Consider the following 85,556-nt stretch of genomic DNA (forward strand, 5'->3'; position numbering starts at 1 on the left):
CAACTGCTGCACTACGACGCCACCGGCCGCATCATCGCCAGCCAGGACAACCTGCACGGCCAGCGCGAAACCTTCGCCTACGACGCGGCCGCCAACCTGCTCGACGGCCCGCAACCCGGCGCCGGGCTGGTGGTGCATAACAAGCTGCTGACCTACCAGGACAAGCGTTACCGCTACGACGCCTTTGGCCGCATGATCGAAAAACGCAGCGCCAAACGCGGCGTGCAGCGCTTTGCCTACGACGCCGAAAGCCGGCTGATTGAAGTACGCAATGAAAACGGCAGCGTGCTCAGGATGACCTATGACCCGCTGGGCCGGCGTATTGAAAAAACCGAGCATGGCCGCGACGGCTATCCGCTGGGCGAAACCCGGTTCATGTGGGATGGCCTGCGGTTGTTGCAGGAGCATAAACACAGTCAGACGAGCCTGTATGTCTATGAAGACGAAGGCTACGAACCCTTGGCCCGAGTCGACGGCATCGGCCCGCTGCAGAAAATCCGCTACTACCACAACGATCTGAACGGGTTGCCGGAGCAACTGACCGAAACAGATGGAGAAACGGTGTGGCGCGCGACGTATCGGGTGTGGGGCAACACACTGGAGGAGGTGCGCGAGCCTTATTACATTGAAGAGCAGAATTTGCGGTTTCAGGGGCAGTATCTGGACCGGGAGACGGGGCTGCATTTCAATACGTTTAGGTTTTATGATCCGGATGTGGGGCGGTTTACTACGCCGGATCCGATTGGGTTGACGGGGGGAATCAACCTCTACAAATACGCACAAAATCCCATCTCTTGGATTGACCCATGGGGACTTCTTAATCTCAACACCAACGGCGCTGCAGGTAATTTCGGTGTGTACGAAATTCGAATAGACGGTGAGCTGTACAAGTACGGCAAGGCCGATATGAACCGTGTAACAAAATCCAGCGGCAACCCGACCAGACTTCACCAACAAGTAGAAAAATTAGAACGGCTGAATCCTGGTAAAACGATTAAGGGTACCGTTCTAGAAAGCGGCATAAGCACGACCCAGGCGGCCAAGACCATCGAAACTGCCAAATTGGATGCACATTACAAAAAAACTGGCGGACTGATTCCTGAAGGAAACAAAAAGAGCTATAAAGGCCCTAAATCGCTATGTGGCAAATAAGAGAGGATAAATAATGCGCAACCCATACCCTATCGCCATAAGCGGACTTTTCCCAGATCCCGCTGCTGTTTTTTATGTATCGCACCATGTTAGCCGAATTATTCGAGAACAACTCGAACGCCAGATAATAAACACCGAAGTGTTCGATAAAAAATATGGTGACAATTATTGGCTGAGCCTGAGGGACTCAAGCGTGTCTGGGCTACTGGACCTAAATGTTACAGGCCCTGAGGTATCTAAGAGAAATAAAGCAGTGAGCTACTCCTTGAGAATGCCCAGCCAACCTATCAACAAAGACCCTACAGGCTATGAAAAATACCTTGAGTACCACGAAAAAGGTGTAAAAGAGGTCTTTGATGCATTAAAGATCCAGATGTCGGAGCCAATCGATAGCATTTATAACGCTATACGTAAGGAAGTGCGAAAATTGCCTCCGGACAAACTTAAGAATCCGGAATAAACAACGACGAACTTCAACTATATCACATGAGGCAAACTTATTTAAAATCACAGATCAAATAAATACCCCGCTTAATAAACCCAGGACTAACAGCAAGGTTCTATATTGATATATGGCAGGAACCCATCCTATTGGCTCAATTAAAATCGCACGTCACCAGATCTACGATGAGACTTTTGAATTGGAGGCGCAGCAGCGGAAATTTTCCGTTTGTTGCCAAAGACAGCCACGGCAAACCACATATATTTGAAGTGAAGCGCGGTGCTTGGAAGTTGACCCCAGACACAGGGCCTGGCAGGTAACGTATCAGATATGGGGTAACACGCTAGATAGAGGCGCGCGAGCCTTATTACATTGAAGAGCAGAATTTGCGGTTTCAGGGGCAGTATCTGGACCGGGAGACGGGGCTGCATTTCAATACGTTTAGGTTTTATGATCCGGATGTGGGGCGGTTTACGACGCCGGATCCGATTGGGTTGGACGGAGAGCTTAATCTCTACCAATACGCATCAAATCCGATTGCATGGATCGATCCATGGGGATGGAAAACTTGCGGCGCTGCAAACGGAAATTCCAGACAAAATAACAAGGTAAATCATGTATACGTCATTCGTAACAAAACGACTGGGCAGGTGTACAAATATGGTATCAGCGGTGGGAAAATTTCCAAAAATGGGAAATCTTACCGAGCGCAGTCGCAGGTACGCAGACTTAACAGGGGGAGCTCTGATAAATACGAGTCCGCCATAATCAGAAAAAATGTAACACGCACCAAGGCTCTTAAAGTTGAACAAGGTAGAGTCAATGGCTACTCAGTAGCCGCTCAGCGAGCAGGTCAAACACCTTCATTTCCAAAAGTCGGGATTAATCCTGTGGGCAACTCACTGCCAAATGCGACGAGATAGAAACTCTGATGAGCAAATATTTATCAACACTCGAAATTATTCCAACTACAGACCGCCTGCAGGCTCACAGCGTTCGAGAGGCCGCCGTACTCTATATTTATCTTCTAACGACCACTTGCAAGCTTTCTACTGGTGGAGTTGCCAAAGTGGTTCTTCAGCAAGCGCCAGAGGAAGCAGAGCTGACACTTACAAATGTTTGCACCTACTCTCATCCTTTCAAGCGCTTACAGGACCTGCCGACGGAAGCTACAGACGCCGTTATTCGCCAGTGCTTAATCGACGATATCAATGAGGCGCTCCTATCATTAGCAACTCTCAAAGGTTGGGATACCGACCCAATACATAAACTTCATGCAGCGATTGTCAAACGTGGCTATCAGTTTTCCGGTACTTCAGGCCGCTCACTGAAAAACCCAGCTAAAACGCTCACCGCGTCAGCCGCCTGGCGCACGGATCGATACATTAATATCGGCGTCTTGGTGCAAGGCCCCAAAAACACACCAACCGAGTTTTTTACTGCCACACGAATTGGCATATCGCTGGGACTTTTCGAATCACTGCTAGGCGCTGTTGAATGGGTGGACGATCAAACCATTCGCCTTTTCCAAGCAAACAAGCGCGACTATTGGGAAATTGATACGATCTCTAAAGAGGTGAAATTCCACTTCCCCAGAGCTGAGTCCGGTGATGCCCATGGAGAGTTTGATCTGGGTAAAATGTACATTGATGGATGGATAGTCGAACAGAATTTTGAACAAGCCCGGCAGTGGTTGGAGCGCTCCGCTGCTCAAGGTTTCTCTCGAGCAGTCAAACTTTTGCAGCGCATGAATGACGGCGACACAAACCTCGCGGATCCGGTGATGAACAGCAAAAAATGATTCCGGGGTATATTCCTCTTGCATCCCGATTACTGGCTGCTCCTCATACACTCTGCGACCTGACAGAGCAATATTGTTACGACTAACCGCACGTGTACCTGCGCTCACGCCACCGTTGCCTACACCGGCACAAAAGCAGTTCGAGCATGCCGCCGCCAACCTGCTCGACGGCCCGCAACCCGGCGCCGGGCTGGTGGTGCATAACAAGCTGCTGACCTACCAGGACAAGCGTTACCGCTACGACGCCTTTGGCCGCATGATCGAAAAACGCAGCGCCAAACGCGGCGTGCAGCGCTTTGCCTACGACGCCGAAAGCCGGCTGATTGAAGTACGCAATGAAAACGGCAGCGTGCTCAGGATGACCTATGACCCGCTGGGCCGGCGTATTGAAAAAACCGAGCATGGCCGCGACGGCTATCCGCTGGGCGAAACCCGGTTCATGTGGGATGGCCTGCGGTTGTTGCAGGAGCATATGGACCGGGAGACGGGGCTGCATTTCAATACGTTTAGGTTTTATGATCCGGATGTGGGGCGGTTTACGACGCCGGATCCGATTGGGTTGGAAGGTGGCCTCAATCTTTACCAATACGCGCCAAACCCAATTGGATGGGCCGATCCATGGGGCTTGGCGTATGCAGGGGTGGACTTTACTGGCAGCAGTGACCTGTATCCGATAAAAGGCTCACACAGAAATACCGTGACGATCAAGATGCAAGGCTCTAGATCGCGCGACTTTACTCAAGCCTACAAAGAACCAGGTATTCCTAGAAGCGCCAAGAAACACTATACCTGGCACCAGGTTGATGACTTCGACGCAAAATCCGGCAATACAACAATGCAGCTTGTCAGAAAATCTGCCCATGAGGCTACGTACCCACATGGCGGTTCAGTTGCACAGTATGAAAAACACTTCAAAGTTAAAAGGCGGACTTGCCTAAACAAATCCGCCACTCTCCACTCTTGAATCAAGAGTCTATCGAAACTACGTTACATCCGATTCTACAAGCGTTATCAATCTTTTAATCATTCTGTTCATGTGCTTGTGGCGCAGTTCAATCGCATCCATACGAGACTTGTCAGTCGGTGCATCCGACGACTTCGGCGCTTCATACGGTCTATAAACAAGGTCGTATCGTGTACCCAGGTCTTGCAACTGGGCTTCTATGCCATCCATGGTTTTTTCTTGATTGGTCAAGCGCCCGGCTGTGTCTTTTGGTGCCTCCGATTTTTTACTAACCGCATTAGCCTCAGATCCTTCGTTAATGGAAAGGATCTGGTTGACCATCAACTCTGTTTTTATTTCACTGTCTTCGAGGCGCGCGTCTATTTTTTGCTTTTCTGTTGCTGCCGGGTCTACGGTCGTGGTCGTGCCGTCCGCGTTCTTTTTTGCCGCGCCTGGCATTGCAGCTTGCGCTTCGATTCTATCGATGATGGCTTTGGAAGCCAAATGTTCCCCCACATTCAAGGGGATATTCACCAGTGAATTTACCCCCCCACTGATAAGTGAGTTGCGCGCGCTGGACGCCAGTTCAGAAGAGAGCGGCGGGAACCCATTTTTATCGTGTAGATCGTTAATATTTTGCGTGGTCTTGAAAGAATCCTTAATGCCAGGTGACGCGGCTTTGGGGTTTGGCAGAGGATGGGAGCCTCCTTGTCTATTTGACCTCGGATTGGAGCCCCCTGATCCATTTGCCTGAGAATTCGGACCTCCTTGCCCATTTACGTGAGAATTCGAACCTCCTTGCCCATTTGCCTGAGAATTCGGACCTCCTTGCCCATTTACGTGAGAATTCGAACCTCCTTGCCCATTTGGCGGAGTACCGGATCCACTTCCGGAACCTCCACGTCCACTTGACCCTCCCCCCCTGCGTCCTCCGCCAGCCTTAGTAGCGCCACTTAACACAGAAGCACCTATTTTCTCATTACTCGTCGTGGGATATTCAATACCCCCTCCGTTACCCGCATTCGAACCATATACAATCTTCGAGGAGTCAGCCGTTTGCTGCCCATTACCCGACGTCAACGGAACTGAGTTTCCTGGCACAGTTGGCTGAGGTGATGGAGTATTTGGAGGAATATAAGTTAGATCAGTGAGTTTCATTGAGACACCTCTTTAAAATAGTCTTGAGTGCGTCCCTGCAATCTCGACTAATAGGTGGCGCCTCGTACCCATTAAGTTCCAGTGCGTAAGTAATCGTCCTTTACAAACAATAAAAAACTCTGCCCCGCTAATACTAATAACTGTATAAGCCGTGAGCCCCCTTCTTGCGCCTCGATTGCTTTTCCCCGCGCACAAAAAATGGGCACCCGACCCAGTCGGCGTGCCCACTTTTTCTACCTCCCCGCCCCCTTCGAGACGATACCGCTATTACGGGTTGACGCTGTCTTTGAGCGACTTGCCCGGCTTGAACGCAACGGTATTGCTGGCCTTGATTTTCACAGGCTCACCGGTTTGCGGGTTTTTGCCGGTGCGGGCGCCGCGGTGGCGTTGCAGGAAGGTGCCGAAGCCAACCAGGGTGACGCTGTCCTTGCGGTGCAGGGCGCCGGTGATTTCTTCGAGAACGGCGTTGAGGACGCGATTCGCCTGTTCTTTGGTGAGGTCCGCTTTTTCAGCGATGGCGGCTGCGAGTTCTGGTTTACGCATAAGTGAAGCCTCTTTGACGGTTTTTTGTTGTTATGTCCGTGCTGCTCTCTAATGGAGCAGCGCCCAAGGCGCCGCAGGCTCTACTCTGCGGCAGACGGGAGTGAGGATGGCATGCCCTCGGACGCTGCGCCAGTCTCGTGGCGACCTTTCTAGGGTGAAAAATAGGGTTATTCCGACAGAACGACCGGTATTTACGCCAGCAGCGGCGGAAGTTCTTTGTTCAACGCCAGTTTTTCCATCACGGCGCTGCCGGTCAGCGCGTAGCCCAGCAGGCGGCCGCTGGCATCGCGGCACAGGGCCTTGATGTCGGCGCCCTGCCCTTCGACGCTCCACACGCCTTCGGTGCCCCGTGGCGGTGGCGAAACCACCAGCGGGCAGACCGGGGTTTTCACGGTGACCGGCATCGGCCCGTAGCTGACGGCCGTGGCGTTGCCCGCCAGCGTCTGGGCCAAGGCGCGGGCGCAGCTCATCAGCGGCATGACGTACAGCAGGTTCAGGCCATCGACCTCGGCGCAGTCGCCCAGGGCATAGATGTTGGCGTGGGAGGTCTTGAGGTGGCGGTCGACCACGATCCCACGGTTGACCTGCAAGCCGGCAGCCGCGGCCAGGTCGACACGCGGGCGCAGGCCGATGGCCGAGACCACCAGGTCGCACTGGATCACTTCACCGTCCGACAGGTGCGCTTCCAGACCTTCGGCGCTGCGTTGCAGGCGGTTGAGCACCGGGCCCAGGTGGAAGCGCGCCCCAAGGCCTTCCAGCCCGGCTTGTACCGCTGCGGCCGCCGCTGGGTGCAGCAGGGTCGGCATGACTTGCTCGCACGGTGCCACCAGGTCGATTTCGTAGCCGCCGAGGATCAGGTCGTTGGCGAATTCGCAGCCGATCAGGCCGGCGCCAAGCAGCAGCACGCGGCGTTTACCTACGGCTGCCGCGCGAAAGCGGGCGTAGTCTTCAAGATCGTTGATCGGGAAAATCAGCTCCGCGGCGTCGCCTTCGACCGGCACGCGCACGGTTTCCGCGCCCCAGGCCAGGACCAGGTCGCGGTAAGTCACCGCTTCTTCGCCGATCCACAAGCGCTTGTGGCCCGGGTCAATACCGGTGATACGGGTATGAGTGCGTACCTCGGCCTTGAGTTGCTCGGCCATGGCACCGGGTTCAGCCATGCTCAGGCCATCGGCGTCCTTGTTCTTGGCAAAGCCGGTGGAGAGCATGGGCTTGGAGTAGGAGCGCCCATCATCCGCGGTGATCAGCAACAACGGGGTATCGCTGTCGAGCTTGCGAAACTCGCGGGCCACGTTGTAACCGGCGAGCCCTGTGCCGATGATCACGACAGGTGCGTTCATTCCTTTCTCCTTGTAGTACGTTTCTTAAATTCGCGATTACGCGATTTCAATCATTTCGAAATCCACTTTGCCCACGCCGCAGTCCGGGCACAGCCAGTCTTCCGGAACGTCCTCCCACAGGGTACCCGGAGCGATTCCGTCGTCCGGCCAGCCGTCTTTCTCGTCATAGATCAGGCCGCAGACTATGCATTGCCACTTCTTCATTTACTTGCTTCCTCAGGGTCCAGGCAGGTTGGCCGACGGTCGATAGATCCCGCGTTGCCGTGCGGCTCAGCGCGTTTTGTACTGATCGGGGCCTGCAGATGCAAGTACGATCGACACAAGGCACCGGTTCAGCCCGGCAAAAGAGCCGGACGCCATGGTAAGCTCGCCGCCTCTTTTGCTGCCAATATTGACGCACCGTGCCGCACTCAATCGCCCTTCCCGATGCTTGCCAATGGCTGACCCAGAGCCTTCTGAGCCCCCTGCCCGCGCCGTTGACCCTTGACTGGCTGTTCGACGAGGGCTCGCTGACGCGGCGCCTGACGGGGCTGTCCAGCGACAGTTTCAGCGTGACGCCGCTGTGCGAAGGCTGGCAGCCGTTGCGCGACGATGAGTGCGCGGCGCTTGACCTGCCCCAGGCCAGCATCGGTTGGGTGCGCGAGGTGTATTTGCGCGGGCATGGCCAGCCGTGGGTGTTTGCCCGCAGCGTGGCGTCGCGCAGTGCGTTGCAAGGCGACGGGTTGCATATGGACGAGCTGGGGAGCCGCTCCCTGGGCGAGCTGCTGTTCTGCGACCGCGCCTTCACGCGCCGGGCGATCGAGGTCTGCCATTACCCGCGCCCATGGCTGCCCACAGCCGATCAGCTCGACGGGCTGTGGGCGCGCCGCTCGCGGTTCGATCGCGGGGCGCTGAGCGTGCTGGTCGCCGAAATCTTCCTGCCGAGCCTGTGGCACGCGGTGCATGACCACCCGGAGAACCGCTGATGTATCAACGCCTGCTCAAATCCTTGAACCGTCTGAACCCCAGGGCCTGGGATTTCATTCAGTTGACGCGCATGGACAAACCCATCGGCATCTACCTGCTGCTGTGGCCGACGCTGTGGGCGCTGTGGATCGCCGGCAAGGGCTCGCCGTCCTTGATCAATATCCTGATTTTCGTGCTCGGCGTGGTGCTCACTCGCGCCGGCGGCTGCGTGATCAACGACTGGGCCGACCGCAAGGTCGACGGCCACGTGAAGCGCACCGAGCAACGCCCACTGGTCAGCGGCAAGATCAGCTCGAAAGAGGCGCTGGTGTTTTTCGCGCTGCTGATGGGCGTCAGTTTCCTGCTGGTGCTGCTGACCAACGCGACGACCATCCTGCTGTCCCTCGGCGGCCTGGCGCTGGCGGCGAGCTATCCGTTCATGAAGCGCTACACCTATTACCCGCAAGTGGTGCTGGGCGCGGCGTTTTCCTGGGGCATGCCGATGGCGTTCACCGCCGAAACCGGCAACCTGCCTGCCGCCGCGTGGCTGCTGTACATCGCCAATGTGCTGTGGACGGTGGGCTACGACACCTATTACGCCATGACCGACCGCGACGACGATTTGAAGATCGGCGTGAAATCCACCGCCATCCTGTTTGGCGACGCCGACCGGGCGATCATTCTGACCCTGCAAGGCCTGGCGCTGGCGTGCCTGTTGCTGGCCGGCGCGCGGTTCGAGCTGGGCGGCTGGTTCCACCTGGGGTTGCTGGCGGCGGCGGGCTGTTTTGCCTGGGAATTCTGGTACACCCGGGACAGGGACCGGATGAAGTGCTTCAAGGCGTTTTTGCACAACCACTGGGCCGGGTTGGCGATCTTTGTCGGGATTGTCGCGGATTACGGCTTTCGATGAGGGGCCAGGCCCCTCATCGCGAGGGCCCAACTAAGGCTTGGCGACTTTCCAGGCCCCGTCCATCTTGCCTTCACCGGTCATGTCGCCGGCCTTCTTGTCCATGACGAAGGTGTAGAGCGGTTTGCCGCTGTAGGCCCACTGACTCTTCTGGTCGTCACGGGTGATCACGGTCCATTTGCCCATGGGCTTGTCGGTGGACGCCGCCGTCAATGGCGGCCAGTTGGCGGCGCACTTATCGTTGCACATGGATTTGCCATTGGCGTCCTTGGCGAAGGTATAGAGCGTCATGCCGTTGTGATCGACCAGTATCCCGTCTTTGGTCGTCGCGGGGTCCGCCGCGAATGCCAGGGTCGGCAGCGTCAACGCCGCCGTGACCAGCAGGGCCTTCCAGGAAAAAGTACTGTAAGTCATCGGAACCTTCCTTTTGTGGTTGTCAGGATTCGGACCCAAAGCGTAGTCCACGCAGGCGGGAATTGCGCGAGCAGCTAAATTACTGTCACACGACTGCAATAATTCCGTTATCTAATGCGGCGCAAGACAGTTAAATGACAAGAGGATTTTAGGCATGGTTGGCAGGAGCATTCTGATCGTCGACGACGAAGCGCCCATTCGCGAGATGATCGCCGTCGCGTTGGAAATGGCCGGCTATGACTGCCTGGAAGCGGAGAACTCGCAGCAGGCCCATGCCATTATCGTCGACCGCAAACCGGACCTGATTCTGCTCGACTGGATGCTGCCCGGCACCTCCGGCATCGAACTGGCGCGGCGCCTCAAGCGTGACGAGCTGACCGGCGACATCCCGATCATCATGCTCACGGCCAAGGGCGAAGAAGACAACAAGATCCAGGGCCTGGAAGTCGGCGCCGATGACTACATCACCAAGCCGTTTTCCCCACGGGAACTGGTCGCACGCCTGAAAGCCGTACTGCGCCGCGCCGGCCCGACCGATGGCGAAGCACCGATCGAAGTCGGCGGCCTGTTGCTGGACCCGATCAGCCACCGCGTGACCATCGACGGCAAGCCCGCCGAGATGGGCCCGACCGAATACCGTCTGCTGCAGTTCTTCATGACCCACCAGGAACGCGCCTACACCCGCGGCCAGTTGCTGGACCAAGTGTGGGGCGGCAATGTGTACGTGGAAGAGCGCACCGTGGACGTGCATATCCGTCGCCTGCGCAAAGCCCTGGGCGATGCCTACGAGAATCTGGTACAAACCGTGCGCGGCACCGGCTATCGGTTTTCCACCAAGGGCTGAGCCAGCCGGTTTCTGAACGCAAGAGCCTGACTTAACAGCTGACAAGGACGCATGTTCAAGTGAACCAAAACTGGCATGGCACGCTGATCCGCCACCTGCTGCTGTTGATCACCGGCTGCTTGCTGGTAGGCCTGATCAGCGGCCAATACGGCTGGAGCCTGGCCGTCGGCATTGGTCTGTACCTGGGCTGGACCCTCAAGCAATTGCTGCGCCTGCATGAATGGCTGCGCCAACACAAGCCCGATGAAGCGCCACCCGACGGCTACGGCCTGTGGGGCGAGGTGTTCGACAGCATCTACCACCTGCAACGCCGCGACCAACGGGTACGCGGGCGCCTGCAAGCGGTGATCGACCGGGTGCAGGAGTCCACCGCCGCGCTGAAAGACGCAGTGATCATGCTCGACAGCGACGGCAACCTCGAATGGTGGAACCGCGCCGCCGAGACCCTGCTGGGCCTCAAGACGCCCCAGGACAGCGGCCAACCGGTGACCAACCTGGTCCGCCACCCGCGCTTCAAGGAATACTTCGAGCAGGAAAACTACGAAGAAGCCCTGGAAATTCCCTCGCCCACCAACGACCGCGTACGCATCCAGCTGTACCTGACGCGCTACGGCAACAACGAACACTTGATGCTGGTGCGCGACGTAACCCGCATCCACCAGTTGGAACAGATGCGCAAGGACTTCGTTGCCAACGTCTCCCACGAGCTGCGCACCCCGTTGACGGTGATCTGCGGCTACCTGGAGACGCTGCTGGACAACGTCGACGAGATCAACCCGCGCTGGAGCCGCGCCCTGCAGCAGATGCAGCAGCAAGGCTCGCGCATGCAAACCCTGCTCAATGACCTGCTGTTGCTGGCCAAGCTGGAGGCGACCGATTACCCGTCGGATAACCACCCGGTGGCGGTGCAAAGCCTGTTGCAGACCATCAAGAACGACGCCCAGGCCCTCTCCGGCCAACGCGGGCAACAGATCACCCTGGAAGCCGACCCGTCGGTACTGCTCAAAGGCAGCGAAGGCGAATTGCGCAGCGCGTTTTCCAACCTGGTGTTCAACGCCGTGAAGTACACCCCGGACAAGGGCAATATCCGCATCCGCTGGTGGGCCGACGCCCAGGGCGCGCACCTGAGCGTGCAAGACTCCGGCATCGGCATCGACGCCAAGCACCTGCCGCGCCTGACCGAGCGCTTCTACCGCGTCGACTCCAGCCGCAACTCCAACACCGGCGGCACCGGGCTGGGCCTGGCGATCGTCAAGCACGTGCTGCTGCGCCACCGCGCACGCCTGGAAATCAGCAGTGTGCTCGGCCACGGCAGCACCTTTACCTGCCATTTTCCGCCGCCCCAGGTAACCCGTTCGCGGATGGTCGTGAATGATGAATAGCCCGGACACAATACAACGCTAAATGTGGGAGCAAGCCCCCTCCCACATTTGGAATTGCATTGTCCCAAAGCAGGTATTCCTGGCTCCACCAGGCAGCAACCACTAGGCAAGCGCTGCGCCAGCCGCTACATTGGCCGACTTGTGTCCGCCTTTCAGGCGCTCCTGTCACCCCTATTGAACATACGGAACCCGCAAAACCCCATCATGGACCCTTCCCCAGGTATCACCCTCGCCACACTCTTCGCCGATTTCGGCATGATTCTTTTTGCACTGATCCTGGTACTGCTCAACGCGTTCTTCGTTGCGGCGGAGTTTGCCATGGTCAAACTGCGCTCCACGCGGGTCGAGGCCATCGCCCACACCAACGGTTGGCGCGGGCAGATCCTGCGCACCGTCCACCGCCAGCTCGACGCCTACCTGTCGGCCTGCCAGCTGGGTATCACCCTCGCCTCCCTGGGCCTGGGCTGGGTCGGCGAGCCGGCGTTTGCGCATATCCTCGAGCCGCTGCTGGGCGCCGCTGGCGTCGAGTCGCCGGAAGTGATCAAAGGCGTGTCGTTCTTTTCCGCCTTCTTCCTGATTTCCTACCTGCACATCGTGGTCGGTGAACTGGCGCCCAAGTCCTGGGCCATTCGCAAGCCGGAACTGCTGTCGCTGTGGACGGCCGTGCCGCTGTACCTGTTCTACTGGGCCATGTACCCGGCAATCTACCTGCTCAACGCCAGCGCCAATGCCATCCTGCGGATCGCCGGGCAAGGCGAACCCGGCCCGCACCATGAGCACCAGTACAGCCGCGAAGAACTCAAGCTGATCCTGCACTCCAGCCGTGGCCAGGACCCCAGCGACCAAGGCATGCGCGTCTTGGCCTCGGCCGTGGAAATGGGCGAACTGGAAGTGGTCGACTGGGCCAACTCGCGGGAAGACCTGGTGACCCTGGACTTCAACGCTCCGCTCAAGGAAATCCTTGCGCTGTTCCGTCGCCACAAATTCAGCCGTTACCCGGTGTATGACGCACAGCGCAACGAGTTTGTCGGCCTGCTGCACATCAAGGACCTGCTGCTGGAACTGGCGAACCTGGACCATCTCCCCGAGTCGTTCAACCTGGCCGAACTGACCCGCCCGCTGGAGCGCGTATCGCGGCACATGCCGCTGTCGCAGTTGCTGGAGCAGTTCCGCAAAGGCGGCGCGCACTTCGCCCTGGTGGAAGAAGCCGACGGCAAGGTCATCGGCTACCTGACCATGGAAGACGTGCTCGAAGTGCTGGTGGGCGATATCCAGGACGAACACCGCAAGGCCGAGCGCGGCATCCTCGCCTACCAGCCGGGCAAACTGCTGGTACGCGGCGATACGCCGCTGTTCAAGGTGGAACGCCTGCTTGGCGTCGACCTCGACCACATCGAAGCGGAAACCCTGGCCGGGCTGGTCTACGACACCCTCAAGCGGGTGCCGGAAGAGGAAGAAGTTCTCGAGGTTGAAGGCCTGCGGATCATCATCAAGAAGATGAAAGGGCCGAAAATCGTGCTGGCCAAGGTCCTGCTGCTGGACTGACCGTCAATTGCCCAAGGCAAAATTGGGCAATACCCCCACGGGCTGGTTGAACTCATACGGGATCGATACCAGCCCCGCCTCGGTCCGCTGCTGCACCACAAAGTGCAGGTGCGGCCCGCTGCTGTTGCCGGTGTTGCCCGACAACCCCAGCGCACTGCCCACCGCCACCCGCTGCCCCGGCCTGACGCTGACCGAACCTTGCTTGAGGTGCAGGTACACGCCCTGGGTGCCGTCATCGTGCAGCACCCGCACGAAATTCCCTGACGCATCGTTGCCGCGCCCGGCCTGGTCATTCTCGATCTTCACCACCCTGCCGCTGCGCGCCGCAATGATCGGCGTGCCTTCGGGCATGGCAATGTCCATGGCGTAGCGGCTTTTGGCGTCGGTATGGCTGAAGCTGCCGTTGGGGCCTTGGCTCAGGCGAAACGGCCCGCCGCGCCAGGGCAAGGGGTAGCGGTAGGCCTGCTGGGGATAACCGGGCCTTGGCCGGTCGAGCACCGGCCGTTGCACGCGCACGGCCTCCCGCTCCCGGATCACAAACGCCTGGGCGCCGGGGGTTTGCCGGTCGCTGAAAAACACCTCGCCATTGACGTCGGTGGATTTGTAGAGGGTCATGGCCGGGGTCGACGTGGCAACCGTGGCCAATACGCAGAGCAGCAGTAGGCGAATGAGCATGACGCGAACCTGCCGGGGGGACTGAATGGCAGGCTAGCAAGGCTTGATGACAAGACCGTGTGAGATTTACCCGATACTGAAAACAACGAACTTCACATGTAGGAGCGGGCTTGCTCGCGATTGCGGTAGTTCAGCCAACGAAGATGTTGAATGAAAGACCATCGGGAGCACGCCCCCTTCCACAGGGGACAGGTGGCGTTCTGTGAATCAGGCACCCGGCACAAAATGCTTCTGCGCCGTACCCCGCGCGATCAGCCGCGAGATGTAGTCCAGTTTCTGCGCATCCTGGTCGATAAAGCGGAAGGTCAGTTGCAGCCAGTCGCTGTCGGGCTTGGGCTCGAAGGCGACGACGGCGTGCAGGTAGCCGTTGAGGCGCGCGACTTCGGCGTTGTCGCCTTGCTCAAGGTCGAGCACCGCGCTTTCCAGTACCTGAGGCAGGACCTCACCGCGACGGACCACCAGCAGCGCTTCCTTGATGCTCAGGCCCTTGATCACGCATTGCTGGGTGCCGCTGGACAGGCGCAACTGACCCTGCCCGCGACCACTGGCGGGCGCAGCGGCGGCAGCCGCCTTCACGGGCGGGCTGTTGAGCAGGCCTTTGCTCGGTGCAGCCGCCGCGACAGGAGCGACCTTGACCGCTTCGGGCTTGCCACCGGTCAGGGCGCTCAGGGAGTCGTTGCCGAACGCTGAGTTCATCTTGGTCGGTGCGCTGGCGACCAGGGCGTCGAGGCGCCCGACCTTGTGCAGGGCGTGCTTGACCTTGGTCAACAGCTGTTCGTTGGTGAACGGTTTGCTGACGTAGCCGGAAACCCCGGCCTGGATCGCCTGCACCACGTTCTCTTTGTCGCCGCGGCTGGTCACCATCACGAACGGCATGGCTTTGAGCTGCGGTTGCTCACGGCACCAGGTCAACAGCTCCAGGCCGGACATCTCGGGCATTTCCCAGTCGCACAACACCAGATCGAAGGTTTCGCGCATCAGGATGGCCTGGGCCTTTTTGCCGTTCACCGCATCTTCAATCTTGATCCCGGGGAAGTAATTGCGCAGGCACTTCTTCACCAGGTCGCGAATAAACGAGGCGTCATCCACCACCAATACACTGACTTTACTCATCGACCCTTTATCCTATAAAAACGCGGCACGCAGAACGCCTGACTGATGGCATTTTGCCAAAACTCTGTAGTTGTGTTGGGACTTTCTTTCACCCCACGCACAAAAAAATCAGCGCCCACAAACGAAAACGCCCGACCAAAGGCCGGGCGTTAATATCTCGGGCAACCTTACTTATCGTCAGATTCGCCCGGAACATTAGGGATTTGATCGGTAGATCCTTCAACTTCGGCTTTCATGCGCTTGAGGCCCATGTGCCGCACGTCGGTGCCACGCACCAGATAGATCACCAACTCCGAGATATTGCGCGCGTGGTCGCCGATCCGCTCCAGCGAACGCAGCACCCAGATAATGCTCAAGACCCGTGTGATAGAGCGCGGGTCTTCCATCATGTAGGTGGCCAGCTCGCGCAGGGCGGTCTTGTACTCACGGTCGATGATCTTGTCGTACTGGGCCACCGACAACGCCAGTTCGGCGTCGAAACGGGCAAACGCGTCCAGGGCATCGCGCACCATGTTGCGCACCTGGTCACCGATATGCCGCACTTCCACATAACCGCGCGGCGCTTCGCCTTCTTCGCACAGTTGGATGGCGCGGCGGGCGATCTTGGTGGATTCATCGCCGATACGCTCAAGGTCGATCACCGACTTGGAAATACTGATGATCAAGCGCAGGTCGGAAGCCGCCGGCTGGCGACGGGCGAGAATGCGCAGGCATTCTTCGTCGATATTGCGTTCCATCTGGTTGATCTGGTCATCGATCTCGCGCACTTGCTGGGCCAGGCCCGAGTCGGCCTCGATCAGCGCGGTGACCGCATCGTTGACTTGCTTCTCCACCAGCCCGCCCATCGCCAGGAGGTGGCTGCGCACTTCCTCAAGCTCGGCATTGAACTGCGCGGAGATGTGGTGGGTAAGGCCTTCTTTGCTAATCATGTTGGCGTCCTTGGAGCGTCCGGAAAGGTGCGGAGAACCGCAGCGTCAATGCAATCTGAACCACAGCTTCCTAGCCGTAGCGACCGGTGATGTAGTCTTCGGTCTGTTTCTTCGCCGGATTGGTGAACAGGGTATCGGTATCGCCGAACTCCACCAGCTTGCCCATGTACATGAACGCGGTGTAGTCGGAAACCCGCGCCGCCTGTTGCATGTTGTGAGTCACGATGACGATGGTGAACTTGGACTTGAGCTCGTAGATCAGTTCTTCGACTTTCAACGTCGAGATCGGGTCGAGTGCCGAGCAAGGTTCGTCGAGCAGCAGCACTTCCGGTTCCACGGCGATGGTACGCGCGATCACCAGGCGTTGTTGCTGGCCGCCGGACAGGCCGAGTGCGGAGTCGTGCAGGCGGTCCTTGACCTCGTCCCACAGCGCGGCGCCTTTAAGCGCCCATTCGACCGCTTCGTCGAGGATGCGCTTCTTGTTGATGCCCTGGATGCGCAAGCCGTAGACCACGTTTTCGTAGATGGTCTTGGGGAACGGGTTGGGCTTCTGGAACACCATGCCCACCCGGCGACGCAGCTCGGCCACGTCTTCACCCTTGCGGTAGATGTTGCTGCCGTAGAGGTTGATCGCACCGTCCACGCGGCAACCGTCGACCAGGTCGTTCATGCGGTTGAAGGTGCGCAGCAGCGTGGACTTGCCGCAGCCCGACGGGCCGATGAAGGCGGTCACGCGCTGCTTGGGGATGTTCATGCTGACGTCGAACAGCGCCTGTTTGTCGCCGTAGTACAGGCTCAGGCCCGGCACTTCGATGGCCACGGTTTCCTGGGCCAGGCTCAGGCTCTGCTTGTCACGACCCAGGGCAGACATGTTGATGCCATGGGAATGGGTTTCTTGTTGCATGGGATGCTCCCTGTGCTACCAATTCGTGTTGTTGAACCGCCGGGGACGGTTTACTCAAATTCTGCGTATATCGTGGTCTAGTGTGGGAGGGGGCAAGCCCCCTCCCACATTTAGTCCGCGTTTACTTCAATTAACTGTCCAGCGCCTTGTACTTCTCGCGCAGGTGGTTACGGATCCACACCGCCGACAAGTTGAGCGTGGCGATCACCAGCACCAGCAACAGCGCGGTGGCATATACCAGCGGCCTTGCGGCCTCGACGTTGGGGCTCTGGAAGCCGACGTCATAAATATGGAAGCCCAGGTGCATGATCTTCTGGTCAAGGTGCAAGTAAGGGTAGTTGCCGTCCAGCGGCAGCGACGGGGCCAGCTTGACCACGCCCACCAGCATCAGCGGCGCTACTTCACCGGCGGCACGGGCCACTGCGAGGATCATGCCGGTCATCATCGCCGGGCTGGCCATCGGCAGCACGATCTTCCACAGCGTTTCCGCCTTGGTCGCGCCGAGTGCCAGCGAGCCTTCGCGCACAGTGCGAGGAATCCGCGCCAGGCCTTCTTCGGTAGCCACGATCACCACCGGCACCGCCAGCAGCGCCAGGGTCAGCGACGCCCACAACAGGCCCGGCGTACCGAAGGTCGGGGCCGGCAGGGCTTCGGCGAAGAACAGGCGGTCAACCGAGCCACCCAATACATACACGAAGAAGCCCAGGCCGAACACGCCGTAAACGATGGCCGGTACGCCCGCCAGGTTGTTCACGGCGATGCGGATGATCCGCGTCAGGGCGTTCTGCTTGGCGTATTCACGCAGGTACACCGCCGCCAGCACGCCGAACGGGGTCACGATCATCGCCATGATCAGGGTCATCATCACGGTGCCGAAGATGGCCGGGAAGATCCCGCCTTCGGTGTTGGCTTCCCGTGGGTCGTCGCTGAGGAATTCCCAGACCTTGCTGAAGTAGAAGCCGATCTTGGTCATCGTGCCCATGGCGTTCGGCTGATAGGCGTGGACCACTTTGCCGATGCCGATTTCGACTTCCTTGCCGTTCGCATCGCGGGCAGTCAAGGCGTCGCGGTTGAATTGGGCGTGCAGGTCGGCCAGGCGCGCTTCGATGTCCTGGTAACGGGCATTCAGTTCGGCGCGGCCCGAGTCCATGTCGGCCTGGGCGGCGGCGTCGAGCTTGCCTTCCAGTTCCAGCTTGCGACCGTGCAGACGGATACGTTCAAGACCGGCGTTGATCGCGCCGATATCGGACTTCTCAAGGGTCTTGAGCTGGGCCGCCAGCTTGTTCACGCGGTCGACCCGAGCCTGCAGCTCCGGCCACGCAGCCTGGCCTTCGGCGATGACCTTGCCATCCTGCTTGACGTTGACCAGGGTGCCGTAGAAGTTGCCCCACTCACGGCGCTCGATGGTCATCAATTCCAGCGGTTTGGTCTGGTTCTTCAGCCATTCGCCGACGATCCATGTGAAGTCGTTGCCATTCAGATCGCGGTTACCGACTTTGATCAACTCGCGGGTCATGAATTCCGGGCCCACGTCGGGCACGGGCAGGCCAGCGCTTTTCAGGCGCTCGCGCGGCACTTCTTCTTTCTGTACCACTTCGCCGATGACGATATGGTTGGCCTGGCCCGGGACATCGTAGTTGGCCTGGATCAGGTCAGCCGGCCAGAAGTGGCCCAAACCACGCACCGCAATCACAGCCAGCAAACCAAGGGTCATGATGACCGCGATGGACACCGCGCCACCGCTGATCCAGACGCCGGGGGCGCCGCTCTTGAACCATCCATTCAGGGAGTTCTGTTTCACAGACTTCTACCTTTCTTAAAGCGACGAGTATTTCTTGCGCAGACGCTGACGAATCAGCTCGGCGAGGGTGTTCATGATGAAGGTGAACAACAGCAGCACCAGTGCCGAGAGGAACAGCACGCGGTAGTGACTGCCGCCCACTTCCGACTCGGGCATTTCCACCGCGACGTTGGCCGCCAGGGTGCGCAGGCCTTCGAACAGGTTCATCTCCATCACCGGAGTGTTACCGGTGGCCATCAGCACGATCATGGTCTCGCCCACGGCGCGGCCCATGCCGATCATCAGCGCCGAGAAAATCCCCGGGCTGGCGGTCAGGATGACCACGCGGGTCATGGTCTGCCACGGCGTGGCGCCCAGGGCCAAAGAGCCCAGGGTCAGGCCGCGCGGCACGCTGAACACGGCGTCTTCGGCGATGGAGTAGATGTTCGGGATCACCGCGAACCCCATCGCCAGGCCGACGACCAGAGCGTTGCGCTGGTCATAGGTGATGCCCAGGTCATGGGAGATCCACATCCGCATGTCGCCGCCGAAGAACCAGGTTTCCAGGTACGGGCTCATGTACAGCGAGAGCCAGCCCACAAACAGGATCACCGGGATCAGGATCGCGCTTTCCCAGCCATCGGGAACCCGCAGGCGAATGGACTCAGGCAGGCGGCTGAAGATAAAACCGGCCACCAGGATGCCAATCGGCACCAGCATCAACAGGCTGAAAATCCCCGGTAGATGCCCTTCGACATACGGCGCGAGGAACAGGCCGGCGAAGAAGCCGAGGATCACCGTCGGCATCGCTTCCATCAGCTCGATCACCGGCTTGACCTTGCGGCGCAGGCCCGGCGCCATGAAGTACGCAGTGTAGATCGCTGCGGCAACAGCCAGCGGCGCGGCCAGCAACATGGCGTAGAACGCGGCCTTCAGCGTACCGAAGGTCAGCGGCGCGAGGCTCATCTTGGGTTCGAAATCGGTGTTGGCGGCGGTCGATTGCCAGACGTATTTAGGCTCGTCGTAGTTTTCGTACCAGACCTTGCTCCACAGCGCGCTCCACGACACTTCCGGGTGGGGGTTGTCCAGCAGCAACGGTTGCAGCTTGCCGTCGGCTTCGACGATCACACGGTTGGCCCGTGGCGACAGGCCGAACACGCCCTGGCCATCGACCACCGGGTCCACCAGCAGGGTGCGGTGGGCGGTGCTGTGGAACACGCCGAACTTGCCGGAAGCGTCGAGGGCGGTGAAGCCCTTGCGACGTTCTTCGGCGGTGATTTCAACGATGGGCGCAGTGCCCATCTCGAAGGTGCGGATCTGCTTCAGGCGCTGTTCGCCATCCGGGTCACGGGCCATGAACCACTGGGCCAGGCCGCCCTTGGAGTTACCAACGATCAGCGAGATACCGCCCACCAGTTGGGTGCTGGCGGTGATTTCGGCGTCGCCGTCTTCCAGCAGTTTATAGCGACCGTTGAGGCTCTTGTCGCGCAGGCTGAACACATCGGCCAGGGCACGGCCGTTGATCACGTACAGCCATTGCTGGCGTGGGTCGATGAAGATCGCCTTCACCGGCTCGGTCATCTGCGGCAGCTCGATACGCTTCTGCTCGCTGGTGACTTCGCCGGTCATCATGTTTTCTTCACGGCTCAGGGACAGCACGTTCAAGTGCGAACCGGCCGAACCGGCCACCACCAGCGAGGTGTCGGTGACGTTCAGCGCGACGTGTTCCAGCGGGCGACCGGCGTCATCCAGCACGATCGGCGTTTCGCCGTAAGGGTATTCGATGGCCGGGCTGATGGTCTTCTTGCCGTCCGGGTAGGACACCTTGTAGGTGTGGCGGAACACCAGGGACTGGCCATTGGACAAACCGAGGATCACCAGCGGGCTGCCCGGCTGGTCTTTACCAATCGACACGACGCTGACGCCAGCCGCCAGCGGCAGGTCGATGCGCTTGAGTTCGGCGCCGGTGCTCACGTCGAAGAACAGCGCCTGGCCTTTGTCGGAAACCCGCATGGCGACTTGGTTCTGTTCTTCCAGCGAGATCATCAACGGCTTGCCCGCGTCTTGTATCCACGCCGGTGTCAGCGCGGCTTCCTTGGTCAGCGAGGCGCCCTGGAACAAGGGCGCGACCACGTAGGCCAGGAAGAAGAAGATCAGAGTGATAGCGCCGAGGACGGCGAGGCCGCCGATCAGCACGTACCAACGGGTCAGGCGATCCTTGAGCGCGCGAATGCGGCGCTTGCGTTGCAACTCAGGCGTATTGAAGTCAATACGCTTGGGGGGAGAAGTCGTCGTCATAGTGGAATTGGCCAGATCATTCATGCGCACACCCTAGCGGTCCTGTATGACAGAAAGATGACAATGCAGTGACGCAAGAAATCCGCCGCATGGCAAAGCCGGCAGCGGACTAAAAATTAGGAGTTTCTGTAGGAGCGAGCTTGCTCGCGAAGAGCGTTAACGATAACGCGCTGCTTCTGAATAAACGCAGTGCTCTATCATCTTTCGCGAGCAAGCCCGCTCCTACAGAACGGCCGGTTTTACCCGGCCCAGCAACTTAGTTGCCTTCTTTCAGACCCAGGTCAGCCAGTGCCTTGGCGGCAACTTTGGCTGGCAGTGGGATGTAGCCGTCCTTGACCACAACTTCCTGGCCCTGCTTGGACAGAACCAGCTTCACGAACTCGGCTTCCAGCGGTGCCAGCGGCTTGTTCGGGGCTTTGTTGACGTAAACGTAGAGGAAACGCGACAGCGGGTATTTGCCGTTCAGGGCGTTTTCTTCGCTGTCTTCGATGAAGTCAGTGCTGCCTTTCTTGGCCAGGGCCACGGTCTTCACGCTGGCGGTCTTGTAGCCGATGCCCGAGTAACCGATGCCGTTCAGCGAGGAGCTGATCGACTGCACGACCGAAGCCGAGCCTGGTTGTTCGTTCACGTTAGGCTTGTAGTCGCCTTTGCACAGGGCTTCTTCTTTGAAGTAGCCGTAGGTGCCGGATACCGAGTTACGACCGAACAGTTGCACTGGCTTGTTGGCCAGGTCGCCGGTCACACCCAGGTCGCCCCAGGTTTTGACGTCGGCTTTGGCACCGCACAGGCGAGTCGAGGAGAAGATCGCGTCGACTTGTTCCATGGTCAGGTGCTTGATCGGGTTGTCCTTGTGCACGAACACGGCCAGGGCATCCACGGCAACCGGGATAGCGGTTGGCTTGTAGCCGTACTTCTGCTCGAAGGCCGCCAGTTCGGTGTCCTTCATCTTGCGGCTCATCGGGCCCAGGTTGGAGGTGCCTTCAGTCAGCGCAGGTGGCGCAGTGGCAGAACCAGCAGCTTGAATCTGGATGTTGACGTTCGGGTATTCCTTTTTGTAACCCTCGGCCCACAGGGTCATCAGGTTAGCCAGGGTATCGGAACCGACGCTGGACAAGTTGCCCGACACACCAGTGGTCTTCGTATAAGCCGGAATAGCCGGGTCAACACCAGCGGCCACCGCGTGGGCAGTCGCAACGCCAGCAGCGACAAAAGTCATTGCCGCCATCAAACGCTTCAGTTTCATGCCTTACTCCTAGCAGATAGGGATAGTTGGATCGGGGCCAAGTATTGATAGGCCGTGTGAACACTCTATGTCTGGAATATGACAATTAGATGAAAGGCCAGTATTGGGGGAAAAAGCGGCCAGAAGCGGCAAGTGCCGAAAAAACGGGGGTGGCGAGGACGTCGGGGCGGTTGAAACGATGATTCGGAAACACTCTGTAATTTATGATCGCTCCTACGCAACTGCGTAGGAACGATCTTCAGATAGCTGATTACCTGCCGCGCTTCCACAGATACCCACCCACCCCCATCCCCATCACGCACAGGACGGCAACGTAGTAGGCCGGGCCCATCGGGCTTTCTTTCATCAGCAGCGACACCGCCAACGGCGTCAGCCCGCCGAACACGGCATAGGCCACGTTGTAGGAGAACGACAACCCGCTGAAGCGCACCACCGGTGGGAAGGCTTTCACCATCACGTAGGGCACCACGCCGATGGTGCCGACAAACAGGCCGGTCAGGGCGTACAGCGGGAACAGCCAGTCAGGGTGGTCCAGCAGGCTGTGATACAGCGTCCAGGAGGTCGCCAGCAACAGTGCACAACCGACCACCAGTATGCGGCCGGCACCGAAGCGGTCGGCCAGGGCGCCGGAGGCAATGCAGCCCAGGCTCAGGGTCACGATGGCCAGGCTGTTGGCTTGCAGCGCAACGGTCGGGCTGAAGTGGTAGAGGGTCTGCAGCACGGTCGGGGTCATCAGGATGACGACTACCACGCCGGCCGACAGCAGCCAGGTCAGCAGCATCGACAGCACGATGGCGCCACGGTGGTCGCGCAGCACCGCGCGCAGCGGCAGTTCGGCGGCCAGAGCCTTGCGTTGCTGCATCTCGGCGAAGATCGGCGTTTCATGCAGCCAGCGGCGCAAGTACACCGACAGCAGGCCGAACACACCGCCGAGCAGGAACGGGATACGCCAGGCGTAATCGGAGACCTGCTCCGGGCTGTAGAGCGTGTTGATGGCGGTGGCCACCAGCGAACCCAACAGGATGCCGGCGGTGAGGCCGCTGGTCAGGGTGCCGCAGGCGTAGCCGATGTGGCGTGGCGGAACGTGTTCGGAGACGAACACCCAGGCGCCCGGGACTTCGCCGCCGATCGCCGCGCCCTGGATCACGCGCATCAACAGCAACAGGATCGGCGCCCACAGGCCGATCTGCGCGTAGGTCGGCAGCAGGCCCATGATCAGGGTCGGCACGGCCATCATGAAGATGCTCAGGGTGAACATTTTCTTGCGCCCCAGCAGGTCACCGAAGTGCGCCATGATGATGCCGCCCAGGGGCCGCGCCAGGTAACCGGCGGCGAAGATGCCGAAGGTCTGCATCATGCGCAGCCACTCGGGCATGTCGGCGGGGAAGAACAGTTTTCCGACCACGGTGGCGAAAAACACGAAGATGATGAAGTCGTAGAACTCCAGCGCCCCGCCCAAGGCAGACAGCGACAGGGTTTTGTAGTCGTTGCGGGTCAGCGGGCGCGACGGTTGCGCACTGCTTGCGGGCACGGAGGACATGGCAAGGCTTCTCTTATAGTAATCAGCGTAATAAAGACGGCACGCCCTGGACTTGCGGCGGTCTGGCAAGATAGCAAATCGCCGGAAAAAGCACAGCGTCGAACGGTTGATAGCGCAGCGCGGTGAACTATTCACGGCGCAGGGAGTCGGTCAACCAGGGCAGGAGAACAGTTGCCGGAAAAAGCTCCGTTACAGCGTCTATTTACCGACCAAATGAGCGCCGAGAGGTCGTCGCGACGCCAGCGTCTCGATATACTCGGCCCCTGCAAGCGCCAGACCCGCAGTCTTGAGGGGCTGCTGTGCCAAAACGCCGTTGGGTGCCATCCAGCCGGTTTGGCAGAGTTTCCCTTTAGTACGCCTTACGAGAAACACAGCTCGCGTCGTGCGTTGGTGCTGAAATGTTTTTCTACAAGACGGCTATCCATTTGAAACACCCATGAAGCGTCACGGCTCAGAGGCACCCTCGGCATGATCGAACTCGAACAAGAAGATCCCATCCCACAAGGCGATCTCGCCCTGCAAATCACCGCGCTTCCGCGTGAAACCAACGGTTTCGGCGATATCTTCGGCGGCTGGCTGGTCTCGCAGATGGACCTGGCCGGTACGGCCATGGCCAGCAAGGTCGCAGGCGGGCGTGTCGCCACCGTGGCCATTGATCGCATGGCGTTCCTGGTGCCGGTGGCCGTGGGCGCGCAATTGTCCTTCTATACCCAGGCCCTGGAAATCGGCCGCAGCTCGATCCAGATGATGGTCGAAGTGTGGAGCGACGACCCGCTGTCCAGCGAATGGCGCAAGGTCACCGAGGCGGTGTTCGTGTTCGTCGCCATCGATGGCAGCGGCCGCACCCGTTCGGTACCGTCGCGAGCGCGTTAAACCTCGCCGGGTTTTGACGGTCAATTGCCCCATTGCCTGCTATTAAGAGTGCTTTGTTATGCCGACGCCCCACGTTGAATCCGTGAAAATCGACGAGCTGGACTGCTGGCGCATCCGCCACAACGGCGCCGAGCTGATGGTGGCCCAACAGGGCGCGCACCTCTTCAGTTACCAACGCGCAGGCGAACAGCCGCTGATCTGGCCGAACAAGGCAGCCGTCTTCAAGGCTGGCAAAGGCATCCGCACCGGCGTACCGGTGTGCTGGCCGTGGTTCGGCGTGTTCGATCGAAACCCGCACAGCGTGCAGGCCATGCGCCAGAGCGACCAGCCCGCGGGCGCCCACGGTTTCGTGCGTACTGCACTCTGGGAATTGGCCGCCACCGAACTCGAAGGTGACACCCTGCGCGTCGACCTGGTGCTCCCCGTGCCCGCGGGCGGCTTCCCCGGCTGGCGGCATCAGGTCGACCTGAAGCTGAGCCTGCGCCTGGACGATCACCTGCACATCGGCCTGACCAGTCATAACCGTGGCACCGACACCGTGACCCTCAGCCAGGCGTTGCACACCTACTTCGCCGTGAGCGATGTGCGCAACGTGAAGGTCGAGGGCCTGGACGGGCTTGCGTATATCGATACCGCCGACGGCTGGGCCACCCGGCAACAGGCTGGGCCGCTGCACTTCGGCGCCGAGACCGACCGCATCTACCTCGACACCCCCGCGCAGTTGCACATCGTCGATAACGACTGGCAGCGGCGCGTCCGGCTCAGCAGCGAAGGCTCCCACTCGACCGTGATCTGGAACCCCTGGACCGAACGTGCCAAGGCCTTCGACGACATGGCCGACGACGGCTGGCAGGGCATGCTGTGCATCGAGACGGCGAATGTGCTGGATGACGTGGTGACGCTGGCGCCGGGCGAAAGCCACACCTTGGGCGTGAGCATCACCAGTAGCGCTTTGTAAACCCAATCAAAATGTGGGAGGGGGTGTTGCTCCCTCCCACATTGGTCGGTGTTGTGGTTTAGAGATCCGACTCCTTCACCACCCGCACCTTCCCCGCATCCAGCGCATACGCCGCATCGGCCAGGTCGTTATTGACCGTCTCCACCTTCAACGTGCCCGTGACCCACAGCGGCGTGTAGATATCATCCAGCTTCAACCCCTTGGGGTAACGCACCAGCACCAATTGGTTCGGCGGCGGTGGCGGCACGTGGATGCACGCGCCTGGGTACGGCACCAGGAAAAACAGGGTGCTGCGGCCCTTGGCGTCGGTTTCCAAGGGCACCGGGTAACCGCCGATGCGGATGTTCTTGCCGTTCATGGCGGCCACGGTCTTGGTGGAATACATCACCGCCGGCAACCCTTTGCTCTGCTTCAAGCCACCTTTGTCGGTAAAGGTGCCCTGGGCTTCGGGGGAGTTGTGGTCGATTTCCGGCATTTGTTCGAGGGCTTTCTGGTCCGACAGCGGCATCAGGTCGAGCCAGTCGGTTTCCGGCAGTTCGCCAGCATGAGCCAGGCCTGGGCCCAGCAGGAGAAACATCAAGAGGAGACGGCGCATGGAGGAGCTCGACAAGGTAAACAGTGCCGGCATTCTAGCCCTCTGCGCCTGCGCAGCGCAGAGGACTTTGTCGCTCGATTAGTTCTTTTTGATCAGGCCGTAGATCACCAGCAGCACAATGGCACCTACCAATGCGCCGATGAAACCCGCGCCCTGGCCTGCCTGGTAGATACCCAGTGCCTGACCGCCGTAGGTGGCGGCAAGGGAGCCGGCGATACCCAGCAGGATGGTCATGATCCAGCCCATGCTGTCGTCGCCGGGCTTGAGGAAACGCGCCAGCAGGCCGACGATCAGGCCGATAAAGATGGTTCCGATGATACCCATGGCATTTCCCTCTGATTGAATGTGAGTCATGAAAAAGCCTAGCCAGGCTTTATCATCCTGCAATCAGAGAGACGGCGGCCACCAATGGTTCCCGCCGCCCCCGGGATTATTGCTCGGCGATCAACGCTTCGACCTTGAGGATCTGCGCTTGCAGCGTCGCGCGGTCCTGGCAACGCAGGTTGGCGTGGCCGACCTTGCGCCCGGTCTTGAAAGCCTTGCCGTAGTGATGCAGGTGGCAGTCGTCGATGGCGATGACTTTTTCAACCGGCGGGACCACGCCGATGAAGTTGAGCATGGCGCTCTCGCCCACCTTGGCTGTGGAGCCCAGCGGCAAGCCCGCCACCGCGCGCAGGTGGTTCTCGAACTGGCTGCACTCGGCGCCTTCGGTGGTCCAGTGCCCGGAGTTGTGCACACGCGGGGCGATTTCGTTGGCCTTCAGGCCACCGTCGACTTCAAAGAACTCGAACGCCATCACGCCGACATATTCCAGCTGCTTGAGCACACGGCTGGAATAGTCTTCGGCCAGGGCCTGCAACGGATGGTCGGTGCTGGCCACGGACAGTTTGAGAATGCCGTTGTCGTGGGTGTTGTGGACCAACGGGTAGAAGCGGGTCTCGCCATCGCGGGCACGCACGGCGATCAGCGAAACTTCGCCGGTGAACGGCACGAAGCCTTCCAACAGGCAGGCCACGCTGCCCAGTTCGGCGAAGGTGCCGACCACATCGGCGGCGGTGCGCAGGACTTTCTGGCCCTTGCCGTCGTAACCCAGGGTACGGGTTTTCAGCACGGCCGGCAGGCCGATGCTGGCGACGGCGGCGTCCAGGTCCGCCTGGGACTGGATATCGGCGAAGGCCGGGGTCGGAATGCCCAGGTCCTTGAACATGCTCTTCTCGAACCAGCGGTCACGGGCGATGCGCAAGGCTTCGGCGCTCGGGTAGACCGGCACGAACTGCGAGAGGAAGGCCACGGTTTCGGCCGGGACGCTTTCGAACTCGAAGGTCACCAGGTCGACTTCTTCGGCCAGTTGGCGCAGGTGGTCCGGGTCGCTGTAGTCAGCGCGCAGGTGTTCACCCAACGCGGCCGCACAGGCATCCGGCGCCGGGTCCAGGAAAGCGAAGTTCATCCCCAGCGGCGTTCCCGCCAGGGCCAGCATGCGACCCAGTTGGCCGCCACCGATTACACCGATTTTCATCGTCAACAACCTCAGGCGATACGTGGGTCTGGATTGTCCAGCACGCTGTCTGTCTGCTCAGCACGGAATTTTTTCAGCATCGCGTGGAACTGCGGGTGCTTGGCGCCCAGGATGCTGGCGGACAGCAAGGCGGCGTTGATCGCGCCGGCCTTGCCGATCGCCAGGGTCGCCACCGGGATACCGGCCGGCATCTGCACGATGGACAACAGCGAATCCACGCCCGAGAGCATCGACGACTGCACCGGCACGCCGAGTACCGGCAGGTGGGTCTTGGCCGCACACATGCCTGGCAGGTGCGCTGCACCGCCGGCACCGGCGATGATCACCTCGATGCCACGGGATTCTGCTTCATCGGCATACTGGAACAGCAAATCCGGGGTGCGGTGGGCAGAGACCACTTTCACTTCATACGGAATGCCGAGTTTTTCCAGCATATCGGCGGTGTGGCTAAGGGTGGACCAATCGGACTTGGAGCCCATGATCACGCCAACCAATGCACTCATCGTCGTGCCTCTTCTCTCTGGGCGCCCGCAGGCGCGTCAAAAAACAACAAGCCACGCGGGAAATCCGGCGTGGCTTGGTGTACGAAATTTGGCCGGTTGGACCGGCCGAAGGCCGCGCAGTATACCGTAATAACGCAGATAAACAGCCCCTGGAATGACCATCTGTCTAGCGGCGCAAACCGGCGGTTTTATTGACTTAAGAGTCAGCGAAAACCCCACAAAACCCCTCCCACAGTTAAGCGGTGCTGGACTCACGTATTCTGCGCGGCTCCACCTTCCAGCTTGCGCCACAACAACCGCACGTTTGCCTTACGCACCAAGGCACAGCGGTACAAACGAATCTCCAACGGCACATGCCACTGCGGACCGCCGCAGACCACCAGCTCACCCCGGGCCAACTCGGCACGCACGCTCAGTTGCGGCACCCAGGCGATGCCCAGGCCTTCCAGGGCCATGCTTTTGAGGCTGTCGGCCATCGCGGTTTCGTAAACCGTGGTGAAGCGCAGGGCACGTTGGCGCAACAGCAGGTTCACCGAACGCCCCAGAAATGCCCCGGCGCTGTAGGCCAACAGCGGCACACTGCCTTCACCTTCCAGGTCGAACAGTGGTTTGCCCTCGGCATCGGCGGCGCACACCGGGAGCATTTCGGTATTGCCCAGGTGCAGTGACGGGAAGATCTCCGGGTCCATCTGCATTGCCGCGTCGGGGTCGTAGAACGCCAGCATCAAATCGCAGCCGCCTTCGCGCAGGGCATGCACGGCATCACCGACGTTGGTGGCGACCAGCCGGGTGGCAATGTTCAGACCTTCGTTGCGCAACTGCGCGATCCAGCGCGGGAAGAAGCCCAGCGCCAGGGAGTGGGCCGCCGCCACTTGCATGACTTCGCCCTGCCCGCCTTCCAGATGGTGCAAATGGCGCAGTACTTCACCGAGCTGCTCGACCACCGTGCGCGCGGTCACCAGGAACAACTGCCCCGCAGCCGTCAATTCCACCGGCGTGCGCGAGCGGTTGACCAGGGTCAGGCCCAGCGCGGCTTCGAGGCTGCGGATACGTCGACTGAACGCCGGCTGGGTGACAAAGCGCCGCTCAGCAGCCTGGGAAAAGCTGCGCGTCGCCGCCAGGGCGCTGAAGTCTTCCAGCCATTTGCTCTCAAGGTTCATCAGTTCCTCCCACGGGTATGCACCATTTTGGCACACACGCCCGCCATGATAGCCGGGTCACACGCCTATTATGCCGTTTGTGCATAGGCCAGTGTTTAACAGCATTGGCCCAAAAACTTCCACAAGCCTAGCATTCACAGCGTTCCGGCCAGTTCCGGGTCCATATCGAGATGATTTCCGTCATGTCCTCCGCTGCATCATTCCGCACAGAAAAAGACCTGCTTGGCGTACTCGAAGTACCTGCTCAAGCGTATTACGGCATCCAGACCCTGCGAGCGGTGAATAACTTCCGCCTCTCGGGCGTTCCGATTTCGCATTACCCGAAATTGGTGGTCGGCCTGGCAATGGTCAAGCAAGCCGCCGCTGACGCCAACCGCGAGTTGGGCCAGCTCAGCGAAGCCAAGCACGCTGCGATCAGCGAAGCCTGTGCCCGCCTGATCCGCGGCGACTTCCACGAAGAGTTCGTGGTGGACATGATTCAAGGCGGCGCTGGCACTTCAACCAACATGAATGCCAACGAAGTCATCGCCAACATCGCGTTGGAGGCCATGGGCCACAACAAGGGCGAGTACCAGTACCTGCACCCGAACAACGACGTGAACATGGCGCAGTCGACCAACGACGCCTACCCGACCGCGATCCGCCTGGGTCTGCTGTTGGGCCATGACGCGCTGCTGGCCAGCCTCGACAGCCTGATCCAGGCGTTCGCCGCCAAGGGTGTCGAGTTCAACCATGTACTGAAAATGGGCCGCACCCAGTTGCAAGACGCCGTGCCGATGACCCTCGGCCAGGAATTCCGCGCCTTTGCCACCACCCTCAACGAAGACCTGGCCCGCCTGAAAACCCTGGCGCCGGAGCTGTTGACCGAAGTGAACCTGGGCGGCACCGCCATCGGCACCGGCATCAACGCCGACCCGCGCTACCAGGCCCTGGCCGTACAACGCCTGGCCACCATCAGCGGCCAGCCACTGGTGCCGGCGGCGGACTTGATCGAAGCCACCTCCGACATGGGCGCCTTCGTATTGTTCTCCGGCATGCTCAAGCGTACCGCGGTGAAGCTGTCGAAGATCTGCAACGACCTGCGCCTGCTGTCCAGCGGCCCACGTACCGGCATCAACGAGATCAACCTGCCGGCCCGCCAGCCTGGCAGCTCGATCATGCCTGGCAAGGTCAACCCGGTGATCCCGGAAGCCGTCAACCAAGTGGCCTTCCAAGTGATCGGCAACGACCTGGCCCTGACCATGGCAGCCGAAGGCGGCCAACTGCAGTTGAACGTGATGGAACCGTTGATCGCCTTCAAGATCTTCGACTCGATCCGCCTGCTGCAACGGGCCATGGACATGCTGCGCGAGCACTGCATCGTCGGCATCACCGCCAACGAAGCCCGCTGCCGCGAGCTGGTGGAGCACTCCATCGGCCTGGTCACCGCGCTGAACCCGTACATCGGCTATGAAAACGCCACCCGCATCGCGCGTATCGCCCTCGAAAGCGGCCGCGGCGTGCTGGAACTGGTGCGCGAAGAAGGCTTGCTCGACGACGCCATGCTCGACGACATCCTGCGCCCCGAAAACATGATTGCTCCACGTTTGGTCCCGCTGAAGGCCTAAGCGTTTGTTGCACCGCTCACCAGGTTGAGGGACTAGACACCTCTCACCTTTTGAGGGCCTGAAGGCTCGTTCTTCAGGCCCTTTTTTTTGCCTCAAGGTTGTGAAATGACGCCCATAAAAATTCCAATATCGCCCCTGCCCGCCACACCCTGGCTGAAACCTTTAATCAGCCCAGGCAGACGGATCACGTTCGCCTAGGTATAGTGCCGCCCCTCTTCGCGCCAGCGGCCATCGGTAACGAGGCCCGGACACACGCGAAAACGCATGAATAACAACACCCGCAAAAGGATCGGGTCGAACCGTCGCGCACTGCCTGGTGCCAAGTGACAGCGTCGAACCGTCCTGCGTTTGCCATTAGAAAAATCAGCGAGGAACACTCCATGCTCGAAGTCATCAACGACTTCCTCTCAGGGAAAGTACTGATCGTGCTCATTGTCGGGCTCGGCGGTTATTTCACGATCCGCTCGCGTTTCGTTCAGTTGCGTCACTTTTTCCACATGTTTTCGGTGTTTCGCGACAGCCTGAAAAACAGCTCCGACCAGCTCAGTTCGTTCCAGGCGCTGATGCTCAGCCTGGCCGGCCGCGTCGGTGCCGGTAACATCGCCGGCGTCGGCATTGCCGTGACCCTGGGCGGCCCCGGTGCCGTGTTCTGGATGTGGGTCACCGCGTTGGTGGGCATGTCCTCGAGCTTTATCGAGTGCTCCCTGGGCCAGTTGTACAAGCGCACCGACGCCGAAGGCACCTTCCGCGGCGGCCCGGCTTATTACATCCAGCACGGCCTGCACAAGCGCTGGCTGGGCATGGTGATGGCGTTCCTGCTGCTGGTGACTTTCGGTTTTGCCTTCAACGGCCTGCAAGCCCATGCCGTGACGCATTCGCTGAACAACGCCTTCGGCCTCGACACCACCTACACCGGCCTGGCCCTGGCGGCATTGCTGGGCCTGGTGTTCATCGGCGGGATCAAGCGGATCGCCTCGATCGCCGACCTGCTGGTGCCGGTCAAGACCCTGGTCTACATCGCCGTGACCCTCTACGTGATCGTGCTGCAATTCGACCACGTGCCGGCCATGCTCGCGACCATCGTCAAGAGCGCGTTCGGCCTCGACCAGGCCTTCGGCGGCCTGGTGGGCAGTGCGATCATCATGGGTGTGAAGCGCGGCGTATTCGCCAACGAAGCCGGTTTGGGCAGTGCGCCTAACGTGGCGGCGGTCGCGTCGGTGGAACATCCGATCGCCCAAGGCGTGGTGCAAGCGTTCAGCGTGTTCCTCGATACTTTCGTGATCTGCACCTGCACCGCCTTGCTGATCCTGCTCTCCGGTTTCTACACCCCGGGCTTTGAAGGCGACGGCATTGCCCTGACCCAGAACTCCCTGGCAGCCGTAGTCGGCGACTGGGGCCGGATGTTCATCTCGGTGGCCCTGGCGTTGTTCGTGTTCACCTCGATCATGTACAACTACTACCTCGGCGAGAGCAACCTGCGCTTCCTGGTCGGCAACAACCGCAAGGTGCTGATGGGCTACCGCGCGTTGGTGCTGGTGCTGATTTTCTGGGGTTCGATCGAGAACCTGAGCACCGTGTTCGCCTTCGCCGACATCACCATGACGATGCTCGCGTTCGTCAACCTGTTCGCCCTGGCGTTCCTGTTCAAGATCGCCATGCGTATCCTGAATGACTACGACAACCAGCGCGCGGCGGGGATCAAGACCCCGGTGTTCGACTCCAGCCAGTTCCCCGACCTGGACCTGGACCACAAGGCCTGGCCGGCCAACCCGGTGAAACCGGAGCCTGCCGCTAAAGCGCCTGCTGAATCGATCGCACTGTCGCAACGCTAAGCGCAGATGACACGCCGCCTGGCCTTGGGCATGCTCTGGGCTTGGCGGCGTTTTTCGTTCAGGAGATTTTCGATGCAAGCAGCTAACAACGTCATGGTGCTCTACACCGGCGGCACCATCGGCATGCAAGCCAGTGCCAACGGCCTGACCCCCGCATCCGGTTTCGAAGCCCGCATGCGCGAACAACTCGCCAGCCAGCCGGTGCCTACATGGCGCTTCCGGGAAATGTCGCCGCTGATCGACAGCGCCAACATGACCCCGGCCTACTGGCAGCGCCTGCGCACTGCCGTGGTCGAAGCCGTGGACGACGGTTGCGACGCGGTGCTGATCCTGCACGGCACCGACACCTTGGCCTACAGCGCAGCCGCCATGAGCTTCCAACTGTTGGGCCTGCCGGCGCCGGTGCTGTTCACCGGCTCCATGCTCCCGGCCGGCGTACCCGACAGCGATGCCTGGGAAAACGTCAGCGGTGCGCTGCTGGCCCTGGGCCAAGGCCTGGCGCCGGGTGTGCAGTTGTACTTCCACGGCACGCTGATGGCGCCGACACGCTGCGCGAAAGTCCGCAGCTTCGGGCGTCACCCGTTCGCCGCGTTGCAACGCCAGGGCGGCGTGGCCCGCGCCGCGTCGATTCCTGCAGCGCTGGACTACCGTCAGCCCAAGGCCCTGGCCAATGTCGGTGTGCTGCCGTTGGTGCCGGGTATCGGCGCGCCCCAACTGGACGGTTTGATCGGCAGCGGCCTGCAGGCGCTGATCCTGGAATGCTTCGGCAGCGGCACCGGGCCCAGCGATAACCCCGAGTTCCTCGCCAGCCTCCAGCGCGCGCAGGCGCAAGGCGTGGTCGTGGTCGCGATCACCCAATGCCATGAGGGCGGCGTGGAACTGGACGTGTACGAAGCCGGCAGCCGTTTGCGTGCAGTGGGCGTGCTGTCCGGTGGCGGCATGACCCGCGAAGCGGCGTTCGGCAAACTCAACGCGCTGCTCGGCGCCGGGCTCGACACCCAGACCATCCGGCGCCTGGTGGAACTCGATCTGTGCGGTGAACTGGCCTGAATCGTACAGCCGAACCCGCGTAAAAACCCTCGGCCAACTATATAGTTAGCCTCCTCCCTGCCTTGCCGCTTTCTAGCATGCCGAAGCTGTTCTTCCGGCAGCGTCCATGAAATGGCAAGGCAGGAACTCATGAGCCAACAAACCTCCACCCTTCGTTACAACCCCTCCGATACGCTGGTCACCCAACTCTGCGTCGGCCCCGCCTTCCGGGAAGCCGCCAGCACGCTGTTACGCCGCTCGTTGCAAGAACTCTACCCGGACCTGGGCATCGACCCGGACATCGCCATGGTCGGCACGCCGACATGGGGCATTGTCGACGATGAAATCGTCGCCGGCCCCACCGCGCACCAAACCCTCACCGACATCCTCACCAATCAGGCCATCTCAGGTGAACCCGCGCTCTACATCGAAGGCGCGCACTACCTTATCCAGCCAAAAAACCAGCAACCCACCGCGCACCTGCCGGTACGCATCACGCAGATCGCCACCCTGATCAACCTGCTGGCACCGGTGATGCTCACCGCCTACCAGGAACAGCAAGTGGCGTTCTGGAACTCCAGCAACGGCACCTCCGGCCCCCACTGGCAAGCCTTGTCCAGCACGCTGCGCTCGGTGTGGAACGTGACCCGCGTCGACGGCTGGGACGAACAGGACTGCGCCATGGCCCGCACGCTGTACGCCGCGCCGGAACTGACACGCCGCCAGAGCGACGATGCGTTCGCCTGCCGCGCCTACCTGGTGGACGTCGATCAGGTCGATGGCGCAACCGTCACCCACCTGGGCCTGCTGTCGATTGCCGTGCTGATCGGCAACCACGACGGCGAGACGCTTATCCTCACGTACTCCCTGTTCAACGGCTACGAGAAATTCGCCACGCTGGAGCAACTGGGCCAGAGCTTGCCCGGCTACGTAGGTCGCCATGCACCCACTGACATCCAATGGCGACTGTTCGAACCCACCGGGCATTTTTTCGATCACCAGGCTTGCACGCTGATTGCCCAACAGCTTGCGTTCATCGGGCAGCTCGACACTCAGCAACTGCGGCGCACCGCCCCCAGCGAATCCTCACTCAACCTGCCACCGGCCACCCAAGAGCTGGTCGGCGAAAAGCAACCCGACCTCAAACCCTACCTCGACGCACTCCCGTCCTGGCTGACGTCCGCCTCCACCACCGACCTGAGTCTCTACGCACGCTACCTGAAAGACCTCGCCGCGCTGCACAGCCTCAACGCGGGCAAGTCCTACGACGATGACATCCCGCACATCCAGACCTACGCGCTCGACAGACTGCGCGCCGAAATGCTCAAGGACCACACCGACGCGGCGAACCTGCGCCTGGAGAACATCGAGATTCAGGTACGCAGCCCGATTGTGTGGGGCAGTTTCACCCTGCCGGGCAAGGTCGACACCACCACCTTCAGCCTGGCCGACCTGGCCCTGCAAAACCTGATCGGCCTGCCCCTCGGCGACAAAAGCGTGCGCTTGCGCAACAGCAGCAGCGTGCCGGCGTGGCTGACCATGGCATACATCGAAACGCTGATCCGCAAGGTGGACGTCGGCCAACACTACCCGGCCCTGGCCAAAAGCAAGTTGCTCGACAACCCGCTCGAATCCAGCCGCCGACGCGCCCTGTACAGCAGCCATTTGCGCATCCAACTGCCGCTGCAAGCCTTGCAATACAAGATGAGCCGACACGCCGGGATCGACGAACTGGGGTATCGCTACGTCGCTGCCGTGCTGGCGCCAGAGGCAGCGGACCGTCAGGTCGACGGGCAAACCATCGTTCTTCGTCCCCTGGCCTTCCTGCCGAAAAACCGCAGCGCCGACACGCAAGACGTGGTGAGCAACATGTTTGTGATTGGCCCCCAGGACGCGAACGCCGGGCCCTGCCTGTTGTATCGCCCGATGGCGGAATTACAACTGCTGCAATATCCGTCACCGGCCGACCTGCTGTATGCGATCCGCCAATCACGCCACCTGCGCGACTCGGTCCTGGCCTGGCTGCCGGACAACGTGCGCGACGACTACGCACGCTACGCATTCCCTGGCGAACTGCCCTCGCCCTGGGCAGTCGTGACGTTGCTGGTGGACCCGGTCAAACTCGTGATGATGAGCGGGCCCATGGACCTGGGCATGCAAGCGCTCAGCGGCGAGCTGCCCGACGAACTGTTCAAGGCCAACGCCAACGCGCTGATCACGCTGGCCGACCGTCAGTCGGCGTCGAATGCCGAAAGTCGCTGGGCCTCGCTCAAGCAGGCGGGCTGGCTGATATTCAACGCAGCCCTGCCGTTCCTGGGCCGCACCGTGAACACCGCCGCCTGGATCTGGCAGATCCTGGATCAGGTGCAAGCGGTCGTCGACGCGCAACAGCAGAAGGACAAACCGGCCGAATGGTCCGCCCTGGCCGGGCTGTTGCTCAACCTGGGCATGGTGTTGACCCTGCACATCGCCAGCCGCGAAGCGCCGTCAGCCCCCGCCTTGAGCAAGGACGAGCCGGCACCGAAACCTGCCACCCAGCCCGAGGTGATCGCCAAACCCGTGACAGTCAAACAATTGGCCAACCTTTCGGCAGTTGAGCTGCCAGGCAATCACCCGCATGCACTGCACACCCTGGCCGCGATCAACCGCAGCCCCAGCGACCTGGGCAGCCTGCTGGACAGTTTCAAGGTCGAAAAGCCGAAGGTGCGCAACAAAGCCTCATCGCGCATCGGCCCCCATCGCCACCTCTACCCGCTGCTCGATAAATGGTACGCACAGGTCGGCGAACGCTGGTTCGAAGTGACGGTGGATGAGAATGACGAAGTGCAGATCACCGATCCCCAACAACCCGCGCGCAACGGTCCCTTTCTGATCGGCAATCTCAAGGGCGAGTGGTTCATCGACACCCGGCTGCGCCTGCGTGGCGGCGGTTCAAGAAGCCGGGAGCGCAAAGCCCGGGCGCAAGCCGAACGCCAGGCCAGCCAACTGCGCAGGCAGATCACCGCCTTCGAGCAACAGAAAAAGACCGCCCAGGACACCCTGGAAAAGACTTATCAGGCACTGGTTGACGCGCCGCCCACCTCGGCCCAGGCCGCGCAAAGGGCTTACCTCGATCAACTGGAGGCCCAACGCACAGACTACGAGACCGCCCTGAAAAACCTGAAAGAATTGAATGTACTTGCCCCAACGCCGGACTACCTGCACAGCGCCGTGGGGTATCTCAAGGCTCAGTTGAGCCTGAGCTGGGCCGGGCTCAACGAAGTGCTCAAGGCCTTTACACCCAAACTCCGTACAATCCTCGACCACATCGCGAAGCAGGCCGCCGATGCCCGCGTGCGCAACATCCCCGACGCGCGGCAAATGAACGCAATACTGCACGGCATGATCGAGCGCCTGGACTACTTCGAAACGCGGTTCAACGAACTGCGTGACCTGCCCGGCGAAGGCCTGCGCCTGATCAAGAACACCAAAAGCCTGCTGCCTGCCTACAGCAGCGGCGACCTCAAGGCGTTGCAAGTCACCTTGGCCCGCAACCTGTGCCTGCGCGAAACCACCACCCTCAGCGCACCACTGGCATGGGCCGCCATCGACCATATTGTCGACGCCTGCGACATCGCCATCCAGGCCCTGCGCGACACCCTGCGCGAGCGCAGTGACAAGCGCATCGACGAACAGATCGAGACCCTGAGCAGCCTGATCGAACAGTTCACGGTGCTGGGCGAGCGCCTGCAGGACTTTCCCACGGAATTCCCCAGCGTCTCCCTGACGGAACCGTTGACCCGCCTGCGCGAGCAACTCGGCGAGTACACCAAACGCGCCAGCACCCATCTTGCGCAAATGGCCGACCGACGCACCGCGCTGAGAGCCACCCCCAGCCCGCCGCCCATCCCGCCACACCCGCAGAAAAAATTCATCCGCACCCGTTACCACGGCATGGTCGTCGGTGAGCCGCAATTGTCCGCCACAGGCCTGGACACCGGGCTGGTGGATGTTCGCTCGCCCCTGTCCAACACCGTGGTGGCCACGTTTCACGAGAAACCGGACGGCTTTTGGGTGCAACGGGCCAGGAGCGAACAAACGGTGAACACGCCCATCGACCTGCAAACCAGCGTGGACGCCGGCCAGAACCTGCTCGACGGCCTACCGGACTTCAAACAACGGATCACCGGCCTGGCCAACCAAGCCCAACGCACGCCCATCGGCATCGAATACTTGTACCATCAACACGCCCAGCGCCTGGAGCAAGCCACGCGCAGTATCGAGCAAGCCCTGAGCCAGAAGAACCTCGCGCAAGGCGACGTGGCCCTGGCCAGCACCGTCAAAAAGACCCTCAGCGACGCCACCACAGCCCTCTATCAACAATCCGTAGACAATGTGTTGAGGATGACCCAACAGCACCCGCCGACACCCTCCGGCGTGCAATGGTTGAAGGCCCGCAACGCGATAAGCATCAAAAAAACCATCAGCCGCCGACGCATCAAATCCGCCCGGCCGGATTACCTGGACGAATACACCATCACCGACCGCAGCACCCATAAGGTGCTGTGGTATGCACACTTCCACTACTCGACCGACTGGACCACGCCCAGGGCGTTTATCAGCGCGCGCCTCAAGACACCGCAGGAACACAGCCTGGGCGCGGCAGCCGACACCACCAAAGGCCTGAGCAGCGCACAACGCGTGGCATTCCACCGCAGCGAGATCAACGAGAGTCAGGCCAGTACGCTGTTTTTCAACCTCGCCTGACACACGGCCGACGGCACACAACTTGCTCTTTCACCGTACCTGACACGTTGGAGCCGTCGATGCTGCACGCTCATCTCACCACCCTCAACGCGGTGTCGCTGGTGCTCGACACCTTCAAGGCCCAAGGGCTGCCCAGCGAGGCCTTGCTCGCGGGCAGCGGCATCTGCGCGGCGGACTTGAGCCGCGCCGACACGCGCATTACCACCAATCAGGAAATGCGCGTATGCGCCAATGCCGTGGCCTTGCGCCGGGATGTCGGCCTGGCGCTGGGCCGCCAGATGCATGTGTCGGCCTACGGCATGCTCGGTTACGCGCTGCTGACGAGTGCCACCTTCGGTGACGCTTTGCGCCTGGCGCTGCGCTATCCGGCGCTGCTGGGAACACTTTTCAAGCTGAGCCTGGAGGCGGACGGCGAGCGCATCTGGTTTACCGCCGCGGACTATCGCGAAACCCCGGCCATGCAGATGTTCAACGTCGAACTGTGCCTGGCCTCGCTGAAGGTGATCTGCGACGACCTGCTCGGCCAGCCGCTGGCGCTGCTTGGCGCACGCTTTGAATACAGCGCGCCGGATTATCGCGCGCGCTACAGCGAGTGTTTCGCCTGCCCGCTGCAGTTCGACGCCGGCACCAACGCCTTCGCCTTCGACAAGCGCTGGCTGGACCAGCCCCTGCCCCTGGCCGACGCCGTGACCCACCAGGCCATGGCCGAGCGGTGCCGCAAACAGAACCTGGAGTTCACCGGCCGCCAGGCGTGGCTGGGCAGAATCCGCCAGTTGCTCACCAGCCAACTCGGCGCCGCGCCGGGGATCGAAGGCCTGGCCGCACAGATGAACTGCTCGCCGCGCACCCTGCGCCGCCACTTGCACGACCTGGGGTGCAGTTATCAGGAACTGCTCGACGAACTGCGCTTCGAGCGCGCCAAGCAATGGCTGGCGGCGGATGAACTGCCGATCTACCGCATCGCCGAGCAACTGGGTTTCAGCGAAACCGCCAGCTTCCGGCATGCCTTTGTGCGCTGGAGCGGCGTGGCGCCGAGCCAATTTCGTGCATGACGCCCCATTGATGGGCGAATTGCGGACACATAATTTGGCCCGATTTATCCCCTTTTGGCCGCTCCTGCCGTTCTCATAAAGCGCCCCGCCCGCAAGACTGCAGGCACCGATACCGCCTGCGGAGAACAACAAAATGCTGACGATCTACTCGGACGATCACCACCTGCACCACGGCCGCTGTGAACTGATGGACGGGCAACTGATGCCCTGCTTCGAAATGCCCTCGCGCGCCGACCACGTACTGCAACGGGTCAAAGCCCGTGGGCTGGGCCCGGTCCTTGCCCCGCAGGACTTTGGCCTCGCGCCGCTGCAACGTGTCCACAGCCGCGACTACCTGGACTTCTTCAAAGGTGCCTGGCAACGCTGGACCGCATTCGGCGAGGACGGCGACCTGTTGCCCTACACCTGGCCCGCCCGCACCTTGCGCCGCGTGCTGCCCACCAGCCTGCACGGCCAGCTCGGTTACTACAGCTTCGACGGCGGCGCACCGATTACCGCCGGCACCTGGCAAGCGGCCTACAGCGCCGCCCAGGTCGCGTTGACCGCACAGCAAGCGATCCAGCGCGGCGCCCACTGTGCGTTCGCGCTGTGTCGCCCGCCGGGGCACCACGCCGCCAGCGACTTGATGGGCGGTTATTGCTACCTCAACAACGCCGCCATCGCCGCCCAGGCGTTTCTCGACCAGGGCCATCGCAAGGTGGCGATCCTCGACGTGGACTACCACCACGGCAATGGCACTCAATCGATCTTCTACGCACGCAACGACGTGCTCTTTACCTCGATCCATGGGCATCCGGAGGCGGAGTTCCCGTTTTTCCTGGGCTACGCCGATGAGCTGGGAGAAGGCGCCGGGGAAGGCTTCAACTTCAACTACCCGTTGCCGGCCGGTTCCGGGTGGGCGCGCTGGAGCGCGGCGCTTGACGAGGCGTGCAGGGAAATCGAGCGCTATGACGCCGACATCATCGTCGTGTCGCTGGGTGTGGACACGTTCAAGGACGACCCGATCTCGCAGTTCAAGCTCGACAGCCCGGACTACCTCGCCATGGGCGCACGCATCGCGCGCCTGGGCAAACCCACGCTGTTTGTGATGGAAGGCGGCTACGCCGTGGCAGAAATCGGCATCAACGCCGTCAACGTTCTAGAAGGTTTTGAGGGGTCCCTCCAATGAACATGCTCAAGTCGCTCGTCCTCTGCGCCGCCGTTCTCGGTAGCGCGGCCCATGCCGAAGAGAAAACCCTGCGGGTCTACAACTGGTTCGACTACATCACGCCCAAGGCGCTGGAAGACTTCAAGGCGCAGAACCCCGACGTCAAACTGGTGTACGACATCTTCGACACCAACGAAGCCCTGGAAGCCAAGCTGCTCACCGGCAACTCCGGGTATGACGTGGTGGTGCCGTCCAACGTGTTCCTCGCCAAGCAGATCGAAGCCGGAGTATTCCAGCCCCTGGACCGCAGCCGACTGCCGAACTGGAACCACCTTGATCCCAAGCTGATGAAGCTGCTCGAGGCCAACGACCCCGGCAATAAGTTCGCCGTGCCCTACATGTACGGCACCATCCTGATCGGCTTCAACCCCGACAAGGTCAAGGCCGCGCTGGGTGCCGATGCGCCGGTGGACAGCTGGGACCTGATCTTCAAGGAAGAAAACATCAGCAAGCTCAAGCAGTGTGGCGTCGCGCTGCTCGATTCGCCGTCCGAGATCCTGCCGCTGGCCCTGCAGCACCTGGGCCTGGACCCCAACAGCAGCAACCCCAAGGACTATGAAAAAGCCGAAGCGCTGCTGATGAAAGTCCGCCCGTACATCACCTACTTCCACTCCTCCAAGTACATGGCCGATATCGCCAACGGTGACATCTGCGTGGCCGTCGGTTATTCCGGCAGCTTCTCCCAGGCCGCCAACCGCGCCAAGGAAGCCAAGAACGGCGTGATCGTGGACATGCGCCTGCCCAAGGAAGGCGCGCCGATCTGGTTCGACATGCTCGCCCTGCCCAAAGGCGCGAAAAACCCGCAGGACGCCTACACCTTCATCAACTACCTGCTGCAACCACAGGTGATCGCGCCGATCAGCGACTTCGTCGGTTACCCCAACCCGAACAAAGACGCGACGGAACTGGTTGACCCAGCGATCCGCCACAACCCCAACCTGTACCCCACCGAGGCGGCGATGGCCACGCTGTATACCCTCAAACCCCTGGGCCGCGACGCCGAGCGCGCCCGGACGCGGGCGTGGACCAAGATCAAGTCGGGGACATAGAGGCCGCCCGCTATCTAACTACCACCTCCGGACGGGCACGCGCCCTAACGTGGTCGAGGTCCTGGGTTGCCGTCGGCAACCCGCCTCACCTCGCCCGTCAGGAGCCCGCCCTTGCCCTCATCGCCTCCCAGTGCCAACGACCTGTTGACTCAACTGACCACCGGCCCCTCCTTGCGCGAAGTCGCGGCCGCCACCCTGCGCTCGAGCTTGCGCGAGCTGTACCCGGATCTCGACATCGACCCCGATCTGACCCTTCTGGTGACACCGCACTGGCAGATCACCGCCGAGACGATCCTGCCCGGAGCCCCGCGATTTCAAACACTGACCGGCGCGTTGTGCCGCAGTGCAACATCCGGCGCACCTGTCACCTGGCTCGACAGCGAGCACTACCTGATCTATCAATCCGCCACCGGGCCGAACGTGCATCTGCCGGTCAAGGTGGACTCCGTCGGCCGCCTGATCAATGAGCTGGCACCGTTGCTGTGCGTCGCGTACCAAGAGCAGCAACTCGCGTTCTGGAATGCCAGCAACCACCCGAACGGCCCACGCTGGCGCACCTTTGCCAACGCCTTGCGCACGATCTGGAATGTCGACAGCGTGGAGGGTTGGGACGAGGATGAATGCAACGTTGCCAGGGCGGTTTTTCACACGCCGGATTACGCCCAGCGCTTGCCCCAGGACAAATACGCGACCAAGGCTTATCTGATCGACGTCGACCTGGAACACGCCACACAGGTCAAACACCTCAACCTGTCGGCACTGGCGGTACTGGTCGGGCGCCTCGGCGAGCGCGACATCATCCTCAGCTATTCGATCGCCGACGGTTACGCCGCCTTCAAGAGCCTGCAAGCGCTTGGCGACGCCCTGAGCATTCAAGTGGCCACTCCACAGGCGACCAAGCTCCACTGGCGACTCTTCCAACCCTCAGGGGACTTTTTCGAGCAGCAGGCCTGTGCGTTTATTTCCCTGCAGATTCAGGCAATCGGCGCAATCGCGTTCAACAGCGGTGAGCTGATCCCGACCATGGCGCACGACAAGCCAGGCAGCGAAATCGCCCCCCGCGCCCCGCTGAATCAAGACCGAATCGGCTGGGTACATCGCGCCTTGCCCGACTGGATACTCACCGCGTCCTCGTCGGATCAGGCCACCTACGGGCGCTACATGATGGACCTCGCGGCCCTGCACCTGCGGCACGCGGGTAAAGCCTTTGATGACGGGATCAAGCACATCGGCGATTTTGCCCTGGATGCGATCCACACCCTGATGGTCAAGGACCACCCCGGCGTGGCCCGCACGACGCTGGACAGCGTGCGGATCAGCGTCACCAGCGTGCAAGCCTGGGGCACCCTGATCGTGCCGGGAAACACCCAGACCCAAACCTTTACCCTCGCCGAGTTGGCCCTGGAAAACCTGATAGCCCTGCCCTTGGGCAACAAAACCGTCGGTTATGAAAACGGCAACGCGGTGCCCGCCTGGATGACGGCGGCCTACCTGGAGCACTTGATTACCCAGGCGAACGTCGGCATGCACTACCCGGCCCTGGTCAAACGCACGCTGCTTGACGACGCTGCCGAGTCCCTGCGAAGGCAACGTCTCTACACCGCTCAATTACGCCTGCAACTGCCGCTACTGGCGTTGCAGTACAAAGTACGAGGTGTCCACGACCTGAGCGAACAGGGCTATCGCTATGTCTGCGCGGCGATGCATCCAGACAGCGCAGCCCGTGTGGTCGACGGCGCGGCGGTGGTCATCCGCCGCTTGTCCCTGCTCCCCAAACGCCGTCTGGGTTCGGCCGTCGACATCGTCGGCAACATGTTCGTCATTGGCCCTCAAGACCCGAAAAAAGGTCCTTGCCTGCTCTATCGCCCGCTGTCCAACCAACCGTTGATGCAGTTCCCGTCACCGACCAATCTGCTGTACGCGATCAAACAAGACACGCCATTGCGCCAATCGGTCCTGGCTTGGCTGCCCGATAAGGTGCGAACGGCTTACGCGCAATTTGTGTTTCCCGGCAGCCTGCCCTCGCCGTGGGTATTTACCAGTGTGCTGAGCGACCCGCTGAATGCACTGGTGATGACCGGGCCCGTCGAACTGGGGCGGGAAGTGCTGCCAAACGACGACTTCGCCACACTGTTCCGAGCCAACGCCGACGCGCTGGTCACCCTGGCCGACCGCCAATCGGTGTCCAATGCCGAGGCGCGCTGGGAGAGTTTCAAGCACGCCGGGTGGCTGATGTTCAATACCGTGCTGCCGTTCATGGGCCGCGCCGCGGGCGCCGCGACCTGGATCTGGCAATTGATGGATGACCTGCAACAGATGGTCGACACCAATGAGGTCGGTGACCGTTCCGCCGGGCTCTCGGCGCTGGTGGATATCTTGCTGACGCTCGGCATGGTGTTAACGACGCATGTCGCCACGGCGCATCGGCCCGAGTCGTCCATCGGGAAGCCCGCCAAGCCGCCCGAATTGCCGCCGCCGGAGGTCAAGGTAGAGGTCGTCCAAAAGCCGGATATCGCGACGGCAGAGCTGCCCGTCGACCACGAACACACCCTGCACATCAGTGGTGCCCTGAACCGCAGCGCGCAGAACCTGGGCACGTTCCTCGACAGTTTTGCGCAGGCCAAGCCCGATCAATTGGGTACGCAACAGACCGTGGAAGGCCCTCATCAGCATCTCTATGCCAAAGCCTCACACTGGTACGCCCCGGTGGGTACACGATGGTTTGAAGTGACGGTCGACGAAAACGACACCGTGTTGATCATCGATCCGCGCCAACCAGGCCGGCGCGGCCCGCCGCTGATCGCCAATCGCCTGGGGCAATGGTTCGTCGACACGCGCTTGCGCCTACGCGCAGGCGGCCTGCGCAGCCGGCGCAAAAAAGGCGAAGCCCTCAGGCCGCCGAAAATCACCGATTTACGCCGGCAACTGGCAACCTTCGACAGCGAGCAAGCCCAGCGCCAGCACGGTCTTGAAGCCTTGCAAGGCGCCATCGACCGCACGGCGGGTGACGCCAAAGCCGCGGCCAGAACCACCTTTCTCGAACAGGTGGATACGCGTCTCAAAGAATTCGACGTACCGATTTCCCAGCTCAAATCCCTGAATATTCTCGACACGGTGCCCAACTATCAGGACGCCATGGTCGGCTACCTGGAACATCAGCTGTTTCTGGCGCGCTCCGCCATCAGCGAACAACAGATCCCGTTTCGCGAACGACTGGAAGCCATACAGGGCCACCTCGACATCGAGGGCATTGAAGAGGAAGCCTTGCCCACCGTTCACTACCGCAACATGTATACCGCGACACACGCCATGGCGGAGCGCCTGGGCTACCTTCAGGCACGCTTCAAGGAGGCTCGTGCCCTGGGTGCGCGCGGGGTCAGGCTGATCCAGCAGCATGAGCCGCACCTGCCCGCTTATGCCCTTGATGATCTCAAGGCGTTCAAGATTACCCTGGGCCACTTCCTGTGCGTGGCCGAAGGCGCATCGGCCACACGCGCCGACGCCAGGGAAGCCTTGCGCCGTATCGTCGATGTGGCGGAGCTGGCGGTCCAAAGTTTCAGAGAGGCCGCACAACCACGCAACCTGGTGCCGCCGGAGCAGTTGATCGAAACCCTGGACAGCCTGATGGATCAGTTTTCCAGGGTTGACCAGAACCTGGTGGATCTGCCGGCCGAGTTTCCCAATGACCTCAACAAGCCCGACCTGGAAAACCTGCGCAAGCAAGTGGACGAGTTCGCTCGGCTCGCAGAGAAACAACTGACAACCCTGCTTCGCGAACGCAGAGCCATGGAGCCCACCGCGGGCCCGTCGCGCACCGTCCCCAGGGTGAAGAAAAAATACATCAAGACGCGTTTCAAGGGGATGGTGGTCGGCGAAGAGCGTGAGAGCCCCGACGAAGACGGCAAGACGCTGGTCGACGTAAAGGAACCCCTGACCGGCAAAGTGATTGCAACCTTCCATGAGAAGGAGCCGGGGGTTTGGGTCGAACGCGAGCTGACGCCCAAGCCCGCTTCCCGCAGCCAGGCGCGTAACCTGGCAAACAGCATCAGCGACGGTCAGGCGCTGGTCGATGGGGTCGAAACCTTTATCGCCAACAAGGAAGCCTGGGCGAAGGAAACCCGGCAACTGCCGGTGGAAATCGAAGAGCGCTTCCACCAGCACGCCAAAAAACTGCAACGGGCCAACCAGGATATCGAAGAGGCGTTGACCTCCAGCAACCAGACCGAAAGCGCCTCGCCGTCAGCTGCGTTGACTAACCGCCGCCTTGATGAGGCGATCACCCAGCTTTACCGGGAAGGCAAACGGATCAAGCTCGAGGTGCTCAAGCGCCGACCACCGGAGGCGGCGCACGTCGAATTGCTGTTGCGCGAGGGCGCCGTCACGGTAGACCCGCCTGTCGGCGCCCGCACCCGACTCAGGGGCCGCGACAAGGGTTTCCTGCAGGAGTATGCGGTGGTGGACGTCAACACGAACCGTCCGTTGTGGTACGCACACTTTCACTACCCCACCCTCACCGGGCCGGAAGAAGCCTACACCGCCGCCCACCTGAAAAACCGCCAACAGCGCCTGATGGGCGGCCGGTTCGAACCCTTGAGCGACATCGCCGTGTACCGCAGTGAAATCGGTCTGCATCTGGCCCGCTCGCTGTTCCTGAAAGCCAAGCCTCAGCCCTCAGCCTGACCGGTCCAGGCCTGGCGCAACCGCGCGAGCGCCTGGCGGATCGCCGCCTCGGGCACTGCGGCGAAGCCCAGCACCAGGCCGGCGCGTTGATCGTCCGGTGGCCCGGCCTGCGCCAGCCAATAGCTGCTCAGGCCATTGACCTCCACGCCCACCGCGCGGGCCTGCGCCACCAGTTGTTGTTCGCGGGCAAGGCTGTCCACCCGCACGGTGAGGTGCAGGCCCGCCGCACTGTTCGGCAGGCTGCCGACCCCCGGCAGCTCGTCCGGCCAGCCGTTCAACAGGACGTTGCGTCGACTGAGCGCAGCGCGACGCATGCGCCGGATATGCCGCTGAAAGTGCCCCGCCGCCATGAACTCCGCCATCACCGCCTGGGTGCTGACCTCCGAGTGCCGCACGTCCACGGCGCGGCGCTGGGCGAATGCGTCGACCAGCGTCGGCGGCAACACCAGGTAACCCAGGCGCAGCGCCGGGAACGCGACCTTGCCGAACGTCCCCACATACAGCACCCGCCCGCTGCGATCCAGGGCCGCCAGCGGGGCCAGCGGCGCGCCGCTGTAACGGTACTCGCCGTCGTAGTCATCCTCGACGACCCAGCCACCGCTGCGTTCGGCCCAGGCCAGCAACTCCAGGCGCCGGGCCAGGCTCATGACCACGCCCAATGGGTACTGATGGGACGGCGTGACATAGGCCAGGCGGCAGTTGTCGAGGCCGTTCAATACGCTGCAGTCGATCCCCTCGCTGTCCACCGCCACACCTTGCAACTGCGCACCGGCCAGGGCGAAGGCATGACCGGCGGCGCGGTAGCCGGGATTTTCAATCGCCACGCCATCACCTGGGCTCACCAGCAACTGTGCACAAAGGCTGATTGCCTGCTGCGCGCCACTGGTGATCACAATTTGCTCAGCCGTACACTGCATGCCCCGCGAGCTGCGCAGGTAGGCGGCGATCAGGCCGCGCAAGCGCTCGTCCCCGGCCGGGTTGCCATAGCACAGTAGCTTGAGGTCCGGCTTGCGCCAAAAAGCCGCATTCAGCTTGGCCCAGACGTCAAAAGGGAACAGGTCAAAGGCCGGAACCCCCACCCGAAATGCCCGTGGAGGCCCCGTGGGCGGCAAGGGCAAATGGTTGTTTTCGAGGCGCTCCAGCGCCGCGCTGTGGATAACTTTTTCGCTCGAAATATCGGCGTTTTTCAGCTCGATTGTGGATAAGGCTGGGGATAAGCCTGTTGAAAACCCTGTGGACAGTTTTGTGGATAGTTTTTTTGAACTGGGCAGTTGGGCGACATACGTCCCGTCGCCGACCCGGCTTTGCGTAAAGCCCTCGGCATACAGCTGATCGTAGGCACGTACCACGCTGTTGCGCGAAATCGACAACGCCGCCGCCAAGTCGCGCGTGGCGGGCAAACGCGTGCCGCCGGCCAGTCGCCCGTCCAGCACGCGTTGGCGCAAGGCTTCGTACAGCTGGCGGGTCAGCCCCTGACGACGATCCAGCTCGATTCCCGCAGGGTTGAACGACAACGGCGGCGCAAGGGACGACATTGGGCAGGCTCCGGAATTGGACCCATGAAATGGGTCATAGATGGCTCTTACAACGAACCATTAGCCTGCCTAGGATGCAGGCATTCGCCAAGGAATACTTTTATGTACACACCACGCGCCTTTGCCCTCGACGATTTGCCCGAACTGCAGCAACTGATCCAGCACACGCGCCTGGCGCAGGTGGTGACCGTGGGTGAACACGGCCTGCTGGCCAGCCACCTGCCACTGCTGCTCAACCCCAACGAAGGCCCGAACGGTACGCTCTACGGCCACATGGCCAAGGCCAACCCGCAGTGGCACGACCTGCAGAACGGCGGCGAAGCGCTGGTGATCTTTGCCGGGGCCGACGCCTATGTCAGCCCGGCGTTTTACCCGAGCAAGGCCGAGCACGGCAAAGTGGTACCCACCTGGAATTACCTGGCCGTGCATGCCTACGGCACGGCCGACGTGTTTACCGACGCCGAGCGCCTGCTCGGCGTGGTCAGCGCCCTCACCGACCGCCACGAAGGCCGCCGCGCCCAGCCCTGGAAGGTCAGCGACGCCCCGGCCGACTACATTGAAGGCATGCTCAAGGCCATCGTCGGTTTCGCCTTGCCCATCGAACGCCTGATCGGCAAACGCAAACTCAGCCAGAACCGCAGTGCCGCCGACATCCAGGGCGTGCGCGAGGGGCTGGCCACCAGCCTCGACGTGCGCGACCAGACCCTCGCCCGTTTCATTCCCCAAGGAGCCCCAGAATGAGCCCGATCGACATCCGCCCCGTCACCGCCGCCGACCACGCCGCCTGGCTGGCGCTGTGGCACGCGTACTTGCAGTTCTACAACACCGAACTGCCAGACGCCGTCAGCCAGAGCACCTGGCAACGCCTGATCGACGCCCGTGAGCCGACCCACTCCGCGCTCGCCTGGCAGGACGGCAAAGCGGTAGGCATGGTCAACTTCATCTACCATCGCTCCAACTGGAGCATTGAAAACTCCTGCTACCTGCAAGACCTGCTGGTGGCGCCGGCCCAGCGCGGCGGCGGCGTGGGCCGCAAATTGATCGAACACGTCTATGCCACGGCCAAAGCCGACGGCTGCTGCAAGGTCCATTGGCTGACCCACGAGACCAATGCCACCGCGATCCAACTGTACGAACGCATCGCCGAACGCCCTGGTTTCATCCAATTTCGCAAAGGTCTTTAAGGAGCGCAGCATGTCCACCTCTCTCGCCGACTGGCAAGGTGCCCCGGCGCCCACGGTCCAACTGCTCGAAGGGCGTTTCATCCGCCTGGAAAAACTCGACCCGGCGCGCCACGCCGACGGTCTGTGGCAAGCCCTCGAAGGCCCCGGCGCCGACCCCAAGCTGTGGGACTATTTGCCGTATGGCCCGTTCAGCGACCGCACCGCGTTCGATGCCTGGCTGAACAACCATGCCCAGCACAACGAGCCGTATTTCTTCAGCGTGATCGACCGCGCCAGCGGCGATGTGCAGGGCATCCTCAGCCTGATGTCCATCGTCCCGGCCCACGGGCGCATCGAAATCGGCCACGTCACCTTCGGCGCGCCGATGCAGCGCTCGCCGAAAAGCACCGAGGCCGTGTATCTGTTGGCCAAGCATGCTTTCGAACTGGGCTACCGCCGCCTGGAGTGGAAATGCAATAACGGCAATGCCCGCTCCAAATACGCCGCCGAGCGCCTGGGGTTCAGTTTTGAAGGGGTGTTCCGCCAGCACATGGTGGTCAAGGGGCAGAACCGGGACACGGCGTGGTATTCGATTCTGGACTCGGAATGGCCGCCGATCGGGGCAGGGTTTGAGCACTGGCTGTCGGAAGCCAATCAGGCAGGTTCAGGCCAATTGAAAAGCCTGGCGGAGTGCCGCGCCTAAATCCCACAGACAGCGCAGCACCAGAATATGAGAGCGGGCTTGCCCGCGAGGCGGTGGGTCAATCGAGATTGATTTTCGACTGGTCTACCGCTATCGCGGCGTAGGTATCTACACATCCGATGACGCTGAAAACCCCGGTCGTATCGCGAGCTGTTGCTTTGCTGTTGCTCTGCTTTTGCTCTGTTTTTGATTTTGATCTTAGGCGCCCCGTTAACCACGCTGGCCGAACGCAGGCTTGAATCCGTGGGCAACCCGGCAGGACGCCGGGTTAGCCGTCCTGGGCCAGGGATGGCCCATGACGGCGGCCCACGGATTCAAGCCTGCGTTCGGGCATGCCGAGCCTAAGCGAGGCACCGAGTGGTGGGGCAAGAGCGTTTTGCTTACTTTTGCGCTTTTCAAAAGTGAGCCGCCGTAAGGGCGGAACCCATAGCGGCCGTCACCTGAATAATGGATATGTACTCATTCCAACCCGAGCGAAGGGTCGGCCCACAGGCCGCCACGGGAGCAAGCCCCCTCCCACACTCGATCCTCAGTGCAATCCGCACTGGGTGTCAGTCGGCAAGCTGCTCGGCCAACACCGCAATATGCTCCGGTCCGATCCCGCAGCAACCGCCCAAATGGCTGGCGCCGCGCTTCTGCCAATTGGCAGCCCATTGCAGGTAGCCCGGCGGGTCAAGGTCGTCGCGCAACGGGTCGAGGCCGTCGTTGGCCGTGGCCTCCTTGGGCTGTGGCGGGAAGGCGTTGGCATAGGCGCCGATCTGGATCGCCACCCCCAGACGCTCGAAGGTCTGGCGGGCCGCATCAATCGCCGCGCCGATCACCTCCGGCTGGCTGCAATTGAACAACAACACCTGCACGCCCAGTTGCGCAGCTGCTTCGGCCGCCTCGGCCACCGGCTCGCCGGAACGCAGGCGCGGCACCTCGTCGGTGTCTTCGTCCTTCAAGGTAAACGACAGCCAGAACGGTTTGCCGTCCGCCGGCAGACCGGCATGAATGGCCCGCGCCTCGACGATCGAACTCTGGGTTTCCGCCAGCCACAGGTCGACATAAGGCGCCAGGCCGTTCACCAGGGGCGTCAGCAGTTCGCTGACCCGGTCGGCCTCGAACAGGTCGGGCCGATACGAGCCGAACAGCGGCGGCAGGGAACCGGCCACGCGCACTGCTTGGCCGGACGTCACCACCGCGCGTCGCGCCAATTCACCGGCCAACGCCGCCAGGGCCTGGCCCTCGGCGGCAAACCGCGCTTCGCCGATATGAAACGGTACGACAGCATAGCTGTTGCTGGTGATCACGTCGGCACCGGCCTGGATGTAAGCCGCGTGTACCGCTTCCACCGCCTGCGGCGCTTCGCTCAACGCCAGCGCCGACCACTCCGGCTGTCGGAACGGCGCGCCGCGACGTTGCAGTTCGCGGCCCATGCCACCATCGAGAATTACTGTGCGTACTGCGGCCATATGCTTTTTACTCATAAGCTTATGAAAATAACTCACTATGAGAGTCGCTCTTATAACTATTTAATACGGTAAATTCGCTTCATAACAACTTCTTTTTTATTCGGGTGCCTCTCTTGAAACTCAAACCGCTACTGGCCCTGGGCCTGACCATGCTGGCTGCCTCCACCCAAGCCTTCGGCGGTGCAACCCTGGACCGGGTTGAGCAAAACCACGAATTGGTCGGCGTGCTGATGGAAAGCTATCCGCCTTTCTCGTTCCTCAACGAGCAGAACCAGCTCGACGGTTTCGACGTCGACGTGGCCAAGGCCGTCGCGCAAAAACTGGGGGTCAAACTGCGCCTGGAAACCCCGTCCTGGGACGTGATCGCCGCCGGCCGCTGGAGCGGGCGCTACGACATCTGCATCTGCTCGATGACCCCAAGCAAGGCCCGCGCCGAAGTGTTCGACTTCCCCGTGGAGTACTACGCCTCGCCTGCGGTGATCGTGGTCAATGCCAAGGATGAGCGCATCCACGGCGCCAAGGACCTGAGCGGCAAGAAAGTCGGCCTCACCAGCGCCTCCAGCTACGAGAGCTACCTGAACAAAAACCTGGTGATCGAAGGCGCCGAAGACACCCAACTGCAGTACCCGTTCGAGAACGTGCAGATTGCCCCCTACGACACCGACAACGTGGCCTTCCAGGACCTGGGCCTGGGCGCCGGCGTGCGCCTGGATGCGATCCTCACCAACCTGGTCACCGCCCAACCGCGCCTGAGCCAGGACAAGCGCTTCAAGCTGGCCGGCGAAGCGCTGTACGCCGAGCCCAACTCGGTGGCCATCGAAAAAGGCGACCCGCAGTGGGACAGCAAAGTGCGTGAAGTCTTCGCGCAGTTGAAGCAGGACGGCACCTTGAGCAAGCTGTCGCAAAAATGGATCGGCGCCGACATCAGCCAATGACCGCGTTCCCCACCCCACCCAAACCACCGGTCAGCGCGTCGCGGCTACAACGATTCTTCGGTTTTCGCACGCGCCTGTACCTGACCTGGGCCGCGCTGTTCTGCCTGTTCGCCAGCTTCTTCCTGAGCTTTGACCTGAAGTTCTCGATCATCCTCGACAAGCTGCCCAATCTGGTCGGCGTGCATCTGGCGCCCAACGGGTTTCTGCAAGGCGCGGCGCTGACGGTGTTCCTGTGCCTGTGCTCGATCGTGGCGTCATCGATACTGGGCTTTATCACCGCCCTGGGGCGCCTGTCGAAAAGCGCGGTGGCCTTTGGCGTCGCGAGTTTCTATGCCTCGTTCTTCCGTGGCACACCGCTGCTGATCCAGATCCTGCTGATCTACCTGGGCCTGCCGCAACTGGGCCTGGTGCCGGGGGCCATCGTCGCCGGGATTATTGCGCTGTCGCTGAACTACGGCGCCTACCTGAGCGAAATCTTCCGCGCCGGCATCCTCGGCGTGCCCCACGGCCAACGGGAAGCCGCCCTGGCCCTGGGCATGCGCGACAGTGCGATCTTCTGGCACGTCACCCTGCCCCAGGCCATGCGTACCATCGTCCCGCCCGCCACCAACCAGTTCATCTCGATGCTCAAGGACTCCTCCCTGATCTCGGTGATGGGCGTGTGGGAAGTGATGTTCCTCGCGCAATCCTACGGCCGCTCCAGCTATCGCTACATCGAAATGCTCACCACGGCGGCGATCATCTACTGGGTGATGTCCCTCGGCCTGGAACTGATCCAGGCGCGCATGGAGCGGCATTACGGCAAGGGGTATGTGCGACGGGGGTGAGGACTCAGTCATCCCACTCGCGACGCACCTTGACCACGCCCATCTGTAAGCCAAAGGGGCGGAACACGGCGTTCAGCGATTTCAGGGTTTGATTGCCCTCGCCGTGTTCGATATGCACCAGGGTACGCACGGAAATCTTGCACATCTTGGCGAACTGGCTTTGGTGCAGGCCAGTGACTTCGGTGCGCAGGCGGCGCACGGCTTCGCCAATTGCAAGGGAACCATCAGCCAGCCCCTGTTCGACACGTTCGATTAACAGGGCGCGGGCATCCAGGGTAATGGTCATTTCAGCCCCCATTGCTTCAGACGCATGTCCAGTTTCCCCAACGGGACGCTGGGGTGGTTCAAGGTGACCGCTGGCAAACCGCCTGCAGCCAAGATGTCCGGCAGAGCTCGCAAGTGTTCGGCGTCTTGTCGCAGCCGCTCAAAACTTTGCTCAGGGTCAATAATCTCGGCCAGTGCATCGCAGACCCCTCGCCAATTGATATCACCTGCCACTTCCAGCGCTTTGGGCCACTTGGTCGTTCGGGTAACGCCCTCGGCATCCATCACCATGGGGGCCAAGTCATAAATCGGCGCCAGACGCAGAGAGTCGGTACCTCGGATGATCGACATATTTCGCCCGTGGTTATCCGAGTTACCCAACACCTTGTTCAGCAGGTCTCGGCGTAGGTACTCCGCAACCAGATCGGCAACCTGCTCTTCTTGCCCAACCGCGCGCCATTGATTCACCAGCAGTCTGATCACCTCAAGATGATCCATGTAACTGCCAGGCGTCGTCACTCCCGCCAAGGAATAAATCGACTCAACGGCCAATCGTTCGACACCGGCGTTACTGACCTTGCGATCGAAGCGGTGCATCCAAAGGCTCGGCTTGGTGGCCTCTTCCAATGCCAGCCCTTCGGCACCCACCGTCTCTATTCCCAGGGCCTGAAGAGCTCTGTAGTAGTGATACTCACTTCTCAGGATGTCTTGATCATTCTGGGTCGCCTGGTTACGTGCGAACTTGATAAACCAATGTTGGGTAACCTCGGCATCGTTCAGGGTAGCGTCCGGGTACAGCAAGCCATCAGCATTCTGCGTCATCAACAGTTTCGGAGCCTCACCGCCCGCGCCCGTTGCCCCGCCGATTGCCGCGCCTTGTTCATAGGCATATTCCAGAAAGCTGTTATCGCGGTTGATCACTTCCCGACGAGGAAAACCAATCGGTGCGGTACCGTCCAGTGCCTGCACGGATTCCTTGACCCGCATATGGCCAATGGGGGCCGGCGTACTGCGACCCAGTAGAAACAAATCGGCACTGACGCCCTCCGGCTTCTCATGGCCGATACGTTTCATCAAAGAACGTTTGGCGGCCCCTGCCGGTGCAATATCGTGCAAAAAAGCAGGCGCTTTCTTGAGAACCGCAACATCCCACTCCAGTGGAAACCGCGCACTGACAGATTTGGAAAAAGGCAATCGGACAGCGTCCAGGTTATCGACTAGATAATCCTGTCGATAATGAAACCTGCAAGGTCCATCAAAACCCTTTTCAGGCTCCGAGAACTCCAACCGCATAGCGTCACGCCAATGACCAGCGGTGAAAATCTGCAGTATCAAAGAGTAGGTCGTTTCCATCTGCATTTAAGTGCACCTGGCAAGCAATGTTCGGGACGCGTACTGCAATATAGTGCATTTCCCGCTCAGCAGATGACCAGATTTACGCATTAAAATGCATTTGTATCGCCAGAATTAATCTAAAAATGCATTTTAATGCAAATGAGATGGCCATTTATCCTGTCGCGGACAAAGCCCGATGCGTTTTTAATCGCACCGCACTACAGACAACTCCCGCAAACCAGGGGTCGATAGCCTGACAGTTATCGCCCCGCCATCTCGCTAAATTTCCGGCCTCATTCATCAGAGGTTGGGATCACATGCCCTTTACACCCCCACGTTTTGCACTTGTCATGGCGCTTGCGATCAGCGCCGCCAGCCTTCAACACGCCCAGGCGCGGGGCGATATCGAATACCGGCCGTACCATTTCCAACCCTATGAGGCGCTTGATAATGAGTGGGCCGACGCAGCGTCTGAAAAAGCCGAACCCATCGACGGTTACCTCACTCAGCGCGCCACCACGCACAATGGCCTGCAGCTCGCCAAGGCCCTGGAACCTGCGCTGGTTCAGTTGCTGGAGTCCGGCGAACTGACCTCCGAACAGATCAAAGCCCTGGAAAAATTCGCCGACGCGCTGGACAAGCAGCCCGGCGGCATCGGCGCGGCCCTTGAGCAATTGGCCGCCAGCCAGAACGCCAACCTCGCCGCCGCGACCCAGAACACCACGCAGCAACTGAGCAGCCAACTGTTGTCGATCCTGCGCACCCTGCCCGCCGACGACGCTGGCCACTTCTGGGTGCAAAGCCTGGGCAACGACGGCACGCTCGACAATAAAGGTGGCAGCGCCGGTCTGAAACATGGCACCCAAGGCCTGTTGCTGGGGGCCGACTGGGCGCTGGACCACGCCTGGCGTGTCGGCGTGATGGGCGCCAAATCCAGCAGCCACCTCGACGCCGCGCGTTTTTCCGCCGACCTCGACAGCTGGCACCTGGGCAGCTATGCCGTGCGGCAGGACGGCCCGTTGGCCCTGCGCCTGGGAGCGATCTACAGCAGCCATGACGGGCAGAACAAGCGCAGCGTCAAGTTGCTCGATTACACCGAGCAGCTCAGGGCCAATTACAACGCCAACAGCCAAACCGTCTTCTCCGAAATGGGCTACCAATTGGGCACTGCGGATTTGAGCGTGGAACCCTTCGCCGGCCTCGGTTACCAGCGCTATCACCGCGACGGTTTCAAGGAGCGGGGTGGCCTGACCGCGCTGAACGTCGGCTCGCAAAACCAACAGAACCTGAGCAGCACCTTCGGTCTTCGCCTGGCGTCGCTGTATCGGTTCGATAACCAGATGAGCCTGGCCCCCCACCTCAGCGCCAGTTGGAAACACCTGTACGGCGACGTCGACAGCCGGGTCAGCCAATCCTTTCGCGCTGCGCCGGGGCTGATTGACAGCTTCACTGTCCAGGGCACGTCGCTGGACCGCGACAGCCTGAACGTCCGAGCCGGCCTGGACCTCGCACTCTCGCCGCAACACACCGTGGGCCTGACCTACGCCAGCGAAACAGGCAACCATAGCCGCAACCAGGGCCTGATGGGCCAATGGCAAATGCGGTTCTGAGCCTACGCTGCGCGCCGGCCAAATTACGGGCGAAAAAAAAGGGGAGCACCTGCTCCCCCGAGGATTAAACGGTAGTGTCGAAGGCTGGATCAGCCTTCGATTTCAATCAGGATTTCGCCAGGGTTCACCCGGTCGCCCTTGGCTACATGAACGGCGGTCACCTTGCCGGCAATCGCGGCCTGCACTTCGGTTTCCATCTTCATCGCTTCGGTGATCAGCACCGCCTGGCCGGCCTTGACGACGTCGCCTGGCTTGACCAGCACGTCGACGATATTGCCCGGCATCGTGGTGCTCACATGGCCTGGCTCGGTGGCTTGCTTGCGCTTGCTGCCGCCACCGCCGACGAACTCGTTGAGCGGTTCGAACACCACTTCTTCGGGCATGCCGTCGATGGACAGGTAGAAGTGACGCTTGCCTTCAGCTTTCACGCCAACACCGGTGATGTCGACGCGGTAGCTTTCGCCGTGGACGTCGATGACGAACTCGGTCGGTACGCCTTCGCCACCCGCACGGGCCACGCCGCCGGCTTCCGGGATCGGCAGCAACACTTCCGGAGTCAGGGTGCCGGCGTCGCGTTCTTCGAGGAACTTGCGGCCAATGTCCGGGAACATGGCGTAGGTCAGCACGTCTTCTTCAGATTTGGCCAACGCACCGATTTCGCCGCGCAGCTTGTTCATTTCCGGCTTGAGCAGGTCGGCCGGGCGCACGTCGATCACGTCTTCGCTACCGATGGCCTGGCGACGCAATTGCCCGTTCACCGTGCCCGGCGCTTTGCCGTAGCCGCCTTGCAGGTAGAGCTTCACTTCGTTGGTGATGGTCTTGTAGCGCTCGCCGGCCAGCACGTTGAAGAACGCCTGGGTGCCGACGATCTGCGAGGTCGGGGTGACCAGCGGCGGGAAGCCCAAGTCTTCACGCACCCGCGGAATTTCAGCCAGCACTTCGCCCATGCGGTTGAGTGCGCCCTGCTCTTTGAGCTGGTTGGCCAGGTTGGAAATCATCCCGCCCGGCACTTGGTTGACTTGCACGCGCGTGTCGACCGCGGTGAATTCGCTTTCGAACTGGTGATACTTCTTACGCACGGCGTAGAAGTACAGGCCGATTTCCTGCAGCAGTTCCAGGTCGAGGCCGGTGTCGAATTCGCTGCCTTTAAGGGCGGCGACCATCGACTCGGTGCCCGGGTGGCTGGTGCCCCAGGCGAAGCTGGAGATCGCGGTATCGATGTGCTCGGCACCGTTTTCGATGGCCTTGAGTTGGCACATCGCAGCCAAACCCGCCGTGTCATGCGAGTGGATGAACACCGGCAGGCTCTGCTCGGCTTTCAGTGCCTTGACCAGCTCGCCGGTGGCGTATGGCGTGAGCAGGCCGGCCATGTCCTTGATCGCCACCGAGTCGCAGCCCATGGACTCCATTTGCTTGGCCTGGGCCACAAACGCGTCGATGGTGTGTACCGGGCTGGTGGTGTAGGCGATGGTGCCCTGGGCGTGTTTGCCGGCGGCCTTGACCGCTTCGATGGCCACGCGCAGGTTACGCACGTCGTTCATCGCGTCGAAGATGCGGAACACGTCGATACCGTTGACGGCGGCCTTGGCGACGAAGGCTTTGACCACGTCGTCGCTGTAGTGGCGATAGCCCAACAGGTTCTGGCCGCGCAGCAGCATTTGCAGGCGGGTGTTAGGCAACGCAGCGCGCAATTTGCGCAGACGCTCCCACGGGTCTTCTTTCAAAAAGCGCACGCAGGCGTCGAAGGTCGCGCCGCCCCAGACTTCCAGGGACCAGTAGCCGACTTTGTCGAGCTTGTCGCAGATCGGCAGCATGTCGTCGGTACGCATGCGGGTGGCCAGCAACGATTGGTGAGCGTCGCGCAGGATGGTGTCGGTGACAAAGATCTTCTTGCTCATTGTTATATTCCTCACAGGCCTGCGTGGGCGGCGATGGCGGCGGCGATGGCCAGGGCCAGCTCTTCGGGTTTGCGCTTGATCGAGTAGTTGGTCAGCTCAGGGTGGCTTTCCACAAAACTGGTGTTGAACTGGCCGCTGCGGAATTCCGGGTTGCGCAGGATTTCCTGGTAGTAGGCGGCGGTGGTCTTCACGCCTTGCAGGCGCATGTCATCCAGGGCACGCAGGCCGCGATCCATGGCTTCTTCCCAGGTCAACGCCCACACCACCAGTTTCAGGCACATGGAATCGTAGAACGGCGGGATGGTGTAGCCGGTGTAGATCGCCGTGTCGGTACGCACGCCGGGGCCACCGGGCGCGTAATAGCGGGTGATCTTGCCGAAGCTGGGCAGGAAGTTGTTCTTCGGGTCTTCGGCGTTGATCCGGAACTGCAACGCAAAACCACGGTGCTGGATGTCTTCCTGCTTCACCGAGAGCGGCAGGCCCGAGGCGATGCGGATCTGCTCGCGAACGATGTCGATCCCGGTGATTTCTTCGGTGATCGTGTGTTCCACCTGCACCCGGGTGTTCATCTCCATGAAGTACACCTCGCCCTCGGCGAGCAGGAACTCCACGGTGCCGGCGTTTTCGTAACCCACGGCCTTGGCTGCGCGCACCGACAGGTCGCCGATGTAGGCGCGCTGTTCAGGGGTCAGTTGCGGGCTCGGGGCGATTTCGATGAGTTTCTGGTTACGGCGCTGGATCGAGCAATCGCGCTCGAACAGATGCACCACGTTGCCAAAGCTGTCACCGAGGATCTGCGCTTCGATGTGCTTGGGGTTGACGATGCATTTTTCCAGGAACACTTCCGCCGAACCGAAGGCCTTGGTGGCTTCGGAGATCACGCGGGGGAAGGCTTGTTCGAGTTCTTCACGGCTGTTGCAACGACGAATGCCGCGACCGCCGCCACCGGAGGTGGCCTTGAGCATCACCGGGTAACCGATGCGGTCGCCTTCGGTGAGGGCTTCGGCGATGTCGGCGACGTTGCCTTCGGTGCCGGGGGTGACCGGTACGCCGGCCTTGATCATGCTGCGGCGCGCTTCGGTCTTGTCGCCCATGCGGCGGATCACTTCCGCGGATGGACCGATGAATTTAATCCCACGTTCGGCGCAAATGTCCGCCAGTTCCGCGTTTTCCGAGAGAAAACCGTAACCAGGATGCAACGCATCGCAACCGGTTTCCACGGCCAGGTTCACCAGCTTGCGCGGGTTCAGGTAACCGGCCAGGGGCTCGGCCCCGATGCTGTGGGCCTCGTCGGCACGCTTGACGTGCAACGCGTGGCGGTCGGCGTCGGAATAGACCGCGACCGAGCGAATGCCCATCTCGGCGCAGGCACGCACGATTCGCACGGCAATTTCACCACGGTTGGCGATCAGGATCTTTTTTATCACTTGGAAATTCCCTTGAGCCGATTGCTGCGTTCTTCGACCCGCTAGACTCGGGTCGGCGCGTGACTAAATGTTTCAAGCCAGTCGCGAGGCACACACTAAGCCTGCTGAGGGATTAACAAAAATCAATAATTATTGGGTCATGCATAAGTAAAGACTTATAGTTGGCGGACCGGACGCCGCCAAGAGGCTTGAAAAAATGCGTAAGTCATTGATGAGGCTGACATTACGTCAACTGCAGATCTTCAATGAGGTGTGTGATTTGCGCTCCTACAGCCGGGCGGCCGAGGAAATGTCCCTCACCCAGCCGGCCGTCAGCCTGCAAATTCGTCAGCTGGAAGAGCTGATCGGCCAGCCGTTGTTCGACTATGTCGGTAAGAAACTTTACATGACCGAGGCGGCCGAAGCGCTGCAACGGGCCAGTCGCGATATTTTCGGACGCCTGGAAAACCTCGATATGCAGCTGTCGGACATGCAGGGCTCGCTGCAAGGCCAACTGAAACTGGCGGTAGAGTCCAGCGCCAAGTACTTCGTGCCGCACCTGTTTGCCGCGTTCAAGCGCCAGCATCCGGAGGTGCAATTGCATCTGACGGTGGTCAACCGCGCCCAGGTGATCCGTCGACTGTCGGACAACCGTGACGACTTGGTGATCATGTCCATGGTGCCCCAGGACATGGGCCTCGAATTCCTGCCGTTCCTCAACAACCCGATTGTCGCCGTGGCGCTGCCCGACCACCCCTTGAGCCAGCAAGGAGCGCTGCGCCTGCGCGACCTGGAGCCTTACACGCTGTTACTGCGCGAACCGGGTTCCGGCACGCGGCTGGCTTGCGAGGAGTACTTCAAGGAAAAACGCGTTCACTTCAGCCAGACAGTGGAAGTCGCCTCGGCCGAGGCGCAGCGTGAATGCGTGTTGGCCGGGTTGGGCGTGGCCTTGTTGACACGCCACGCCCTGAACCTGGAACTGGCCACCGGCGGGCTCAAGGAGCTGCCGGTGGAAGAGCTGCCGCTGTACCGCAGTTGGTGCCTGGTGCAGGCCAAGGCCAAGCGCCTGTCACCGGTGGCCCATGCGTTCCTGGGCTTTATCCGCAGCGAGCGGGTGCAAATCAGCGCGCTGGCTGAGCGCTTCGCTGGGCAGCCGCGGGTGCCTGCCAGTGCAGTTCCGGGTAGTCCGTGATGCTTTGCAGCAATTGGCGTTGATCACAGCGGTCTTCGATTGCGCGACGGAACGCCATGCGGCGCTGGTCTTCCTGCTGACGACGGGTCTTGACGGAGCTGTTGCTATCTTCGTAGGGCCGGGCCATTTGGAGTCTCCCAATGCGAGTGCGGGGAGTTCAGGATGGGCGCGAGGGATGACGGTTTGGCGGCGCGGGGATGACAGGACGATGAATCTTCTGGACAGGTGAGACATGCACATGTGGGAGGGGGCTTGCTCCCGATGGCAGAGTGTCAGTCGATGCATATGCGACTGAACCACCGCTATCGGGAGCAAGCCCCCTCCCACATTTGGATCGCTGTATCGCGCTCAGTCGTCGAGGGCTTTGACGGACTTGGGCGACAGACGAAGGCTGCGCAGGCTGCGCTTGACGCTCTTGAGGTGGTTGACCAGGCTCGGCCCGCGCGCCATGGCCACGCCCATCGCCAGCACGTCGATCACCACCAGGTGGGCGATGCGCGAGGTCAACGGGGTGTAGATTTCGGTGTCTTCGTGGACATCGATCGCCAGGTTGACCGTGGACAGTTCCGCCAACGGCGTCTGGCTCGGGCACAGGGTGATCAGCGTGGCGCCGCTTTCACGCACCAGGTTGGCGGTGATCAGCAAGTCCTTGGAGCGGCCGGACTGGGAAATACAGATGGCCACGTCGGTCGGCTTCAACGTCACGGCCGACATCGCCTGCATGTGCGGGTCGCTGTAGGCCGCCGCAGTAAGCAGCAGTCGGAAGAATTTGTGCTGGGCATCGGCCGCCACCGCACCCGACGCGCCAAACCCGTAGAACTCGACACGCTGGGCCTGGGACATCGCCGTCACGGCCTTTTGCAGCGCCACCGGGTCGAGCTTCTCGCGCACTTCCATCAGGGTGTGCAGCGTGGTGTCGAAGATCTTGAGGCTGTAGTCGGCGACGGAATCGTCTTCGTGAATCGCAAACTGCCCGAAGCTCGCGCCGGCGGCCAGGCTTTGGGCCAGCTTGAGTTTCAGGTCCTGGAAGCCGGAACAACCGATGGCACGGCAGAAGCGCACGATGGTCGGCTCACTGATGCCCACGCTGTGGGCCAGGTCGGCCATGGAACTGTGCATTACGGCCGCAGGGTCAAGCAGCACGTGGTCGGCAACCTTGAGTTCCGATTTGCGTAACAGGTGGCGCGACTGGGCGATATGTTGCAACAGGTTCAAAGGACAGGACTCTTGTTATTGGCAGACGCCAGGGATGTAGCAAGCTTGTAGTTATACTACAAGAATTGCCGTTTTGCCCGTCCGATGCATCACTAAATCGCCCTGCTGCCCTTTGAATCTAAGGGCAGCCAAGTTGTAGCCACAAAGGCTGAAGGCACGTCTCTAGGAAAAATCCGCATTCTTCCGTAACAAATCTGCCAGCCCTTCGGCCTTCATCGGCCGGCTGATCAAGTAGCCCTGCACCTCATCGCAACGCTCCCGCCGCAGGAAATCCAGCTGCTGCTGATCTTCCACGCCTTCGGCCACCACCTTGAGCGCCAAACCGTGGGCCATGGCGATGATCGCACGGGTAATGGCCGCGTCTTCCCGCCCCTGGCCGAGGCCGCGGATGAAGGTCTGGTCGATCTTCACGTAGTCCACGGGAATGCGCTTGAGGTAACTGAGGGACGAATAGCCGGTGCCAAAATCGTCGATGGCCAACTTCACCCCCAGGTCGCGCAGTTGCTGGAAGGTGGCGATGATGTGCTCGACACTGTCGAGCAGTTGGCTTTCGGTCAGCTCCAGCTCCAGGTATTGCGGGTCCAGGCCGGTTTCTTCCAGCACCTGGCGCACCAGGCTGACCAGCTTGCCTTGACGCAGTTGATGCACCGACAGGTTCACCGACACACGTATCGGCGCCAGCCCCTGACGCTGCCACTCACAAGCCTGCCAGCAGGCCTGGCGCAGGACGAATTCGCCCAACGGCACGATCAGGCCGGTTTCTTCGGCCAGGCCGATGAAGTCGCTTGGCGGCACCGTGCCCCACTGCGGATGCTCCCAACGAATCAACGCCTCGGCGGCGTTCAGTTTGCCGCTGGCCAGGCACAATTTCGGTTGGTAGAACACCGACAGCTGGCGCTCGTCGATGGCCTTGCGCAGCTGGTTTTCCAGCTGCAAACGCTCCAGGGTGCTGGCTTGCAGGCTGTCGGTGTAGAACTGGAAATTATTCCCGCCCAGGTGTTTGGCGTGTTGCATGGCCATGTTCGCCTGGCTGACCAACGCCGAAATTTCCCGCGCATTATCCGGAAGCAGGCTGACGCCCATCGAGGCGCTGACCACCAATTCATGCCCTTCCACCGTCACCGGCACGCGCAACTTGGCCAGCAGGCGCGTGGCCACCCGCGCCAGGCTTGAGAGGTTGCCGTAGGCATCGAAAAGCACGGCGAACTCATCCCCGGACAAACGCGCGATGGTGTCGGCCTCGGGCAGGGCATTGATCAAACGTCGCGCCATTTTTTGCAGCAATTGGTCGGCGACGTCATGGCCCAGGCTGTCGTTGAGCAACTTGAAACGGTCCAGGTTGATATGCAGCAACGCCAGGCTGCGCCCGCCCTGGCGCACCCGCTGATGCGCTTCGCGCAGCCGCTCGCGAAACAGCGAGCGGTTGGCCAGGCCGGTCAACTCGTCATAGTGCGTGAGGTAGCGCATGCGCTCCTCGGATTCGCGCCGCGCCGAGAGATCGGCGAAGAAGCCTACGATATGGCTGACGTTTCCTCGAATATCGCGCACCACGTTCAGTTGCAGCCACTGCGGGTACAACTCGCCGTTCTTGCGCGTTTCCACCAACTCGCCCTGCCAGGTACCGTGACTGAGCAGCGCCTGGCGGATCAGCGGAAAGTGCCGCCGGGCGTCGCGGCTGCACGGCAACTCCACCACATTGCGCCCGAGCATGTCGTCGATATCAAAGCCGGTGACGCGACTGAAGGCCTGGTTGACGGCGAGCAGCACGTAGTCCGGGTCCAGGATCACAATACCTTCGCTGGCCGCTTCGAATACGGTCGAGGCCAGGCGTTGCTGTTCCTCCAGCGCCTTGCTTGCGCTGATGTCGCGGCGCGTGCCGAGCATGCGCGTCACGCGACCGCTGGGCGCACGCTCCACGGCGCGGCCGCGGTCTTCGATCCACACCCAGTGGCCATCGCCATGGCGCACCCGGTATTCCACCAGATAGTCCTCGCTGCGGCCCTTGAGATGCTCCACCAGGGCACGCTTGAGCAGCGGCAAGTCGTCGGGGTGCAGGCGCGGCTTGAGGTGGCTGAGCATCGCCGTGACGAACTCGGGCTCCAGGCCGAACAGTTCCTTGAGCTGGGTGTGGTGGACTTCGTCGGTTTGCAGGTTCCAGTCCCACAGGCCCAGTTCGCTGGCTTGCAGGGCCATCGCCAGGCGCGCTTCGCTTTTATTCAGGGCCAGGCTGGCGGCGTCCAGTTCCTGGCTGCGTTGCGCCACGCGGTCCTGCAGGCCGATTTGCGCTTCGCGCAGTTCCTGCTCGACCTGGCGGCGTTGCTCGACTTCGCGCACCAGCTCCTGATTCAACTGTTCACTGCGCTGCTGTGCCTGTTGCAGATGCTCGATCAGCGCCTGGTTCTGAAAGCGCCGCAACAGCCCGTGCTGGATCAGGCGGTTGACCTGCCACGCCACCACACTCAAGGACGCCAGCAGGATCAGGCCGAGCACACCCCAACCCTGTTGCTGCGCGGCGCCGTTCCAGAAGAGATAGACAATGGCCGGCACCAGGCACGGCAGCGCGAATGACAGGAACGCCGGCAGGCTCACCGCATAGGCAACGCTGGCGGACAACGTCGCCGCACCGATCAGGCCGAACACCCAGGCTTGCTGCGTAAAGCTGTCTGCCGGCACCAGGGCGATGGCGGCGATGGCCAGGGTCAGGCCGCTGACCGCCGAGCCGAGCATGAACATGCGCCGCCAGATCGGTTGGGCCTGGCGGCTGGGCATCGCCGAGTCGAAGGCGGCCACCTGGATCACGCGCAGCGCGACCAGCGCCAGCAGCCAGACCAGCCAGATGCTGTCGAGCAGGTAATGTTTGGGGTTCCAGATCAACCAGGCACAGACCAGGCCGTTGACCAGCATCAATAAGGTCGGCAGCAGCGAACCCTGGTAGAGCAGGCGCGTGCGTTCGACCGCCATCTCGGTAGCGTAGTGTTTTCGGATAACCTGCGCGGGCGCCGCCATGGGGCTAAACAGGTCGGTGCTGAGGGTCATAGGCAGTGTTCTTATAATGGTGAGCCCGAAACGTCGACGGAGCATACACAAGCAAGCGCTCGGGCCAAACTGCTGCGCGTCATAAAAACCAGCGAGGCGTACCGCGCAAACCTCGGGGCCAGACGGCTTGAGCGAGACGCGGCGCGGCCTGTGGCCCATGACCAACCAGTCATCAGCCCCGCCGGAACGCGTGCCCGCCCCGGCACGCGCCGCAGGTTTTCCGTCGGCCATCCGCCAATGGGATTTGCCCCACTCCCCCGCGGGCCATAGAATGCGCCGATGCGCGATGATCTCTCCCTTTTGCTGAATTCCCTCAACGATGCCCAACGCCAGGCCGTAGCGGCCCCCGTTGGCCGTCAGTTGGTCCTGGCCGGAGCTGGCTCCGGTAAAACCCGAGTGCTGGTACACCGTATCGCCTGGTTGATCCAGGTCGAGAACGCGTCCCCGCATTCGATCCTGTCGGTGACCTTCACCAACAAGGCCGCTGCCGAGATGCGTCACCGCATCGAGCAGTTGATGGGCATCAGCCCGGCCGGCATGTGGGTGGGCACCTTCCACGGCCTGGCGCACCGCCTGCTGCGGGCGCATTGGCAGGAGGCGGGCCTGGCCCAGACCTTCCAGATCCTCGACAGCGATGACCAGCAACGCCTGGTCAAGCGCGTGATCCGCGAGCTGGGCCTCGACGAACAGCGTTGGCCGGCGCGCCAGGCCCAGTGGTTCATCAATGGCCAGAAAGACGAAGGCCTGCGCCCGCAACATATCCAGGCCAGCGGCGATTTGTTCCTGGCCACCATGCGCAGCATTTATGAAGCCTACGAAGCGGCCTGCGTGCGCGCCGGCGTGATCGACTTCTCCGAGCTGCTGCTGCGCGCCCTCGACCTGTGGCGCGATAACCCCGGCCTGCTGGCCCATTACCAGAAACGCTTCCGGCACATCCTGGTCGACGAGTTCCAGGACACCAACGCCGTGCAGTACGCCTGGTTGCGCCTGCTGGCCAAGGGCGGCGACAGCCTGATGGTGGTGGGCGACGACGACCAGTCGATCTACGGCTGGCGCGGCGCGAAAATCGAGAACATCTACCAGTATTCCGAAGACTTCCCGGACGCGGTCACCATCCGCCTGGAGCAGAACTACCGCTCCACCGCCGGGATCCTCAAGGCCGCCAACGCCTTGATCGCCAATAACACCGGGCGCCTGGGCAAAGAGCTGTGGACCGACGGCGGCGAAGGCGAAGCGATCAACCTGTACGCGGCGTTCAACGAGCACGACGAAGCGCGCTACGTGGTGGAAACCATCGAAAGCGCATTGAAAACCGGCCTGGCGCGCAGCGACATCGCGATTCTGTACCGCTCCAACGCCCAATCGCGGGTGCTGGAAGAAGCCTTGCTGCGCGAGCGCATCCCGTACCGCATTTACGGCGGCCAGCGTTTCTTCGAGCGCGCCGAAATCAAGAACGCCATGGCCTACCTGCGTTTGCTGGAAGGTCGCGGCAACGACGCGGCGCTGGAGCGGGTGATCAATATCCCGGCCCGCGGCATCGGCGAAAAAACCGTTGAAGCGATTCGCGACCATGCGCGCCACGCCGATGTGTCGATGTGGGAAGCCATGCGCTTGCTGATCGCCAATAAAGGCCTGACCGGCCGTGCTGCCGGGGCGTTGGGTGTGTTTGTCGAGCTGATCGAGAACCTGGCGGCCAAGTGCGCGGACATGCCCCTGCATTTGATGACCCAGACCGTGATCGAGCAGTCCGGGCTGATTGCCTATCACGAAGCGGAAAAAGGCGAAAAAGGCCAGGCCCGGGTGGAAAACCTTGAGGAACTGGTCAGCGCCGCCCGCGCGTTTGAAAACACCGAGGCCGATGAAGAACTGACCCCGCTCGCCGCGTTCCTCGGCCATGCGTCGCTGGAAGCCGGTGATACCCAGGCCGATGAGCATGAAGACAGCATCCAGCTGATGACCTTGCACAGCGCCAAGGGCCTGGAGTTCCCGTATGTGTTCCTGGTGGGCATGGAAGAAGGCCTGTTCCCCCACAAGATGAGCCTGGAAGAGCCCGGCCGCCTTGAGGAAGAACGCCGCCTGGCCTATGTGGGCATTACCCGGGCGATGCAGAACCTGGTGATGACCTACGCCGAGACCCGTCGCTTGTATGGCAGCGAGACCTACAACAAGGTGTCGCGCTTCGTGCGGGAAGTGCCGAAGGGGCTGATCCAGGAAGTGCGCCTGTCCAACAGCGTCAGTCGCCCGTTCGGCGGCGGACAGCAGCAGAACTCCAGCAGCCTGTTTGCCGGTTCCGAGATCCCGGAAACCCCGTTCAGCCTTGGCCAGCAGGTCAAGCATGCGATCTTCGGCGAAGGGGTGATCCTCAACTTCGAAGGCGCCGGCGCCCAGGCACGGGTGCAGGTGAACTTCGCCGAGGGCAGCAAGTGGCTGATGATGGGTTACGCGAAGCTCGAAGCGGTCTGACACGCTGACCCCTTCCCCCTGTAGGAGCGAGCTTGCTCGCGAAAAACCCTCAGACAACGCGTCTCATCCAGGATGCCCGCGTTATCGTTGGCGATCTTCGCGAGCAAGCTCGCTCCTACAGACAGAAGGACGGTTCAGCATGAAGGTTTCGCGTCCACCCTTGTTTTTGATGCGCGCGGGCCAATATCTGTAACTAGTCCTACAGACCCTTCGGATTCTGTCTTACGCAAAAGCCCGAAACATTATGTCGCTAGCCACTGTCACGACACCTGTGCAACATGGCGCGCGTGCAATCCACAAATGGGAATTCCCTTTATGAAACGTTTTCTTAGCATCGCCATGGCGCTGTGCATTGGCCTGACGATGAGCCTCGATGCCAACGCCAAACGCTTCGGTGGCGGCAAAAGCATAGGCTCGGCACCAACTCACCAGACCAGCCAAATGGCTCCGTCCGCCGGCGTCGGCGGTGCAGCCGCCACTGCAGGCGCGGCCGGTGCCGCTGGCGCAGCCGCCAAGGCCGGCGGTGCTTCGCGCTGGTTGGGCCCTCTGGCCGGTATCGCCGCCGGTGGCCTGCTCGCATCCATGTTCATGGGCGGCGGCTTCCAGGGCATGCAGATCTTCGACATCCTGATCATGGCGGTCATCGCCTTCCTGATCTTCCGCTTCATCGCCGCCCGTCGTCGCAAGCAGCAGGAGCACATGGCTCCAGCCGGCGCGCCGATGCAGCGTGAAGTGTTCGAGCAGAAGCCAGCCATGGGTTCGATCTTCGGTGGTTCGGCCGCGCCTGCTGCTGCCCGCCCGGTGATCAATGCGCCAGCCTGGTTCAACGAAGAGCGTTTCGTCGAAGCGGCCCGCAGCCACTTCCAGTCCCTGCAGCAGCACTGGGACGCCAACGAAATGGATAAAATCTCCGAGTTCGTGACCCCGCAACTGCTCGAGTTCCTCAAGCGCGAACGCGCCGACCTGGGCGACGGCTTCCAGTCGACCTACATCGACGACCTGCGCGTGCAGCTCGAAGGTGTGGACGATCGCGCCGACAAGACCATCGCCACCCTGACGTTCAGCGGTGTGTCGAAGACCTCGCGTTTCGACCAGGGCGAAGTGTTCAGCGAAAGCTGGAACATGGAACGCGCCCAAGGCGACAACCAGCCTTGGCTGGTCGCCGGTATCCGCCAGAACGGCTGATAGCCACACGCTTGAACAAGCCGTAAGCAAAACCCCGGACATGTTCCGGGGTTTTCTATTTCACGGTTGCACTTATAGCGAGCTACTGTATAAAACGCCCCTGTAAACCGCGCCATCTAGCAAGAGGATCCCGGCCGTGGAAGAAGTCATCGAACAATTGCGTGAAGCCAACGAACCGGTTCCGGTTCCTCTGGAACTGCCTGATGAAGACCAACTGGTGGAAATCGAGGAACAGCTGTTCATCGACATCCCGTTTGTCTTCCGCGAATTCCTGCTAACCGTCAGCGATGTGGTGTACGGCAGCCTGGAACCGGTGACCGTCACCGACCCGCAGTCCCACACCTACCTGCCGGATGTGGCGGCCAACGCCTGGGATGCCGGTGTTGACCGCAGCATGATCCCGATCTGCCAGGACGGCGACGACTACTACTGCGTCGAAGAAGACGGCACCGTCGTACTGTGGTGCGGCGAAGAAGAACTCGTCACCGAAGAAACCTGGGAGTCGGTGTGGCACTGGGCACGGGACGTCTGGCTGGAAAGCTGACACCTACGGCTCGCGTGCGGGGCGGCCCAGCCTCCTCAGTGTTCCGGCGTATCCTTGTGGTTATCCAGAGTCTCCAGCAAAGCGACCTGCATCCGCGTATGCACGCGGATGAACCACCGCCAGAGCACGGCCGCCACCGCCGCCGCGACCACGGCGATCAGCACCAGCAACTTGTTGGTCGGCAGAATACTCGCCGACAACGCCGCCAATAGCAGGAAGATCACCAGCAACGACAAAATCGGGATCACCTCGGCGATCACCCGACGCACGCGCTGGGTATGCCGCCCGGCCATTTCCGGCTTGACGCTCATCTCCGCCAGCAGCATCGACAGCGCCTTGAGCTTGCGGTACGCCGCAATCAGGAACGGCAGCGACAACAGCAACGCCGCGCCCCAGATCAACGCCTTCTGCCAGCTTGGATCACTGATCCAGCCCTCCAGATACCCGCCGATTCGCAGCGCGAAGTAACTGCCGGTAAAGAAGATCGCCACCACCAGCGCCAGGTTCACCCCCACTTGCAGCACGATTTTGCGGATCATCGACGCCAGCAGCGCCCCCTCGCCGTGGGGCTGAATGCTGCGCAGCCATTCGCCATAGAGGCCAAATACCCGGCTCATGCGCTTGGGCATCACGGCGGCAATCTTCAGCGACAATGGGTCGGCGCCGCGAATCAGGTACGGGGTGAGCAATGTGGTGATCGCCGACACCGCGACCGCCACCGGGTAGAGGAAGTCACTGGTCACCTGCAAGGTCATGCCGAGCGCCGCGATGATGAAGGAAAACTCACCAATTTGTGACAGCCCCATCCCAACGCGCAACGAGGTGCGGCCGTCATTGCCGGCGATAAATGCGCCCATGCCGCAGGACAACATCTTGCCCAGCACCACGGCCACGCTGATCACGGCAATTGGCCAGGCATATAGCAGCAGAATCTGCGGGTCGATCATCAAGCCAATGGCGACAAAGAAGATTGCGCTGAACATGTCGCGAACCGGCTCGATCAGGCGCTCGATCTTAATCAACTGGCGGGATTCGGCCATGATCGCGCCGATCAGGAACGCCCCCAGCACCATGCTGTATTCCAGCTTGACCACCAGCAGGCAAAAACCGAAGCACAGGCCCAGCACGGTGATCAGCAGCATTTCATTGCTGTCGAACCTGGCCACGTAGGCCAGCAAGCGCGGCACCAGCAAAATCCCGATGACCAGCGCGACGATCATGAACAGCGAGAGCTTGCCGACCGTGGAAAACACCTCGCCGGAGCTGACCGTGCCACTGACGGCGATGCTCGACAGCAAGGCGATGATGCCGATGCCGAGGATGTCCTCGACGATCAGCACGCCGAAAATCAGTTGGGCGAAGCGCTGGTCTTTCATCTTCAGGTCGTTGAGCGCCTTGACGATGATGGTGGTCGAGGAAATCGCCAGGATCGCGCCGAGGAACAGCGAGTCCATGGTGTTCCAGTCGAACCAGCGGCCGATCTCGTAGCCGATCCAGATCATCAGCACGATTTCCAGGAAGGCCGCGATAAACGCCGTGGCTCCCACCTTGAACAGCTTGCGCAGGCTGAACTCCAGGCCCAGGCAGAACATCAGGAAGATCACCCCCAGTTCGGCGAGGGTCTTGATGGTGTCTTCATCGTGGATCAGGCCGAACGGCGGCGTGTGGGGGCCAATGATGAACCCGGCGACGATGTAACCGAGCACCACCGGCTGCTTGAGGCGATGAAACAGGATAGTCACGACCCCAGCCACCAACATGATCACGGCCAGATCCTGGATAAAGCTGATGGCGTGCATGGCGAGGGGCTCCTTGAGGGTACTGGCGCTTTTCCCACGTCCACCGCGCCTTTGAAACTTCGTAAAGAGCGGAAGGAAAAGTCTGCCTTGATCGTAAGAAATGCCCTTAGAAAGGCTTTTGAAGGTTAACACCGCGACTTCCGCCGAAAAGCCGGTGCAATATATGGAAACAGATCGCTGCAGGCGTGACGGCAAGCCGCCTACCGGCGTCCCGTAAGAGATGGCGCTGCAATGACTCGAGCATCCACAGAGGTGCCTCCCCACCAATGCCTAACCCGTGAGTGTGCTATGGAACCCGGAAACGCCCAGCTGTCGATGACGGTACTGATGACCCCTGATATGGCCAACTTCTCAGGCAATGTCCATGGCGGCACCCTGCTCAAGTACCTCGACGAAGTGGCCTACGCCTGCGCGAGCCGTTATGCCGGGCGTTATGTCGTGACCTTGTCGGTGGACCAAGTGATTTTTCGTGAACCGATCCACGTCGGCGAGTTGGTGACCTTCCTCGCATCGGTCAACTACACCGGCCACACCTCAATGGAGGTGGGCATCAAGGTGGTGACCGAAAACATCCGCGAGCGCTCTGTGCGCCATACCAACAGTTGCTTCTTCACCATGGTCGCCGTGGACGACCAGCGCAAACCCGCCGCCGTGCCGCAACTGCAACCGCACAACAGCGAAGACCGCCGCCGGTTTGCGCAGGCGCAGCAACGCCGGCAGATCCGCCAGGAGCTGGAAAAGCGCTACCAGGAAATCAAAGCCGACGCACTGTAAGCCCCGAGCTGTATACCCAAGCAAAATGTGGGAGGGGCTTTGCCCCCTCCCACATTGGGTTTTGTGTAGTTACAGGCCGATCGGCGTGGCCTCGAAACGCACGCGAGGATGGGCGATGCGATCCTGGGCACGCACCAGCTCCAGTTCATAACTGGCGCAGGCCTGGGTTTCCAACAGCACTTCATGCACCGCCGCCGCGGTGAACTCGAAAGCGGCCACCAGGCTGTCGCCCAACAATACCCGCGCCAGGAACAACCCTGAGGTCAGGTCGCCCACGCCCACCGGCTGGCGGGGAAACGCCAGCAGCGGCCGACGCAGGTGCCAGCTGCCTTCGGCTGTCACCAGCAGCATCTCAAAGCCTTCCGGCAATTTGCCCGGGTAATCCAGGTGCTTGACCAGCACGGCCTTGGGGCCGCGTGCCAGCAGGGCTTTGGCCATGCCCAGGCAGTCGAACAGCGATTGCGGCTTGCGCCCGGAAAAGCTGTCCAGTTCCAGCTGGTTGGGGCACAGGAAGTCGGCCATGGCAGCGGCTTCGTCCAACAGAAAATCACTGACTTCCTGCGGCACGATGCAGCCCTTTTCCGGGTGGCCCATCACCGGGTCGCACAGGTACAGGGCCTTGGGGTTGATCGCCTTGATCCGCGCCACGCCGGTGAGGATCGCCCGGCCCTGGGCCGCGCTGCCGAGGTAGCCGGAGAGTATGGCGTCGCAGTTGCCCAATTCACCGATGGCCGCAATACCCTCCACCAGCGCTGGAATCTGCTGCGGCGCTAACACTTCGCCCGTCCACTGGCCATACTGGGTGTGGTTGGAGAATTGCACCGTGTTGAGCGGCCACACGTTCACCCCGACCCGCTGCATGGGGAACACGGCGGCGCTGTTTCCGGCGTGGCCAAAGACCACATGAGACTGGATCGCAAGCAGATGAGGTGTGCGTTTCATGCAGGGGATTTCCGTAAAACCATTGAAATTCTGGTCGCGCAGTATGCGACCAAACACAGCCTGTACGACAGGCTAACGACACAGTTAAGCTGCTCTCACTTCGTTGGAGTTTTTTTCGCATGCTGACCCTGGGAAACATCTTCGTGTTGATGCTGCTGGCGACCGGCGCCGCCTGGGTATGGCACAACCACGGCCTGCGCGAGCGCGCGTTGGAGCGGGTCAAGCAGCATTGCGCCAAGCTCGATATCGAGTTGCTCGACGGTGCCGTGGCCTTGAAACGCATCGGTTTTGTGAAGGATGCCAAAGGACGGCGACGCCTGGCGCGCATCTACAATTTCGAATTCACCGTGACCGGCGAAACCCGCCACCCCGGGACCATCACCCAGTTCGGCGCCCACAGCGCGCAGATCGAACTGGCGCCCTACCCGTTCGAAATCAAGACGCCGCTACCCAGCGCCGACGTGATCGAACTCAGCCAGTGGCGCCAGGACCACGCCAAGCACCGTCAATGACGGCAGGCGGCCAGCGCCTGCTGTAGCGCGGCCACGTCCTGTGGCGCGCTGAAAATCAGTTCGATACGCGAATCACGCCGCCATTCGCTGGGTTGCCAGACGAGTGGGCTGTTATCCACAGCGTTGCCGGAGATCCAGCCGTCGGTGCTGTGGATAACCAGTTTGGCGCGGCGCCAATCCAAGCGTGTCAGCCATTGCGCCAGGCGCTGGTGATCGAATGACTGGCTCGGATGCCAGCGCCAACCGATGCTCCAGCCGCCCTCCTGGGCCTGGCTCAAGCAGATCGGCAACGCAGGATCGCTCCACACCGCCGGCATTTGCGCCACGCCCTTGGGCGCCACGAAGTTATCCACAGCCGCTGCAGCCTGTGCGTTCAGGCCTGGCAAAAGCTGCAGTGGCAATTGCGCCTGACGCGTCCAGTAAAACGGAACCTCGGCTAACTGCCGTTCGATCGCCTCGCGCTGTGCGGCGTCCAGCGCCTCATCCTTGTTCAGGACCAACAGGCCGGCGCTGGCGAGTGCCTCGCGCTGCGCCTCCGGCAATGGTTTGCCCGCCGCCAGGGCTTGCGCATCCAGCACCAGCACGCAAGGCTGAACCGCAAGCACATCCTGCCATGGCGCCTCGCGCAATTGCTTGAGCACCTGCACCGGGTGCCCGAGCCCCGAGGGTTCGATAAACAGGCGGTCCGGCTTGGCCTTACGCAGCAAGCGGCCCAGTCCGACCTGGAACGGCGCACCATTCACACAGCACAAGCAACCGCCCGCCACTTCGCCCAGGGCAATGCCGTCGTCGGCCTGGGTCAGCAAGGCCGCATCCAGACCGATCTGCCCGAATTCGTTGATCAACACCGCCCAGCGCTCGTTGGCCGGGCGTTGGGCGAGCAGGTGTTTGATCAGGCTGGTCTTGCCGGCGCCCAGGGGCCCGGCAATCACATGAGTAGGAATGTTCTGCAGCATAGAGGGCATCATTCAAGCCGTGTAGAGCGTTTGATCCTACGCGGTTATGCCAGCCAATCCAGCGTCAGAATTAACCGTCGCTCATCGGCTTTAAGCTGCGGCGAGCGGTGAATCAGGCCGTGAGCTTCGTTGCCATGCCACTTCGTCCCTTTGAGCAACGCCACTTCGCCGCAGTGAATCTGCTCGATACGCTCGCTGGGCTCGGCATCCGCCTGGCCCAACTGGCGGCGGTCCATCACGCCTTCGCGCAACCATTGGCTGCCGATGCCGGCATAGGTGGTGATCAGGCGCACGGGCACATGGTCGACGTGAAAGCGCGGGCACATGGCTTTGTCCAACAGGCGCAAACGCACGCCGATCCGACGGGCGCCGAGCAGGCAGGCAAACGCGCCGATCAGCCACGACACATCGGCGATAAACCCTTCGTAACCCTCAAGATCGCGGCAGCAGGCGGCTAATCCCTGCACGTTCGGCACCGCGTCGTCGCTGGCCAACTCGATGACCAGCGACTCGGCCAACGGCTCGTCGAGCGCCACCAGCAAGGCGCCGAACTCGGCGATGTGCAACGGCAATTGACGCTGCCACAGCGCCAGGTTGACGCCGTCTTCGAGAATCTCGGACAGCGCCAGCGGGGTGTCGCCGCAGGTCTGGCGGATCACCGGGCGCAGGGGGATGAGCGGTGCCAGCATCAGGCGGCCGCCTCTTCATACCAAGGGCCAAAAGGATCGGCCAGCAAGCGCCATGCGTCGACGCCCAGGGCCATTTCTTCATCGGTCAGCAGGCAGGCGTCCAGTTCGGCACGCATCTGCGCGAAGTCGATGTTTTGCCCGATGAACACCAGTTCCTGACGGCAATCGCCGGTGCTTGCTTGCCAGTGGCCCATGATCGCGGCGACGCTTTCTTCGTCCTGCGGCCACTGGCTTTTCGGCACAAAACGCCACCAACGTCCGGCAAAGCCATGGCGCATCAGGCCGCCGGCCTGGGACCAACTGCCGGCGTCCTGCGGCTTGCTGGCCAGCCAGAAAAAGCCCTTGGAGCGCAGGAGTTTGCCGTTCACCCAAGGGCGGTCGATAAACTCGAAAAAGCGCTGCGGATGGAACGGACGGCGCGCGCGGTAAGCCGTGGAGGCGATGCCGTACTCTTCGGTTTCCGGCACATGCTCGCCGCGCAGTTCCTGCAGCCAGCCGGGGGCCTGGGCGGCGCGTTCGAAGTCGAAGCGGCCGGTGTTGAGGATTTTGTTCAGCGGCACTTCGCCCATGACCATCGGAATGATCTCGGCCTGGGCATTCAGGCGTTCGAGGATGGCCATCAGTTCCTCACGCTCGTGGCGGCCGATCAGGTCGATTTTGCTGATCAGGATGACGTCGGCAAATTCGATCTGCTCGATCAACAGGTCGGTGATCGAGCGTTCGTCTTCTTCGCCAAGGGTTTCGCCCCGCGATGCGAGGCTTTCGGCGGCCTGGTAGTCGAGCAGGAAGTTCATGCCGTCGACCACAGTGACCATGGTGTCCAGGCGCGCAATATCGGCCAGGCTCTGCTCGTTTTCATCGCGAAAGGTGAAGGTTTCGGCCACGGGCAACGGCTCGGAGATGCCGGTGGATTCGATCAACAGGTAATCGAAGCGACCGTCCCTGGCGAGTTTTCCGACCTCTTCGAGCAGGTCTTCACGCAAGGTGCAGCAGATGCAGCCGTTGCTCATCTCTACCAGTTTTTCTTCGGCGCGGTTGAGGGTGACGTCGCGCTGCACCTCACCGCCGTCGATGTTGATTTCGCTCATGTCGTTGACGATCACCGCCACCCGCAGGTTGTCGCGGTTGCGCAGGACATAGTTGAGCAGCGTACTTTTACCGGCGCCGAGAAAGCCGGACAACACGGTAACGGGGAGACGATTGGGCATCAGGTCATTCTCATCAGGCCGCCCGTTCAAGCCGGGCTGTATTTAATGTTATATTATAACAACACAAATAAGCCAATCCCCCGCTTGCTCATCATGACCAACGGAGCAATGCTGGCGCTTGTCTACATCGAGAAGCCTATGAAATATCTACTGTGCAGCCTGCTGTTGCTCATCACGGCCCAGGCCGGCGCCCAAGTGCCGAGCCTGTCGGCCAATTGCACGCGCAGCGCCAACCTGCTGGCCTGCGTCGATCCGCTGGGCAATGCCTACAGCGTGGCGACGGTTGGCAGCACCACGTATCTGCGCGGTTTCGAGGCGATCGGCAGGCGCTATTGGGCGCAAACCAACAGCCGCTACGGGCAACTGACGTTCTTCACCGGCTTGGCCTCGGACGGTGAAGCGTGGGTCGGCTACACGCGGCGTGTGGGCTGGACCACAATCAACCGGTTTTCCAGCTCCGGTGGCGCCAGCGCCACGTTCACCTGCAGCCGTGTGACCGGCTGTTAGGCCTGGTTGTGTTTCTGTTCCTGGACCCAAGCCATGTAGCTGTTCACCGGCGGGTTCTTCTGGAAATAGCGCTGCAGGCCGAGGAACAAACCCTCCGCCACCGCCTGTTGATGCCGCGCCGTGACCAGCCGCGCACTGTCCCGCGCATTGGAGATAAACCCGGTCTCCACCAGGATCGACGGTACATCCGGTGACTTGAGCACCGCGAACCCGGCCTGTTCCACACGCTTCTGATGCAACGAGGTGATGCCTTCCAGGCTACCCAGGATCGAGCTGCCCAGTTGCAGGCTGGAAGCGATGGTGGCGTTCATCGACATGTCGAGAATCACCCCGGCCAGCATCGGGTCCTTGTCCTTGAGGTTCAGCAGACTGGTGGCGCCCAGCAGGTCGGCGCCGTTTTCCCGTTGCGCCATGAACCGCGCCGTGGCCGAGGTGGCACCGCCTTCGGACAAGGCATACACCGAAGCCCCCGACGCGGTGATCCGTGGTGCCGCATCCGCATGCACCGAGATAAACATGTCGGCGTTGTGTTTGTGGGCGATCTCCACGCGCTTGCGCAGCGGCACGAAGAAGTCATCGTTGCGCACCAGCTTCACATCGAACCCTTTCTCGCGCTTCAAGCGTTTGGCCAGCAATTGCGCAATCGACAGCACCACGTCTTTTTCGCGCTGGCCCTTGGAACCAATAGCGCCGGGGTCCTTGCCGCCGTGGCCGGGGTCGACCACCACGATGATGTCGCGCTTGGGGTGCGCCCTGTCGACCAGCGGCCGGGGTGCGGCCGCTATCGGGTGAGGCACCTGGGTGGCGCTGGTGAGATCAAGCACCAGGCGGTGCCCTTGCCCATCCTGGGGCGGCAACAAAAAGCTGGTGAGCTGCATCGGCGTGGCGAGGTCCAGCACGATGCGCGTATCCGCCTTGCCGAAGTGCCCGGAGCGAATCGAGGTGATCCCGCTGTTCTTCAAGACCAACTGAGAGAAGTCGCCACTGAGCCCGGCGCCGCTCAGGTCGATGATCAGGCGTTCCGGCGCGGTCAGGGAAAAAGTCTTGTAGTTCACCGGGCCACTGAGGTCGAACACCAGCCGCAGCTTGTCGTCCGAGCGCCACAGGCGGGCGTTGCGAATCTGCGTGGCCGACGCGGTGAAGGGCAAGGTGAACAGCGGGCTGACCAGGAGCAGGTTGAGGAGCTGACGTCTGTGCATGACAAATACCGCAAATAAAGGAGCGTCCTTACTCGACATGACTGAAAAAAGGCCGGAGCAGAAAATTCATCGTCGACTCAATAGTTATAATATAACATGTCTTTTTTATCGCCAACGATGGACCTGCTCATGAATGCGCTGACTCTGCCGGATATCGCCGCGCAGGCTTCACGCCAAGCCTTGCCGCTCGATTGGGTGGGCATGTGCGGCATCGCCTTGCCTATTTTGATCGACGACCAACGCCTCGCCGCCACGGCCGATGCTGGCGTCAGCCTGGACGACGGTGCCGCCCGTGGCATTCATATGTCGCGCCTGTACCTGGCGCTGGAGATGCTCGACCAGCAGCCACTGACTCCGGCACTTCTGCGTAAGGTACTGCAGCGTTTTCTCGACAGTCATGAAGGTTTATCTAATAACGCCTACCTGCGTATCCACACCGATCTGCTGCTCAAGCGCCCGGCATTAGTCAGCCCTCTGGCTGGCTGGAAGGGCTACCCGGTGAGTATCGAAGCGCGCGTGGAAAACCAGATGTTCCACGTGGAACTAAACATTGAGGTGACTTATTCCTCAACCTGCCCGTGCTCGGCGGCCCTCGCCAGGCAGTTGATTCAGCAGCAATTTCTCGAAGATTTCGGCAACACGCCGTTGCAGCATGCCGATGTGCTGACCTGGCTCGGCAGCGCCAACGGCATCGTCGCCACGCCCCACAGCCAGCGCAGCAGCGCGCAACTGCGCGTCCAGTTGCGCGGCGAGCAGCTGGCGTTGACCGAGTTGATCAATACCGCCGAAGCCGCCCTCGGCACCGCCGTGCAAACCGCGGTGAAACGTGCGGACGAACAAGCCTTCGCCCTGGCCAACGGGCAGAACCTGATGTTCTGCGAAGACGCCGCCCGCCGCCTGAACCTCGCCTTGAAACGCTCGGATGCCGTCCAAGCCTTCCACCTCAAAGTGATCCACGCCGAAAGCCTGCACGCGCACGATGCCGTGGCTGAAAGCCGTTGGACGAGACACTCAGCATGATCACCTGCACCGCTTTGCGCTGGGGTGCCCCCGGCCAACCCCTGACACCCGCCGTGGACTTCACCCTGGAAACCGGCAGCCTTACTGGCGTGATCGGCCCCAACGGCTGCGGTAAAAGCAGCCTGCTCAAAGTCATCGCCGGCCTGCAAAAACCGCTGGCGGGCAAAATCCGCGTGGATGTGCCGCGTCGCGGCGGCGTGTCCTTCCTGCCCCAGCAACAACACCTCGATCGGCAGTTCCCCATCAGCTTGCAAGAGCTGGTCGCCGCCGGTTTCTGGGGCACCCGACTCACCCCGCAACAACGCAGCGAACGCCTGCACGCCGTATTGGAAGACTGGTGCCTCAGCGGCCTGGAACAGCGCCCGTTGATGGCCTTGTCCGGCGGCGAACTGCAACGCGCCCTGCTCGCCCGCATGAGCTTGGCCGAAGCGCCGGTGTTGCTGCTCGACGAACCCCACGCAGCCCTCGACGAAGACGGCCAGGCCCTGTGCTGGAAACATATCCACGCCTGGCATGACGAGGGCCGCACGGTGGTCGTGGTCTGTCATGACTTGGCCTCCGTGCGTCAACACACCCAGCAAGTGGTGCAGATCAAAAGCACGGGCTGCCGGTTCGGGCCGAGCAAAGAACTGATCCGCCCGCAACCGCACATGCAGGTGGCCTGATGCACTTCACCGCCCACCTGTGGATGCCGTTTCTCGACTTCGTGTTCATGCGCCGCGCCTTGATCGGCGGCCTGGTGCTCGCTTGCAGCACCGCGCCGCTGGGGGTGTTCCTGATCCTGCGGCGCATGAGCCTGATCGGTGACGCCGTCGCCCACGGCATCCTGCCCGGTGCCGCCCTGGGTTTCTGGTTCGCCGGCCTGAGCCTGCCCGCGCTGACCATCGGCGGCCTCGGCGCCGGCCTGAGCATGGCGGGGTTGGCCGCGTGGATCACCCGTCGCACCGGCCTGCGCGAAGACGCCAGCCTGGCCGCCATCTACCCCATCTCCCTCGCCGCCGGTGTGCTGATCCTCGGCCTTGCCGGCAAGCGCCTGGACCTGCTGCACCTGCTGTTCGGCTCGGCCCTGGCCGTCGACGAAACCACCTTGACCGGCATGCTCTGGGTCTCTGGTTTCAGCCTGGTCGCCATGGTGCTGATCTACAAACCGCTGCTGCTGGACACCCTCGACCCGCTGTTCCTGCAAACCGTCAGCCGCCTCGGCCCATTGGCCCACGGGCTGTTTTTGACCCTGGTGGTGCTGAACCTGGTGATCGGTTTCCAGGCCATCGGCGCGCTGATGGTGGTGGGCTTGATGATGTTGCCGGCCATCGCGTCCCGCTTCTGGAGCCGGCGCTTGCCGGTGCTGATCGCGGTATCGGCAGTGCTGGGATGCCTGTCGGTGTGGCTTGGCTTGTTGCTGTCGTTCTACTACTCACTGCCCAGCGGCCCGGCGATTGTGCTGGTGGCTGGCGGTGGGTACCTGCTGTCCGTGATCTTCGGTCCGGTGCATGGCTTGCTGCGCCGCCCGCCCTTGCTGTCATCCCAATGAGGTGTCTCCCGATGCGTGCTCTACTCGTGTTGTTCAGTCTGCTACTGCCGTTGTCCATGGCCCAGGCCGCCGACAAACTCCAGGTGGTGACCAGCTTCAGTATTCTCGATGACATTACCCACCAGATCGGTGGCGAACACATCCAGATCAGCAACATGGTCGGCCCCGACGCCGACGCTCATACCTACGAGCCGACCCCGGACGACGCCAAGGCGCTGCTCAAGGCCAAGCTGATCATCAAGAATGGCCTCGGCTTCGAGCCGTGGCTGGACCGCCTGGTGACCAGCACCGAAACCCGCGCCACCGTGGTTACCGCCAGTAAAGGCGTGATCTCCCATACCATGGAGGAAGACGGCGAAACCATCCCGGACCCGCACGCCTGGCATAACCTGGCCAATGCCGAAATCTATGTGAACAACATCACCAAGGCGCTGGTGGCCGCCGACCCGGCCAACCAGGCCGACTACCTGCGCAACAGCCAGGCGTACCTGAAAGACATCTACCGTTTGCTCGCCGAGGCCAAGGCCAAGTTCGGCGCGCTGCCAGCAGGCAACCGCCGCATCGTCACCTCCCATGACGCGTTCGGCTACCTGGGCCAGGCCTATGGCATCCAGTTCCTCGCGCCTCAGGGTTTGTCCACCGAGCGTGAGCCTTCCGCCGCCGAAGTCGCCGCGCTGATCACTCAGATCCGCAAGGACAAGGTCAAAGCCGTGTTCATTGAAAACATCAAGGACTCGCGCCTGCTCAAACAGATCGCCAGCGAAAGCGGCGCGCAGATCGGCGGCACGCTGTATTCCGACGCCCTCGCCGCAGAAGGCCCGGCCAGCACCTTTCTCGGGCTGTTCGAATACAACCTCAACACCCTGTGCGCCGCGTTGGGCAAACCATGATCCGCAAGAACCCATCCGGTGATCTGCCGGTGATTGCCGAATCGGCCTACGTCGATAAAACCGCGATCATCTGCGGCAAGGTCATCATCGGTGAGAACGTATTCGTCGGCCCCTACGCCGTGATCCGCGCGGACGAGGTCGACGCCAGCGGCGACATGGACCCGATCACCATCGGCGCCAACTCCAATATCCAGGACGGCGTGGTGATCCACTCCAAATCCGGCGCGGCGGTGACCATCGGCGAGTTCACCTCCATCGCCCACCGCTCCATCGTCCATGGCCCCTGCAGCGTCGGCGACCGCGTGTTCATCGGCTTCAACAGCGTGTTGTTCAACTGCGCCGTCGGCGACGGCTGCGTGGTGCGCCACAACTCGGTGGTCGACGGCCGCGACTTGCCCGCCGCGTTCTACGTGCCTTCGACCACCCGCATCGGGCCCAACACCGACCTGTCGCAATTCCCGCCGGTGAGCGTCAGCGCGTCGGAGTTTTCCGAGGACGTAGCGCGTACCAACGTCGATCTGGTGCAGGGTTACAAAGCCCTGCAAAACGAGTTCTGAACCATGAGCCGCCTGTTGATCCGCAACGCTCGACTGGTGAATGAAGGCCAGGTATTCGACGCCGACATGCTGGTCGCCCACGGCCGTATCGAGAAGATCGCCAGCAGCATCACGGGGCACACGGCGCCTGTGGAAATCGACGCCCACGGTCAATGGCTGCTGCCGGGGATGATCGATGACCAGGTTCACTTTCGCGAACCCGGCGCGCCGGACAAAGGTGGTTTCTACAGCGAATCCCGCGCAGCGGTGGCCGGCGGCATCACCAGTTTCATGGACATGCCCAACACCCGGCCGGCCACCCTCACCCTGGAAGCGCTGGCCGACAAAAAACGCCGCGCCGTCCAGCACTCGGTGGCCAACTACGGTTTTCACTTCGGCGTCAGCAATGACAACCTCGACACCGTCGCCGCGCTCGACCCGCGGCAAGTGGCCGGGGTCAAAGTGTTCATGGGCGCGTCCACCGGCAACATGCTGGTGGACGATCCACGGATTCTGGAGCGCCTGTTCGCCGATGTGCCGACGATCCTGCTGGCCCACTGCGAACACACGCCGAGTATCCAGGCCAACGAACAGCGCTTGCGCGAGCGTTTCGGCGACAACATCCCTGCCGCCGCCCACCCGCTGATCCGCGATGCCGAAGCCTGTTATCGCTCGTCTTCACTGGCGGTGGAACTGGCCAAGCGCCACGGCACGCGCCTGCATGTGTTGCACCTGAGCAGCGCCCGCGAGTTGGCGTTGTTCGAAGACCAGCCGCTGGCGCAGAAACGCATCACCGCCGAGGTCTGCGTCCATCACCTGTTGTTCGACGACCGCGACTATCACCGCCTGGGCCACCAGATCAAATGCAACCCGGCGATCAAGACCCGCGCCGACCGCGACGCATTGCGCCTGGCCCTGCTCGGCGAGCGGCTGGATGTGATCGGCACCGACCATGCGCCGCATACCTGGGCGCAAAAGCAGTTTGCGTATGGTGAGGCGCCGTCGGGTTTGCCCCTGGTGCAACATGCGTTGCCGGCGTTACTGGAGTTGGTGGCCGATGGGCTGCTGCCGCTGACCACCCTGGTGGCGAAAACCAGTCATCGCGTCGCCGACCTGTTCGCGATCCCGGACCGTGGCTACCTGCGTGAAGGCTATTGGGCCGATCTGGTGCTGATCAAACCCGAACCCGAAGGCAAGCCGGTCCGCAGCCAGCCGATCCTGGCGCGCTGCGGCTGGACACCGTTCGCCGAGCGCCGCTTTCGCCACAGCGTCAGCACCACTCTGGTGTCGGGCCAGTTGGCCTGGCACAACGGCCAGGTGGTCGACAGCTGCCAGGGCCTGCCCCTGCACTTTCAGCGTTAAGCGCGCGGTTTGACGCTGCCGCAGTTTTCCCCCAGCCACTGGGCGTGACTGTCCAGGCTGCCCTTCTGCTGAATGCCGGTGGCATTGAAGGTGCCGTTGACCGTGGTGGTGAATTCCTTCTGGCTCTGGAAGGTGGCCACGCCGGTGCCCTGGGCTTTCGGGCAGCTGAAACGGAATTTCCACTGGTTGCCGCTCTTGTCGGTCACTTGCTGTTTGCAGCCCGACTGCGGATCGGTCAGCGGGATCGCGTCGGAGGCGACCTGGGCGGGGGTGAGGCACACCTGCACGCCTTTACCGGCCATGGTGATGCCTTGTTTCTCCAGCATGGCGCGCTGTTCGGGGGTCATTTGTTGCTTGAGCTGACCGAGGATCAATGACAAATCCGGCAGGTCCTGGTTATCCACTTTCATGTTGCTCGTGGTCAATTCCCACAAACCAGGCGCCAGCATCTGCGCCTGGGCCGCCACGGGCAGCGACAAACCAATAACCATGGCCAAACCTAGCAGACGAGCATTCATCGGGTAACTCCTGGATAATTGTGGGCATTAGACGCCACAAAAGCGCCAGTGTTGCACGGCAAATAAAATAGCGACATTCCTGACCGAACATGGTCTGTTAGGCACTGGATTGCCTGGAGTACCATCGTCCATGGATTTTTTTGGCCCGCACCTGCTCGCCTACTTCATCGCCACGCTGCATTTTCTCGGGACGCTCGCCGCGATCCATGCAGTGCTGACCGTCAGGACCGCCCAAGGCTCGATTGCCTGGGCGTTGTCGCTGATGTTCATACCCTACCTCACGCTGATCCCGTACCTGATCTTCGGCCGCAGCACCTTCGATGCGTACATCCAGGCGCGGCGCCAGGCCAACCAGGAAATGCACACTGCGATCAACGAGCTGAACTGGCGCCCGTGGGTCGAGGAAGCCCTGGCCGCCCGCAACTCCAGCGCCTACGCCTCCTTGCGGGCGATGCCGAAGCTGGGCCGCATGCCGTGCCTGGCGAATAATGAAGTGCGTTTGCTGATCAATGGTGACGCCACCTTCAGTGCGATCTTCGAGGCAATTCGCCGCGCCAAAACCGCCGTGCTGTTCCAGTTCTTCATCATTCATGACGACGAGCTCGGTCGGCAGTTGCATGCCTTGCTGAAGGAAAAAGCCGCCCAAGGCGTCGCCGTCTACGTGCTCTACGACCGCATCGGCAGCCACGCCCTACCCTCTCACTATGCACAAACGCTGCGCGACGCCGGGGTGCAGGTCAAGGCGTTCGCCACCCGCAGCGGCTGGCTCAATCGCTTCCAGGTCAACTTCCGCAACCACCGCAAGATCGTGGTGGTGGATGGCATCACCGGGTTTGTCGGCGGGCATAACGTCGGCGATGAATACTTGGGCAAAAAGCCGCCGCTGGCACCGTGGCGCGATACCCATGTGCAGGTCACCGGCCCGGTGGTGGCGTGCCTGCAGGAATCGTTTGCCGAAGACTGGTTCTGGGCGGCGCGGGAACTGCCGCCGCTGATCCTGCCGGACACCTACCCCGAAAACGGCGTGCTCTGCCAATTGCTCGCCAGCGGCCCGGCCGACCCTTATGAAACCTGCTCGCTGTTTTTTGTCGAAGCGATCCACGCCGCGACCGAGCGGGTGTGGATCACCAGCCCGTATTTCATCCCGGATGAAGCGGTGTTTGCCGCCCTGCGCCTGGCGGTGCTGCGCGGGGTCGACGTGCGCCTGCTGCTGCCGTCGCGGCCCGACCACCGCATCGTGTATGCGGCCTCCAGCCTTTACGCGATCGAAGCGGTGCGCGCCGGGGTGCGGGTGTTCCGCTATACGCCGGGGTTTCTGCACCAGAAAGTGGTGTTGGTCGACAGCGAAATCAGCGCCATCGGCAGTGCGAACATGGACAACCGTTCGTTCCGCCTGAATTTCGAGGTGATGTTGCTGACCGTCGATGAAGCCTTCGCCCAGCAAGTGGAACACATGCTGCTCGATGACTTCGCCCTGGCCCATGAAGTCAGCCAGGAAGAAAGCCGCGAAACCCGCCGCCTACAACAACTGGGCATGCGGGTCGCGCGGCTTATCTCACCGATTCTCTAACAGACACTGCGGTAAAAAGTGGGAGGGGGCTTGCCCCCGATAGCGGTGAATCAGTGCCCAATCCGCTAGCTGA

Annotated in this window: 72 protein-coding genes and 2 pseudogenes; 40 read left to right on the forward strand and 34 right to left on the reverse strand. The window is 61.5% G+C overall.

Annotated elements, in window-relative coordinates:
- The 5 genes and pseudogenes from NR164_RS10905 to NR164_RS10925 all read left to right on the forward strand — a co-directional run.
- Positions 1-1,152, forward strand: a 1,152-nt coding sequence (locus NR164_RS10905; RefSeq protein WP_256822746.1) for an RHS repeat domain-containing protein, incomplete at its 5' end; no start/stop codon positions are given.
- 13 nt (positions 1,153-1,165) lie between these two features.
- Positions 1,166-1,612, forward strand: coding sequence for a hypothetical protein (locus tag NR164_RS10910; RefSeq protein WP_057005220.1), 447 nt, complete (start codon positions 1,166-1,168; stop codon positions 1,610-1,612).
- A gap of 283 nt (positions 1,613-1,895) precedes the next feature.
- Positions 1,896-2,517, forward strand: a pseudogene (locus tag NR164_RS10915) (RHS repeat-associated core domain-containing protein); the annotation flags it as partial.
- 8 nt (positions 2,518-2,525) lie between these two features.
- Positions 2,526-3,395: a tetratricopeptide repeat protein gene (locus NR164_RS10920; RefSeq protein WP_256822747.1), complete on the forward strand. Its 870-nt coding sequence runs from the start codon at positions 2,526-2,528 to the stop codon at positions 3,393-3,395.
- Between the two features lie 148 nt (positions 3,396-3,543).
- Positions 3,544-4,359: pseudogene (locus tag NR164_RS10925) on the forward strand (RHS repeat-associated core domain-containing protein); the annotation flags it as partial.
- An 18-nt stretch (positions 4,360-4,377) separates the two neighbouring features.
- Here NR164_RS10925 and NR164_RS10930 read toward each other — a convergent pair.
- The 4 genes from NR164_RS10930 to NR164_RS10945 form a co-directional block, all read right to left on the reverse strand.
- Positions 4,378-4,872: a type III secretion effector protein gene (locus NR164_RS10930; RefSeq protein WP_256822748.1), complete on the reverse strand. Its 495-nt coding sequence runs from the start codon at positions 4,870-4,872 to the stop codon at positions 4,378-4,380.
- 891 nt (positions 4,873-5,763) lie between these two features.
- Positions 5,764-6,039, reverse strand: a complete 276-nt coding sequence (locus NR164_RS10935; protein WP_003213368.1) for an HU family DNA-binding protein — start codon at positions 6,037-6,039, stop codon at positions 5,764-5,766.
- Positions 6,040-6,230: 191 nt separating this feature from the next.
- Entirely contained in the window at positions 6,231-7,379 is a 1,149-nt protein-coding gene (locus NR164_RS10940; RefSeq protein WP_256822749.1) for an NAD(P)/FAD-dependent oxidoreductase, read from the reverse strand.
- Between the two features lie 36 nt (positions 7,380-7,415).
- Positions 7,416-7,583, reverse strand: coding sequence for a rubredoxin (locus NR164_RS10945; RefSeq protein WP_046381624.1), 168 nt, complete (start codon positions 7,581-7,583; stop codon positions 7,416-7,418).
- A gap of 197 nt (positions 7,584-7,780) precedes the next feature.
- On the opposite strand from NR164_RS10945, the gene NR164_RS10950 reads away from it, so the two are divergent.
- Together NR164_RS10950 and ubiA are read left to right on the forward strand one after the other, a co-directional pair.
- Complete coding sequence (locus tag NR164_RS10950; protein ID WP_079444949.1) at positions 7,781-8,344, forward strand: chorismate lyase; 564 nt, start codon at positions 7,781-7,783, stop codon at positions 8,342-8,344.
- Positions 8,344-9,234 (forward strand): 4-hydroxybenzoate octaprenyltransferase, encoded by an 891-nt coding sequence (gene ubiA, locus NR164_RS10955; protein ID WP_017849994.1) that lies wholly within the window; start codon positions 8,344-8,346, stop codon positions 9,232-9,234. The genes NR164_RS10950 and ubiA overlap by 1 nt, the downstream gene beginning before the upstream one ends.
- A 30-nt stretch (positions 9,235-9,264) precedes the next feature.
- On the opposite strand, the gene NR164_RS10960 is transcribed toward ubiA, so the two are convergent.
- Positions 9,265-9,645, reverse strand: a complete 381-nt coding sequence (locus NR164_RS10960; protein ID WP_046381623.1) for a hypothetical protein — start codon at positions 9,643-9,645, stop codon at positions 9,265-9,267.
- Positions 9,646-9,799: 154 nt separating this feature from the next.
- Between NR164_RS10960 and phoB the strand changes: the two genes are divergently transcribed.
- From phoB to NR164_RS10975, 3 genes are all read left to right on the forward strand, one after another.
- Positions 9,800-10,489 carry a phosphate regulon transcriptional regulator PhoB gene (gene phoB / locus NR164_RS10965; protein WP_003176964.1) on the forward strand — a complete coding sequence of 230 codons (690 nt, stop codon included), beginning with the start codon at positions 9,800-9,802 and terminating at the stop codon, positions 10,487-10,489.
- 59 nt (positions 10,490-10,548) lie between these two features.
- Positions 10,549-11,871 carry a phosphate regulon sensor histidine kinase PhoR gene (gene phoR, locus NR164_RS10970; RefSeq protein ID WP_017849996.1) on the forward strand — a complete coding sequence of 441 codons (1,323 nt, stop codon included), beginning with the start codon at positions 10,549-10,551 and terminating at the stop codon, positions 11,869-11,871.
- 204 nt (positions 11,872-12,075) lie between these two features.
- The gene (locus NR164_RS10975; RefSeq protein ID WP_046381622.1) at positions 12,076-13,416 is read left to right on the forward strand and encodes a hemolysin family protein; all 1,341 of its coding nucleotides are present in this window, start codon (positions 12,076-12,078) and stop codon (positions 13,414-13,416) included.
- A 3-nt stretch (positions 13,417-13,419) separates the two neighbouring features.
- Here NR164_RS10975 and NR164_RS10980 read toward each other — a convergent pair whose 3' ends face one another.
- From NR164_RS10980 to NR164_RS11015, 8 genes are all read right to left on the reverse strand, one after another.
- Entirely contained in the window at positions 13,420-14,091 is a 672-nt protein-coding gene (locus tag NR164_RS10980) for a M23 family metallopeptidase (protein ID WP_256822750.1), read from the reverse strand.
- A 207-nt stretch (positions 14,092-14,298) separates the two neighbouring features.
- A complete protein-coding gene (locus NR164_RS10985; protein ID WP_046381620.1) occupies positions 14,299-15,204 on the reverse strand; it encodes a response regulator in 906 nt (301 codons plus the stop codon).
- A gap of 167 nt (positions 15,205-15,371) precedes the next feature.
- Positions 15,372-16,133: a phosphate signaling complex protein PhoU gene (gene phoU / locus NR164_RS10990; protein WP_017850000.1), complete on the reverse strand. Its 762-nt coding sequence runs from the start codon at positions 16,131-16,133 to the stop codon at positions 15,372-15,374.
- Between the two features lie 70 nt (positions 16,134-16,203).
- Positions 16,204-17,037, reverse strand: coding sequence for a phosphate ABC transporter ATP-binding protein PstB (gene pstB / locus NR164_RS10995; protein ID WP_017850001.1), 834 nt, complete (start codon positions 17,035-17,037; stop codon positions 16,204-16,206).
- A 130-nt stretch (positions 17,038-17,167) separates the two neighbouring features.
- On the reverse strand, positions 17,168-18,838 hold the full coding sequence (gene pstA, locus NR164_RS11000) for a phosphate ABC transporter permease PstA (RefSeq protein WP_046485946.1): 1,671 nt from the start codon (positions 18,836-18,838) through the stop codon (positions 17,168-17,170).
- Positions 18,839-18,853: 15 nt separating this feature from the next.
- Positions 18,854-20,887: an ABC transporter permease subunit gene (locus NR164_RS11005; RefSeq protein WP_256822783.1), complete on the reverse strand. Its 2,034-nt coding sequence runs from the start codon at positions 20,885-20,887 to the stop codon at positions 18,854-18,856.
- Positions 20,888-21,371: 484 nt separating this feature from the next.
- Positions 21,372-22,358 carry a phosphate ABC transporter substrate-binding protein PstS gene (locus tag NR164_RS11010; protein ID WP_017850004.1) on the reverse strand — a complete coding sequence of 329 codons (987 nt, stop codon included), beginning with the start codon at positions 22,356-22,358 and terminating at the stop codon, positions 21,372-21,374.
- Positions 22,359-22,608: 250 nt separating this feature from the next.
- A complete protein-coding gene (locus NR164_RS11015) occupies positions 22,609-23,898 on the reverse strand; it encodes an MFS transporter (RefSeq protein WP_017850005.1) in 1,290 nt (429 codons plus the stop codon).
- A 468-nt stretch (positions 23,899-24,366) separates the two neighbouring features.
- Between NR164_RS11015 and NR164_RS11020 the strand changes: the two genes are divergently transcribed.
- Both NR164_RS11020 and NR164_RS11025 read left to right on the forward strand, forming a co-directional pair.
- Positions 24,367-24,771, forward strand: coding sequence for an acyl-CoA thioesterase (locus tag NR164_RS11020; protein WP_010566936.1), 405 nt, complete (start codon positions 24,367-24,369; stop codon positions 24,769-24,771).
- 58 nt (positions 24,772-24,829) lie between these two features.
- Positions 24,830-25,729: a D-hexose-6-phosphate mutarotase gene (locus tag NR164_RS11025; protein ID WP_256822751.1), complete on the forward strand. Its 900-nt coding sequence runs from the start codon at positions 24,830-24,832 to the stop codon at positions 25,727-25,729.
- A 58-nt stretch (positions 25,730-25,787) separates the two neighbouring features.
- Here NR164_RS11025 and NR164_RS11030 read toward each other — a convergent pair whose 3' ends face one another.
- The 5 genes from NR164_RS11030 to NR164_RS11050 form a co-directional block, all read right to left on the reverse strand.
- A complete protein-coding gene (locus NR164_RS11030) occupies positions 25,788-26,324 on the reverse strand; it encodes a DUF3299 domain-containing protein (protein ID WP_017850007.1) in 537 nt (178 codons plus the stop codon).
- A 78-nt stretch (positions 26,325-26,402) separates the two neighbouring features.
- Positions 26,403-26,648, reverse strand: coding sequence for a GlsB/YeaQ/YmgE family stress response membrane protein (locus NR164_RS11035; RefSeq protein WP_046381616.1), 246 nt, complete (start codon positions 26,646-26,648; stop codon positions 26,403-26,405).
- Between the two features lie 106 nt (positions 26,649-26,754).
- Entirely contained in the window at positions 26,755-27,840 is a 1,086-nt protein-coding gene (locus tag NR164_RS11040) for a 5-(carboxyamino)imidazole ribonucleotide synthase (protein ID WP_046381615.1), read from the reverse strand.
- A gap of 11 nt (positions 27,841-27,851) precedes the next feature.
- Positions 27,852-28,343, reverse strand: coding sequence for a 5-(carboxyamino)imidazole ribonucleotide mutase (gene purE / locus NR164_RS11045; RefSeq protein WP_017850010.1), 492 nt, complete (start codon positions 28,341-28,343; stop codon positions 27,852-27,854).
- Positions 28,344-28,594: 251 nt separating this feature from the next.
- The gene (locus NR164_RS11050) at positions 28,595-29,503 is read right to left on the reverse strand and encodes a LysR substrate-binding domain-containing protein (RefSeq protein WP_017850011.1); all 909 of its coding nucleotides are present in this window, start codon (positions 29,501-29,503) and stop codon (positions 28,595-28,597) included.
- Between the two features lie 182 nt (positions 29,504-29,685).
- On the opposite strand from NR164_RS11050, the gene aspA reads away from it, so the two are divergent.
- From aspA to NR164_RS11090, 8 genes are all read left to right on the forward strand, one after another.
- Positions 29,686-31,110 (forward strand): aspartate ammonia-lyase, encoded by a 1,425-nt coding sequence (gene aspA / locus NR164_RS11055; RefSeq protein WP_017850012.1) that lies wholly within the window; start codon positions 29,686-29,688, stop codon positions 31,108-31,110.
- Positions 31,111-31,490: 380 nt separating this feature from the next.
- Positions 31,491-32,942, forward strand: a complete 1,452-nt coding sequence (locus NR164_RS11060; protein ID WP_046381614.1) for a sodium:alanine symporter family protein — start codon at positions 31,491-31,493, stop codon at positions 32,940-32,942.
- Positions 32,943-33,014: 72 nt separating this feature from the next.
- On the forward strand, positions 33,015-33,992 hold the full coding sequence (locus NR164_RS11065; RefSeq protein WP_193040243.1) for an asparaginase: 978 nt from the start codon (positions 33,015-33,017) through the stop codon (positions 33,990-33,992).
- A gap of 129 nt (positions 33,993-34,121) precedes the next feature.
- Entirely contained in the window at positions 34,122-38,717 is a 4,596-nt protein-coding gene (locus tag NR164_RS11070) for a hypothetical protein (RefSeq protein ID WP_256822752.1), read from the forward strand.
- 59 nt (positions 38,718-38,776) lie between these two features.
- The gene (locus NR164_RS11075; RefSeq protein ID WP_017850016.1) at positions 38,777-39,769 is read left to right on the forward strand and encodes an AraC family transcriptional regulator; all 993 of its coding nucleotides are present in this window, start codon (positions 38,777-38,779) and stop codon (positions 39,767-39,769) included.
- A 133-nt stretch (positions 39,770-39,902) separates the two neighbouring features.
- Positions 39,903-40,937: a histone deacetylase family protein gene (locus NR164_RS11080; RefSeq protein WP_256822753.1), complete on the forward strand. Its 1,035-nt coding sequence runs from the start codon at positions 39,903-39,905 to the stop codon at positions 40,935-40,937.
- Positions 40,934-42,025 carry a polyamine ABC transporter substrate-binding protein gene (locus tag NR164_RS11085; protein ID WP_256822754.1) on the forward strand — a complete coding sequence of 364 codons (1,092 nt, stop codon included), beginning with the start codon at positions 40,934-40,936 and terminating at the stop codon, positions 42,023-42,025. The genes NR164_RS11080 and NR164_RS11085 overlap by 4 nt, the downstream gene beginning before the upstream one ends.
- A gap of 111 nt (positions 42,026-42,136) precedes the next feature.
- Entirely contained in the window at positions 42,137-46,705 is a 4,569-nt protein-coding gene (locus NR164_RS11090) for a dermonecrotic toxin domain-containing protein (protein ID WP_256822755.1), read from the forward strand.
- Here NR164_RS11090 and NR164_RS11095 read toward each other — a convergent pair.
- On the reverse strand, positions 46,690-48,240 hold the full coding sequence (locus tag NR164_RS11095) for a PLP-dependent aminotransferase family protein (RefSeq protein WP_169881606.1): 1,551 nt from the start codon (positions 48,238-48,240) through the stop codon (positions 46,690-46,692). The two genes, NR164_RS11090 and NR164_RS11095, sit on opposite strands and share 16 nt — an antisense overlap.
- Positions 48,241-48,342: 102 nt before the next feature.
- Here NR164_RS11095 and NR164_RS11100 point away from each other — a divergent pair, with 102 nt between their 5' ends.
- Genes NR164_RS11100 through NR164_RS11110 form a run of 3 tightly spaced genes read left to right on the forward strand, consistent with a single transcriptional unit; the run spans position 48,343 to position 50,106 of the window.
- Positions 48,343-48,981, forward strand: a complete 639-nt coding sequence (locus NR164_RS11100) for an FMN-binding negative transcriptional regulator (protein WP_046381607.1) — start codon at positions 48,343-48,345, stop codon at positions 48,979-48,981.
- A complete protein-coding gene (locus tag NR164_RS11105) occupies positions 48,978-49,424 on the forward strand; it encodes a GNAT family N-acetyltransferase (protein WP_017850022.1) in 447 nt (148 codons plus the stop codon). Before NR164_RS11100 ends, NR164_RS11105 begins: the two co-directional genes overlap by 4 nt.
- A 10-nt stretch (positions 49,425-49,434) precedes the next feature.
- Positions 49,435-50,106 carry a GNAT family N-acetyltransferase gene (locus NR164_RS11110; RefSeq protein WP_017850023.1) on the forward strand — a complete coding sequence of 224 codons (672 nt, stop codon included), beginning with the start codon at positions 49,435-49,437 and terminating at the stop codon, positions 50,104-50,106.
- A gap of 551 nt (positions 50,107-50,657) precedes the next feature.
- Here NR164_RS11110 and NR164_RS11115 read toward each other — a convergent pair.
- Complete coding sequence (locus NR164_RS11115) at positions 50,658-51,560, reverse strand: homocysteine S-methyltransferase family protein (protein WP_256822756.1); 903 nt, start codon at positions 51,558-51,560, stop codon at positions 50,658-50,660.
- A 113-nt stretch (positions 51,561-51,673) separates the two neighbouring features.
- On the opposite strand from NR164_RS11115, the gene NR164_RS11120 reads away from it, so the two are divergent.
- Both NR164_RS11120 and NR164_RS11125 read left to right on the forward strand, forming a co-directional pair.
- Complete coding sequence (locus NR164_RS11120; protein WP_017850025.1) at positions 51,674-52,495, forward strand: ABC transporter substrate-binding protein; 822 nt, start codon at positions 51,674-51,676, stop codon at positions 52,493-52,495.
- Entirely contained in the window at positions 52,492-53,322 is an 831-nt protein-coding gene (locus NR164_RS11125) for an amino acid ABC transporter permease (RefSeq protein WP_017850026.1), read from the forward strand. Before NR164_RS11120 ends, NR164_RS11125 begins: the two co-directional genes overlap by 4 nt.
- A gap of 4 nt (positions 53,323-53,326) precedes the next feature.
- Here the strand turns inward: NR164_RS11125 and NR164_RS11130 are convergent, their stop codons facing one another.
- Positions 53,327-53,608, reverse strand: a complete 282-nt coding sequence (locus tag NR164_RS11130; protein ID WP_017850027.1) for a helix-turn-helix domain-containing protein — start codon at positions 53,606-53,608, stop codon at positions 53,327-53,329.
- Positions 53,605-54,945 (reverse strand): type II toxin-antitoxin system HipA family toxin, encoded by a 1,341-nt coding sequence (locus NR164_RS11135; RefSeq protein ID WP_079444957.1) that lies wholly within the window; start codon positions 54,943-54,945, stop codon positions 53,605-53,607. Before NR164_RS11135 ends, NR164_RS11130 begins: the two co-directional genes overlap by 4 nt.
- A gap of 293 nt (positions 54,946-55,238) precedes the next feature.
- On the opposite strand from NR164_RS11135, the gene NR164_RS11140 reads away from it, so the two are divergent.
- Complete coding sequence (locus tag NR164_RS11140) at positions 55,239-56,531, forward strand: autotransporter domain-containing protein (RefSeq protein WP_256822757.1); 1,293 nt, start codon at positions 55,239-55,241, stop codon at positions 56,529-56,531.
- 89 nt (positions 56,532-56,620) lie between these two features.
- Here the strand turns inward: NR164_RS11140 and oadA are convergent, their stop codons facing one another.
- Together oadA and NR164_RS11150 are read right to left on the reverse strand one after the other, a co-directional pair.
- Entirely contained in the window at positions 56,621-58,429 is a 1,809-nt protein-coding gene (gene oadA / locus NR164_RS11145) for a sodium-extruding oxaloacetate decarboxylase subunit alpha (RefSeq protein WP_046381604.1), read from the reverse strand.
- An 11-nt stretch (positions 58,430-58,440) separates the two neighbouring features.
- A complete protein-coding gene (locus NR164_RS11150) occupies positions 58,441-59,856 on the reverse strand; it encodes an acetyl-CoA carboxylase biotin carboxylase subunit (RefSeq protein WP_003213442.1) in 1,416 nt (471 codons plus the stop codon).
- A gap of 196 nt (positions 59,857-60,052) precedes the next feature.
- Here NR164_RS11150 and NR164_RS11155 point away from each other — a divergent pair, with 196 nt between their 5' ends.
- Entirely contained in the window at positions 60,053-61,027 is a 975-nt protein-coding gene (locus tag NR164_RS11155; RefSeq protein WP_017850031.1) for a LysR family transcriptional regulator, read from the forward strand.
- Here the strand turns inward: NR164_RS11155 and NR164_RS11160 are convergent.
- The 3 genes from NR164_RS11160 to NR164_RS11170 all read right to left on the reverse strand — a co-directional run bounded on the left by NR164_RS11160 (position 60,957) and on the right by NR164_RS11170 (position 65,278).
- The gene (locus tag NR164_RS11160; protein ID WP_079444958.1) at positions 60,957-61,154 is read right to left on the reverse strand and encodes a PA3496 family putative envelope integrity protein; all 198 of its coding nucleotides are present in this window, start codon (positions 61,152-61,154) and stop codon (positions 60,957-60,959) included. The genes NR164_RS11155 and NR164_RS11160 overlap by 71 nt on opposite strands.
- Positions 61,155-61,375: 221 nt before the next feature.
- Positions 61,376-62,242 carry a transcriptional regulator HexR gene (hexR, locus tag NR164_RS11165; protein WP_017850032.1) on the reverse strand — a complete coding sequence of 289 codons (867 nt, stop codon included), beginning with the start codon at positions 62,240-62,242 and terminating at the stop codon, positions 61,376-61,378.
- Positions 62,243-62,404: 162 nt separating this feature from the next.
- Entirely contained in the window at positions 62,405-65,278 is a 2,874-nt protein-coding gene (locus NR164_RS11170) for an EAL domain-containing protein (protein ID WP_256822758.1), read from the reverse strand.
- 279 nt (positions 65,279-65,557) lie between these two features.
- Here NR164_RS11170 and uvrD point away from each other — a divergent pair, with 279 nt between their 5' ends.
- From uvrD to NR164_RS11185, 3 genes are all read left to right on the forward strand, one after another.
- A complete protein-coding gene (uvrD, locus tag NR164_RS11175) occupies positions 65,558-67,741 on the forward strand; it encodes a DNA helicase II (protein WP_017850034.1) in 2,184 nt (727 codons plus the stop codon).
- A 315-nt stretch (positions 67,742-68,056) separates the two neighbouring features.
- Positions 68,057-68,926 carry a Tim44 domain-containing protein gene (locus tag NR164_RS11180; protein ID WP_017850035.1) on the forward strand — a complete coding sequence of 290 codons (870 nt, stop codon included), beginning with the start codon at positions 68,057-68,059 and terminating at the stop codon, positions 68,924-68,926.
- Between the two features lie 136 nt (positions 68,927-69,062).
- Positions 69,063-69,470 carry an SMI1/KNR4 family protein gene (locus NR164_RS11185; RefSeq protein WP_017850036.1) on the forward strand — a complete coding sequence of 136 codons (408 nt, stop codon included), beginning with the start codon at positions 69,063-69,065 and terminating at the stop codon, positions 69,468-69,470.
- A 35-nt stretch (positions 69,471-69,505) separates the two neighbouring features.
- Here NR164_RS11185 and NR164_RS11190 read toward each other — a convergent pair whose 3' ends face one another.
- Positions 69,506-71,269, reverse strand: coding sequence for a cation:proton antiporter (locus tag NR164_RS11190; RefSeq protein ID WP_046484296.1), 1,764 nt, complete (start codon positions 71,267-71,269; stop codon positions 69,506-69,508).
- Between the two features lie 288 nt (positions 71,270-71,557).
- On the opposite strand from NR164_RS11190, the gene NR164_RS11195 reads away from it, so the two are divergent.
- Positions 71,558-72,043: an acyl-CoA thioesterase gene (locus NR164_RS11195; protein ID WP_017850038.1), complete on the forward strand. Its 486-nt coding sequence runs from the start codon at positions 71,558-71,560 to the stop codon at positions 72,041-72,043.
- A gap of 69 nt (positions 72,044-72,112) precedes the next feature.
- Here NR164_RS11195 and pdxY read toward each other — a convergent pair whose 3' ends face one another.
- Positions 72,113-72,985, reverse strand: coding sequence for a pyridoxal kinase PdxY (gene pdxY / locus NR164_RS11200; protein WP_017850039.1), 873 nt, complete (start codon positions 72,983-72,985; stop codon positions 72,113-72,115).
- A gap of 119 nt (positions 72,986-73,104) precedes the next feature.
- Here pdxY and NR164_RS11205 point away from each other — a divergent pair, with 119 nt between their 5' ends.
- Positions 73,105-73,497 (forward strand): DUF3301 domain-containing protein, encoded by a 393-nt coding sequence (locus NR164_RS11205; RefSeq protein ID WP_017850040.1) that lies wholly within the window; start codon positions 73,105-73,107, stop codon positions 73,495-73,497.
- Here the strand turns inward: NR164_RS11205 and NR164_RS11210 are convergent.
- Genes NR164_RS11210 through zigA form a run of 3 tightly spaced genes read right to left on the reverse strand, consistent with a single transcriptional unit; the run spans position 73,491 to position 76,350 of the window.
- On the reverse strand, positions 73,491-74,453 hold the full coding sequence (locus NR164_RS11210; RefSeq protein ID WP_079444960.1) for a CobW-like GTP-binding protein: 963 nt from the start codon (positions 74,451-74,453) through the stop codon (positions 73,491-73,493). The two genes, NR164_RS11205 and NR164_RS11210, sit on opposite strands and share 7 nt — an antisense overlap.
- Positions 74,454-74,497: 44 nt before the next feature.
- Entirely contained in the window at positions 74,498-75,142 is a 645-nt protein-coding gene (locus tag NR164_RS11215; RefSeq protein WP_057005203.1) for a DUF1826 domain-containing protein, read from the reverse strand.
- On the reverse strand, positions 75,142-76,350 hold the full coding sequence (zigA, locus tag NR164_RS11220) for a zinc metallochaperone GTPase ZigA (RefSeq protein WP_017850043.1): 1,209 nt from the start codon (positions 76,348-76,350) through the stop codon (positions 75,142-75,144). Before zigA ends, NR164_RS11215 begins: the two co-directional genes overlap by 1 nt.
- A gap of 138 nt (positions 76,351-76,488) precedes the next feature.
- On the opposite strand from zigA, the gene NR164_RS11225 reads away from it, so the two are divergent.
- Entirely contained in the window at positions 76,489-76,857 is a 369-nt protein-coding gene (locus NR164_RS11225) for a glutamine synthetase (RefSeq protein WP_256822759.1), read from the forward strand.
- Here the strand turns inward: NR164_RS11225 and NR164_RS11230 are convergent.
- Entirely contained in the window at positions 76,854-78,056 is a 1,203-nt protein-coding gene (locus NR164_RS11230) for an N-acetylmuramoyl-L-alanine amidase (RefSeq protein WP_017850045.1), read from the reverse strand. The two genes, NR164_RS11225 and NR164_RS11230, sit on opposite strands and share 4 nt — an antisense overlap.
- Positions 78,057-78,185: 129 nt before the next feature.
- Here NR164_RS11230 and folE2 point away from each other — a divergent pair, with 129 nt between their 5' ends.
- Genes folE2 through NR164_RS11260 form a run of 6 tightly spaced genes read left to right on the forward strand, consistent with a single transcriptional unit; the run spans position 78,186 to position 83,395 of the window.
- The gene (gene folE2, locus NR164_RS11235; RefSeq protein WP_017850046.1) at positions 78,186-79,076 is read left to right on the forward strand and encodes a GTP cyclohydrolase FolE2; all 891 of its coding nucleotides are present in this window, start codon (positions 78,186-78,188) and stop codon (positions 79,074-79,076) included.
- Positions 79,073-79,741: a metal ABC transporter ATP-binding protein gene (locus NR164_RS11240; protein ID WP_017850047.1), complete on the forward strand. Its 669-nt coding sequence runs from the start codon at positions 79,073-79,075 to the stop codon at positions 79,739-79,741. Before folE2 ends, NR164_RS11240 begins: the two co-directional genes overlap by 4 nt.
- Entirely contained in the window at positions 79,741-80,607 is an 867-nt protein-coding gene (locus NR164_RS11245; protein ID WP_017850048.1) for a metal ABC transporter permease, read from the forward strand. Before NR164_RS11240 ends, NR164_RS11245 begins: the two co-directional genes overlap by 1 nt.
- An 11-nt stretch (positions 80,608-80,618) precedes the next feature.
- Complete coding sequence (locus tag NR164_RS11250) at positions 80,619-81,497, forward strand: metal ABC transporter substrate-binding protein (RefSeq protein WP_046381599.1); 879 nt, start codon at positions 80,619-80,621, stop codon at positions 81,495-81,497.
- Complete coding sequence (locus tag NR164_RS11255) at positions 81,494-82,054, forward strand: DapH/DapD/GlmU-related protein (RefSeq protein WP_017850050.1); 561 nt, start codon at positions 81,494-81,496, stop codon at positions 82,052-82,054. The genes NR164_RS11250 and NR164_RS11255 overlap by 4 nt, the downstream gene beginning before the upstream one ends.
- 3 nt (positions 82,055-82,057) lie before the next feature.
- A complete protein-coding gene (locus NR164_RS11260) occupies positions 82,058-83,395 on the forward strand; it encodes a dihydroorotase (protein ID WP_256822760.1) in 1,338 nt (445 codons plus the stop codon).
- Here the strand turns inward: NR164_RS11260 and NR164_RS11265 are convergent.
- Positions 83,392-83,913, reverse strand: a complete 522-nt coding sequence (locus NR164_RS11265) for a DUF3617 domain-containing protein (protein ID WP_017850052.1) — start codon at positions 83,911-83,913, stop codon at positions 83,392-83,394. The genes NR164_RS11260 and NR164_RS11265 overlap by 4 nt on opposite strands.
- A gap of 130 nt (positions 83,914-84,043) precedes the next feature.
- Here NR164_RS11265 and cls point away from each other — a divergent pair, with 130 nt between their 5' ends.
- Complete coding sequence (gene cls / locus NR164_RS11270) at positions 84,044-85,483, forward strand: cardiolipin synthase (RefSeq protein ID WP_046484309.1); 1,440 nt, start codon at positions 84,044-84,046, stop codon at positions 85,481-85,483.
- Positions 85,484-85,556 lie beyond the last annotated feature (73 nt).

Origin of the sequence: Pseudomonas sp. Pse79 (assembly GCF_024519615.1) — a bacterium.
GTDB lineage: Bacteria > Pseudomonadota > Gammaproteobacteria > Pseudomonadales > Pseudomonadaceae > Aquipseudomonas > Aquipseudomonas veronii.

What these genes read in the sequence shown, in the direction of transcription:
- NR164_RS11035 (WP_046381616.1), bottom strand. Translation starts at nt 26,648, where the DNA reads ATGGGTATCATCGGAACCATCTTTATCGGCCTGATCGTCGGCCTGCTG.
- NR164_RS11250 (WP_046381599.1), top strand. Translation starts at nt 80,619, where the DNA reads ATGCGTGCTCTACTCGTGTTGTTCAGTCTGCTACTGCCGTTGTCCATG.
- NR164_RS10960 (WP_046381623.1), bottom strand. Translation starts at nt 9,645, where the DNA reads ATGACTTACAGTACTTTTTCCTGGAAGGCCCTGCTGGTCACGGCGGCG.
- uvrD (WP_017850034.1), top strand. Translation starts at nt 65,558, where the DNA reads ATGCGCGATGATCTCTCCCTTTTGCTGAATTCCCTCAACGATGCCCAA.
- NR164_RS11130 (WP_017850027.1), bottom strand. Translation starts at nt 53,608, where the DNA reads ATGACCATTACCCTGGATGCCCGCGCCCTGTTAATCGAACGTGTCGAA.
- NR164_RS11100 (WP_046381607.1), top strand. Translation starts at nt 48,343, where the DNA reads ATGTACACACCACGCGCCTTTGCCCTCGACGATTTGCCCGAACTGCAG.
- NR164_RS10985 (WP_046381620.1), bottom strand. Translation starts at nt 15,204, where the DNA reads ATGAGTAAAGTCAGTGTATTGGTGGTGGATGACGCCTCGTTTATTCGC.
- NR164_RS11190 (WP_046484296.1), bottom strand. Translation starts at nt 71,269, where the DNA reads ATGCACGCCATCAGCTTTATCCAGGATCTGGCCGTGATCATGTTGGTG.
- NR164_RS11025 (WP_256822751.1), top strand. Translation starts at nt 24,830, where the DNA reads ATGCCGACGCCCCACGTTGAATCCGTGAAAATCGACGAGCTGGACTGC.
- NR164_RS11245 (WP_017850048.1), top strand. Translation starts at nt 79,741, where the DNA reads ATGCACTTCACCGCCCACCTGTGGATGCCGTTTCTCGACTTCGTGTTC.
- NR164_RS11195 (WP_017850038.1), top strand. Translation starts at nt 71,558, where the DNA reads ATGGAACCCGGAAACGCCCAGCTGTCGATGACGGTACTGATGACCCCT.
- NR164_RS10980 (WP_256822750.1), bottom strand. Translation starts at nt 14,091, where the DNA reads ATGCTCATTCGCCTACTGCTGCTCTGCGTATTGGCCACGGTTGCCACG.
- NR164_RS11170 (WP_256822758.1), bottom strand. Translation starts at nt 65,278, where the DNA reads ATGACCCTCAGCACCGACCTGTTTAGCCCCATGGCGGCGCCCGCGCAG.
- NR164_RS11225 (WP_256822759.1), top strand. Translation starts at nt 76,489, where the DNA reads ATGAAATATCTACTGTGCAGCCTGCTGTTGCTCATCACGGCCCAGGCC.
- folE2 (WP_017850046.1), top strand. Translation starts at nt 78,186, where the DNA reads ATGAATGCGCTGACTCTGCCGGATATCGCCGCGCAGGCTTCACGCCAA.
- NR164_RS11030 (WP_017850007.1), bottom strand. Translation starts at nt 26,324, where the DNA reads ATGCGCCGTCTCCTCTTGATGTTTCTCCTGCTGGGCCCAGGCCTGGCT.
- NR164_RS11205 (WP_017850040.1), top strand. Translation starts at nt 73,105, where the DNA reads ATGCTGACCCTGGGAAACATCTTCGTGTTGATGCTGCTGGCGACCGGC.
- NR164_RS11260 (WP_256822760.1), top strand. Translation starts at nt 82,058, where the DNA reads ATGAGCCGCCTGTTGATCCGCAACGCTCGACTGGTGAATGAAGGCCAG.
- NR164_RS11040 (WP_046381615.1), bottom strand. Translation starts at nt 27,840, where the DNA reads ATGAAAATCGGTGTAATCGGTGGCGGCCAACTGGGTCGCATGCTGGCC.
- cls (WP_046484309.1), top strand. Translation starts at nt 84,044, where the DNA reads ATGGATTTTTTTGGCCCGCACCTGCTCGCCTACTTCATCGCCACGCTG.
- NR164_RS11155 (WP_017850031.1), top strand. Translation starts at nt 60,053, where the DNA reads ATGCGTAAGTCATTGATGAGGCTGACATTACGTCAACTGCAGATCTTC.
- NR164_RS11075 (WP_017850016.1), top strand. Translation starts at nt 38,777, where the DNA reads ATGCTGCACGCTCATCTCACCACCCTCAACGCGGTGTCGCTGGTGCTC.
- NR164_RS11065 (WP_193040243.1), top strand. Translation starts at nt 33,015, where the DNA reads ATGCAAGCAGCTAACAACGTCATGGTGCTCTACACCGGCGGCACCATC.
- zigA (WP_017850043.1), bottom strand. Translation starts at nt 76,350, where the DNA reads ATGCCCAATCGTCTCCCCGTTACCGTGTTGTCCGGCTTTCTCGGCGCC.
- NR164_RS11020 (WP_010566936.1), top strand. Translation starts at nt 24,367, where the DNA reads ATGATCGAACTCGAACAAGAAGATCCCATCCCACAAGGCGATCTCGCC.
- oadA (WP_046381604.1), bottom strand. Translation starts at nt 58,429, where the DNA reads ATGAGCAAGAAGATCTTTGTCACCGACACCATCCTGCGCGACGCTCAC.
- NR164_RS10940 (WP_256822749.1), bottom strand. Translation starts at nt 7,379, where the DNA reads ATGAACGCACCTGTCGTGATCATCGGCACAGGGCTCGCCGGTTACAAC.
- NR164_RS11255 (WP_017850050.1), top strand. Translation starts at nt 81,494, where the DNA reads ATGATCCGCAAGAACCCATCCGGTGATCTGCCGGTGATTGCCGAATCG.
- NR164_RS11070 (WP_256822752.1), top strand. Translation starts at nt 34,122, where the DNA reads ATGAGCCAACAAACCTCCACCCTTCGTTACAACCCCTCCGATACGCTG.
- ubiA (WP_017849994.1), top strand. Translation starts at nt 8,344, where the DNA reads ATGTATCAACGCCTGCTCAAATCCTTGAACCGTCTGAACCCCAGGGCC.
- phoB (WP_003176964.1), top strand. Translation starts at nt 9,800, where the DNA reads ATGGTTGGCAGGAGCATTCTGATCGTCGACGACGAAGCGCCCATTCGC.
- NR164_RS11095 (WP_169881606.1), bottom strand. Translation starts at nt 48,240, where the DNA reads ATGTCGTCCCTTGCGCCGCCGTTGTCGTTCAACCCTGCGGGAATCGAG.
- NR164_RS11180 (WP_017850035.1), top strand. Translation starts at nt 68,057, where the DNA reads ATGAAACGTTTTCTTAGCATCGCCATGGCGCTGTGCATTGGCCTGACG.
- NR164_RS11265 (WP_017850052.1), bottom strand. Translation starts at nt 83,913, where the DNA reads ATGAATGCTCGTCTGCTAGGTTTGGCCATGGTTATTGGTTTGTCGCTG.
- NR164_RS11215 (WP_057005203.1), bottom strand. Translation starts at nt 75,142, where the DNA reads ATGCTGGCACCGCTCATCCCCCTGCGCCCGGTGATCCGCCAGACCTGC.
- NR164_RS11160 (WP_079444958.1), bottom strand. Translation starts at nt 61,154, where the DNA reads ATGGCCCGGCCCTACGAAGATAGCAACAGCTCCGTCAAGACCCGTCGT.
- phoU (WP_017850000.1), bottom strand. Translation starts at nt 16,133, where the DNA reads ATGATTAGCAAAGAAGGCCTTACCCACCACATCTCCGCGCAGTTCAAT.
- NR164_RS10920 (WP_256822747.1), top strand. Translation starts at nt 2,526, where the DNA reads ATGAGCAAATATTTATCAACACTCGAAATTATTCCAACTACAGACCGC.
- aspA (WP_017850012.1), top strand. Translation starts at nt 29,686, where the DNA reads ATGTCCTCCGCTGCATCATTCCGCACAGAAAAAGACCTGCTTGGCGTA.
- NR164_RS11140 (WP_256822757.1), top strand. Translation starts at nt 55,239, where the DNA reads ATGCCCTTTACACCCCCACGTTTTGCACTTGTCATGGCGCTTGCGATC.
- NR164_RS11135 (WP_079444957.1), bottom strand. Translation starts at nt 54,945, where the DNA reads ATGCAGATGGAAACGACCTACTCTTTGATACTGCAGATTTTCACCGCT.
- NR164_RS10910 (WP_057005220.1), top strand. Translation starts at nt 1,166, where the DNA reads ATGCGCAACCCATACCCTATCGCCATAAGCGGACTTTTCCCAGATCCC.
- NR164_RS11115 (WP_256822756.1), bottom strand. Translation starts at nt 51,560, where the DNA reads ATGGCCGCAGTACGCACAGTAATTCTCGATGGTGGCATGGGCCGCGAA.
- NR164_RS11060 (WP_046381614.1), top strand. Translation starts at nt 31,491, where the DNA reads ATGCTCGAAGTCATCAACGACTTCCTCTCAGGGAAAGTACTGATCGTG.
- pdxY (WP_017850039.1), bottom strand. Translation starts at nt 72,985, where the DNA reads ATGAAACGCACACCTCATCTGCTTGCGATCCAGTCTCATGTGGTCTTT.
- NR164_RS11050 (WP_017850011.1), bottom strand. Translation starts at nt 29,503, where the DNA reads ATGAACCTTGAGAGCAAATGGCTGGAAGACTTCAGCGCCCTGGCGGCG.
- NR164_RS11105 (WP_017850022.1), top strand. Translation starts at nt 48,978, where the DNA reads ATGAGCCCGATCGACATCCGCCCCGTCACCGCCGCCGACCACGCCGCC.
- NR164_RS11085 (WP_256822754.1), top strand. Translation starts at nt 40,934, where the DNA reads ATGAACATGCTCAAGTCGCTCGTCCTCTGCGCCGCCGTTCTCGGTAGC.
- NR164_RS10935 (WP_003213368.1), bottom strand. Translation starts at nt 6,039, where the DNA reads ATGCGTAAACCAGAACTCGCAGCCGCCATCGCTGAAAAAGCGGACCTC.
- NR164_RS11240 (WP_017850047.1), top strand. Translation starts at nt 79,073, where the DNA reads ATGATCACCTGCACCGCTTTGCGCTGGGGTGCCCCCGGCCAACCCCTG.
- NR164_RS11110 (WP_017850023.1), top strand. Translation starts at nt 49,435, where the DNA reads ATGTCCACCTCTCTCGCCGACTGGCAAGGTGCCCCGGCGCCCACGGTC.
- purE (WP_017850010.1), bottom strand. Translation starts at nt 28,343, where the DNA reads ATGAGTGCATTGGTTGGCGTGATCATGGGCTCCAAGTCCGATTGGTCC.
- NR164_RS11010 (WP_017850004.1), bottom strand. Translation starts at nt 22,358, where the DNA reads ATGAAACTGAAGCGTTTGATGGCGGCAATGACTTTTGTCGCTGCTGGC.
- NR164_RS11125 (WP_017850026.1), top strand. Translation starts at nt 52,492, where the DNA reads ATGACCGCGTTCCCCACCCCACCCAAACCACCGGTCAGCGCGTCGCGG.
- NR164_RS11015 (WP_017850005.1), bottom strand. Translation starts at nt 23,898, where the DNA reads ATGTCCTCCGTGCCCGCAAGCAGTGCGCAACCGTCGCGCCCGCTGACC.
- pstB (WP_017850001.1), bottom strand. Translation starts at nt 17,037, where the DNA reads ATGCAACAAGAAACCCATTCCCATGGCATCAACATGTCTGCCCTGGGT.
- NR164_RS10975 (WP_046381622.1), top strand. Translation starts at nt 12,076, where the DNA reads ATGGACCCTTCCCCAGGTATCACCCTCGCCACACTCTTCGCCGATTTC.
- NR164_RS11230 (WP_017850045.1), bottom strand. Translation starts at nt 78,056, where the DNA reads ATGCACAGACGTCAGCTCCTCAACCTGCTCCTGGTCAGCCCGCTGTTC.
- NR164_RS11210 (WP_079444960.1), bottom strand. Translation starts at nt 74,453, where the DNA reads ATGCTGCAGAACATTCCTACTCATGTGATTGCCGGGCCCCTGGGCGCC.
- NR164_RS11080 (WP_256822753.1), top strand. Translation starts at nt 39,903, where the DNA reads ATGCTGACGATCTACTCGGACGATCACCACCTGCACCACGGCCGCTGT.
- NR164_RS10945 (WP_046381624.1), bottom strand. Translation starts at nt 7,583, where the DNA reads ATGAAGAAGTGGCAATGCATAGTCTGCGGCCTGATCTATGACGAGAAA.